General features: G+C 72.2%; 114 protein-coding genes, 2 tRNA genes and 1 riboswitch (2 of these 117 cut by a window edge). Of the genes, 82 read left to right on the plus strand and 34 right to left on the minus strand.

Annotated elements, in window-relative coordinates; translation table 11 throughout:
* From JI751_RS06230 to proB, 10 genes are all read left to right on the plus strand, one after another.
* A protein-coding gene (locus JI751_RS06230) for a hypothetical protein (protein WP_201934834.1) crosses the window boundary here: on the plus strand, positions 1–1,037 show its 3' portion. 250 nt of this gene lie to the left of the window's left edge; the window shows 1,037 of its 1,287 coding nt (coding positions 251–1,287); its start codon lies beyond the left edge, outside the window; it ends in the stop codon at positions 1,035–1,037.
* A 10-nt stretch (positions 1,038–1,047) separates the two neighbouring features.
* A complete protein-coding gene (locus JI751_RS06235; protein WP_201934836.1) occupies positions 1,048–1,794 on the plus strand; it encodes a glycosyltransferase family 2 protein in 747 nt (248 codons plus the stop codon).
* Positions 1,791–2,216, plus strand: a complete 426-nt coding sequence (locus tag JI751_RS06240; protein ID WP_201934838.1) for a DUF2304 domain-containing protein — start codon at positions 1,791–1,793, stop codon at positions 2,214–2,216. The genes JI751_RS06235 and JI751_RS06240 overlap by 4 nt, the downstream gene beginning before the upstream one ends.
* Positions 2,210–2,944, plus strand: coding sequence for a TIGR03936 family radical SAM-associated protein (locus tag JI751_RS06245; protein WP_372440553.1), 735 nt, complete (start codon positions 2,210–2,212; stop codon positions 2,942–2,944). The genes JI751_RS06240 and JI751_RS06245 overlap by 7 nt, the downstream gene beginning before the upstream one ends.
* 339 nt (positions 2,945–3,283) lie before the next feature.
* Positions 3,284–6,547: an Rne/Rng family ribonuclease gene (locus JI751_RS06250; protein ID WP_201934840.1), complete on the plus strand. Its 3,264-nt coding sequence runs from the start codon at positions 3,284–3,286 to the stop codon at positions 6,545–6,547.
* Positions 6,548–6,572: 25 nt separating this feature from the next.
* Positions 6,573–8,807, plus strand: a complete 2,235-nt coding sequence (locus JI751_RS06255) for a glycosyltransferase (protein ID WP_201934841.1) — start codon at positions 6,573–6,575, stop codon at positions 8,805–8,807.
* 193 nt (positions 8,808–9,000) lie between these two features.
* Positions 9,001–9,300 (plus strand): 50S ribosomal protein L21, encoded by a 300-nt coding sequence (gene rplU / locus JI751_RS06260; RefSeq protein ID WP_201934842.1) that lies wholly within the window; start codon positions 9,001–9,003, stop codon positions 9,298–9,300.
* Between the two features lie 44 nt (positions 9,301–9,344).
* The gene (rpmA, locus tag JI751_RS06265) at positions 9,345–9,599 is read left to right on the plus strand and encodes a 50S ribosomal protein L27 (RefSeq protein WP_121138737.1); all 255 of its coding nucleotides are present in this window, start codon (positions 9,345–9,347) and stop codon (positions 9,597–9,599) included.
* An 88-nt stretch (positions 9,600–9,687) separates the two neighbouring features.
* Entirely contained in the window at positions 9,688–11,256 is a 1,569-nt protein-coding gene (gene obgE, locus JI751_RS06270) for a GTPase ObgE (RefSeq protein ID WP_236665816.1), read from the plus strand.
* Positions 11,253–12,371 (plus strand): glutamate 5-kinase, encoded by a 1,119-nt coding sequence (gene proB / locus JI751_RS06275; RefSeq protein WP_201934843.1) that lies wholly within the window; start codon positions 11,253–11,255, stop codon positions 12,369–12,371. The genes obgE and proB overlap by 4 nt, the downstream gene beginning before the upstream one ends.
* 22 nt (positions 12,372–12,393) lie before the next feature.
* Here proB and JI751_RS06280 read toward each other — a convergent pair whose 3' ends face one another.
* The gene (locus tag JI751_RS06280; protein ID WP_201934844.1) at positions 12,394–12,711 is read right to left on the minus strand and encodes a MazG nucleotide pyrophosphohydrolase domain-containing protein; all 318 of its coding nucleotides are present in this window, start codon (positions 12,709–12,711) and stop codon (positions 12,394–12,396) included.
* A gap of 14 nt (positions 12,712–12,725) precedes the next feature.
* A complete protein-coding gene (locus JI751_RS06285; RefSeq protein ID WP_201934845.1) occupies positions 12,726–13,196 on the minus strand; it encodes an HIT family protein in 471 nt (156 codons plus the stop codon).
* Positions 13,197–13,246: 50 nt separating this feature from the next.
* Between JI751_RS06285 and JI751_RS06290 the strand changes: the two genes are divergently transcribed.
* Positions 13,247–13,903 carry a nucleotidyltransferase domain-containing protein gene (locus JI751_RS06290; RefSeq protein WP_201934846.1) on the plus strand — a complete coding sequence of 219 codons (657 nt, stop codon included), beginning with the start codon at positions 13,247–13,249 and terminating at the stop codon, positions 13,901–13,903.
* On the opposite strand, the gene JI751_RS06295 is transcribed toward JI751_RS06290, so the two are convergent.
* The gene (locus JI751_RS06295; protein ID WP_201934847.1) at positions 13,876–15,150 is read right to left on the minus strand and encodes a gluzincin family metallopeptidase; all 1,275 of its coding nucleotides are present in this window, start codon (positions 15,148–15,150) and stop codon (positions 13,876–13,878) included. The two genes, JI751_RS06290 and JI751_RS06295, sit on opposite strands and share 28 nt — an antisense overlap.
* 60 nt (positions 15,151–15,210) lie before the next feature.
* Entirely contained in the window at positions 15,211–16,449 is a 1,239-nt protein-coding gene (locus JI751_RS06300) for a gluzincin family metallopeptidase (protein WP_201934849.1), read from the minus strand.
* 72 nt (positions 16,450–16,521) lie between these two features.
* Between JI751_RS06300 and JI751_RS06305 the strand changes: the two genes are divergently transcribed.
* From JI751_RS06305 to JI751_RS06315, 3 genes are read left to right on the plus strand one after another with little or no spacing between them, the layout of a single operon-like run.
* A complete protein-coding gene (locus JI751_RS06305; protein ID WP_201934851.1) occupies positions 16,522–17,703 on the plus strand; it encodes a cysteine desulfurase family protein in 1,182 nt (393 codons plus the stop codon).
* A 10-nt stretch (positions 17,704–17,713) separates the two neighbouring features.
* Positions 17,714–18,814, plus strand: a complete 1,101-nt coding sequence (gene mnmA / locus JI751_RS06310) for a tRNA 2-thiouridine(34) synthase MnmA (protein ID WP_201934852.1) — start codon at positions 17,714–17,716, stop codon at positions 18,812–18,814.
* 10 nt (positions 18,815–18,824) lie between these two features.
* On the plus strand, positions 18,825–19,814 hold the full coding sequence (locus JI751_RS06315; protein ID WP_201934854.1) for a uroporphyrinogen decarboxylase/cobalamine-independent methonine synthase family protein: 990 nt from the start codon (positions 18,825–18,827) through the stop codon (positions 19,812–19,814).
* A 32-nt stretch (positions 19,815–19,846) separates the two neighbouring features.
* Here JI751_RS06315 and JI751_RS06320 read toward each other — a convergent pair whose 3' ends face one another.
* From JI751_RS06320 to JI751_RS06335, 4 genes are all read right to left on the minus strand, one after another.
* Entirely contained in the window at positions 19,847–20,884 is a 1,038-nt protein-coding gene (locus JI751_RS06320) for a M57 family metalloprotease (RefSeq protein ID WP_201934856.1), read from the minus strand.
* Between the two features lie 44 nt (positions 20,885–20,928).
* On the minus strand, positions 20,929–21,576 hold the full coding sequence (locus tag JI751_RS06325) for an alpha/beta hydrolase (RefSeq protein WP_307813902.1): 648 nt from the start codon (positions 21,574–21,576) through the stop codon (positions 20,929–20,931).
* Between the two features lie 109 nt (positions 21,577–21,685).
* A complete protein-coding gene (locus JI751_RS06330; protein WP_201934857.1) occupies positions 21,686–23,278 on the minus strand; it encodes an MFS transporter in 1,593 nt (530 codons plus the stop codon).
* A 74-nt stretch (positions 23,279–23,352) separates the two neighbouring features.
* Complete coding sequence (locus JI751_RS06335) at positions 23,353–23,961, minus strand: TetR/AcrR family transcriptional regulator (protein ID WP_201934858.1); 609 nt, start codon at positions 23,959–23,961, stop codon at positions 23,353–23,355.
* Positions 23,962–24,130: 169 nt separating this feature from the next.
* Here JI751_RS06335 and ligA point away from each other — a divergent pair, with 169 nt between their 5' ends.
* Positions 24,131–26,254 (plus strand): NAD-dependent DNA ligase LigA, encoded by a 2,124-nt coding sequence (gene ligA / locus JI751_RS06340; protein WP_201934859.1) that lies wholly within the window; start codon positions 24,131–24,133, stop codon positions 26,252–26,254.
* A 3-nt stretch (positions 26,255–26,257) separates the two neighbouring features.
* Here ligA and JI751_RS06345 read toward each other — a convergent pair whose 3' ends face one another.
* The gene (locus JI751_RS06345) at positions 26,258–27,481 is read right to left on the minus strand and encodes a hypothetical protein (protein ID WP_201934860.1); all 1,224 of its coding nucleotides are present in this window, start codon (positions 27,479–27,481) and stop codon (positions 26,258–26,260) included.
* Positions 27,478–27,993: a SigE family RNA polymerase sigma factor gene (locus JI751_RS06350; RefSeq protein ID WP_201934862.1), complete on the minus strand. Its 516-nt coding sequence runs from the start codon at positions 27,991–27,993 to the stop codon at positions 27,478–27,480. The genes JI751_RS06345 and JI751_RS06350 overlap by 4 nt, the downstream gene beginning before the upstream one ends.
* A 129-nt stretch (positions 27,994–28,122) precedes the next feature.
* On the opposite strand from JI751_RS06350, the gene JI751_RS06355 reads away from it, so the two are divergent.
* The 11 genes from JI751_RS06355 (at position 28,123) to JI751_RS06405 (ending at position 41,895) form a co-directional block, all read left to right on the plus strand.
* Positions 28,123–29,373, plus strand: a complete 1,251-nt coding sequence (locus JI751_RS06355) for a calcium-binding protein (protein WP_201934863.1) — start codon at positions 28,123–28,125, stop codon at positions 29,371–29,373.
* A 36-nt stretch (positions 29,374–29,409) separates the two neighbouring features.
* Positions 29,410–30,285, plus strand: a complete 876-nt coding sequence (locus tag JI751_RS06360) for a DMT family transporter (protein ID WP_201934865.1) — start codon at positions 29,410–29,412, stop codon at positions 30,283–30,285.
* Between the two features lie 10 nt (positions 30,286–30,295).
* Complete coding sequence (gene gatC, locus JI751_RS06365; protein WP_201934867.1) at positions 30,296–30,595, plus strand: Asp-tRNA(Asn)/Glu-tRNA(Gln) amidotransferase subunit GatC; 300 nt, start codon at positions 30,296–30,298, stop codon at positions 30,593–30,595.
* A complete protein-coding gene (gene gatA / locus JI751_RS06370; protein ID WP_236665888.1) occupies positions 30,592–32,106 on the plus strand; it encodes an Asp-tRNA(Asn)/Glu-tRNA(Gln) amidotransferase subunit GatA in 1,515 nt (504 codons plus the stop codon). Before gatC ends, gatA begins: the two co-directional genes overlap by 4 nt.
* A gap of 14 nt (positions 32,107–32,120) precedes the next feature.
* Positions 32,121–33,599: an Asp-tRNA(Asn)/Glu-tRNA(Gln) amidotransferase subunit GatB gene (gene gatB, locus JI751_RS06375; protein WP_201934871.1), complete on the plus strand. Its 1,479-nt coding sequence runs from the start codon at positions 32,121–32,123 to the stop codon at positions 33,597–33,599.
* A 145-nt stretch (positions 33,600–33,744) separates the two neighbouring features.
* Positions 33,745–35,154, plus strand: coding sequence for a prenyltransferase/squalene oxidase repeat-containing protein (locus tag JI751_RS06380; protein WP_201934874.1), 1,410 nt, complete (start codon positions 33,745–33,747; stop codon positions 35,152–35,154).
* A 101-nt stretch (positions 35,155–35,255) separates the two neighbouring features.
* Positions 35,256–35,394: riboswitch (cobalamin riboswitch) on the plus strand.
* Between the two features lie 78 nt (positions 35,395–35,472).
* Positions 35,473–37,188 (plus strand): hypothetical protein, encoded by a 1,716-nt coding sequence (locus JI751_RS06385; RefSeq protein ID WP_201934875.1) that lies wholly within the window; start codon positions 35,473–35,475, stop codon positions 37,186–37,188.
* Positions 37,189–37,193: 5 nt separating this feature from the next.
* Positions 37,194–38,309, plus strand: a complete 1,116-nt coding sequence (locus JI751_RS06390) for a hypothetical protein (protein WP_201934877.1) — start codon at positions 37,194–37,196, stop codon at positions 38,307–38,309.
* 6 nt (positions 38,310–38,315) lie between these two features.
* Positions 38,316–39,428 (plus strand): energy-coupling factor transporter transmembrane component T, encoded by a 1,113-nt coding sequence (locus JI751_RS06395; RefSeq protein ID WP_307813905.1) that lies wholly within the window; start codon positions 38,316–38,318, stop codon positions 39,426–39,428.
* Positions 39,425–41,026: an ABC transporter ATP-binding protein gene (locus tag JI751_RS06400; RefSeq protein ID WP_201934880.1), complete on the plus strand. Its 1,602-nt coding sequence runs from the start codon at positions 39,425–39,427 to the stop codon at positions 41,024–41,026. The genes JI751_RS06395 and JI751_RS06400 overlap by 4 nt, the downstream gene beginning before the upstream one ends.
* Positions 41,027–41,052: 26 nt before the next feature.
* Positions 41,053–41,895, plus strand: a complete 843-nt coding sequence (locus JI751_RS06405) for an ECF transporter S component (RefSeq protein WP_236665890.1) — start codon at positions 41,053–41,055, stop codon at positions 41,893–41,895.
* Here the strand turns inward: JI751_RS06405 and JI751_RS06410 are convergent.
* The 3 genes from JI751_RS06410 to JI751_RS06420 are packed head-to-tail and all read right to left on the minus strand — an operon-like array spanning position 41,882 to position 44,487.
* Positions 41,882–43,021, minus strand: coding sequence for a PQQ-dependent sugar dehydrogenase (locus JI751_RS06410; RefSeq protein WP_201934885.1), 1,140 nt, complete (start codon positions 43,019–43,021; stop codon positions 41,882–41,884). The genes JI751_RS06405 and JI751_RS06410 overlap by 14 nt on opposite strands.
* Positions 43,018–43,917, minus strand: coding sequence for an EamA family transporter (locus JI751_RS06415; protein WP_307813907.1), 900 nt, complete (start codon positions 43,915–43,917; stop codon positions 43,018–43,020). The genes JI751_RS06410 and JI751_RS06415 overlap by 4 nt, the downstream gene beginning before the upstream one ends.
* A 9-nt stretch (positions 43,918–43,926) precedes the next feature.
* Entirely contained in the window at positions 43,927–44,487 is a 561-nt protein-coding gene (locus tag JI751_RS06420; protein ID WP_201934886.1) for a PadR family transcriptional regulator, read from the minus strand.
* 57 nt (positions 44,488–44,544) lie between these two features.
* Here JI751_RS06420 and JI751_RS06425 point away from each other — a divergent pair, with 57 nt between their 5' ends.
* The 10 genes from JI751_RS06425 to JI751_RS06470 all read left to right on the plus strand — a co-directional run bounded on the left by JI751_RS06425 (position 44,545) and on the right by JI751_RS06470 (position 53,698).
* Positions 44,545–45,543, plus strand: coding sequence for an ATP-binding cassette domain-containing protein (locus JI751_RS06425; protein ID WP_201934889.1), 999 nt, complete (start codon positions 44,545–44,547; stop codon positions 45,541–45,543).
* Complete coding sequence (locus JI751_RS06430) at positions 45,540–46,379, plus strand: ABC transporter permease (RefSeq protein ID WP_201934890.1); 840 nt, start codon at positions 45,540–45,542, stop codon at positions 46,377–46,379. The genes JI751_RS06425 and JI751_RS06430 overlap by 4 nt, the downstream gene beginning before the upstream one ends.
* Before the next feature lie 22 nt (positions 46,380–46,401).
* Positions 46,402–47,505: a WD40/YVTN/BNR-like repeat-containing protein gene (locus tag JI751_RS06435; protein ID WP_201934895.1), complete on the plus strand. Its 1,104-nt coding sequence runs from the start codon at positions 46,402–46,404 to the stop codon at positions 47,503–47,505.
* Entirely contained in the window at positions 47,486–47,995 is a 510-nt protein-coding gene (locus JI751_RS06440) for an SRPBCC family protein (RefSeq protein ID WP_201934896.1), read from the plus strand. The genes JI751_RS06435 and JI751_RS06440 overlap by 20 nt, the downstream gene beginning before the upstream one ends.
* 421 nt (positions 47,996–48,416) lie before the next feature.
* Positions 48,417–49,073, plus strand: coding sequence for a helix-turn-helix domain-containing protein (locus tag JI751_RS06445; protein ID WP_201934898.1), 657 nt, complete (start codon positions 48,417–48,419; stop codon positions 49,071–49,073).
* Between the two features lie 58 nt (positions 49,074–49,131).
* Positions 49,132–50,823 (plus strand): dihydroxy-acid dehydratase, encoded by a 1,692-nt coding sequence (ilvD, locus tag JI751_RS06450; protein WP_201934900.1) that lies wholly within the window; start codon positions 49,132–49,134, stop codon positions 50,821–50,823.
* A 31-nt stretch (positions 50,824–50,854) separates the two neighbouring features.
* On the plus strand, positions 50,855–52,069 hold the full coding sequence (locus JI751_RS06455) for a kynureninase (RefSeq protein ID WP_201934902.1): 1,215 nt from the start codon (positions 50,855–50,857) through the stop codon (positions 52,067–52,069).
* A complete protein-coding gene (locus JI751_RS06460) occupies positions 52,066–52,839 on the plus strand; it encodes a GNAT family N-acetyltransferase (RefSeq protein ID WP_307813910.1) in 774 nt (257 codons plus the stop codon). Before JI751_RS06455 ends, JI751_RS06460 begins: the two co-directional genes overlap by 4 nt.
* A 2-nt stretch (positions 52,840–52,841) precedes the next feature.
* Entirely contained in the window at positions 52,842–53,258 is a 417-nt protein-coding gene (locus JI751_RS06465) for a VOC family protein (protein WP_201934908.1), read from the plus strand.
* Positions 53,255–53,698 carry a deoxycytidylate deaminase gene (locus JI751_RS06470; RefSeq protein WP_201934910.1) on the plus strand — a complete coding sequence of 148 codons (444 nt, stop codon included), beginning with the start codon at positions 53,255–53,257 and terminating at the stop codon, positions 53,696–53,698. Before JI751_RS06465 ends, JI751_RS06470 begins: the two co-directional genes overlap by 4 nt.
* Here JI751_RS06470 and JI751_RS06475 read toward each other — a convergent pair.
* On the minus strand, positions 53,695–54,147 hold the full coding sequence (locus JI751_RS06475) for a DUF6973 domain-containing protein (RefSeq protein WP_201934912.1): 453 nt from the start codon (positions 54,145–54,147) through the stop codon (positions 53,695–53,697). The two genes, JI751_RS06470 and JI751_RS06475, sit on opposite strands and share 4 nt — an antisense overlap.
* 25 nt (positions 54,148–54,172) lie before the next feature.
* Between JI751_RS06475 and JI751_RS21740 the strand changes: the two genes are divergently transcribed.
* The 10 genes from JI751_RS21740 to JI751_RS06525 all read left to right on the plus strand — a co-directional run bounded on the left by JI751_RS21740 (position 54,173) and on the right by JI751_RS06525 (position 64,515).
* On the plus strand, positions 54,173–55,189 hold the full coding sequence (locus tag JI751_RS21740) for a S66 family peptidase (RefSeq protein ID WP_201934914.1): 1,017 nt from the start codon (positions 54,173–54,175) through the stop codon (positions 55,187–55,189).
* 50 nt (positions 55,190–55,239) lie between these two features.
* Positions 55,240–55,935 carry a 4a-hydroxytetrahydrobiopterin dehydratase gene (locus JI751_RS06485; protein ID WP_201934916.1) on the plus strand — a complete coding sequence of 232 codons (696 nt, stop codon included), beginning with the start codon at positions 55,240–55,242 and terminating at the stop codon, positions 55,933–55,935.
* The gene (locus JI751_RS06490; RefSeq protein ID WP_307813912.1) at positions 55,932–56,597 is read left to right on the plus strand and encodes a 4a-hydroxytetrahydrobiopterin dehydratase; all 666 of its coding nucleotides are present in this window, start codon (positions 55,932–55,934) and stop codon (positions 56,595–56,597) included. The genes JI751_RS06485 and JI751_RS06490 overlap by 4 nt, the downstream gene beginning before the upstream one ends.
* Before the next feature lie 237 nt (positions 56,598–56,834).
* Positions 56,835–58,592: an acetolactate synthase large subunit gene (locus JI751_RS06495; protein WP_201934918.1), complete on the plus strand. Its 1,758-nt coding sequence runs from the start codon at positions 56,835–56,837 to the stop codon at positions 58,590–58,592.
* A 79-nt stretch (positions 58,593–58,671) separates the two neighbouring features.
* Entirely contained in the window at positions 58,672–59,220 is a 549-nt protein-coding gene (gene ilvN, locus JI751_RS06500) for an acetolactate synthase small subunit (RefSeq protein WP_201934921.1), read from the plus strand.
* 31 nt (positions 59,221–59,251) lie between these two features.
* Positions 59,252–60,280: a ketol-acid reductoisomerase gene (gene ilvC, locus JI751_RS06505; RefSeq protein WP_307813915.1), complete on the plus strand. Its 1,029-nt coding sequence runs from the start codon at positions 59,252–59,254 to the stop codon at positions 60,278–60,280.
* A 31-nt stretch (positions 60,281–60,311) separates the two neighbouring features.
* Positions 60,312–61,103: a methyltransferase domain-containing protein gene (locus JI751_RS06510; RefSeq protein ID WP_201934922.1), complete on the plus strand. Its 792-nt coding sequence runs from the start codon at positions 60,312–60,314 to the stop codon at positions 61,101–61,103.
* Between the two features lie 23 nt (positions 61,104–61,126).
* Positions 61,127–62,131: a hypothetical protein gene (locus JI751_RS06515; protein ID WP_201934923.1), complete on the plus strand. Its 1,005-nt coding sequence runs from the start codon at positions 61,127–61,129 to the stop codon at positions 62,129–62,131.
* Complete coding sequence (locus JI751_RS06520) at positions 62,128–63,597, plus strand: purine-cytosine permease family protein (RefSeq protein WP_201934929.1); 1,470 nt, start codon at positions 62,128–62,130, stop codon at positions 63,595–63,597. The genes JI751_RS06515 and JI751_RS06520 overlap by 4 nt, the downstream gene beginning before the upstream one ends.
* Before the next feature lie 210 nt (positions 63,598–63,807).
* Positions 63,808–64,515, plus strand: a complete 708-nt coding sequence (locus JI751_RS06525) for a DsbA family oxidoreductase (RefSeq protein ID WP_201934930.1) — start codon at positions 63,808–63,810, stop codon at positions 64,513–64,515.
* A 28-nt stretch (positions 64,516–64,543) separates the two neighbouring features.
* Here JI751_RS06525 and JI751_RS06530 read toward each other — a convergent pair whose 3' ends face one another.
* Positions 64,544–65,119, minus strand: a complete 576-nt coding sequence (locus JI751_RS06530; RefSeq protein WP_201934934.1) for a YdeI/OmpD-associated family protein — start codon at positions 65,117–65,119, stop codon at positions 64,544–64,546.
* Positions 65,120–65,255: 136 nt separating this feature from the next.
* On the opposite strand from JI751_RS06530, the gene serA reads away from it, so the two are divergent.
* Together serA and JI751_RS06540 are read left to right on the plus strand one after the other, a co-directional pair.
* Positions 65,256–66,860, plus strand: a complete 1,605-nt coding sequence (serA, locus tag JI751_RS06535) for a phosphoglycerate dehydrogenase (RefSeq protein WP_201934935.1) — start codon at positions 65,256–65,258, stop codon at positions 66,858–66,860.
* A 184-nt stretch (positions 66,861–67,044) separates the two neighbouring features.
* On the plus strand, positions 67,045–69,576 hold the full coding sequence (locus JI751_RS06540; protein ID WP_201934937.1) for an immune inhibitor A domain-containing protein: 2,532 nt from the start codon (positions 67,045–67,047) through the stop codon (positions 69,574–69,576).
* Between the two features lie 31 nt (positions 69,577–69,607).
* Here JI751_RS06540 and yczR read toward each other — a convergent pair whose 3' ends face one another.
* Positions 69,608–71,068: a MocR-like transcription factor YczR gene (yczR, locus tag JI751_RS06545; protein ID WP_201934939.1), complete on the minus strand. Its 1,461-nt coding sequence runs from the start codon at positions 71,066–71,068 to the stop codon at positions 69,608–69,610.
* A gap of 61 nt (positions 71,069–71,129) precedes the next feature.
* On the opposite strand from yczR, the gene yczE reads away from it, so the two are divergent.
* Positions 71,130–71,852: a membrane protein YczE gene (gene yczE / locus JI751_RS06550; RefSeq protein ID WP_201934940.1), complete on the plus strand. Its 723-nt coding sequence runs from the start codon at positions 71,130–71,132 to the stop codon at positions 71,850–71,852.
* Here the strand turns inward: yczE and JI751_RS06555 are convergent.
* The 4 genes from JI751_RS06555 to JI751_RS06570 are packed head-to-tail and all read right to left on the minus strand — an operon-like array spanning position 71,825 to position 76,023.
* Positions 71,825–73,300 carry a DUF6297 family protein gene (locus JI751_RS06555; protein WP_201934942.1) on the minus strand — a complete coding sequence of 492 codons (1,476 nt, stop codon included), beginning with the start codon at positions 73,298–73,300 and terminating at the stop codon, positions 71,825–71,827. The two genes, yczE and JI751_RS06555, sit on opposite strands and share 28 nt — an antisense overlap.
* A complete protein-coding gene (locus JI751_RS06560; RefSeq protein ID WP_372440554.1) occupies positions 73,293–73,946 on the minus strand; it encodes an ABC transporter ATP-binding protein in 654 nt (217 codons plus the stop codon). Before JI751_RS06560 ends, JI751_RS06555 begins: the two co-directional genes overlap by 8 nt.
* 4 nt (positions 73,947–73,950) lie before the next feature.
* Positions 73,951–75,429: a gamma-glutamyltransferase gene (locus JI751_RS06565; RefSeq protein WP_201934944.1), complete on the minus strand. Its 1,479-nt coding sequence runs from the start codon at positions 75,427–75,429 to the stop codon at positions 73,951–73,953.
* A gap of 27 nt (positions 75,430–75,456) precedes the next feature.
* Complete coding sequence (locus JI751_RS06570; RefSeq protein ID WP_201934946.1) at positions 75,457–76,023, minus strand: O-methyltransferase; 567 nt, start codon at positions 76,021–76,023, stop codon at positions 75,457–75,459.
* A 436-nt stretch (positions 76,024–76,459) separates the two neighbouring features.
* Here JI751_RS06570 and JI751_RS06575 point away from each other — a divergent pair, with 436 nt between their 5' ends.
* The 4 genes from JI751_RS06575 to JI751_RS06590 all read left to right on the plus strand — a co-directional run bounded on the left by JI751_RS06575 (position 76,460) and on the right by JI751_RS06590 (position 79,699).
* Positions 76,460–76,600, plus strand: coding sequence for a hypothetical protein (locus JI751_RS06575; protein ID WP_201934948.1), 141 nt, complete (start codon positions 76,460–76,462; stop codon positions 76,598–76,600).
* A gap of 10 nt (positions 76,601–76,610) precedes the next feature.
* Positions 76,611–77,705, plus strand: coding sequence for a 3-isopropylmalate dehydrogenase (locus JI751_RS06580; RefSeq protein WP_201934957.1), 1,095 nt, complete (start codon positions 76,611–76,613; stop codon positions 77,703–77,705).
* Positions 77,706–77,740: 35 nt separating this feature from the next.
* Positions 77,741–78,826, plus strand: a complete 1,086-nt coding sequence (locus tag JI751_RS06585) for a branched-chain amino acid aminotransferase (protein WP_201934959.1) — start codon at positions 77,741–77,743, stop codon at positions 78,824–78,826.
* Between the two features lie 198 nt (positions 78,827–79,024).
* Positions 79,025–79,699: a DUF2306 domain-containing protein gene (locus JI751_RS06590; RefSeq protein ID WP_201934961.1), complete on the plus strand. Its 675-nt coding sequence runs from the start codon at positions 79,025–79,027 to the stop codon at positions 79,697–79,699.
* A gap of 10 nt (positions 79,700–79,709) precedes the next feature.
* Here JI751_RS06590 and JI751_RS06595 read toward each other — a convergent pair whose 3' ends face one another.
* Positions 79,710–80,054, minus strand: coding sequence for a TraR/DksA family transcriptional regulator (locus JI751_RS06595; RefSeq protein WP_201934963.1), 345 nt, complete (start codon positions 80,052–80,054; stop codon positions 79,710–79,712).
* Positions 80,055–80,145: 91 nt separating this feature from the next.
* Here JI751_RS06595 and JI751_RS06600 point away from each other — a divergent pair, with 91 nt between their 5' ends.
* From JI751_RS06600 to JI751_RS06610, 3 genes are all read left to right on the plus strand, one after another.
* Positions 80,146–81,834 (plus strand): serine/threonine protein kinase, encoded by a 1,689-nt coding sequence (locus tag JI751_RS06600; RefSeq protein WP_201934965.1) that lies wholly within the window; start codon positions 80,146–80,148, stop codon positions 81,832–81,834.
* Between the two features lie 102 nt (positions 81,835–81,936).
* Complete coding sequence (locus JI751_RS06605) at positions 81,937–83,046, plus strand: neutral zinc metallopeptidase (RefSeq protein WP_201934967.1); 1,110 nt, start codon at positions 81,937–81,939, stop codon at positions 83,044–83,046.
* 77 nt (positions 83,047–83,123) lie between these two features.
* Positions 83,124–83,684 (plus strand): dihydrofolate reductase family protein, encoded by a 561-nt coding sequence (locus JI751_RS06610; RefSeq protein ID WP_201934968.1) that lies wholly within the window; start codon positions 83,124–83,126, stop codon positions 83,682–83,684.
* A gap of 1 nt (position 83,685) precedes the next feature.
* Here JI751_RS06610 and JI751_RS06615 read toward each other — a convergent pair whose 3' ends face one another.
* Together JI751_RS06615 and JI751_RS06620 are read right to left on the minus strand one after the other, a co-directional pair.
* Entirely contained in the window at positions 83,686–84,474 is a 789-nt protein-coding gene (locus JI751_RS06615; RefSeq protein ID WP_201934969.1) for an ABC transporter permease, read from the minus strand.
* Positions 84,471–85,397 (minus strand): ABC transporter ATP-binding protein, encoded by a 927-nt coding sequence (locus JI751_RS06620; protein WP_201934973.1) that lies wholly within the window; start codon positions 85,395–85,397, stop codon positions 84,471–84,473. The genes JI751_RS06615 and JI751_RS06620 overlap by 4 nt, the downstream gene beginning before the upstream one ends.
* A 233-nt stretch (positions 85,398–85,630) precedes the next feature.
* On the opposite strand from JI751_RS06620, the gene cimA reads away from it, so the two are divergent.
* The 3 genes from cimA to JI751_RS06635 are packed head-to-tail and all read left to right on the plus strand — an operon-like array spanning position 85,631 to position 88,321.
* The gene (gene cimA, locus JI751_RS06625) at positions 85,631–87,211 is read left to right on the plus strand and encodes a citramalate synthase (RefSeq protein WP_201934974.1); all 1,581 of its coding nucleotides are present in this window, start codon (positions 85,631–85,633) and stop codon (positions 87,209–87,211) included.
* A gap of 19 nt (positions 87,212–87,230) precedes the next feature.
* Entirely contained in the window at positions 87,231–87,971 is a 741-nt protein-coding gene (locus tag JI751_RS06630; protein WP_201934977.1) for a class I SAM-dependent methyltransferase, read from the plus strand.
* On the plus strand, positions 87,968–88,321 hold the full coding sequence (locus JI751_RS06635; RefSeq protein WP_201934979.1) for a hypothetical protein: 354 nt from the start codon (positions 87,968–87,970) through the stop codon (positions 88,319–88,321). Before JI751_RS06630 ends, JI751_RS06635 begins: the two co-directional genes overlap by 4 nt.
* Before the next feature lies 1 nt (position 88,322).
* Here the strand turns inward: JI751_RS06635 and JI751_RS06640 are convergent, their stop codons facing one another.
* A complete protein-coding gene (locus JI751_RS06640) occupies positions 88,323–88,913 on the minus strand; it encodes a TetR/AcrR family transcriptional regulator (RefSeq protein ID WP_307813920.1) in 591 nt (196 codons plus the stop codon).
* Positions 88,914–88,986: 73 nt separating this feature from the next.
* Here JI751_RS06640 and JI751_RS06645 point away from each other — a divergent pair, with 73 nt between their 5' ends.
* From JI751_RS06645 to JI751_RS06655, 3 genes are all read left to right on the plus strand, one after another.
* On the plus strand, positions 88,987–89,544 hold the full coding sequence (locus JI751_RS06645; RefSeq protein ID WP_201934983.1) for an NAD(P)H-dependent oxidoreductase: 558 nt from the start codon (positions 88,987–88,989) through the stop codon (positions 89,542–89,544).
* 99 nt (positions 89,545–89,643) lie between these two features.
* A complete protein-coding gene (locus JI751_RS06650; RefSeq protein ID WP_201934985.1) occupies positions 89,644–91,041 on the plus strand; it encodes an amidase in 1,398 nt (465 codons plus the stop codon).
* Positions 91,042–91,050: 9 nt separating this feature from the next.
* Complete coding sequence (locus JI751_RS06655) at positions 91,051–91,437, plus strand: VOC family protein (RefSeq protein ID WP_201934987.1); 387 nt, start codon at positions 91,051–91,053, stop codon at positions 91,435–91,437.
* Between the two features lie 98 nt (positions 91,438–91,535).
* Here the strand turns inward: JI751_RS06655 and JI751_RS06660 are convergent, their stop codons facing one another.
* From JI751_RS06660 to JI751_RS06670, 3 genes are read right to left on the minus strand one after another with little or no spacing between them, the layout of a single operon-like run.
* On the minus strand, positions 91,536–92,144 hold the full coding sequence (locus tag JI751_RS06660; RefSeq protein WP_201934989.1) for a CbiQ family ECF transporter T component: 609 nt from the start codon (positions 92,142–92,144) through the stop codon (positions 91,536–91,538).
* Positions 92,145–92,154: 10 nt separating this feature from the next.
* Positions 92,155–92,853, minus strand: coding sequence for an energy-coupling factor ABC transporter ATP-binding protein (locus JI751_RS06665; protein WP_201934990.1), 699 nt, complete (start codon positions 92,851–92,853; stop codon positions 92,155–92,157).
* A 1-nt stretch (position 92,854) separates the two neighbouring features.
* A complete protein-coding gene (locus JI751_RS06670; RefSeq protein ID WP_201934991.1) occupies positions 92,855–93,463 on the minus strand; it encodes a biotin transporter BioY in 609 nt (202 codons plus the stop codon).
* A gap of 108 nt (positions 93,464–93,571) precedes the next feature.
* Here JI751_RS06670 and JI751_RS06675 point away from each other — a divergent pair, with 108 nt between their 5' ends.
* A complete protein-coding gene (locus tag JI751_RS06675; protein ID WP_201934996.1) occupies positions 93,572–94,138 on the plus strand; it encodes a TetR family transcriptional regulator in 567 nt (188 codons plus the stop codon).
* Positions 94,139–94,248: 110 nt separating this feature from the next.
* On the opposite strand, the gene JI751_RS06680 is transcribed toward JI751_RS06675, so the two are convergent.
* A complete protein-coding gene (locus JI751_RS06680) occupies positions 94,249–94,851 on the minus strand; it encodes a pentapeptide repeat-containing protein (RefSeq protein ID WP_307813921.1) in 603 nt (200 codons plus the stop codon).
* A gap of 53 nt (positions 94,852–94,904) precedes the next feature.
* Here JI751_RS06680 and JI751_RS06685 point away from each other — a divergent pair, with 53 nt between their 5' ends.
* On the plus strand, positions 94,905–95,546 hold the full coding sequence (locus JI751_RS06685) for a sulfotransferase family 2 domain-containing protein (protein WP_201934998.1): 642 nt from the start codon (positions 94,905–94,907) through the stop codon (positions 95,544–95,546).
* Here the strand turns inward: JI751_RS06685 and JI751_RS06690 are convergent.
* Entirely contained in the window at positions 95,534–96,439 is a 906-nt protein-coding gene (locus tag JI751_RS06690) for a 3-methyladenine DNA glycosylase (RefSeq protein ID WP_201934999.1), read from the minus strand. The two genes, JI751_RS06685 and JI751_RS06690, sit on opposite strands and share 13 nt — an antisense overlap.
* 46 nt (positions 96,440–96,485) lie before the next feature.
* Between JI751_RS06690 and JI751_RS06695 the strand changes: the two genes are divergently transcribed.
* From JI751_RS06695 to JI751_RS06720, 6 genes are all read left to right on the plus strand, one after another.
* Complete coding sequence (locus JI751_RS06695) at positions 96,486–97,850, plus strand: pyridoxal phosphate-dependent decarboxylase family protein (protein WP_236665818.1); 1,365 nt, start codon at positions 96,486–96,488, stop codon at positions 97,848–97,850.
* A 9-nt stretch (positions 97,851–97,859) separates the two neighbouring features.
* Complete coding sequence (locus tag JI751_RS06700) at positions 97,860–98,687, plus strand: fumarylacetoacetate hydrolase family protein (protein WP_201935001.1); 828 nt, start codon at positions 97,860–97,862, stop codon at positions 98,685–98,687.
* Positions 98,688–98,695: 8 nt separating this feature from the next.
* Positions 98,696–100,162, plus strand: a complete 1,467-nt coding sequence (gene gltX, locus JI751_RS06705; RefSeq protein ID WP_201935004.1) for a glutamate--tRNA ligase — start codon at positions 98,696–98,698, stop codon at positions 100,160–100,162.
* 16 nt (positions 100,163–100,178) lie between these two features.
* Positions 100,179–101,186: a CPBP family intramembrane glutamic endopeptidase gene (locus JI751_RS06710; protein ID WP_201935005.1), complete on the plus strand. Its 1,008-nt coding sequence runs from the start codon at positions 100,179–100,181 to the stop codon at positions 101,184–101,186.
* 72 nt (positions 101,187–101,258) lie between these two features.
* Positions 101,259–101,330 (plus strand) — tRNA-Gln (locus JI751_RS06715).
* An 86-nt stretch (positions 101,331–101,416) separates the two neighbouring features.
* A tRNA-Glu gene (locus JI751_RS06720) sits at positions 101,417–101,492 on the plus strand.
* Between the two features lie 211 nt (positions 101,493–101,703).
* Here JI751_RS06720 and JI751_RS06725 read toward each other — a convergent pair.
* Both JI751_RS06725 and JI751_RS06730 read right to left on the minus strand, forming a co-directional pair.
* Positions 101,704–102,174: a hypothetical protein gene (locus tag JI751_RS06725; protein WP_201935006.1), complete on the minus strand. Its 471-nt coding sequence runs from the start codon at positions 102,172–102,174 to the stop codon at positions 101,704–101,706.
* Entirely contained in the window at positions 102,165–102,728 is a 564-nt protein-coding gene (locus JI751_RS06730) for an RNA polymerase sigma factor (protein WP_201935008.1), read from the minus strand. Before JI751_RS06730 ends, JI751_RS06725 begins: the two co-directional genes overlap by 10 nt.
* A gap of 158 nt (positions 102,729–102,886) precedes the next feature.
* On the opposite strand from JI751_RS06730, the gene JI751_RS06735 reads away from it, so the two are divergent.
* From JI751_RS06735 to JI751_RS06775, 9 genes are all read left to right on the plus strand, one after another.
* Positions 102,887–103,339, plus strand: a complete 453-nt coding sequence (locus tag JI751_RS06735) for an Asp23/Gls24 family envelope stress response protein (RefSeq protein WP_201935010.1) — start codon at positions 102,887–102,889, stop codon at positions 103,337–103,339.
* The gene (locus JI751_RS06740) at positions 103,329–103,679 is read left to right on the plus strand and encodes an Asp23/Gls24 family envelope stress response protein (RefSeq protein ID WP_307813924.1); all 351 of its coding nucleotides are present in this window, start codon (positions 103,329–103,331) and stop codon (positions 103,677–103,679) included. The genes JI751_RS06735 and JI751_RS06740 overlap by 11 nt, the downstream gene beginning before the upstream one ends.
* A gap of 5 nt (positions 103,680–103,684) precedes the next feature.
* Positions 103,685–104,008: a hypothetical protein gene (locus JI751_RS06745; protein WP_201935011.1), complete on the plus strand. Its 324-nt coding sequence runs from the start codon at positions 103,685–103,687 to the stop codon at positions 104,006–104,008.
* Positions 104,005–104,181, plus strand: coding sequence for a DUF2273 domain-containing protein (locus JI751_RS06750; protein ID WP_201935013.1), 177 nt, complete (start codon positions 104,005–104,007; stop codon positions 104,179–104,181). The genes JI751_RS06745 and JI751_RS06750 overlap by 4 nt, the downstream gene beginning before the upstream one ends.
* A complete protein-coding gene (locus JI751_RS06755) occupies positions 104,174–104,542 on the plus strand; it encodes an Asp23/Gls24 family envelope stress response protein (protein WP_201935022.1) in 369 nt (122 codons plus the stop codon). Before JI751_RS06750 ends, JI751_RS06755 begins: the two co-directional genes overlap by 8 nt.
* The gene (locus tag JI751_RS06760) at positions 104,539–105,084 is read left to right on the plus strand and encodes a hypothetical protein (protein ID WP_201935023.1); all 546 of its coding nucleotides are present in this window, start codon (positions 104,539–104,541) and stop codon (positions 105,082–105,084) included. The genes JI751_RS06755 and JI751_RS06760 overlap by 4 nt, the downstream gene beginning before the upstream one ends.
* Position 105,085: 1 nt before the next feature.
* On the plus strand, positions 105,086–105,691 hold the full coding sequence (locus JI751_RS06765) for a hypothetical protein (RefSeq protein ID WP_201935025.1): 606 nt from the start codon (positions 105,086–105,088) through the stop codon (positions 105,689–105,691).
* Between the two features lie 61 nt (positions 105,692–105,752).
* A complete protein-coding gene (locus JI751_RS06770; protein ID WP_201935026.1) occupies positions 105,753–107,261 on the plus strand; it encodes an AlkA N-terminal domain-containing protein in 1,509 nt (502 codons plus the stop codon).
* A gap of 1 nt (position 107,262) precedes the next feature.
* Positions 107,263–107,745, plus strand: a complete 483-nt coding sequence (locus tag JI751_RS06775) for a methylated-DNA--[protein]-cysteine S-methyltransferase (RefSeq protein WP_201935034.1) — start codon at positions 107,263–107,265, stop codon at positions 107,743–107,745.
* 105 nt (positions 107,746–107,850) lie between these two features.
* On the opposite strand, the gene JI751_RS06780 is transcribed toward JI751_RS06775, so the two are convergent.
* Both JI751_RS06780 and JI751_RS06785 read right to left on the minus strand, forming a co-directional pair.
* On the minus strand, positions 107,851–108,435 hold the full coding sequence (locus JI751_RS06780) for a TIGR03086 family metal-binding protein (protein WP_201935035.1): 585 nt from the start codon (positions 108,433–108,435) through the stop codon (positions 107,851–107,853).
* Between the two features lie 190 nt (positions 108,436–108,625).
* A complete protein-coding gene (locus JI751_RS06785) occupies positions 108,626–109,348 on the minus strand; it encodes an IclR family transcriptional regulator (RefSeq protein WP_129473183.1) in 723 nt (240 codons plus the stop codon).
* Between the two features lie 80 nt (positions 109,349–109,428).
* On the opposite strand from JI751_RS06785, the gene leuC reads away from it, so the two are divergent.
* From leuC to JI751_RS06800, 3 genes are all read left to right on the plus strand, one after another.
* Entirely contained in the window at positions 109,429–110,853 is a 1,425-nt protein-coding gene (leuC, locus tag JI751_RS06790; protein WP_201935037.1) for a 3-isopropylmalate dehydratase large subunit, read from the plus strand.
* A gap of 3 nt (positions 110,854–110,856) precedes the next feature.
* Positions 110,857–111,456: a 3-isopropylmalate dehydratase small subunit gene (leuD, locus tag JI751_RS06795; RefSeq protein WP_201935039.1), complete on the plus strand. Its 600-nt coding sequence runs from the start codon at positions 110,857–110,859 to the stop codon at positions 111,454–111,456.
* 115 nt (positions 111,457–111,571) lie between these two features.
* Positions 111,572–112,255 (plus strand): HU family DNA-binding protein, encoded by a 684-nt coding sequence (locus tag JI751_RS06800; protein WP_201935041.1) that lies wholly within the window; start codon positions 111,572–111,574, stop codon positions 112,253–112,255.
* Positions 112,256–112,284: 29 nt separating this feature from the next.
* Here JI751_RS06800 and cofC read toward each other — a convergent pair whose 3' ends face one another.
* On the minus strand, positions 112,285–112,839 hold the 3' portion of the coding sequence (cofC, locus tag JI751_RS06805) for a 2-phospho-L-lactate guanylyltransferase (RefSeq protein WP_201935043.1). 132 nt of this gene lie beyond the right edge of the window; the window shows 555 of its 687 coding nt (coding positions 133–687); its start codon lies beyond the right edge, outside the window; the stop codon is at positions 112,285–112,287.

Below are 112,839 nucleotides of genomic sequence, written 5' to 3' on the forward strand. Positions count from 1 at the left end.
ATCGCACCCCGGTGGGCGTCGTCCAGTCCGTGCTGCTGGCAACGCTGGCCTGCGTCGTGGTGCTGGGCGCCCTGCTGGCGACTCCCCAGGGGCGGGCGGTCGTGCAGGGCTCGATCGCGATCGTGCTCCTGACGCTGTTCGCCATGGTCAACTTCGTGGTGCTGATCCTCTCCCGCGGGATCCTCCTCGGACGCGGCGCCATCCGCCCGTACGCCGCGCTGCTCGCCGGCGAAGGTGCCCTGCGGCTGGTGGTCCTCGGTGTCCTCCTCGCCAGCGGGCTCGACGGCACCGTCGTCTGGGCGGTCGTCGCCACGGTGGGCGGATCGCTCGTGTGGGTCTTCGTGGTCGTCCGGGTCGCGCGCGAGATCGACTGGTCGAGCCGGCGCGACCGCTGGCGCGAGGTGGGCGGGACCGTCGCTGCCCTCGCCACGGCCAACGGCCTCTCCGCGCTCGTGCTCACCGGCTTCCCGACGGTGGCGGCCACGATCGTCGGCAACGCGGCCGACCTCGCCGTGCTCTTCGCCGTGATCACGCTGGCGCGGGCTCCTCTCGCGCTGCTCGCGCCCGTCCAGGCGCTCACGGTGCCCACGGTCGTGCGGTGGAGCCGTGACGGGGACACCCGACGGATCTCGCGTGCCCTCGCCCAGATCGCCGGTGGCAGCGCCGTGGTCGCGCTCGCGGGCGCCGCAGTCGGCTACGTCCTCGGCCCCTGGGCGGTCGCGCTCGTGCTGGGGGCGGACTACCGTCCGTCCGCGGTGATGGCCGCGCTGGTGGCCGGGGCGACGTGCGTGATGGCCGGCGCCCTGCTCCAGGCCGCCGCCCTGGTCGCGCTCCAGCGCTACTGGCAGCTCACCGCCTGCTGGGCCGTCGCGATCGCCGGAGCCGCCGTCGTGATGCTCGCGCCACCCTGGAGCCCGGAGGATCGCGGACTGGGTGGCTTCACTGTCGCCTCGCTCGCGGCGTTCGTCGCCACCGCCGTCGCCGTACGCCTGAGCGTGGTCGCCGCCGACCAAGGCTCCGAGGCCGGGGGCCATTAAGGTGCCCCCCATGCCACTGCGACCCGACGAGCGTGTGCTCGTGGTCATCCCGGCCTGGAACGAGGCCGGGATCATCGCCACGACGATCGCCGAGATCCGTGCCTCACGACCAGGACTGGACCTCCTCGTGGTCGACGACGGCTCCGGCGACGACACCGCGGACATCGCGGAGGCAGCGGGCGCCCTCGTCGCCCGCCTCCCGTTCAACCTCGGAGTCGGGGGTGCGATGCGCGCCGGCTACCGCTACGCGCTCCGCGAGGGCTACGACGTGGTGGTCCAGATCGACGCGGACGGCCAGCACGACCCCACCTACCTCGACACCCTCATCGAGGGACTGGGCGAGGCCGACGTCGTCATCGGTGCACGCTTCGCCGGTGAGGGGAGCTACCGCGCGACGGGGCCGCGCAGGTGGGCGATGTGGTTGCTGGCAGGAGTGCTCTCGCGCCTGGCGCGCACGAGGCTGACCGACGTCACCAGCGGTTTCCGTGCCGCTAACCGGCGAGCCGTCGCCGTGTTCGCCGACCACTACCCCGCGGAGTACCTGGGCGACACCGTCGAGTCCCTCGTGATCGCGATCCGGGTCGGGTGCACGGTGCGCCAGGTGCCGGTCGAGATGCGTCCACGCACGGTCGGCCAGGCCAGCCAGAGTCCTCTGCGCGCGACCGTCTACCTCGCCCGTGCCGTGGTGGCGCTGGGACTCGCGCTCGTTCGCCGGTGGCCGGCGGCCACCGAGACGCTGGGACAGGAGAAGGGATGAGCTCCACGTTCACGCTCGGCCTGATCGGCGGGCTCTTCACGCTGGGCGTCATCTTCGAGATGCTGCGGCGCCAGCGCCTGCGCGAGAAGTACGCCGTGATCTGGGTCGTCGTGGTCCTCGCCACCGTGTTGCTCGCGCTGTTCCCGCAGCTGCTGACGCGCTCCGCGAACGTGCTGGGCGTCGAGGTCCCGGCCAACCTGCTGTTCTTCGGCGCGATCATGTTGCTGCTGTTCATCTCGATCCAGCTGAGCTACGAGATCGGTCGGCTGGAGGAGCGGACCCGCACGCTCGCCGAAGAGGTCGCGCTGCTGAGGCTGCAGCACGAGCAGGCGCACGGGCCGTCCGCTCCCGAGCCCACGGACGTCGTCGAGCCTGATGACCGGGGCGTCGACGACGAGGCGAAGGAGGACGACCGGTGGTGAAGCAGCAGCCCGAGCAGCAGGCCCCGCCGGTGCAGCGCCTCCGGGTGCGCTACGCCAAGCGCGGCCGGCTGCGTTTCACCAGTCACCGCGACTTCAGCCGCGCCTTCGAGCGCGCCGTGTTCCGCGCACGGGTGCCGATGGCGTACTCCTCGGGCTTCAACCCGCACCCGCGCATCTCGTACGCCGGTGCGGCGCCGACCGGCTCGGCGAGCGAGGCGGAGTACCTCGAGCTCGCGCTCGCCGAGGTCGTCGTTCCCGCCGACGTGCACGCGATGCTCGACGAGGCGCTGCCGCCGGGGCTCGACGTCCTCGACGTCGTGGAGTCAGCGGGCGGCTCGCTGTCCGACCTGCTCGAGGGCAGCCGGTGGCGCATCGACCTGGCCGTGGCTTCCGCCGAGGTGACCGACGCGGTGGAGCGCTTCCTCGCCGCGGACGAAGCGCTGGTGGAGCGGATGACCAAGAAGGGCATGCGCGAGTTCGACGCCCGCGCCGCCGTCGTCTCGCTCTCGGTCCTCGCCGACGAGGGTGCGACCGGTGTGGACGGGCGTACGACGCTCGACGTCGTGCTGCGTCACGGCACGCCGGCCGTCCGCCCCGACGACGTGCTCCGCGGCCTCACCACGGTCGCCGGGCTCGAGACGGGCCAGGCGCCCCTGATGACCCGGCTCTCGCAGGGACCGCTGCTCGCCGACGGCGAGGTCGGCGACCCGCTGGCATCTCGGCCTTAGCGGCCGGCGCGGGTCGGTGTGCGATACTCGCAGCGTTCGACACCCCGGCACACACGTCGGGACCTGTCGAGCCGACGACGTTCTCGCCGGCCACGCCCCGCACCTTGGGGGAGGGGTCGGCACCCCGAGCGGGTGGACGTCACCGGACCGCGACGCGGCCACAGGAGTCGGTGAGAGCGACTCCCACGGTGGCCCGGCGACCGCGGCAGGTGACGAGCAGCCGCCGGAGACGCACACACGCGGAGGGTGTCGCCGCCACTGAAGCTTTGCGTCCCCGGGATCGTCACTCGAGATCGGCGGACGCCGTATCGGCACCGCCACGGTGCCCGAGGAGCGACCATGCTCGACCAGGACGACCAGAACGAGCCCACGGAAGCCGGCACCGGAGCGATCCCCTCCTCCGAGCCCGCACCCCCCGTCGTGACCCGACGGACGCGCAGGGCCCCCGCCAAGAAGGCGGCCGCGGCCCAGGCCCCGAGCGAGGCACCCGCTGCTGACAGCGCGGCTGAGCCGGTTGCGGAGCCGATCACCGCGCCGGTCGCCGAGGCGCCGGCCAAGAAGGCCAGCGCCCGCAAGGCACCTGCCAAGAAGGCCGCTGCCAAGCGCACGTCCACGCGCAAGATGGCCGAGTCCTCCACCGAGGCGCCGACCGACACGGGCACCGACACCGTGCCGGAGGCTCCCGCTGCGGAGGAGTCCGCCCCCGCGAAGAAGGCCACCACCCGCAAGAGCGCCGCCGCCAAGGCGCCGGCCCGGAAGTCGGCCGCCAAGCGCACCGCCAAGACGGCTGCGGCTGCCGAGCCCGACCCGTCCCCCGAGACCACCGCCGCCGCCGAGGCTGACGCACCCGCGGAGCCCGGCGGCCACGCCGTGCTGTTCCAGGCTCCCGTCGCGACCACCACCCGGCGTACGCGCAAGAAGGCCGCGCCGGAGCCGGTCGAGGTCGAGGTCGAGACCGCTGAGGACGACGAGGACGAGGCCGCGACCGGCGCCGATGTCGACGCCGCACCCGTCGAGCAACCCGCGCCGGCGAAGAAGTCGGCCCGCAAGTCCCGCGCCAAGAAGGCCACCCAGGCTCCGGAGCCGGAGGCCGACACGTCCACCGACGACGCCGACGCTCCCGAGGCGGCCGACGCGCAGTCCGACGCGCAGTCCGACTCCCAGTCCGACTCCCAGTCCGATTCCCAGTCCGACGACGAGTCCGGCGACGACGAGACCGGCGGCCCCCGTCGGCGTCGGCGCCGCGGTGGTCGCCGTCGCCGCAAGGGCGGCGACGGGGGCGACTCCGCCGAGGGCGCGGACGACTCGTCCGACGACTCCTCGGACGACGCGACCACGGACACCGCCGGTGACAAGACGGGCGACAAGCCCGGCGACGACTCCTCGGCTGACGCGGCGGAGGGCAGCGGCGAGGGTTCCTCGCGCCGCCGCCGTCGCCGCCGTCGCTCCGGCGACGAGGGTGGGGACGACGACGCTCCCAACACCGTCACCCGCGTCCGCAAGACCCGCTCCGCCGAGGACCAGATCACCTCGGTCCAGGGCTCGACGCGTCTCGAGGCCAAGAAGCAGCGCCGCCGCGAGGGTCGCGAGGCCGGTCGCCGCCGCGCGCCGATCGTGAGCGAGGCCGAGTTCCTCGCCCGTCGCGAGTCGGTCGAGCGCGTCATGGTGATCCGCCAGCGCCAGGACCTCACCCAGATCGCCGTCCTCGAGGACAAGGTGCTCGTCGAGCACTACGTCGCCCGCGAGTCGCAGACCTCGCTCATCGGCAACGTCTACCTCGGGCGCGTGCAGAACGTGCTGCCCTCGATGGAGGCCGCCTTCATCGACATCGGCAAGGGTCGCAACGCGGTCCTCTACGCCGGCGAGGTCAACTGGGCTGCCCTCGGCCACAAGGAGGGCCAGGCGCGCAAGATCGAGTCGGTCCTCTCGAGCGGCCAGATGGTGCTCGTCCAGGTCACCAAGGACCCGATCGGCCACAAGGGCGCCCGCCTCACCAGCCAGGTCAGCCTCGCCGGCCGCTTCCTCGTCTACGTCCCGGACGGCACCACGTCCGGCATCTCGCGCAAGCTGCCCGACACCGAGCGCAGCCGGCTCAAGACGCTCCTCAAGGAGATCGTCCCCGACACGGCCGGCGTCATCGTCCGTACGGCTGCCGAGGGCGCCAGCGAGGAGGAGCTGACCCGCGACGTCGAGCGGCTCAAGGCCCGCTGGGAGGACATCGAGAAGAAGTCGGGCAACAAGGGCTCCGGCCCGCAGCTCCTCTACGGGGAGCCCGACCTGACCCTCAAGGTCGTCCGCGACCTCTTCACCGAGGACTTCTCCAAGCTCGTCATCGAGGGTGACGACGCCTGGGACACCGTCCACGCGTACGTCGACTCGGTGGCGCCGGACCTGACCGAGCGCGTCGAGAAGTACCAGCGCAACGGCGCCGGCGACGTGTTCTCGACCTACCGGATCGACGAGCAGATCCACAAGGGCCTCGACCGCAAGGTCTGGCTGCCCTCCGGTGGCTCGCTGATCATCGACCGCACCGAGGCGATGACCGTCGTCGACGTCAACACCGGCAAGTTCACCGGCTCCGGGGGCAACCTCGAGGAGACGGTCACCAAGAACAACCTCGAGGCCGCCGAGGAGATCGTGCGCCAGCTCCGGCTGCGCGACATCGGCGGCATCATCGTCGTCGACTTCATCGACATGGTCCTGGAGTCCAACCGCGACCTCGTCGTCCGGCGTCTCGTCGAGTGCCTCGGCCGTGACCGCACCCGCCACCAGGTCGCCGAGGTCACCTCGCTCGGCCTGGTGCAGATGACCCGCAAGCGGATCGGCACGGGCCTGCTCGAGTCGTTCAGCGAAAACTGCGAGCACTGCCAGGGTCGCGGAGTGGTCATCAAGGACCAGCCTGTCGACCCCGACGCCCCGGCTGCCGAGGGCGAGGGCCGCCGCAGCGGTCGCCGCCGCGGCCGTCGCGGGGCCGGCGACGAGGCCGGTGCGAACGGCAACGGAAACGCGAACGGCAACGGGAGCCACGCGCCGTCGCCCAAGGACGTCGCCGCGATGGCGCGCCACGAGAAGCCCGCCGACGAGGAGTCCGAGCCCGAGACCGAGCCCGAGGCCGAGCCCGAGCCCGGGACCGAGGCTGCGCCGTCCGACGCCCCGTCGGGCGGTGGCCAGGCAACCGCATCGACGGACGAGACGGTTGCCGACGCACTGCCCGTCGAGGACACCCCGTCGGGCGGTGGCCAGGCAACCGACTCGGCCGAGGAAACGGTTGCTGAGGCACCGCCGGTCGCCGAGAAGCCGTCGAGCGGTGAGCAGGCCACCGGATCCGCCGGGGAAATGACTGCTGACGCACCGCCGACCGAGGCACCTGTCGAGGACGAGAAGCCGCGGGTCGTGACGCGGACGCGTCGGCGCTCGGCCAGCCGCCCCGCCGGCCCGCCCGCCCTTCCCGCGACGCCGACCTCCGGCGTGGCTGGCACGCTGCCGGACTCCGGCGCGGTCGAGCCCGGCACCGCGGGCGTCGAGCCCGGTGAGGTGGCGACGTCCGAGGTGCCGACCGTCGAGCACGTGCCGATCAAGAAGAAGGGCTCGCGCAAGCGATGACCGAGGTGTCACAGGAGACCGCAGCATGACGAGCGGGGCGGAGCCGTTGCGGCGTGTGCCGTGGAGCGCGCGCGAGTCGCGGCGACCCTGGCCCTCCGCCACTCACGCACTGCTCCTCGGCACCGGTGCGGTCCTGGCGCTGGGCATCCTGGTCACGGTGCTCAACATGCCCGACCTGCCCTACCACCCGGCTCGTGACCTCGAGCTCCGCGCCACCTACGACGCCTACCTCGAGACGGGCGTCCCGCTCGTCAAGCAGAACGGCACCGGCACGTGGTACGGAGGCGCGGTGCCCGGGGCCGGCCTGACCAAGGCAGCCGGTGACGACGACCCGGGCAGCTACCTCATCGCCTCGTGGATGAGTCACCTCACCGGCTCCGCCTCGCCGTACCCGGGGCTGCGCTGGGTGATGGCGCTGCTGTGCGCGCTCCCCATGCTGATCCTGCCGGTCACGGTCGCGCGCGTCTTCGGTCGGGCGCGGGCCGGCGTGGCGATGCTCGCGCTGCCCGCCCTGACCTGGCTCGTCAACGGAACGGTGCTGACCGGCACCGAGTACGGCCTCGCCGACCAAGTCTCGCCCACACGGGTCTACGCGCTCTACGGGCTGCCCGCGTCCCTGATGTTCCTCAGCCTGGTGCTCGTGGCCTACGCGGTCGTACGCCGCCCGGGTGTGCGTGCGGCGCTGGCCTGGACCGCCGTGCTGGTGGTGCTCGCCGTGTGCGGCAACCTCCTCCGGTCGCTGTCGGGTGTGGGCATCGCCCTGGCCGTCGGCGTCGTCTGGTGGGTCGCGTGGCGCGGACGGCTGCGCTGGGCCGTCGCGGTGGGCGCAGCCCTGCTCGGCGCAGGGTTGTCCTGGTGGCTACCCGGCGTCGTGATGGACCGCATCAACGAGTCCCGCGACCGGGTGGTGATCGCCGAGGCCTCGCGGCTCCCGGACGCCCACGGCACCTGGCACCCGCTCTACCTGGGCCTGTCCTACCCCCAGCCGATCACCGGCGCCCCGTCGCCGTTCGGTGTCCAGTGGTCCGACGAGTTCGGCTGGCAGAAGGCACGCGAGATCGACCCGGACGTCGTCATCGCGAGCGCCGAGTACGACGCGATCATGAAGGACCTGTTCCTCGACGAGGTGAAGGGGGACCCGCTCGCGGCCGTCCGCCTCTACCTCACCAAGGCGTTCTTCGTCGTGAAGCACTTCGCCGCCGTGCTGGTGGTCGTCCTGTTCGCGGTGGTCATGGTCTGGCGTCGCCGCGGGTCGCCACGCCGACGCATGCTCCAGGCCTCGGCCGCCGCCGTGCCGATCCTGCTCCTGGGCCTCATCCCGACCGTGCTGGTCATGCCGATGCTGTACTACTTCAGCGAGCTCGCGGCCGGGCTCGGCCTGCTGCTCGCGCTCGCGCTCGGTGGACTCGTCTGGACGATTTCCACGATGCCGTCGGTCGTCCGCGTCGACGAGCGGACCATGGCGCGCGACCGCCTCGTCCGGGCCGAGCCCGGTCCGCACGCGCGGCTCTCGGTCGTCGTCCCCACCCGCAACGGCGAGGACGTGCTGACCGACTGCCTGGAGACCCTGGCGACCAGGCTCACGGACGAGGACGAGCTGGTCGTCGTGGAGAACGGGTCGACGGACGGGACCACCGCGCTGCTGGAGTCGGTCGCGGCGGCGTGGAGCCACGCAGTCCCGCTCCGCGTCCTGCACAGCGAGCCGGGCCTCGGTCACGCTCTGCGCACCGGCGTGCTGGCCAGCCGCGGGCGCCGCGTCCTGCTGACCGCCGACGACCTCCCGTTCGGCTTCACCGACCTCGACGCCTTCGACGCCCTCCCGAGCGACGCCGTCGTCGCCGTCGGGTCGAAGGCGCACCCTGCCTCCCGGGTCGACCGCGTGTGGCGTCGCGAGCTCCAGTCTCGTGTCTTCCGGTGGCTCCGGAGCGCGCTCCTGCACTCGACCGTCGGGGACAGCCAGGGCACGATCTGGGTCGACGGTCCGTGGGCTCGCTCCTTCGCGGCGGTGTCCCGCGAGGGTGGGCTGATGTGGACCGTCGAGCTGGTGCTGGCCGCCGAGCAGCAGGGCATCGACGTCTGGGAGGTCCCCGTCACGCTCGAGCAGTCGCACGACGCGGTCGCGAGTCGCTTCCGGCTGCGCGACGCCCGGATCGCGGTGGTGGAGATCGTGAGCCTCGCCGTGCGCAAGGACGACTACTCCGGACAGCAGTGGATGAGCGCCGGCCAGGTGCTCGCCGACGTCGGTCAGGGAGCGTCGTGATCCTCGTTTTGCGGGGTCGCCACCTGTTCCCGTACTCTTGAGCGTCGGTGTGCAAGACGTACCGATCCCTGCGCGCCCGCCCCGCGGCCGTACTCGCCGAAGCTCGTGGCGCCACGTCATGGGTCAGGGCGTGCGCAGGTCCCAGAACCAGTAATTTTCACCCCGTAGTCCGTATCGAGGAGAGTGACTCGCCGTGTACGCAGTCGTGCGCAGTGGCAGCAAGCAGCAGAAGGTTGCCGTGGGCGACGTCATCGAGATCGACGCGATGGGTGCTGCCGGTGACACGCTCACCCTCCCCGTCGTGATGGTCGTCGACGGCGACACGGTCACCGCGACCGGCCTGGACAAGGCCAGCGTGACCGTCGAGGTGACCGGCCGCACCAAGGGCCCGAAGATCATCATCCAGAAGTACAAGAACAAGACCGGCTACAAGAAGCGCCAGGGTCACCGCCAGAAGTACACCCAGGTCAAGGTCACCGACATCTCCCTCTGAGCGTTCGCTCGAGGTCGTCCGTCTTCATCTCAAAGGACTGAACAATGGCTCACAAGAAGGGTGCTGCGAGCACCAAGAACGGCCGTGATTCCAACGCCCAGCGCCTCGGCGTGAAGCGCTTCGGCGGCCAGGTCGTCGGCGCCGGCGAGATCATCGTCCGCCAGCGCGGCACCCACTTCCACCCGGGCACCGGTGTGGGCCGTGGCGGCGACGACACCCTCTTCGCCCTGCAGGCCGGCGCCGTCGAGTTCGGCACCCGCCGCGGTCGTCGCGTGATCAACATCGTCCCCGGCGAGTGACGTCACCGCGACACTGAGCACTTCTGCGAAGGGCGTCCCTGTCTAGGGGGCGCCCTTCCTGCATTCCACCCCCACAGCAAGGAACCCCATGGCCATCCCCAGCTTCGTCGACCAGGTCACGCTGCACCTCGCAGCAGGACGCGGCGGCAACGGCGTGGCCTCGGTCAAGCGCGAGAAGTTCAAACCGCTCGGCGGTCCCGACGGCGGCAACGGCGGCCAGGGCGGGTCGATCATCCTGGAGGTCGACACGAGCGTGACGACCCTCGTGGACTACCACCACAGCCCCAAGCGCAAGGCCGACAACGGCGGCCAGGGCGCCGGTGACCACAAGAACGGCGGCAACGGCAAGGACCTCGTCCTGCCCGTCCCCGACGGCACGCTCGTCAGGGACGCCGAGGGCAACGTCCTGGCGGACCTCGTCGGTCAGGGCACGACGCTCGTGATCGCCGCCGGCGGGCGCGGTGGCCTCGGCAACGCCGCCCTCGCCTCCTCCAAGCGCAAGGCGCCCGGGTTCGCCCTGCTGGGTGAGCCCGGCGACGAGCTCGTCGTACGCCTCGAGCTGAAGGTCGTCGCCGACATCGGCCTCGTCGGCTTCCCGAGCGCCGGCAAGTCCTCCCTGATCGCGGCGATGTCGCGGGCGCGGCCCAAGATCGCCGACTACCCGTTCACCACGCTCATCCCCAACCTCGGCGTCGTCACCGCCGGCGAGACCACCTTCGTGGTCGCCGACGTCCCCGGCCTGATCGAGGGCGCCGCGGAGGGTCGGGGCCTCGGCCACGACTTCCTCCGCCACATCGAGCGCTGCGCCGCGCTGGTGCACGTGGTCGACACCGCGTCCATCGAGCCCGGCCGCAACCCGGTCGACGACCTCGACGTCATCGAGGGCGAGCTCGCCCGCTACGGCGGGCTCGAGGACCGGCCCCGGCTGGTCGCCCTCAACAAGGTCGACGTGCCCGACGGCCAGGACATCGCCGACATGGTCGTCGAGGAGCTCCGCGGCCGCGGCCTGCGGGTCTTCGAGGTCAGCGCCGCCTCCGGTGCGGGCCTGCGCGAGCTGACGTTCGCGATGGCCGAGATCGTGGTCGCGTCCCGCGAGGACGCCCCCGAGGCGGAGCCGCAGCGGATCGTGCTGCGGCCGAAGGCCGTCGACAGCGGCGAGGACTTCGAGGTCGTCGCGACCGACGAGGGCTGGCGGGTGCGCGGCGTGAAGCCCGAGCGGTGGGTGCGCCAGACCGACTTCAGCAACGAGGAGGCCGTGGGCTTCCTCGCCGACCGCCTCAACCGGATGGGCGTCGAGCTCCGGCTCGCGAAGATGGGCGCCCAGGAGGGCGACGCGGTGCTCATCGGGTCCGACACCAACTCCGTGGTCTTCGACTTCAAGCCCAGCATCGAGGCCGGCGCCGAGATGCTCGGTCGCCGTGGCGAGGACGAGCGGCTCCGCGAGGCCCGCCCGGCCCGCGACCGCCGCCGTGACATCGCCGAGGGCATGGAGACCAAGGCCGAGGAGGAGGCGCGCGCCGACGTGGCCCGCCGCCTCGACGAGGAGCGCCGCAAGAACAAGAAGGGCCCCGACAAGAGCTCGGGCAGCTCGGGTGTGGGACCGATGGCCTACGAGATCGGCACGAAGGACGACCCCGACTGGGACGGCGAGGAGTGAGCGACCGCGCGGGGCTCGTCAGCGCCGCCCGACGCATCGTCGTCAAGGTCGGCTCGTCGTCGCTGACCACTGCAGCGGGCGGCATCGACCCCGCGCGCGTACGTCGCCTCGTCGAGGTCCTCGCGGCAGCGAAGGGTGCCGGTGCCGAGGTCGTCCTCGTGTCGTCGGGGGCGATCGCCGCGGGGCTCGCTCCGCTCGGGCTGACGAAGCGGCCGCGGGCGCTCGCCGCCCAGCAGGCCGCGGCGTCGGTCGGGCAGGGCCTGCTGGCGCACCGCTACCAGGAGGAGTTCGCCCGGCACGGCATCGTCACGGGGCAGGTGCTCCTCACCGTGGACGACGTCACCCGGCGCGTGCACTACCGCAACGCCCACCAGACCTTCGCCAAGCTCCTCGAGCTCGGGGTCGTGCCGATCGTCAACGAGAACGACACGGTGGCGACCTCCGAGATCCGCTTCGGCGACAACGACCGGCTGGCCGCGCTGGTGGCCCACCTCGTGCACGCCGACCTCCTGGTCCTGCTCTCCGACGTCGACGGCCTCTACGACGGGCCGCCCGGCCGGGACGGCTCGACGCTGGTGCCCGTGGTGCGGTCGGAGGCCGACCTCGCGGGGATCACCATCGGGACCACGGGCGCCTCGGGTGTCGGCACCGGCGGGATGACGACCAAGGTCGACGCCGCGCGGATCGCCACCGGCGCCGGCATCGACGTGGTGCTGACCTCCGCCGACCAGGCGGCTGCCGCGCTCACCGGCTCCGAGGTCGGCACGCTGTTCGAGGCGACCGGCAAGCGTCGCCCCACCCGTCTGCTGTGGCTGGCGCACGCCACGTCGGGGCAGGGCACGCTGACCCTCGACGCGGGCGCCGTACGCGCCGTGGTGGAGCGCCGCGCCTCGCTCCTCGCGGCCGGCATCACCGGGGTCGACGGCAGCTTCGTGGCCGGTGACGCGGTCGACGTCCTCGACCCGGACGGCGCCGTGGTCGCCCGCGGGCTGGTCAACTTCGATGCCGAGGAGCTCCCGGCGCTGCTCGGTCGCTCGACCGGCGACCTCAAGGCCGCGCTCGGGGCGGCCTACGAGCGCGAGGTCATCCACCGCGACGACCTCGTCCTGCTCTAGCGTCCGACCCGCAAGTCGTGGGTCAGTCCTCGGACAGGATCCCCTCGAGCTCGTCCATGGTCGCGGTGAAGGAGCCCTCGAGGTCGACGTCGTAGGCGTCGGCCAGCGTCAGCACGCTCCAGAGGCAGTCGGCGAGCTCGTGGGCCAGCGCCTCGTCGAGGTCCTCGCGCGGGCGTACGCCGGCCTTGCCCTGCACCAGCTTGGCGAGGTCGCCCACGTCGCCGAGGAAGCCGAGCATGATCTCCTCGGTTGTCCACGACCGTCCGTAGGTCGACGCCTCGACGTCGGCGTACTGCGCGCGGATCGTCCGGGCCCGCTCCTGCATCTGCTGGAAGTCCATCCGCGCATCCTGCCTCAGCCGAAGGTGCGCGGCAGGACCAGTGCTGCGGCGAGCCGCTCGGCGTACGGCTCCCGCTCCTCGGGTGTCGCCCACCGTGTGTCGTGGTGACGCTGGTAGAGCCGGTCGTCCTCATGGCGGGGAAAGACGTGGACGTGCAGGTGCCAGACGTCCTGGTTCCCGTCGGGCTCGTTGTGCTGCCGCGTCGAGATGCCCGTGCAGTCGTACGACCCGCGCATCGCGATGGCGACCTGCCGCGTGAGGTCCCAGACAGCGTGGCCGGCCTCGGCAGGGATGTCGTAGAGGTTCTCGTGGTGACCGCGGGGGATCACCAGCGCCGCTCCCGGGTTGTCGGGCCACCACTTCGGGGAGACGCGTGCATAGGCGAGGTCCGTGACGGCGACGACGTCGCCGGGTTGGTTGTGCTCGTCGTGCACGCCCACCTGGATCCGGCAGAACGGGCAGTCGTAGTCGGGCGGCTCGTGCATGGCGCCAGCCTGTCATCCGTGGCCGAGGCATCGGCGCTAGCGTCGGTCCCGTGACCGACCGCGAGCCACTGCACCGCACGCCCGAGGAGGTGGCCGAGGACGAGGAGTTCTTCGGCTGGTACGGCCCATGGGCTCCCCTCGACCCGGACGGCCTGGCCGACGTCATGGCCGGCTTCGAGCGGCCGTGGTGGATCGTCGGCGGCTGGTCGATCGAGGCCTTCACCCATGTGCCCCGCGAGCACGAGGACGTCGACCTCACGCTGCTCGCCTGCGACCTGCCCGCCTTCCGCGCCCACGTCGGCGTCCAGTGGCACCTCTGGAGCAACCACGGCGGCACCCTGCGGCCCTTCAACGACCGCTTCCCCGAGGTGCTCGACACGAGCAGCCAGGTCTGGATCCGGCGCAGCGCCGCCGATCCGTGGGTGATCGACCTGCCGATCACCCCCGACCGCGACGGGCTCTGGACCAACAAGCGCGACCCCGACCACGTCGCGCCGCTCGAGGACGTGACGTGGGTGGCGGAGTCCGGCATCCGCTACCTGCGACCCGAGATCACCTTGCTCTACAAGGCTGTGCTCCACCGGCCCAAGGACGACCGCGACCTGGCCGTGACGTGGCCGTTGCTCGATCCGGCCGCGCAGGAGTGGTTACGCACCACAGTGGCGCGGCTCTACCCCGGTCACGACTGGCTGGACACGATGGACTGAGCGACGCCTTCCGCGACCCAGGTCATGGCCTGGTCGCGGAGCTGGGGCTTCGTCATCCCGAGCTCGGCCAGCAGGACGTCGTCGGTCGAGCCGGCGGGGGAGCTCAGGGCACGCACCAGCCTCCACAGCGCCTCCTCGCCACGCGTCACGGCGATGTAGTCGCAGACGAGGCCGGCGAGCGCGTAGTTCGCACTCGCGTTGCGCCCGTAGAACCGCCGGGTCTCCTCCAGCGCTGCGCGGCGCGCGCCCAGCATCTCGCGCGCCGCGATGAGGCGGCGCTGCTCGACGGGGTACGTCGAGCGGGCGACGTACTGCGCGACGCCCTCGGTCAGCCAGAGCGGCACCCGGCCGGTGGTGGGGCCGAGCGCGACGTGGGTGAGCTCGTGGCGGAAGACCTCCCCGCGCGACAGGACATCGCCCACGACGGTCGGGTTGACGATGAAGCGGTACGCCGCGACCGGTCCGCCCCGGCGCGTGAACACCGGGAAGGCGACGCCGGCCGTGTTGTCGACGCCCATCTCGGTCATCTCGGCCAGCGCGGTGATGTCGGAGGAGCCGTAGACGACGAAGCTGCCCGTCCACGCCGGGATGTGCCGGCGCACGGTGGCGGTGGTGGCGGCCAGGTCGCTCATCATGTAGTCGGCGTGCTCGACGGTGTCCTCGTCGAAGATGCCGAGGATCTTGCCCTTCTGCCGGACCTGGATGTGGGCGACGTCCCAGGGAGCGGGGATCCAGCCCGTCCTCTCGTCGAACTCGGGATCGTGGTCCTCCGCCAGCACGACCTCGCCGTCGCTGCGGACGAACGTCCAGAGCATCTCCTGCGTCACCGGCTTCGCGTCGAAGCCGTCCAGGCGCATGGTGAAGTCGACCGGCAGCTGCAGGCCGCCGTCGCGGTCGAGGTCGTCCAGCAGGCCCTCGTCGCCCAGCTCGAAGGACACGTCCTCGACCGGCAGCAGCGCGAGGTTGTCGAACCACCTCGCCTGGCGGGAGGAGAAGCCGAGCTCGTCCGGGTCGACCGTCGCCAGGAAGGCGCCGCGGTCATCGCTCCTCAACGCCGCCTCGCGGGCCTCGAGCAGCGCGAGTGCCTCCTCGCGCATCGACCCGTCGTGGCCAACGGCCGGGGCCGGTCGCTGGCGGAGCGTCACCGGCGCCGACTCCTCCGTGGTGGGCGCGTCGCCCTGGCAGCCTGCGAGGGGCGCCAGGAGGAGGAGGGCGAGGCCGGCGGGCCACGCGCGCGAGGCACGCATGCGGCGGAGCATAGGTCGGTCGACGGGCGGGTGGGACGGGTTCGAGCAGGAAGGTGCCCGTCAGACGGCGCCGGTCCACGCCAGGGCGTCGGCGGTCAGCTGCTCGGTGTCGACCCCCAGCTCGCGCTGGAGGATGCGGTCCGGGTCGGCGCGCCTCGTGGCCCGGAAGGCCGCCATGAGGTCCCAGAGGGTGTCGGGGCCACGCGTGGTGGCGAGGTAGTCGCAGACGATGCCGGCGAGGGTGTAGCTGGCCACGGGACGCACCTGGTAGAAGTCCCGGCCGTTCCTGAGCTGCGCGCCCGCGGGATCGCCCAGCTGCCGTGCCCGCCTCCGCTTGCGGTCGGCGAGCGGATCGCTCGACCCGGCGACGTACATGGCGGACCCCTCGACCAGCCACTCCGGGCTGTGGTCGTCGAGCTCGCCGAGGGCGACGTGGGTGAGCTCGTGGCGCAGGAGGGAGAGGCGGTCGACCGGGTCGAGGGTCGACTCGGGGTTGAGGATCATCCGGTAGGACGCCACCGCGCGTCGACCGGGCCGCGCCGCGACGGGGAAGGCGACGCCGGCGGTCCTGCTGGCGTCCATCAGGCTCATCCGGTCGAGGGCGTCGAGGTCGCTGATCGTGTAGACGACCGCGCGTCCCGACCACTCGGGCACCAGCGCGTCGACGGTCTCGAGCGCCTTCTCGGTGGACGCCACGACGCCGCCCGCACCGCCCGCCGTCTCCTCGTCGAAGACGCCGAGGACCGCGTCGGTCTGCTCGACCACGATGGTCGTGACGTCCCACGGCGCGGGTACCCACCCGGTGAAGGCGTCGCTCTGGATGTTGCGGTCGCTGGCGAGGTGGACCTCGTCCTCGTCGCCGACGAACGTGTAGACCAGGGGCTGGGTGACGGGCTCCGCGTCGAAGCCGTCGAGCCGCATCGTGAAGTCGACCGGCAGCTGCAGGTCGCCGTCGCCGGCGACACGGGACATCACGCCTTCGTCGCCGAGCTCGAGCGAGAAGTCGGTCGCGGGCAGCTGGGCGACGTTGTCCCACCAGCGGGCCTGCGTCGCGGCGAAGTCCTCGGCGTCCGGGGAGATCGTGGCCAGGAACGCCTCCCTGTCGCCGTCCAGCAGCGCCTGCTCCCGTCGGTCGATCAGCGCCAGCGCGGCGTCCCGCAGCGAGTCGTCCATGCCTGCCGGCGGCTGGCTGCGTGACGGCGGGGGCTCCGTGTCGTCCGCGCCGGACTGACAGCCCGCGAGGGGGAGCAGGAGCACGCAGGCGAGCACGGACGCGAGCATCCCCCGAGTGGTGCGCATGTCGCGGATCATAGAGGCGTTCGTGGGCACGGAGGTGGGTTCGCGCGGGGTGCCCCGTACCCTTGGCAGGTCATGAACCAGCCGCTCGTCTACCTCGACCACGCCGCGACCACGCCCATGCTGCCGGTCGCCGTCGAGGCGATGACGCGACAGCTGTCCGGGGTCGGCAACGCGAGCTCGCTCCACGCCTCCGGGCGGGGTGCCCGCCGCGTGGTCGAGGAGTCCCGCGAGACCATCGCCGGCGCGATCGGCGCACGTCCCGGCGACGTCGTGTTCACCTCCGGCGGCACCGAGTCCGACAACCTCGCCCTCAAGGGCATCTTCTGGGCCCGCCGCGCGGAGGACCCGCGTCGTACGCGCATCCTGTCGACCTCCATCGAGCACCACGCCGTGCTCGACCCGCTGCACTGGCTCGGGACCTATGACCACGCGGGCGTCGAGCTGCTTCCGGTGTCGTCCGAGGGCGTGCTGGACCTTGAGTCGCTCAGGGACTCAGTGGCCAGGGACCCCGAGTCGGTCGGCCTCATCTCGGTGATGTGGGCCAACAACGAGGTCGGGTCGCTCCAGCCGCTCGACGAGGTCGTCGCGATCGCCCACGAGCACCGGATCCCGGTGCACACCGACGCCGTCCAGGCACTCGGCCAGGTGCCGGTCGACTTCGCCGACTCCGGCGTGGACGCGCTGACCTTCACCGGTCACAAGGTCGGTGGACCCTACGGTGTCGGCGCGCTGGTCGTACGCCGTGACCTGCCGGTGAGCGCGCTCGTGCACGGCGGCGGGCAGGAGCGCGACATCCGCAGCGGAACCCTCGACGTGCCGGCGATCGCCGGCCTCGCGGCGGCGGTCGAGGCATCGGTCAAGGCTCAGCACGAGCACGCGGTGCGGGTCGCCGAGCTGCGCGACGACCTGGTCCGCCGGGTCGTCGAGGTCGTCCCCGACGCGCACCTGCACGGTGCACCTGCCGGCCCGGGTCGGCTGCCGGGCAACGCCCACATCGGGTTCCCCGGGTGCGAGGGCGACTCGCTCCTGATGCTCCTCGACGCCCGCGGCATCGAGTGCTCCACCGGCTCGGCCTGCTCCGCCGGGGTGCCGCAGCCCTCCCACGTCCTGCTCGCGATGGGCTGCGACGACGCCCAGGCGCGCCACTCGCTCCGGTTCTCGCTCGGCCACACCACCACGCCCACCGACATCGACGCCCTCGTCGCGGCGATCGGCCCCGTGGTCGAGCGCGCGCGGTCCGCCCGGGCGCGCTGAGGATGGCGTCGTGAAGGTCGTCGCCGCGATGTCCGGCGGGGTGGACTCCGCCGTCGCCGCGGCCCGCGCCGTCGAGGCCGGCCACGAGGTCACCGGCGTCCACCTCGCGCTGAGCCGCAACCCGGCGTCGTACCGCTCGGGTGCCCGTGGCTGCTGCACGATCGAGGACAGCAACGACGCGCGGCGTGCGGCAGACGTCATCGGCATCCCGTTCTACGTCTGGGACCTCTCCGACCGCTTCCACGAGGACGTGGTCGAGGACTTCATGGACGAGTACGCCGCCGGGCGCACGCCCAACCCGTGCCTGCGCTGCAACGAGAAGATCAAGTTCGCGGCCGTCCTCGACCGGGCCCTCGCGCTCGGCTTCGACGCGGTCGCGACCGGCCACTACGCGCAGCTGCGCACCGGTGCGGACGGCCTGATCGAGATGCACCGCGCGGAGGACCACGGCAAGGACCAGTCCTACGTGCTCGGGGTGCTCGACCAGTCCCAGCTGCGCCACTCGCTCTTCCCGCTCGGTGACACCGACAAGCCGGCCGTGCGCCGCGAGGCGGAGGCGCGCGGCCTGCTCGTCGCCGACAAGCCCGACTCCCACGACATCTGCTTCGTCGCCGACGGCGACAACGCCGGCTGGCTGCGCGAGAAGCTCGGCGACCGTGCGCCCAACCACGGTGGCGACATCGTCGACGCCGAGACGGGGGAGACCGTCGGCAGCCACGCCGGCACCTACGGCTTCACGATCGGCCAGCGGCGCGGGCTGCGCCTCGGCACTCCCGCGCCCGACGGCAAGCCGCGCTTCGTGCTCGACATCGAGCCCGTCACCGGCACCGTCACCGTCGGTCCGCGCGAGCGCCTCGCGGTCGACCACATCGACGGCATCCGGCCCCGCTGGTGCGGCACCGTCCCTGAGCGGGTCGACGGCACCGTGCAGCTGCGCGCCCACGGCGCGGAGCACCGGGCCTCGGTCGTCGTCGACGGCGACCGGGTCACGATCGACCTGCTCGACCCGGCCGAGGGGATCGCACCCGGCCAGGCCGCGGTGATCTACGACGGCACGCGCGTCGTCGGGTCGGCCACCATCGAGTCGACGCGCGCGGTCGTCCCCGCATGAGCACCCCCGCATGACGACCGCCACCGGCGTCGGCTCCCTGCCGGGGACCACCGACGCGGCCTACGCCGAGGCCGTACGCCTCGTGCTGGACGGGCTGCCCGACCTGCCCCACGTCCCCGAGCTGCCGGGACGCGGCGTCACCGCGGCGATGACCGGCCGCGCGCTGGCGGTCACCGCCGGCCTCGCCGCCGACCTGCAGCCGGCGGGGTGGCGACTGACCGACGCCAGCGGCGTCGACCACCGCCGGGCACGGTCGCTGCTCGCCCAGGACCTCGACGCCGTCGAGGAGCTGGCCCAGGGCTACGAGGGGACCTTCAAGACCCAGGTCGCCGGGCCGTGGACCCTTGCCGCGACGGTGGAGAAGCCGCGCGGCGACAAGGTGCTCAGCGACCACGGTGCCCGCCGCGACCTCGCGCAGGCGCTGGCCGAGGGGGTCACGGTCCACCTCGCCGACCTGCGACGGCGCATCGTCGGCGTCGACCGCTGGATCGTGCAGGTCGACGAACCCGCCCTCGCCGCCGTGGCGCACGCCCAGGTCCCCACCGCCAGCGGCTTCGGCCGCCACCGCCGCGTCGACCCGCCCGAGCTGTCGGCCCACCTCGAGTGGGTCGTCGAGGCCGTGGCCGCGGCAGGGGCCGAGGCGTGGGTCCATTCCTGCGCCCCGCAGACGCCGTGGTCGCTGGTCGCCGGCACCGGGGTGAGCGGCCTCTCGGCCGACCTCGACATGCTCGGGCCGGCGGACCTCGACACCTTCGCCGAGGCGCTCGACGCGGGCCGGACGGCCGCCCTCGGCGTCGTACCGTCCACCGACGTCGCCGCCGCACCGTCCGACGCCCGGATCGTCGAGCGCGTGCAGCGCTGGCTCGACATGCTCGGCCTCGACCCGGAGACCGCCGGGGAGCGCCTCGTGGTCACCCCGACGTGCGGGCTCGCCGGTGCGACGCCGGCGTGGGCCGCCCGCGCCGTACGGCTCTCCGCCACCGTCGCGCGCAACCTCTGACCACCCGCCCGGGGACGAGCGGAGGACTGTGCTCAGTCGAAGCGGGTCACCGCGAGCGGCGACGCAGCCCGCGGCGGCAGGTCCGCCGTACGCGCGGCCACGCGGGCACCCGTGCCGGTGACCATCACCGTCGTCGGGGCGAGCGCGAAGTTGTAGCCCTGGTCGAACTGCCAGACCGACAGGCACACCGGACCCGCGGGGAGGGGCCTGAGGTACTCGGTGGCCGCACCGCCCACAGGTGTGGCTCCCCACAGGCCGATCCCGACCTGGGTGGTGTCGTCGCCGGGCACGGCGGTGCAGGCGGCGGGCGTCGCGTGGACCTCGAAGCCCGGCTCGCCGTAGGCCCAGGTGCCGAGCCAGCCGGGGACCGCCGGCTCGGGAGCGCGGGTGACCGTGACGCTGAGACCGCCGCCCTCCTGGGTCGGCGTGACGGCGCCGGTCGCCGGGATCCGGTCGATCGCGTCGCACCACTCGGTCTCGGCGAGGCGCGGCTTGCCGCCGTAGATCCGCTTGGCCCGCTTGAGGTCGACCTTCTCGATGATGCGGCAGCGCCACCGGCCGGGCTTGGCGGCCTCGATGTCGTCGCCGATGCACAGTGAGGGGGCGACGCCGTTGGTGTGCGAGGTGTTCATCAGCGAGCAGCCCGACATGTTGTGCTCGAGCCCGATCACGTGGCCGAGCTCGTGGGCGACGACCAGGGTCTGACCCGGCCAGGCGCACTTCTGGCCGTCGGCGTCGGTGCCGTGCAGGATGCTGACGGTCGCCTTGCGGCCGGGTCCGGGGTAGCCGAGCGTCCCGTAGCCGGTGCCGCAGCCGGCGGGCACGCGCTTGGTGTTCCTGATGACCAGCCGCGCCTTGCGCACGCTGGACACCTTGACGAACTCCACGTTGATCCCGCTGCTGTTCCACGCCTTCACGGCCGCCTTCACCGCGCCGCGGTCGAGGGAGTTGTCGACGTAGGTGATGCGGCCCTTCGGCCACTTGCGGGGCGCGGCCTCCGCGCTGGCGGCCAGCCCGACCGTCAGGAGGAGAGCGATGAGCAGGGCGAGGACGGTGCGGACACGTGACACTGGGACCCCCGTGGGTGTGCGACTGCCGGGAGCCTAGGCCCGCGTCAGCGGTCCTCGGAAGGGGTGGCGAGCGCGTGGGCGTCGAGGACCTCGAGCACCGACCCGATCGCGACGTCGTGCCAACGGCGCGAACCGGTCAGCATGTAGTGGCCGAGCGCACCCATGTCGCGCAGGTCGGCGCTCTCGGCGACGCGGCGCGCACGCTCGACGTAGCGCGTGGTCTCGCGGAACGACGTGATCCGGTCACGGCGGCCGTGCGCGGCCCGCAGCGTGCGGCCGGCCAGGGTCGCGACCGGGTCGTCCGCCGACCACCACGGGGCGAGCCCGACGACCCCCACGACCGACGGGGCGTCGGCGACGTGGACGGCCACCCGGGCGCCCATCGAGTGCCCGAGCAGGACGACGGGGACGTCGCCGTGGACCTCGCGCAGGCGGTCGAGGGTCCAGCGTGCATCGGACACGGGGTCCGCGCCGCCGTTCCAGCCACGACGGCGGTAGCGCGCCAGCCAGACCCCGGCCCCGGCGTCGTGCGCCTGCTGGGCGATGTCGCGGGCCAGCCACCCGGCGCGGCGCCACGAGGCGCTGCGCCCGTCGACGGCCTGGTTCGAGCGCGGCTTGCCGCCGTGCAGCACCAGCACCATCGCCCGCGGTCGTCCGGGGGCGTCGTACGTCGTCAGGTAGGGCTCGCTCACGCGTCTCCTTCGGCGCTGGCTGGGTGATCGGATGGGACGAGGTGGAGGAGAACGGGGCGAGGGAGGACCTCCGTCTCCGGAGATCCTCCCTCGCGGGTCGTGCGGTGGATCAGTGGGCGACAACGCCCTCCGGGCCGTCGGTCGCGAGCTCCTCGTGCTTGACGTCGAGGAAGATCCAGATCACCACCGAAGCGGCGAGCATGAGGATCGAGCCGACCAGGAAGGCGTTGGTCGAGCCCTCCGTGAAGATCTGCTGCTGCGCGATCTCGGCGAACGCCTTCGCCTGCTCCGGCGACGGCTGGGGGAGGCCCGCCGCGGCCTCGGCGAACTCCTTGCCCCGGTCGGTGAAGGTCTGCGTCGCGACCGTCGCCAGGACGGCGAGGCCGAGCGCACCGCCGACCTGCTGTGCCGTGTTGAGCACGCCGGAGCCGATGCCGGACTCCTCGGAGCGCAGGTGGTGGACGGCCGTCAGGGTCACCGGGACGAACGTCAGGCCCATGCCGAAGGCCATCATGATGATGAAGGGCATGATGTCGGTGAGGTAGGACCCCGTCAGGTCGCTCGGCGGGAACGACGTGTCGTAGGGCAACGTGGAGAAGCCGAACAGCGCACCGGCCGCGAACAGCGTGCCGACGCCGGAGATGAAGCGCGGGTCGATCCGGTTGACCAGGTTGGAGGCCAGCCCGGCGCCCACGACGATGCCGACCGTGAACGGGAGGAAGGCGACGCCGGCCTTGAGCGGGGAGTAGCCCATCACGTTCTGGATGTACTGGCTGAGGAAGTAGAACATCGCGAACATCGCCGCCGGGGCGAGGAACATCGCCACGAAGCTCGAGGCGCGCGTGCGGTTGGTGAAGATGCGGAACGGCAGGAGCGGGTGCTCGACGCGGCTCTCGACGAACCCGAAGACGACGAGCATGATCACGCCGGCGATCAGGCTGGCGATCGTGATCGAGTCGCCCCAGCCCTCGGAGCCGGCGCGGGTCAGGCCGTAGACGACGCCCAGCAGGCCGAGCGTGCCGGTGACGGCGCCGGGCAGGTCGAGCTGGCCGGGGTGCGACTCGGACTCGTTGAGGAAGCGCGGTGCGAGGAACGCGGCAGCCAGGCCGATCGGGACGTTGATGAGGAAGGTGAAGCGCCAGCCGTCGACCACGACGCCGAAGATCTCCGGTGACGTCCCGGTGAGCCAGCCGCCGAGGATGAGGCCGACGGCCGCGCCGGCGCCGGACATGGCGGCGTAGACCGCGAACGCGCGGTTGCGGGCGGGACCCGCGGGGAACGTGGTGGTGATCAGCGCGAGCGCGGCCGGGGAGGCGAGCGCGGCGCCGAGGCCCTGCAGGCCACGGGCGGCGAGCAGCAGGGGCTCGTTGGTCGCGAGACCGCCGAGGAGCGAGGCGATCGCGAAGATCGCGAGGCCGGCCATGAAGACCTTGCGGCGGCCGTAGAGGTCACCGAGGCGGCCGCCGAGCAGCAGCAGGCTGCCGAAGGCGAGGGCGTACCCGGTGACGATCCAGGGGAGGTTGGCGTTGCTGATCTCCAGGTCGACCTGGATGTAGGGGAGCGCGATGTTGGCGATGGTCGCGTCGAGCACGACCATCAGCTGCGCGATCGAGATCAGGACGAGGGCCCAGGTGAGGTTGAGCTCCCGCTGGGGCGGGGCGCTCGCCCCGGAGGGCGGCGTGGTGCTGGCGGTGTCGGTCATGGAGAAGTCCTTCGGAGGTGCTGGTCGGGTTCGAGTGGATCAGAGGGGTACGACAGTGGGCCGGGGTCGACCGGTCAGGTGGGGCGCGGACAGGGGCCGTTGAGGGCGGCGGGGAGGATGACCTGGTCGAGGACGCGCCCCACCAGGTCGGGGGTGACCGTCTCGCCGAGCAGGAACGCGCGGTGGAGCACGATCCCGGCGAGCGCGGGGGCGAGGACCGACAGGTCGGCGTCGGGGTGGACCTCGCCGCGCTCCCGGGCGCGCTCGTAGATGCAGCGCGAGGACTCGACCTTCGGGCCGATGAAGTCGCGCCGGTAGACCTCGGCGAACTCCGGGTCGCGCCCCATGGCCGTCACGACGGCCGACAGCACCGACTGGGCGAGCGGGTCGTTGAGCCCGCCGCTGCCACCGCAGTAGGCCTCGATCAGGTCACCGCGCAGGCTGCCGGTGTCGGGCACGACGCTCTCGCCCTTGTGGGCCATGATCGCCGCGACGACGAGCTCGGGCTTGCCGTTCCAGCGTCGGTAGAGCGTCGCCTTCGACGCCTTCGCCCGGCTCGCGACGGCATCCATCGTGAGCAGGTCGTAGCCGACCTCGTCGAGCACCTCGAGGGTCGCCCGGAAGATCTCCAGCTCGCGGTCGCCCTCCACGCGTGGGCGGGTGCCGGTCTCGGTCGGGGTCACGGTGGCCTTCCTGTGTGACGGTCATCACGATGAAACGGAACGGTTTCGTTTCGATCAACCGCAGCCTAGGCAGATCTATTCCGATGGAACAAACACGTTTCATCCGGTCCAGACCACGGAGCCCGTACGTCGCGCGCGGGGTGTCGGTGGCGACCGGCAGACTGTGCCCATGAGCACGCCCGATGCCGCCCCGGACGCGACCGTCGCCACCGCTCCACCAGAGGCGCGCGAGCGCCACCGCGAGCTGAGCGAGCAGGTCGACGACGCTCGCTGGCGCTACTACGTGCTCGACGACCCGACGCTCTCCGACGCCGACTTCGACGTCCGGCTGCGCGAGCTCGAGGCGCTCGAGGACTCCTATCCCGAGCTCCGTACGCCCGACTCCCCGACGCAGAAGGTCGGCGGTGCGGTCTCGACCGAGTTCACCGCTGTCGACCACCTCCAGCGGATGGAGTCGCTCGACAACGCCTTTTCCTCCGAGGAGCTCGCCGGGTGGTATGCCCGGATCCTGCGCGAGGGCATCGAGGCGCCCGCGCTGCTGTGCGAGCTCAAGGTCGACGGGCTCGCGATCAACCTGCTCTACGAGGAGGGTCGCCTGGTCCGGGCGCTGACCCGCGGCGACGGCCGCACGGGGGAGGACGTCACGCCCAACGTCAAGACGATCGCGTCGGTGCCGCACCGGCTCACCGGCACCGACGAGCACCCGGTCCCCGCGCTGGTCGAGGTCCGCGGCGAGGTGTTCCTGCCGGCGGAGGCGTTCGAGCGCCTCAACGCCTCGATGGTCGACGCCGGCAAGCCGATGTTCGCCAACCCGCGCAACGCCGCGGCCGGGTCGCTGCGCCAGAAGGACCCCAAGGTCACCGCGACCCGCGACCTCGGGATGGTCTGCCACGGCATCGGCGCCCGCGAGGGCTTCGAGCCGGCGACGCAGAGCGGCGCCTACGACGCCCTCCAGGCGTGGGGGCTGCCGATCTCCGAGCAGGTCCGGGTGGTGCCGACGCTGGAGGCCGTGGAGGAGCGGATCGCGCACGTCGGCGAGCACCGCCACACGATCGTCGGCTACGAGATCGACGGCCTCGTGGTCAAGGTCGACGACGTCTCCCTCCAGCGCCGCCTCGGCTCGACGAGCCGTGCTCCGCGCTGGGCGATCGCCTTCAAGTACCCGCCCGAGGAGGTCAACACCCTGCTGAGGTCGATCGAGGTCAACGTCGGCCGCACCGGACGGGTGACCCCCTACGGCGTGATGGAGCCGACCAAGGTCGCCGGCTCGACCGTCGAGAACGCCACCCTCCACAACGCCCACGAGGTCGAGCGCAAGGACGTCCGGCCCGGCGACACGGTGATCCTGCGCAAGGCCGGCGACGTGATCCCCGAGATCCTCGGCCCGGTCCTCGCCCTGCGCCCTCAGGGCCTGAAGCCGTGGAAGATGCCGACGAAGTGCCCCGCCTGCGGGACCGCCCTGGCCCAGCAGAAGGAGGGCGACAAGGACCTGCGCTGCCCCAACCACGAGCACTGTCCCGCCCAGGTGCGTGAGCGTGTCTTCCACGTCGCGGGCCGCGGTGCCTTCGACATCGAGGGACTGGGCTACGAGGCGGCCGTCGCGCTGCTCGACGCCGGCGCGATCGCCAACGAGGGCGACCTCTTCGACCTCGACGAGGCCGCGCTGCTCACGGCGCCGCTCTTCACCCGCGCCCCCAAGAAGGGCGAGGACGGGCCGCAGCTCAGCGCCAACGGCGTACGCCTCCTGGCCAACCTCCAGGACCGCAAGGCCGCGGTGCCGCTGTGGCGGGTGCTCGTCGCGCTGTCCATCCGCCACGTCGGCCCCACCGCCGCACGCGCCCTCGCGACCGAGCTCGCCTCCATGGCCGCTGTGCGGGAGGCGTCCGAGGAGGCGCTGGCCGCCACCGAGGGGGTCGGTCCGACGATCGCCGCCTCGGTGCGCGAGTGGTTCGACGGACCGGAGTCCGCGTGGCACAACGCGATCGTCGACGCCTGGGCCGCCGCGGGCGTGGCGATGGCCGACGAGCGCGACGAGTCGATCGCGCGCACCCTCGAGGGCCTCACGGTCGTCGTCACGGGAGGGCTCCAGGGCTACACCCGCGACTCGGTCAAGGAGGCGATCATCAGCCGCGGCGGCAAGGCGTCGGGGTCGGTGTCGAAGAAGACGGACTTCGTCGTGGTGGGCGAGAACGCCGGCTCCAAGGCCGACAAGGCCGAGCAGCTCGGCGTCCGGGTCCTCGACGAGGCGGCGTTCACCATCCTCCTCGAGGAGGGCCCGGACGGGCTCCCCTGAGGGTCAGCTCTCGTAGGACCTGCCGGCGAGGACCACCGTGTTCTCCGGCAGCGGCTCGTCGTCGACCCATGTCATCGTGCCGCAGTTCTCACCGTTCTCGTCGCAGGTCGTCTCGGTCCGCTCGACGGGCTCCGGCTCCGGGACGCGCTCGATGTCGACGGTCTCCTCGGTGCAGGAACCCGTCGAGGTGGAGCATGTCGTCACGACGTCGCCGTCCACCCGGTAGACGCTGCCGTCGCGGGTCCAGCCCAGCTCCCACGGTGCGCCCTCGACCACGACGTCCTGGCCGGTGCCGACGTCGTACACGGTGGTCTCGGTGACCTCCCCGCCGTCGGCGAGCTCCTCGACGAACGCCATCGCGTGGTAGCCGTCGGGGGAGAGGTCGAGCCAGCCGTAGGACCCCTCGGGCAGGTAGACGGCCAGCGCGGCGTCGCCGTCGATGATCGAGCGGACGGCGCGGCGCTCGCCGAGGGTCGAGGCGTAGTAGCCGCCGCGGACCTCCCCGACGGGCTCGGTCACGAGCGGCGTCTCGGAGCCGGTCGTGCGGTCGGCGGTGTAGGTGCGGTCGGCGAAGCGCGCGATGACCATGTCGCCCACCAGCGACAGGGGCGGCACGTCCCACGGGCCGGCGTCGAGGTCGGGCAGCGGCACCCGCTGGACGACGTCGCCGGTGCCGGCGTCGCGGACGACGGCGTAGAGCCGGTCACCCTGTCGCTCGGCGAGCGCGTAGAGCGGCAGGTCGGGATCGGTCGCCGGCGCGTAGCCCTCGGGGACCTCGCCGAGGTCGACCGACCGCCCGTCGCCGCCCACCAGCGTGAGCTGCTCGGTGCCCGACCCGTTGGAGGCGCCGCCCTTCTCGTTGCTGCGGACCAGCACGCCGTCGGAGGTGTAGTGCAGCGAGTGGACGATGCCGGGCACCTCGACGGCGGTGCCGCCGACGTATACCCGCGAGCCGACCGCGAACACCGCGGTGCTGCCCGGGGTGGAGGCGGGGTCGGGAGCGCTGTCCTGCTGGCCGGTCGGCAGCGAGAAGATGACCGCGCCGCCCAGGACGACGGAGGCGGCGACCGCGCCGGCCCCGACCGCGACGCGACGGCGGCGGCGCAGGCGGCGGCCGAGTCCGAGCACGTCGGCCGTCGGTGCCACTGGGACGCCCAGGTGGTCGGCGTGCGTGTGGAGGTCGGCGCGCAGGGCCGTGAGCAGCTGGTGGTCGTCCTGGTGGCTCATGAGCGGGCTCCGTTCGGGAGGGACTGGTCGCCGATCAGCTCGCGCAGGCGGGCGAGGGCGACGGACGTCTGCGACTTCACGGTGCCGGGGGAGCAGCCGAGGGCGTCCGCGGTCTGGGCGACCGACAGGTCGTCGTAGAACCGGAGCACGACGACTGCGCGCTGGCGCGGCGGGAGCGCGGCCAGGGCGTCCATCACGGCCGGTCGGTCGCTGGGGTCGGGGTGGCGGCCGAGCACGTCGAGGCCGGCGTCCTCGCGGGGGAGCTCGTTGCGCCACGAGCGGCGGCGGAACCACGAGGTCGCCGTGTTGACGAGAGTGGTCCGCGCGTAGGCGTAGGCCGCGTCGCGCTCGCGGACGCGCGCCCAGGCGACGTACGTCTTGGCGAGCGCGGTCTGCGTGAGGTCCTCGGCCAGGCCGTGGTCGCCGAGCAGGAGGTGGGCCGTGCGGTAGAGGCCGGGCCAGGAGGCGTGAACGAAGTCCGCGAAGTCCGCGTCCTGTTCGTGGCGTGTCATCGGGTGCTCCTCGAGAAGGTGTCACCTTGCCAGACGCCGCGAGGGCCGGTTCGGTTGGTGCGCATCGGGGTTTGGGAGGCGCAGGATGGGGTCAGAAGAACGCGACACGACTAATCCTTGGGAGTCAGCATGCGTCTCACCCGTTCCCTCGTCCCCGTGCTCGTCGCCGCAGCCGGTCTCGCCGCGCCGCTCGCGATCGCACCCACTGCGCACGCCGCCGCCGTCACGTGCGCCGGCCTGAAGGCGACGATCGTCGGCAACGACAGGGCCAACTCGATCGCCGGCACGCCCAAGCGCGACGTCATCGCCGCGCGCGGCGGCAACGACACCATCCGCGGGCTGGCCGGCAACGACGTGATCTGCGGCGGGGAGGGGGCGGACCGGATCCTCGGTGGCGAGGGCGACGACAAGCTCTACGGGGAGGCCGACCTGCTGCGCCTCGACCAGTTCGGCCGCACCGTGAAGCGGGGCGACACGATCTCCGGCGGTCCCGGCAACGACTTCATCGACATCGGCTACGACTCCCGCCCGGCCTCGGACAGCACGGTCGTCGAGCTCGACGGAGTCTCCTACCTCAATGCCCCGGCCCCTGTCGTGGTCGACTTCCAGGCGGCGGGCACGGTGCCGATCACCGCGGAGGGCAACGACATCGTGACGGGATTCGCCGGGGGCATCCGCATCGTCGCGAGCCCGTTCAACGACACCATCAAGGGCACCAACAAGCGGGACGTGATCGCCGCGCGCGGCGGCGACGACACGATCTTCGGTCGCGGCGGCGACGACTACCTGCTCGCCGACGCGTCCGGCACCGTCGGCAACGACCGGCTCTACGGCGACGCCGGCGACGACCAGCTCGCCGGCACGGTCGGCATCGACACCTTCGTCGGAGGCAGCGGCAGCGACGACCTGCGGACGGCCTCGGAGAGCCACCAGGTCTGGCGTGGCGGCAGTGGGAGCGACACCATGACCTTCCCGATCCCGGTCGAGTCGGGCTTCGTCGCGAAGGGCTACGGCGGACAGGACAAGCTGCGCATCATGGCCAACTCCAACCCGGCCCTCAAGCCCACGCTGCGCATCGACCAGCTAAAGAAGACCACCATCCGCGACCTCCAGCCCTTCACGCTCGAGGGCAAGATCACCGGGTTCAGCGACGTCATCCTGCCTGCGCGGACCTCGTCGATCTTCAAGGGCAGCAACGACTCCGAGATCATCACCGCCAACCCCGACTACCGCGTGCAGATCTACGGACGCGGCGGCGCCGACGTGATGACCGGCTCCGACGAGCCCGACCGTCTCGACGGCGGCAAGGGCTTCGACATCGCCCGAGGCCGCGGCGGCAACGACACCTGCAAGGCCGCGGAGAAGCGCTCGAGCTGCTGACGCACGTCGCGGGTCCGCACCTGACATCCTGTGCCGGTGCGGACCCGGCTGCTCGTGACGGCGTTGCTGATCGTCGCGTGGGGCTCGACCTTCACCTCGCTCAAGGTCGCGCTCGAGGGCTGCCCGCCGCTGGTGCTGGCAGCGACGCGCTGCCTCGTCGGTGGCGCGCTGCTCGCCCTCGTCGCCGGAGCGTCGCGACGTCCGCTCCGGCTGCGGGGCAACCTCGGCCCCTACGCCGCCCTCACCCTGCTCAACGTCGTCGGCTTCTTCGGCCTCCAGGTGCTCGCGATCGACCACCTCGACTCGGGCTACGCCTCGCTCCTGCTCTACCTCCAGCCGGTCGTCACGGTCCTCCTCGCGCGCCCGCTCCTCGGGGACCCGCTCGGCCCGGCCCGCGTGCTCGGCGCGCTCACCGCCTTCGCCGGCGTCGCGGTGGTCTCCCTGCGCCACGAGGGGGAGGTGTCGTCGTACGGCGTCGCGCTGGGCGTGGCGACCGCCGTCTGCTGGTCGCTGGGGACCATCACGGTCAAGCGGACCGCAGCGCGCGTCGAGCCGCTGTGGGCGGTGGCGCTGCCGCTCGTGGCGGGCGGAGCGCTGCTCGCCGTCGCCGCGGCCCTCACCGGGACGGACGGTCTCGACCTCACGCCGACGGTGGGTATCGGCGTCGTCTGGACGACGCTCGTCGGCACGGCGCTGGCGTGGCTGCTCTGGATGCACCTCGTCACGACCGGCGAGGTCGGCCGGGTCGCGGTGAGCATCTTCCTCGTCCCGGTGGTGGCCGTCCTGCTGGGCTGGGCGCTGCTGGACGAGCAGCTGGGCTGGCCGCTCGCGGCGGGCACGCTGCTGGTGTGCGCCGGCGTCTACGCGGTCAACCGCTGGCCGGGCCGCAGGGCGACCGAGCCGCTCTCCTAGGATTGACCGCATGCCCGAGATCACCCGCGAGGAGGTGGCCCACCTGGCCACCCTCGCCCGCATCGACCTCTCCGACGACGAGCTCGACCACCTCGCCCCCCAGCTGAGCGTGATCCTCGAGTCCGTCGCCTCGATCACCGGCGTCGCGGGGGACGACGTGCCGCCCACGTCGCACGCGATCCCGCTGACCAACGTCTTCCGCGAGGACGTCGTCGTGCCCGGCCTCAGCGCCGAGGAGGCGCTCTCGGGCGCACCGGCCGTGGAGGACCAGCGCTTCTCCGTCCCGCGGATCCTGGGTGAGGAGGCCTGATGTCGCTCGTACGCCGCACCGCCGCGTCCCTCGCCGATGACCTGGCCTCGGGTGAGGTCACGTCCGTCCAGCTGACGGAGGCCCACCTCGACCGGATCGCCGAGGTCGATCCCGACGTCCACGCCTTCCTGCACGTCGACCGCGACGGCGCCCTGGCACAGGCCGCCGACTCCGACGCCCGCCGCTCGCGCGGCGAGGCGCGGGGGCCGCTCGACGGCGTACCGATCGCGGTCAAGGACGTCATGGCGACCCGCGGGCTGCCGACGACCTGCGGCTCGAAGATCCTCGAGGGCTGGGTGCCGCCCTACGACGCGACCGTCGTCGAGCGCCTGCGCGTCGCAGGCCTGCCGATCCTCGGCAAGACCAACATGGACGAGTTCGCGATGGGCTCGTCGACCGAGCACTCCGCCTACGGCCCGACCCACAACCCGTGGGACCTCGACCGGATCCCCGGCGGCTCCGGCGGCGGCTCGGCCGCTGCCGTCGCGGCCTACGAGGCGCCCCTCGCGATCGGCACCGACACCGGCGGCTCGATCCGCCAGCCCGGCGCCGTCACCGGCACCGTCGGCGTGAAGCCGACCTACGGCGGGGTGTCGCGCTACGGCCTCGTCGCGCTGGCCAACAGCCTCGACCAGGCCGGCCCGGTCACCCGCACCGTCCTCGACGCGGCGATGCTCCACGACGTCATCGGCGGCCACGACCTGCGCGACTCCACGTCCATCAAGCAGGAGTGGCCGTCGTTCACCGAGGCCGCGACGCAGGGTGCGTCCGGCGACCTCGCGGGCCTCAAGGTCGGCGTGATCACCGAGATGCAGGGCGAGGGCTGGCAGCCTGGCGTGATGGCGCGCTTCAACGAGTCCGTCGAGCTGATGGTCAAGGCCGGGGCCGAGGTCGTCGAGGTCTCCTGCCCGTCCTTCGTGCACGCCCTCGCCGCCTACTACCTGATCCTCCCGGCGGAGGCGTCGAGCAACCTCGCGAAGTTCGACGCGATGCGCTACGGCCTGCGGGTCACCCCCGAGGGCAACCCCAGCGCCGAGGACGTCATGCGCGCCACCCGCGACGCCGGGTTCGGCGACGAGGTCAAGCGCCGCATCATCCTCGGCACCTACGCCCTGTCCAGCGGCTACTACGACGCCTACTACGGGCAGGCGCAGAAGATCCGCACGCTCATCAGCCGCGACTTCGATGCCGCCTTCGAGCGCGTCGACGTGCTGGTCTCGCCGACGGCGCCGACGACGGCGTTCAGGCTGGGCGAGAAGCTCGACGACCCCATGGCGATGTACCTCAACGACCTCGCCACCATCCCGGCGAACCTGGCCGGCGTGCCCGGCATCTCGGTGCCCAACGGCCTGGCCGACGAGGACCAGCTGCCCAGCGGGTTCCAGGTCCTCGCCCCCGCGCTGGCCGACGACCGGGTCTACCGGGTGGGCGCCGCGCTGGAGGCGCTGCACGTGCAGGAGTGGGGCGGTCCGCTGCTCGACCGCGCAACCGGACTGGAGACAGACAAGTGAACGACGCTGCCCTGATGCCGTACGACGACGTGCTGGCCGCCTTCGACCCGGCGCTCGGGCTCGAGGTCCACGTCGAGCTCAACACCGCCTCGAAGATGTTCTGCGGCTGCCCGGCCACCTTCGGCGGCGAGCCCAACGCGGGCACCTGCCCGACGTGCCTCGGCCTGCCCGGCGCGATGCCCGTCGTCAACGGCAAGGCCGTCGAGTCGGCGATCCGGATCGGCCTCGCGCTCAACTGCGACATCGCCGAGTGGTGCCGCTTCGCGCGGAAGAACTACTTCTACCCGGACATGCCGAAGAACTTCCAGACATCGCAGTACGACGAGCCGATCGCGTTCGACGGCTGGATGGACGTCGACGTCGACGGCGAGACGTTCCGCGTCGAGATCGAGCGCGCGCACATGGAGGAGGACACCGGGAAGTCGCTGCACGTCGGCGGCGCGACCGGACGCATCCACGGCGCCGACTACTCGCTCGTCGACTACAACCGTGCCGGGATCCCGCTCATCGAGATCGTCACCCGCCCGATCCTCGGCGCGGGGGAGAAGGCACCCGAGGTCGCCAAGGCGTACGTCTCGCAGCTGCGCGAGCTGATCGTCGCCCTGGGCGTCTCCGAGGCCCGGATGGACCAGGGCAACCTGCGTGCCGACGTGAACCTCTCGCTGTCGCCCAAGGGCAGCGGCACCCTCGGGACCCGCACCGAGACCAAGAACGTCAACTCGTTCCGCTCGGTCGAGCGGGCCGTGCGCTACGAGATGCAGCGGCACGCAGTGATCCTGAGCGACGGTGGCTCCATCCTCCAGGAGACCCGCCACTGGCACGAGGACACCGGGATCACCACGAGCGGTCGCGAGAAGTCCGACGCCGAGGACTACCGCTACTTCCCCGAGCCCGACCTGGTGCCGGTCGCACCGAGCCGCGAGTGGGTCGACGAGCTCCGTGGCACCCTGCCCGAGAACCCGACCGCACGCAGGGCTCGCCTCCAGGAGGAGTGGGGCTTCAGCGACCTCGACATGCGCGACACCATCGGTGCCGGCGCGTTGGGCCTGGTCGAGGAGACGATCGCGGCCGGCGCCACGCCGCAGGCCGCGCGCAAGTGGTGGCTCGGCGAGCTCGCCCGGCGCAGCAACGAGGACGGCGTCGACCTCGTCGACCTCGCCATCACCCCGGCCGACGTGGCGCGGGTCCAGGCGCTCGTCGACGACAAGACGGTCAACGACAAGCTCGCCCGTCAGGTGATCGAGGGCGTGCTGGCCGGCGAGGGGACGCCCGACGAGGTCGTGGCGCGCCGTGGCCTCGCGGTGGTCTCCGACGACGGTGCGCTCGGTGCGGCGGTCGACAAGGCGATCTCCGAGAACCCCGACGTGGCCGACAAGATCCGCGACGGCAAGCACGCCGCGGCCGGCGCGCTCATCGGCGCGGTGATGAAGGAGATGCGCGGGCAGGCCGACGCCGCCCGGGTGCGCGAGCTGATCCTGGAGAAGCTCGCCTGAAAGGTCCTGCTTTCTTCCCGGTCTAGACAACTTGTTACCGTGGTCGCGCGTCACATTGGTCACATCACCAACGAAACGCTCGTGCCACGAGGGGGCTGGCGGCCATCGGCCGCCGTGGGGCTCCCGCGCGAGCGGGAAGGAAGTCATGCACCATCGCATTCGACCCATCCGGACGGCCGCAGTAGCGCTGTCCACCGTCGCCCTGGGCGCCGGAGTGCTCGCTGCTCCGCCTGCCACGGCTGACGCCTCGTCCGCTCTTCGGAGCGCCAAGGCGGGCATCAAGACCGACAGCACGCCGTCCAACGTCGCCGCCGACTGGATCACCGACGAGCTCACCAACGGGCTCATGGTCGGCCAGAACGGCCCCGACCTCGGCCTGACCCTCGACACCGGTCTCGCCCTGGTGAGCGTGCCGGACCGCGACGCCGGCGTCGCAGCCATCAACACCGCCTTCAAGCCGCGGCTGAACGAGTACGTCGGCGACGGCACGAAGGAGTCCTACGCCGGGGCGCTCGGCAAGGCGGCCGCCTTCGCCCGTGGAGCCGGGGAGAACCCGATCGACTACGGCGGCGTGAACCTCGTCGCCCGCCTCGAGGAGCGCACCGCCGACGTCCCGGCCGACCCGACGAAGGAGCCGCAGGCTGCTGCGTTCGCCGGCCGGATCTTCGACAAGTCGGAGTCGGGCAACTTCGCCAACGTCGTCGGTCAGTCCTACGCCGTCCGTGAGCTGTCGCTCGCGCGGTCCGCCGAGGCGGCCGCGGCTCGCGACTTCCTGCTCAAGCAGCAGTGTGCCTCGGGCTACTTCCGGCTGAACTTCGACAAGGCCAACGTGCCCAGCCAGTCCTGCGTCGAGGGTGCGCCCGGCAGCGAGGCGGACACGGACGCCACTGCGCTCGCGATGATCAACCTCATCGAGTCCAACGACACCTCGGCTCCGGTCAAGGCGGCGTTGGACAAGGCGAGCGCCTGGCTGGTCGACAAGCAGCGCAACAGTGGTGCCCTCCGCAGCTCCGGTGACGGTGCGCAGATCAACACCAACACCACCGCTCTCGGTGGCTACGCGCTCGGCCTGATGCGCCAGTCGGACGCCGCCCAGAAGGCGGCGCTCTGGGTCCGCAAGAACCAGCCGGTCGACAAGTACAAGTGCCGCACCGCGCTGACCAGCGACACCGGCGTCGTCGCGTTCCGCAAGGACCGCATCAAGGGCGCCTCGACCACCGGCATCCCGGCCGACGCCCGTGACGAGTGGCGTCGTGCCACCGCCCAGGCCATCCTCGGGCTCCAGTTCGCCCCGGCGAGCAAGGACCGCTTCCGGATCGAGGCCGTGCGCAAGCAGGCCCGCGCCGGCGAGCGCGTCCAGTTCCGGGTCTACGGACTGGCTCCCAGCGAGAGCGCCTGCATGCAGGTCAAGGGTGACTTCTTCCGCGTCAAGGGGAAGAAGACCGGCAACAAGATCGTGCGCAAGCTCCAGCTGCCCACGGGCAACCAGCGTCGCGTCGGCCTGGTGAAGACGTCGGACGACGAGGCTCGCACCACGATCCTGGTCCGCAACTGATCCACCAGCTCCACCTCGACACACCTGTCACACCACGATCGGCCCGGCGTCTCGCGACGCCGGGCCGACGTGCGTACGGACTCCCGACGGGGTTAGGCTGCGCTCGCCGCACCCGCCTGGGTCGGCACCACACACGCCCGAGGTGGGGAAAGTCGGTCCGAAACCGACGCTGACCCGCAACCGTGGGCACGGGAGCGATCCCGTGCGAGCCGGAACACCTGCCTCGACGCGTCTTGAACACCATCGCTGTCGAGGAATGCAGCGGGGCTGACCGGCGTATCGCCGACCTTGCCTCGCTGTCGCAGCGAGGAAGGAACCATGAATCCCACCTCGTCGTCCGTGCTCCGTCGAGCCGGCGCACTCGTGGTCGCCACCGCGATCACCTCCACCACCCTGCTCGCCGGCACCGCACCGGCGCAGGCACACCCTGCAGGCACGCGCGCGCTCACCGTCGGCGGGGCGTGGCTCGCGGCCCAGCTCGAGGACGGCCTGCTCATCGGGGAGTTCGGCCCGGAGTACGGCCCGTCGATCGACGCCGGCCTGGCGCTCTCCGAGGCCGGCAACGCGACGGGCGTGTCCGCCGTGGACACGGCCCTGCGCGGCGCCATCACCAGCTACATCACCGGTGAGGCCTACGGCGACGTCGGCAGCACCTACGCCGGCGCGACCGCCAAGGCCGCGACGTTCGCGACGGTCGCGGGCTCCGACCCGGAGTCCTACGGCGGCGTGGACCTGGTCTCCCGCCTCGAGGACGTCGTCAGTCAGACGGCACCGATCGAGGGTCGCATCGAGGACGTGTCGTCCTACGGTGACTACGCCAACGTGATCAGCCAGTCCTTTGCCGCTCGCGCCCTGACCACGGTCGGCTCGGACCGCGCCGACGAGGCGACCGCCTTCCTGCTCGACCAGCAGTGTGGCGCCGGGTACTTCCGCTTCGGCCTGACGTCGGACAAGACCAGCCCGCAGCAGGGCTGCGTCGCGGGCGCCGCCGGCAGCGCAGCCGACCTCGACGCCACGTCGATCACCGTCATCAACCTGCTGTCGACGCCCGGGGCTTCCCCGGACGCGATCGCGGCCGCCCGCTCCGGCGCGGCGTGGCTCGAGACCCAGCAGGCGGCCGACGGCTCGTTCGGCGCGGGCTCCGACGACGGCGTCAACGCGAACACCACCGGCCTGGCCGGGTGGGCGATGGGCGAGGCCGGCAAGACCCCCGCCGCGACGGCTGCGGCCGGGTGGCTGCGAGGCGTCCAGGTCGCCGACCTCGCTCCGTGCGCCACGACCCTGGCGGCTGACAACGGCGCGATCGCGCCGAACCCCACCGACCTGGCCGCGACCCGGACGGCTGGTGGCATTCCCAGCGCGAAGCGCTTCACCTACGCCTTCGCGACCGCGCAGGCACTGCCCGCCCTGGGCAACGTGCCCACCGGTGCGGCCGTCACGCTCTCCGCCCCGGCCACCGCGGTCGAGAAGAGCACCGTCACCGTCACCGTCACCGGCCTCGGTGCGGGCGAGCCCGGCTGCGTCAGCTTCGGCTCGGAGACCAAGAAGGTCACCGGCACGGGCTCGCCCGTCCCGGTCACGTTCACGCTGCCGGCGGGTGCGGCCACGCACACGTTCCGCGTCGCCACGCTGACCGGCTCCACCACCGCCACCACCGCGGCGACCCTCACCCCGGTGACGCCTCCGGTCGTGGCCGAGCCCACCGTCGGTGACCTGGCCGTCGCGAAGGTGGTCAAGGTGGGCAGGAAGGGTGTGCTCAGGCTCGAGGTCGACTGCGACTCGACCGTGGACTGCGCCGGCAAGGTCAAGGTCCGCACGGTCGGCAAGGTCAAGCGGCCCCATGGCAAGAAGAAGGTGCTGGTCCTCGCCAAGTCGGCGTACGACGTCGAGGCCGGTGACACCGCGAAGGTCAAGCTCACGCTGACCAAGCCGGCGCGCCGCGTGGTCGGCACCCAGCGGATCCGGGTGGTCGCCGTCCAGACCGCCGACGGGGCCGACCCGGCTCGCACGAAGTTCTGGCTGCGCCGGAAGTGATCTCGATGAGTGCCCGATCTCGGCGGGCCGTCACCTCCTTCGCCCTCCTGGCCGCCGGCCTGGTGGGCGGGGGAGTGACCGTGGGGCTCGCCCCGGCCGCCTCCGCGGCGACGTGCACCTCGGGCGGCGGGGTGAGCGTCGTGGTCGACTACCGCGAGCTCGGCGGCGGCATCCTCACCGCCTGCGCGCCCGACGGCGGGGGCAAGAGCGCCACGGCGATCGTCGCCTCGGTCGGCGTCTCGCTGACCTACGCGAGCCGACAGCCCGGCTTCGTCTGCCGGGTCAACGGCCAGCCGGCTGCTGATCCGTGCGTCAACGCCTCGCCGGCCGACGCCTACTGGGGCCTGTGGTGGGCTGACGGCTCGAAGGCCTCGTGGACGTACTCGTCGTACTCCTCCGGGTCGCTGACCGTCCCCGCCGGCGGCTCGGTCGGCTGGGCCTGGCAGCAGGACCGCGCCTCCAGCGGCGCCGTGGCACCCGGCGTCGCCCCGCCGGTGCAGGCCAGCAGCCCGACCGCGTCGCCCACGTCGACGTCGTCCCCCACCTCCTCCCCGGCGTCGCCGACCGCGACGCCGTCGGGTGGCGGTGGATCGCCGTCGTCCAGCCCGACGGCGAGTCCGTCCCCGGGTTCGGGCGGCTCGGGCAGCGGTTCGGGCGGCGGGTCAGGGGGCGGTTCCGGCTCGTCCGGCGGCTCGAGTGGCGGCGCTTCCGGCACGTCCGGTGGCTCGGGCTCCTCGCCCTCGTCGTCGCCCTCCGGCACGCCGTCCAGCCCGTCCGAGTCCCCCCTGGCCTCTGAGTCTCCTGGAGACTCAGGGTCGACGAAGGGCTCGGACAAGGGCTCCGACAAGGGCTCCGACAAGGGCTCCGACAAGGGCTCGGACGACGGCACCCTGGACGATGAGTCTCCCAGCGACTCAGAGGCCAGCGACGACGCCGAGGCCACCGATCAAGGCGTTGAGTCTCCTGGAGACTCAACGTCCAGTGCAGCCCCAGCGGCAGGTGAGCCGAGCGCCGATCAGCCGGCGCGCATCCCGGCCGCAGTCACCTGGGGCATCGTCGGCCTGCTCGCGGTAGCGATCGCGGGCAGCGCCGTCGTGGCGCGTCGTAGACGGGGGGTCTGACGCGCAGTGACCGGACCGGCCGCACCCGTGTGGGGACTGCCGCGTGACCTGCACCCGATCGCCTGGTGGTCCTGGGCGATCGGGCTGGCCACCGCGGCGTCCCTCACGACCAACCCGCTGCTGCTGCTGCTCATCATGGGCTCGGCGACGGTCGTGGTGATGGCGCGCCGGTCCGGTCACCCCTTCGGCCGCTCGTTCCGGCTCTACGTCCTGCTCGCGCTCGTCACCGTCGTGATGCGCGTGGTCTTCCGGCTGGTCTTCGGCGGCCAGGAGATCGGCCACGTGCTCCTCGACCTGCCCGAGATCCCGCTGCCGGACTGGGCGGCGGGCGTACGCCTGCTCGGCCCGGTCACGAGCGAGGCGCTGCTCGCCGGGCTGTACGACGGTCTCCGGCTCGCCACGATCATCCTGTGCGTGGGTGCCGCGAACTCGCTCGCCAACCCCAAGCGCCTGCTCGCCTCGGTGCCGCCGGCGCTCTACGAGATCGGCACCGCCCTCGTCGTGGCGGTGACGATCTTCCCCCAGCTCGCCGACAGCGCCCGCCGCGTCCGAGCCGCCCAGGCGCTCCGCGGCGGTGCGACGTCCGGCGTCGGCCGGCTGCGGCGCTTCCTCGTCCCGGTGCTCGAGGACGCGCTCGAGCGGTCCCTCGCGCTCGCCGCCGGGATGGACACGCGCGGCTACGGCCGCTCCGGCGGTGCGTCCCCCCGCGAGCGGTGGCTGACCGGATCCCTGCTGCTCGCCGCGCTCACCGGCATCTGCGTGGGGACGTACGCCCTCCTGGACCCCACCGCGCCCCGGATCCTCGCCGGGCCGATGCTCGGCGCGGGTGCGGTCGTCGCCGTGCTCGGCCTCGTCAGCGCCGGCCGCCGCGTGCAGCGCAGCCGCTACCGCCCCGACCCGTGGCGCACGCCGGAGCTGGTCACGGTCGGCGTCGGCGTCGTGGTCGCGGTGCTCGGCTGGTACCTCGGCCACACCCAGGTCCCCGTCGCCTACCCGGGCGTCGACGCGATGCCCTACCTCTCACCGTTGGCCCTGGTCGTCGGCCTGCTGGGCACCGCGCCGGCCGTGGCGACGCCGGTCCCGGCGACGGCCTTCGTCGGACGGGAGGTCACCGCATGACCGGAGTGATCGCCCTGCGCGACATCGGCTTCCGCTACGACGAGCACGAGGTGCTCCGCCACGTCGACCTCACCCTCGACGAGGGCGAGCTCGTGCTCGTGTCGGGGCGCACCGGAGTGGGCAAGTCCACGCTCCTCGGGGTGATCACGGGGCTGGTGCCGCGGTTCACCGGAGGCGTCCTCACCGGCGACGTCCTCCTCGACGGAGCGAGCATCGTCGAGCAGCCGCCGCGCGAGCGCGCGCACCTCGTCGGGTACGTCGGCCAGGACCCGCTCGCCGGGTTCGTCGCCGACACGGTCGAGGAGGAGCTCGCCTACGGCATGGAGCAGCTCGGGACCGCCCCGGAGACGATGCGTCGCCGGGTCGAGGAGACGCTCGACCTGCTCGGCATCGCCGACCTGCGCGCCCGCGACCTGCGCACGCTCTCCGGCGGGCAGCAGCAGCGCGTCGCGATCGGGTCCGTGCTGACCACCCACCCGCGCGTCCTCGTCCTCGACGAGCCGACCTCCGCCCTCGACCCGACGGCCGCCGAGGACGTCCTCGCGACCATCACCCGGCTGGTCCACGACCTCGGCCTGACGGTCCTCCTCGCCGAGCACCGGCTCGAGCGGGTCGTGCCGTTCGCCGACCGGATCGCACTGGTCGCCGGCGACGGCACCGTCCGGGTCGACGAGCCCCGAGCCGTCCTCGCCGACTCGCCCGTCGCGCCGCCGCTCGTCGACCTCGGCCGCCTCGCGCAGTGGGACCCGCTCCCGCTGACCGTCCGCGACGCGCGCCGGCAGGCCCGGACGCTGCCGGACCTGACCCCGCCAGCGGCGACCGTGTCCCGCGAGGCGATGCCGGTCCTCGCCGCCCGCGGCGTCACCGTCGTCCATGGCCACCACGTGGCCGTGCGCGAGGTGGACCTGACGCTCTCCGCGGGCCGGGTGACCGTGCTGATGGGCCGCAACGGATCGGGCAAGTCGAGCCTGATCTGGGCGCTCCAGGGCACGGGCAAGCGGCGTTCCGGCACGGTCGACGTCGACGGCGACGACCCGGCCACGCTCGCGCCCGCCCAGCGCCGTACGCACGTCGGGCTGGTGCCGCAGACCGCCGCCGACCTGCTCTACCTCGAGACGGTCGCCGAGGAGTGCGCGGCCGCCGACGCCGGCGCCGAGGCCGGACCGGGCACCTGCCGTGGCCTGCTCGACCGGCTCGCTCCCGGCATCGATGCCGACCTCCACCCGCGCGACCTGTCCGAGGGACAGCGACTCGCCCTCGCCCTCTCGATCGTGCTCACCGCCCGCCCGCCGGTGCTGCTGCTGGACGAGCCGACGCGCGGCCTCGACTACGCCGGCAAGGCCGAGCTCGCCCGCATCGTCGCCGACCTGGCCGCCGAGGGCCGGGCCGTCCTCCTCGCGACCCACGACGTCGAGTTCGCCGCCCACGTCGCCGACGAGGTCGTCGTCCTCGCCGAGGGCGAGGTCGTCTCGAGCGGTTCGCCGCGTCGCGTGCTCGCGGAGTCTCCGTCGTTCGCGCCGCAGGTCACCAAGGTGCTCGGCCCGCCGTGGCTGGTGGTCGAGGAAGTCGCCGCCGCGCTCCTGGAGGTCCGCCGATGAGCACCCCGACGAGCCGGACCGTGGCCATGCCCATCGGCCCCCGCACCGCGGGCGTGCTCGCCCTCGCCTCACTGGCCGGCCTGATGATGCTGTGCTGGCCGCTGCTGCTCGACGCCGAGCCAGGCCAGCGGGTCGAGCCGCCGTTCGTCTTCCTGGCGCTGCTGTCGCTGGTGATCGTGGTCGTCCTCGCCGAGATGGGGGAGGGCGGCATGGACGCGCGGGTGCTCGCCGTCCTGGGGGTGCTCTCGGCGATCAACGCCGTGCTGCGCGGCTTCGGGGCGGGCACCGCGGGCATCGAGCTGGTGTTCTTCCTGCTCGTGCTCGGTGGCCGGGTCTTCGGAGCGGGCTTCGGTTTCGCGTTCGGCTGCACGTCGATGTTCGCCTCCGCGCTGCTCACCGCCGGGGTCGGGCCGTGGCTGCCGTTCCAGATGATCTGCGCGGCGTGGGTCGGGATGTTCGCCGGCCTGCTCCCGCGCCGCGTCACCGGCCGCGGTGAGGTCGTGATGCTCGTCGTCTACGCCGTCATCGCGTCGTACCTCTACGGGATGCTGATGAACCTCAGCTACTGGCCCTTCACCCTCGGCATCGTCGTGCCCGACCACCAGGGCTCGCTGGCGTACGTCGCCGGCGCGCCGGTGCTCGAGAACGCCCACCGGTTCCTGGTCTACACGCTGCTGACGTCGACCGGCGGCTGGGACACCGGTCGCGCGATCACGACCGCGGTGGCGATCGTCGTGCTCGGCCCGGCGATCCTCACCACGCTGCGCCGGGCGGCCCGTCGCGCGGTCGTGGCACCCGGCGCCAGTGCCCAGTCCAGCCGCAGTGCCGGTGTCGGCGCCGCGGAGCCCGGCGAGGTCAGGGCTGGATGACGATGATGCGGTCGTCGGCCTTGGTCGGGTTGCCCCGGCCGTCCTGGTTGGAGGTCGTCAGCCAGAGCTGGTCGTCGGGTGAGGTGACGACGGTCCGCAGCCGGCCGTAGTCCTCGGTGAAGAAGGCCGTCGGCTGGGTGGCCCTGCCCTGGGCCGAGACCTTGATCCGCCAGAGTCGCTGCCCGCGGAGCCCGGCCATCCAGAGGTGCCCGTCGGCGTACGCCAACCCGCTCGGCGACGCCTCCTCGACCGGCCAGACCAGCTGCGGGTCGATGAAGTCCGACCCGCCGCCGGTGCCCTCGACCTCGGGCCAGCCGTAGTTGCCGCCCGCCTCGACGAGGTTGAGCTCGTCCCAGGTGGAGTCGCCGAACTCGGAGGCCCACAGGCGTCCCTCGTCGTCCCAGGCGAGCCCCTGGACGTTGCGGTGGCCGAGTGAGTAGACGGGCGATCCGGGGTCGGGGTTGTCCGGGGCGGGCTCGCCGTCGGCGGTGATGCGGAGGATCTTGCCGGCGAGGCTGTCGGGGTCCTGCGCCAGCTCGGGGTTCCCGGTCTCGCCGGTGGTGACGTAGAGGTAGCCGTCGGGCCCGAAGGCGATCCGGCCGCCGTCGTGGATGAAGCCCGCGGGGATGCCGTCGAGCACGACGGTCGGTGCGTCGAGCTCGGTGCCGTCGAGGCGGGCGCTCACGACGCGGTTGTCCGAGCCCGTCGTCAGGTAGAAGAACAGCGTCTGGTCGGTGTCGAAGTCCGGCGACACCGCGACGCCGAGGAGGCCGGCCTCGCCCTGGGGGACCGCTGCCGTGATCCCCCCGAGCCGGGTCAGGGCGCCGTCGGGCGTGACCTGCAGGACGCGTCCGGTCTCGCGCTCGGTCACGACGGCGTTGCCGTCCGGCAGGAAGTCCACGCCCCATGGGACGTCGAGGAGGTCGACGAGCGTGCCGACGGCCTGCGGGTCGCCGCCCTTCGGCCCTGAGTCGCGCGGAGACTCAGCGGGAGATTCGCTGGGCGTCGGCTCGCTGGTCGGGTCGGTCGGCTGCGTGACGCTCGGAACGGGAGCCGGTGCGGGGTCGGAGCAGGCCGTGGTCGCCGCGAGGACGAGGACGAGGGAGGTCAGGGCCGGACGCGTCATGTGGCCAGTGTGCCGGGCGGGTGTGCGTGCTCACCGGGCTCTTCTCCGGGCGTCGCGCCCGAGCGGGTCGCACCGATGGAGGCCGCCACGACGCAGGCGATCGCCAGCCACTGCAGGACAGACAGGTGCTCGCTGAGCACCACGATCGCCGCGAGCGCCGCCGCGGCGGGCTCGAGGCTCATCAGGATCCCGAACACCGCCGGGCGCAGGCTGCGCAGCGCGACGAGCTCGCAGCTGTAGGGGATGACCGAGCTCAACAGACCGACGAGTGCACCGATGAGCAGGATCCGGCCGTCCCAGAGCTCGCTCCCGGCGCTCAGGAGTGCCGGCAGCGTCATGCCGGCCGCGGCGACGATGCTCGCCACCGCGAGGCCGTCGAACCCGGCCCACCGCCGCCCGGTGCTCGCGCTGAGCAGGATGTACGCCGCCCACGCGGCCCCGGCGAGCAGGGCCGACAGCACGCCGAGCAGGTCGAGGTCGCCCGGCTGGAGGCCGAGCAGGAGCACGCCGACACCCGCCAGCAGCACCCACACCAGGTCGCGCGCGTGCCGCGAGCCGAGCACGGCCAGGGTGAGCGGGCCGATGAACTCGATCGTCACGGCGATGCCCAGCGGGATGCGGGAGAACGACTGGTAGATCGCCCAGTTCATCGTGGCGAGGCTCGCGCCGAAGGCGAGCACCACGAGCCAGTCCTGCCGGCTGCGGCCGGTGAACCGCGGCCGCGCCACGGCGGCGAGGACGAGGGCGCTCGTGGCCAGCCGGAGCCACACCATCGCGGTGGGCGAGATCTCGCCGAACAGTCCCTTGGCGATCGCCGCGCCGACCTGCACGGACAGGATGCCGATGAGCACGAGCCCCACCGGGCCGAGGATGGATCGGCTCGGTCGCGGGGTCACCCGCCAAGCCTAGGGACCGTGATCGCCGAGGCTGGCCAGGGCCCGCTGGGTGTGGACCGCCTCCGCTGCGAAGTAGTCCAGCCCCCAGTCCGCGACGAGCGCGGGGAAGCGGAACGGCTCCCCCTCGCTGTCCGCGCCCCGCAGGGACTCGCGCACGCCGTGGAGGTCGGTGAGCGCCTGGTCGAGCTCGGCGAGGTAGTCGTGGAGCATCTGTCGCGTCCGCTCCGGCTCGCTGGCGTGGCCCACCAGCAGCCGCAGCAGGACGGGGTGCTTGAGGACCGGGAAGCCGGCGGGGGTCTCGGCCATCCAGGTGCGCAGCGCCTCCTGCCCGGCGTCCGTGATGGCGTACGACGTCACCTCGCGGCCGCCGTCGGGGTGGGCGTCGGCGCGGACCAGGCCGTGGTCGGCCAGGCGGCGCAGCTCGGTGTAGATCTGGCTGGTCGCGGGGGAGACCCAGTAGAAGCGGAGCGTCATGTCGGCGCGCTGCTTGATCTCGTAGCCCGTCAGCTCGTCGCCGAACGTGAGGAGGCCGAGGATCGCGTACGCCGTCACCGGAAGGTCTTGACTCATCTCTCCTGCAGAGTAGTGTTCCTAATCGGAATAGTCACGGAGGGGACGGTCAACGGGGTGGGACGCGAGCACGCGATCGAGGCAGAGGGACTGGTCAAGGAGTTCGGGGAGACGCTGGCGGTCGACGACGTCAGCTTCGCGGTGCCGCGGGGGACGGTCCTCGGCCTGCTCGGTCCCAACGGCGCCGGCAAGACGACCACGGTGCGGATGATGACGACGCTCACGAAGCCGACCCGCGGCACCGCCCGCGTGGCGGGGCACGACGTGCTGGCCGACCCCGCCGCCGTACGCCGTTCGATGGGGCTCACCGGCCAGTCGGCCACGGTCGACGAGCTGCTGACCGGCCGCGAGAACATCTGGCTCATCGGCAGCCTCTACGGCCTCGACAAGGCCACCGTGGACCGGGTCGGGGGTGAGCTGCTCGAGCGGTTCTCGCTCACCGGTGCCGCGGACCGGGTGGTCAAGACCTACTCCGGCGGCATGCGGCGACGTCTCGACCTGGCCGTCAGCCTGGTGGCGACGCCACCCGTGCTCTTCCTCGACGAGCCGACGACCGGACTCGACCCGCGGAGCCGGGTCGAGCTGTGGGACGTCCTGCGCGACCTCGTCGAGGACGGTACGACGCTGTTGCTGACGACGCAGTACCTCGAGGAGGCCGACCAGCTCGCCGATGACATCGTGGTGATCGATCGCGGCAAGGTCATCGCCCAGGGCACTCCGCTCGAGCTCAAGGACGCCTCCGGCAAGGCGGCGCTCGTCGTCACGGTCTCGCGTGCCGAGGACCTCGGTGCCGCCGTGGAGCGCGTCCGGAGCGCGGGCCTGGAGGCCCACGTGGAGGAGGCCGCCCGGCGGATCACCGCGCCGGCCGACGGCCTGTCCGACGTCACCCGGATCGCCTCGATCTTCGACGGCAGCGGGATCGAGATCGACGACCTCGGCCTCCAGCGGCCGAGCCTCGACGACGTGTTCCTCAACCTGACCGGCCACCGGGCCGAGGAGGTCGACGGCGACGCGATGGACGGCGACGCGCACGACGGGCAGGAGGTGCCGGCATGAGCCACACGGAGCACGGCGCCATCGAGCGCCCCGAGATCCGTCACACCACCCTGTGGCACCAGTCGGTGACGATCTTCCGGCGCAACCTGATCCACATCAAGCGGATGCCGGAGATGCTGCTCGACGTCACCATCCAGCCGGTGATGTTCGTGCTGCTCTTCGCCTTCGTGTTCGGCGGTGCCATCTCGGTCGGCGCTCCCGCCGGCTACCGCGAGTGGCTGCTCGGCGGGATCATGGGCCAGACGATCGCGTTCGCGTCGTTCATCGTCGCGGTCGGGCTGACCGCCGACATCGACAAGGGTATCGTCGACCGGTTCCGGTCGCTGCCGATCAATCCCGCGGCGATCCTCGTCGGGCGCAGCATGTCGAGCATCACCCACTCCTTCATCGGCATCATCGTCATGTCGCTGACCGGGCTGGTCGTCGGCTGGCGGATCCGTGGCTCCGTGCTCGAGGCGCTGGCGGCCTACGGCCTGCTGCTGCTCTGGGGCTTCGCGATGATCTGGGTCGGCATCCTCGTCGGCTCGGCGATGCGCTCGGTCGAGGCCGTCAACGGCGTCATGTTCACCACGATGTTCCCGCTGACGTTCCTCTCCAACGCGTTCGCGCCGTCGGAGAAGATGGGCACGGTGCTCCGCGCGATCGCGGAGTGGAACCCGATCTCCGCCCTCGTCCAGGCGGTGCGGGAGCTCTGGGGCAACACCGGCCCGGCGCCGGCCGACTCGCACCTGCCGATGCAGCACCCGGTCCTCTTCACGATCCTCTGGACCGTCGGGATCACCGCGGTGGTCGCGCCGCTGGCGCTCAGGACCTTCCGCAACCGCACCCTGCAGTGAACCGAACCGAAGGAGCCCCCGCATGTCCCGCACGTTGTTGATGGTCGGCACCCGCAAGGGCCTGTGGCTCGGCACCTCGGACGAGGCGCGTACGTCGTGGGAGTGGACGGGGCCGCACTTCCCGATGGAGGAGGTCTACTCCGTCATGATCGACACCCGGGGCTCCGCGCCGCGGCTGCTGGCCGGCGCCTCGTCGAGCTGGCTCGGCCCGCAGGTGTGGCGCTCGGACGACCTGGGTGCGTCGTGGGACGAGACGCCCAACGGCGCCGCGCGCTTCCCCGAGGACACCGGCGCGACCCTGGCCCGGGTGTGGCAGCTCCAGCCCGGCCTCTCCGCCGACGGTGGTGACGAGGTCGTCTGGGCCGGCACCGAGCCGGGTGCCGTGTTCCGCTCCGACGACCGGGGCGAGACGTTCTCCCTCGTCCGCGGGCTGTGGGACCACCCGCACCGCGAGGAGTGGAACGAGGGCTTCGGCGGGCAGGCCTTCCACACGATCCTGCCCCACCCCGACGACCCGTCGCGGGTGCTCGTCGCGCTCTCGACCGGCGGGGTCTACGTCACCTCCGACGGCGGCTCGTCCTGGGCTCCGTCCAACACCGGCGTGAAGGCCGAGTTCTTCCCCGGCGAGCGCAACTACCCCGAGTTCGGCCAGTGCGTGCACAAGGTCGCGCGCGACGCCGTCGACCACGAGCGGCTCTACCTCCAGAACCACGGCGGCGTCTACCGCTCCGACGACGGCGGCGCGTCCTGGAACGACATCGCGCCGACCCTGCCGACCGAGTTCGGCTTCGCGATGGTGGCCCACCCGCACCGTGCCGACACGGCGTACAACTTCCCCATCACCGGCGCCGAGGCCCGCTGGCCCGTCGACGGCAAGGCGCGGGTCTACCGCACCACCGACGCCGGCGCGTCGTGGGAACCCCTCGGCGACGGCGCGCTGCCGGACGGCTACTTCACCGCGGTGATGCGTGATGCGATGTGCGCCGACGACCACGAGCAGGTGGGTCTCTACTTCGGCGGACGCAACGGCGGCGTGTGGGCCTCGCCCGACGAGGGCGCGACGTGGCAGGAGATCCACAAGGACCTGCCCGACGTCCTCGTCGTACGTGCCGCTCACCTCGACTGAGACCCGTCCCCGAGGTCTACGCTCGGCACATGGCCGACTTCTCCCTGTCGCGCAGCACGCGCATCCAGCGCCGCCCGCCAGCATCCACCCGCTGATCGACGACTTCCACCAGTGGCAGCGATGGTCGCCGTGGGAAGGTCTCGACCCCGACCTGCACCGCGAGTACTCCGGCGCTCCCGCCGGCATGGGATCGATCTACCACTGGTCCGGCAACAGGAAGGCCGGCGAGGGCGAGATGCGGATGACCGAGTCCACGACCTCCCGCGTGGCCGTCGACCTCGACTTCCTCAAGCCGTTCAAGGCCTCCAACGTCACCGTCTTCCAGCTCGCACCCTCCGGCGACGGCACCGACGTCACCTGGACGATGACCGGCACGCGGAGCGCGGTCATGGGCCTGATGGGCAAGCTGTTCTTCGACAAGGCGATCGCGGCCGACTTCGACAAGGGCCTCGCCGGCCTCAAGCGCGAGGCCGAGGGCACCACCACCTGACGCGGGCCTGCTCCGCTCGGTCGACCGTGCTCGAGCTTGCTCCAGCCGGTGGCCGGCCGTGATCGACGGTGGTCGCGGCCCCGCTGGCCCATGAGTCTCTGAGCGACTCACGGTGTGTCCGCACTCCGCCGGCGCCTCCTGGCCCGTGAGTCTCTGGGCGACTCAAGGTCGCCGGCCGGCCGCTGCCAGGGCCGCTGGCCCGTGAGTCTCTGGGCGACTCATGGGCGAGTGCGGGCGGTGAGGGTGCACGAGGGTGGCTGCATCGGATCGCGGGCCACCGGGTGTCCACAGGCAGCCGCGTGTCGGCGTACGGGCGCGTGGCTGTGGATGACGACCTCAGCGCTGTCGGCGGTGACGTCTGTGCTGGGCGTACGACGCGCCCCGACCGGGGGCGCAGGTGGCCGGCGAGAGGTGGCACGGGGTGGACGAGCAGACGGACAACCAGGGGGAGGGCCGGACGGACGAGGACGCGGACCTCCTGGCGGCCGCACGAGCGGCCTGGGACTGCATGGCGAACTGGACGCAGGCCGAGCGGGACGTGTGGGAGATGGGTCCGTTCGACGGCGGGATCCCGGGCATGGTTCGCCGGGTCAGGCGGATCCTCGACGTGTCGCAGCGGGGGTTGGCCGCGCTGCTGGACGTGTCGCAGTCGGCGGTGGCGCGGTGGGAGACCGGTCGGACGAGCCCGCGGATGAGCGTGATGGAGCGGCTGCTGCGAATGGCGCGGCTGCGGATGCGGTTCGAGGACGAGGAGACCGCGGAGCCGGTCGGTCCGATGCGTGCCGACGGTGCGAGGAAGCACGGAGGGAGCCGCTACCCCGCACACACCGACCTCACCGCGACCGGCTGGTGGGTCCCGCGGCGGCTCCGGACGATGACGTCGATCGAGGCATTCCGTGCCCGGGACCGGTCGAGACGGGTGGGCGACCCGGCGATCCGGCACCGGGTCTCGGCCTACTGGCGACGGATCGAGCGACTGATGTACGGCACGCCCGACGACCACCCGGCGGTGCACCAGCTCGTCGCGGAGGTCCGTTACCTCGACGAGTGCCGCGAGGACCGGCGGCGGGCGAGGTAAGGCCCCGCAGCCTGAGACACGTGGGCTCCGGGCGAGGCGAGCGCACTAGCCTGACGCCATGAGCCACGCAGCCGACGGACCCGACATCAAGCCCCGGAGCCGCGCCGTGACCGACGGCCTCGAGGCGACCGCCGCGCGCGGGATGCTGCGCGCGGTCGGGATGGGCGACGACGACTGGGAGAAGCCGCAGATCGGGGTGGCGTCCAGCTGGAACGAGATCACGCCCTGCAACCTGAGCCTCGACCGGCTGGCGAAGGCCGTGAAGAGCGGCGTGCACGCGGCCGGCGGCTACCCGCTCGAGTTCGGCACGATCTCGGTGTCCGACGGGATCTCGATGGGGCACGAGGGGATGCACTTCTCCCTGGTCAGCCGGGAGGTGATCGCGGACTCGGTCGAGACCGTGATGATGGCCGAGCGGCTCGACGGCTCGGTCCTGCTCGCGGGGTGCGACAAGTCGCTGCCCGGCATGCTCATGGCTGCCGCCCGCCTCGACCTCGCGAGCGTCTTCCTCTACGCCGGCACGATCATGCCCGGGCAGGTCGACGGCAAGGACGTCACGATCATCGACGCCTTCGAGGCGGTCGGTGCGTGCCTGGCCGGCAAGATCACCCGCGAGAAGGTCGACGAGATCGAGCGCGCGATCTGTCCGGGCGAGGGCGCCTGCGGAGGGGCGTACACCGCCAACACGATGGCCAGCGTCGCCGAGGCCCTGGGGATGTCGCTGCCGGGCAGCTCGTCCCCGCCGGCGGTCGACCGGCGTCGCGACGGGTTCGCCCACAAGTCCGGCGAGGCCGTGGTCAACATGCTGCGCGAGGGCATCACCGCCCGCCAGATCATGACCAAGCCCGCCTTCGAGAACGCCATTACGATGGCGATGGCGCTCGGCGGCTCGACCAATGCCGTCCTCCACCTGCTCGCGATCGCCCGCGAGGCCGAGGTCGACCTGACCCTCGACGACTTCACCCGCATCGGCCGCAACGTCCCGCACCTCGCGGACATGAAGCCGTTTGGCCGGTTCGTGTGGACCGACTTCGACCGGGTCGGCGGCATCCCCGTCCTGCTGCGGGCGCTGCTCGATGCCGGGCACCTGCACGGCGACGTCCTCACCTGCACGGGCAAGACGATGGCGGAGAACCTCGCCGACCTCGACCCCAAGCCGCTCGACGGCGAGATCCTGCGCCAGCTCGACCGGCCGATCCACGCCACCGGCGGCCTGACGATCCTCAAGGGCTCGCTGGCCCCCGAGGGTGCGGTCGTGAAGAGCGCCGGCTTCGACGACTCCACCTTCACCGGCACGGCCCGCGTCTTCGACGGCGAGCGCAACGCGCTCGACGCCCTCGCCGAGGGCGCGATCCAGGCGGGCGACGTCGTCGTGATCCGCTACGAGGGCCCCAAGGGTGGCCCGGGCATGCGCGAGATGCTGGCCATCACCGGGGCGATCAAGGGCGCCGGGCTCGGCAAGGACGTCCTGCTGATCACCGACGGCCGGTTCTCCGGCGGTACGACCGGTCTCTGCGTCGGCCACATCGCGCCCGAGGCCAGCGACGGCGGTCCGATCGCGTTTCTCCGGGACGGCGACCGGATCACCCTCGACGTCGCGAACATGACCCTCGACGTCCACGTCGACGAGGCCGAGCTGGCCTCGCGCGCCGAGGGCTGGGAGCCGCTCCCGCCGAAGTACACCCGCGGCGTCCTCGGCAAGTACCGCAAGGTCGTCCAGTCCGCGGCGCACGGAGCGGTCTGCTACTGATCGAGGCCGACCGGGTCGATAGGTTGCGGGGGTGAGCACCCCCCGCACCTCGGCCGAGCTCGACGCCGCCGACCCCCTCGCGCTGCTGCGCGGCCGCTTCGTCGGCGCCGAGTCCGACCTCGTCTACTTCGACGGCAACTCGCTCGGGCGTCCTGTCGCCGACGTGGCCGACCGCCTCACCGCCTTCGTCCAGGAGGAGTGGGGCGGCCGGCTCATCCGCGGCTGGGACGAGCGCTGGATGGACCTGCCGACCACCCTCGGCGACGACCTCGGGCGCATCGCCCTCGGTGCGGCCGCCGGCCAGACCGCGATCGGGGACTCCACGACCGTCTGGCTCTACAAGCTGATGCGCGCCGCGGTGGACCACGCCGTCCGGACGGATCCCTCGCGCACCGAGATCGTCATCGACACCGACAACTTCCCGACCGACCGCTACGTCGCTGAGGGCATCGCCGCCGAGCGCGGACTGACGCTCCGCTGGATCGAGGTCGACACCTCGGCCGGCGTCACGGCCGACCAGGTCCGGGAGGCGGTCAGCGAGCGCACCGCCCTCGTCGTGCTCAACCACGTCGCCTACCGCTCGGCCTGGCTCGCCGACGCCCCCGAGCTCACCCGGATCGTCCACGACGCAGGGGCGCTGGTGCTCTGGGACCTCTGCCACTCCGCCGGTGCGGTCCCGACCGCCCTCGACGAGTGGGACGTCGACCTCGCCGTCGGCTGCACCTACAAGTACCTCAACGGCGGCCCCGGCTCACCCGCCTTCGGCTATGTCAACGCCCGCCTCCAGGGCGAGCTCACCCAGCCGATCCAGGGCTGGATGGGCCACGCCGCCCCGTTCCTCATGGGGCCCGGCTACACGCCCGCGGCCGGCATCCGCCGCTTCATCTCCGGCACCCCGCCGATCCTGGGCATGGTCGCGATGCAGAGCATGCTCGAGCTGGTCGAGGAGGCCGGCATCGAGGCGATCCGGGCGAAGTCCGTCGCGCTGACGTCGTACGCCGTCGAGGTGGCCGACGCGACGCTGCCCGAGGTCACCCTCGCGTCCCCGCGCGACCCGGCGCAGCGCGGCGGTCACATCACCCTCCACCACGACCGGATGCGCGAGGTCACGGCCCGGCTCTGGCAGCGCGACGTGATCCCCGACTACCGCGACCCGGGCGGGCTGCGGATCGGCCTCTCGCCGCTGTCGACGTCGTTCGACGAGGTGGAGCGCGGCATGGCCGCGGTCGCGGAGGCGCTGCGGTGAGCGGGCCCGTGGCAGTGCAGCTGTCGGCCACGCGGACCCGGGCCACCAACGACCACGGCCAGCGCATCGGCCGTCCCGTCGACTGGTCGGGTGCGGCCCGGCCGGACCGGGAGCGGGTCCTCGAGGGGATCGGCGTACGCCTCGAGCCGATCGGCACGCAGCACGTCGACGGCCTGGTCTCGGCGGTCGGCGGCGCGGACGACGACGCGCTGTGGACCTACCTCTTCTGGGACCGCCCGCGCGACCGTGACGAGATGGCGGCACTCGTCGCCGAGCTCGCGGCGGACGAGGAGCGGGTGTTCTACGCGATCGTCCCGACGGAGACCGGTCGGGCGGCCGGCTTCTGCGGGCTGATGCGCATCGACGCCGCGATGGGCTCGATCGAGGTGGGCGCGATCAACTACGGCCGCCAGCTCCAGCGCAGCCGCGCGGCCACCGAGGTGCAGGCGCTGCTGATGCGCCACGTGTTCGCCGACCTGGGCTACCGCCGCTATGAGTGGAAGTGCGACAGCCTCAACGCACCCTCGCGCCGCGCCGCGATCCGGCTCGGCTTCATCTGGGAGGGCCGGTTCCGCAACGCGCTCGTCTACAAGGGCCGCAACCGCGACACCGACTGGTTCTCCATCACCGACCTCGAGTGGCCGCGTGTCAGCGCCGCCCTCGACACGTGGCTCGACGACGGCAACTTCGACGACATGGGCCGCCAGCGCGCCCGCCTCGCCGCCCGACCGCCCGAGAAGGCACCGCCCGAAAACGGTGGGAAGGACTGAGCATGGACCAGCGCGTCAGCTTCATCACCCTCGTCGTCACCGACCTCGGGGCCTCCCGGCAGTTCTACGTCGGCGGCCTCGGCTGGGAGCCGGTCTTCGACGACCCCGACGAGGTGCTGATGTTCCGGGTCGCCGAGAAGGTCGTGCTGAGCCTGTGGACGGAGTCGGGCTTCGTCGCGGAGGTCGGGCACGCGCCCGCGCGTGGTGGCGTGCCCCCGATCACGCTCTCCCACAACGTCGCGACCAAGCAGGGCGTCGACACCGTCCTCGAGCAGGCGGCCGCGGCCGGCGCCACCGAGGTCGGCGAGCCCGTCGAGCGCGACTGGGGCGGCTACACGGGCTACTTCGCCGATCCCGACGGCTTCCGCTGGGAAGTGGCCTACAACCCGGGCGAGATCGGGCAGTCTGTGCTCCCGTGAGCGACCAACAGGCCGTACCCGGCTGGGACGACTACTTCCTCGGCATCGCGACCGCCGTCGCCGCCCGCGCGAAGTGCACGCGGCGCCGGGTCGGCGCCGTGCTGACGATCGACCACCGGATCATCGCGACCGGCTACAACGGCGCGGCCCCCGGCGAGGACGACTGCCTCATGGGGGCCTGCCCCCGCGGCCGACTGACGTACGACGACGTGCCGGGGCTCGGCGACTACGACCGGCCGGGCACGCCGGGCTTCTGCATCGCGATCCACGCCGAGGTCAACGCGCTGCTGTTCGCGACGCGCGACACCAAGGGCGCGACGGCCTACATCACCGACCCGCCCTGCCCGGGCTGTCGCAAGGCGCTCGCCGCGGCGGGCGTGGTCCGTGCGGTCTGGCCCGACGGCGAGCACGACCGCGAGGGCCTCACCGCCTGGAGCTAGTGGGGCTTGACCCACACCAGCTCGTCGGACTCCCACTTCTCGAGCGCCACCGGCACCAGCACCGACATCGCGGCCGACGCCGACCCGGCGGTCAGGTCGTCGGCGTGCTCCGCGCCGTAGGCCCGGCCGGCCGCGTTGTTGTGCTGGTCGACGCTCGAGTCGCGTCGGCTCGGCGTGCCGGCCTCCTGCGCGTCGGCGATGTCCCGCGCGGCGTCGGCACCGAAGCGCGCGGTCAGCACTGCCTGCCACATGAAGTGCCGCATGGCGTTGGTGCGCCCGGGTACGCCGCGACCGTGCGCAGCCGCGGCCTGGAGCGCGGCCTGCGAGATCCGCAGCACCTCGAGGCCGCCCGCAGGACCGAGCCCCGTGTCGATCGCGGCACCGAACAGCCGGGGCACGCCGGTCGCCGCGTGGATCGCCTTCGAGACGGAAACGCCGAGGAGTCCCATGGACACACCCTGACAGAATCGGCGCGTGTCCTCGACGCCCCGCTTCCCCCGTCCCCTCCGTCCGGGTGACCGGATCGGCGTGACCTCGCCGTCCGCAGGTGTCGCCGGTGCCGCCACGCAGCGGATCGAGTTCTGCGTCGACTGGCTGCGCCAGCGCGGGTACGACGTCGTGGTGGGGGAGTGCATGGACGGCACCGGGCTCACCTCGGCGCCCGCCGAGCAGCGGGCCGCCGAGCTCACCCGGATGCTCGCCGACCCCGACATCCACTGCGTGGTGCCGCCGTGGGGCGGCGAGACCGCCATCGACCTCGTCGACCTGATCGACTACGACGCCCTCGCCGGGGCGGAGCCGACCTGGCTGGTCGGCTACTCCGACCTCTCCACCGTGCTCCTCCCGATCACGACCCGCCTCGGCTGGGCGACCCTGCACGGCGACAACCTCGCCGACACGCCGTACGCCGTCCCCGACGGGCTGCTGCACTGGCTCGACCTCGCGAGCGGCGACGGCCCCTTCGTGCAGCGGGACTCCGGCGTGGTCACGGACTGGTGGCGGTTCGAGGAGGACCCCCGGGCCACCGAGTGGAAGCAGGTCGGGACGAGCCGCTGGGAGGTCGAGGGCGGCGGCAGCCTCGACGTCTCCGGTCGGCTCATCGGCGGCTGCACCGAGACGATCGGCCACCTCGCCGGGACGCCGTACGGCGACGTGCGCGCGTGGGCCGAGACGCTGGACGGACCGACCGTCGTCTACCTCGAGTCGTGCGAGGAGGACGCGGTCAACACCTGCCGCTTCCTCCACGCGATGCGGCTGGCGGGGTGGTTCGACCGGGCGGAGGCGCTCCTGGTCGGCAGCACCCGCGCTCCCGACCACCCCGACCTGAAGCAGCGCGAGGCGGTGCTCGACGCTGTCGGACGGCTCGACCTGCCGATCGTGTGGGACCTCGAGATCGGGCACGTGCCGCCGCACCTGCCGCTGGTCAACGGCGCGCTCGCGCGGGTGGTCGTCGACGGCGACGTCCGCGAGATCACCCAGACCCTCGCCTGACCGCGCGGACGGGGGTGGCCGCTGTCGGACCCTCGTGGCAGGGTCGAAGGATGAGCGACACGACCTCGGACCCGAAGGCACGTCTCACCCACGACCAGATCCTCGACGCGGGGATCGACGACTGGCGCAAGGTGCTCAACCGGCTGCGGGCCCGCTTCCGCACGGGCGACTTCGCGACCGGTGTCGCGCTCGTCGACCGCATCGGTGCGGCTGCCGACGAGGCCGACCACCACCCCGACGTATCGCTGACCTACCCCGAGGTGATCGTGACGCTCAGCAGCCACGACGTCGGCGGCATCACCAGCCGCGACATCGACCTCGCCCGCCGGATCAGCGGGTTCGCGGCCGAGCTCGGCGCCGAGGCGGACACCTCGGGGCTCACCGAGCTCGAGCCGGGCGTCGACACGACCGACGGGTCCCGGCTGTCTCCGTTCTACGCCGCACTGCTGGGCGGCGAGGAGTCCCGCGGTGGCATCGCAGACCCCAGCGCACAGGTGCCCGGGCTGTGGTTCCAGGAGCCGCCCGGGCCCGACGACGAGCGGGGCGCGGACCTGCCGGCACAGGAGTTCGACCAGCGGTGGCACTTCGACGTGTGGGTGCCCCACGACGAGGGGGAGCGGCGGCTCCAGGCGGTGCTCGACGCCGGCGGCACGCTCGTCAGCGACGCCGAGGCGCCGTCGTTCTGGGTGGTCGCGGACGCCGACGGCAACCGGTCGTGCATCTGCACGCCGCTGGAGCGCGGGTGAGCCAGCCGCTGACCTTCACCGCGGTCCAGGCCGAGCTCGAGCAGCCGGGCCTCGGTGACTGGCGGATGATGTTCCAGACGCTCGAGACCTGCTTCCTGACCGGGACCTTCGCGCGTGGCCTCGAGCTGGTCGGGCGCATCGGCGAGGCCGCCGACGGGCTCGGCCACGCTCCCGAGCTGGACGTGCGTGCGGCGGCGGTGCATGTCCGGCTGATCAGCCGCGACGTCTTCGGCGTGACGTCGGCCGACCTCGACCTCGCCCGACGGATCAGCGCCGTCGCCGCCGACCTCGGGGTCGCCGCCGACCCGAGCGTCGTGGAGATCGTCGAGCTGGCCCTCGACACCCCCGACCACGCCGAGATCAAGCCGTTCTGGCGTGCCGTCCTGGGCTACGAGGACCACCCGCTCCATGACCGCGAGGTGCGCGACCTCCAAGGGATCGGCCCGGCCCTGTGGTTCCAGGCCACCGAGCCGCACGAGGAGCCTCGCCAGCGCTTCCACCTCGACGTCCGCGTGCCGCCCGAGGTGGCGGGCCCGCGGATCGCGGCAGCGCTCGCTGCCGGCGGCACGCTCGTCAGCGACGAGCGCGCCCCGACGTTCGTCGTGCTGGCGGACGCTCAGGGCAACAAGGTGTGCGTCACGACCGGTCTCGGCCGCGACTGACCAGCCGGCTTGGCCGCCACATTCCGAGACTCGCGTTCCACATCGTGGGACGACTGGCACACTGGCTTGACGCCGGACCGGCCCGGCGACGACGGTTGTCGCATGCGCACCGACATTCTTGTACGCACGCGACGCGTGAGCTGAGGTCCCCGGACCCGCTGCACACGCGTCATCCCCTCGTCGCCCACCGGGCCGAGGGGTTTTTTGTTGGGCAGGACCGAGCCAGGAAGTGGATCCATGAGTGAGCAGGGCGGGCAGGGCGGCACTTCGGTGACTGGAGCGCAGAGTCTCGTGACGTCCCTCGAGGCAGCGGGCGTCACCGACATCTTCGGCATCCCGGGCGGCGCGATCCTCCCGGCCTACGACCCCCTCATGGACTCCACGCGGATCCGCCACATCCTCGTGCGCCACGAGCAGGGTGCCGGGCACGCCGCTCAGGGCTACGCCGCCGCCACCGGCAAGGTCGGCGTCTGCATGGCCACGTCCGGTCCGGGCGCGACCAACCTCGTCACGCCGCTCGCCGACGCCCACATGGACTCGGTGCCGATGGTGGCCGTGACCGGGCAGGTCGGTGCGGCGATGATCGGGACCGACGCCTTCCAGGAGGCCGACATCCGCGGCATCACGATGCCGATCACCAAGCACAACTTCCTCGTCACCGATCCCGCCGACATCCCGCGCACCGTGGCGGAGGCGTTCCACATCGCCTCGACCGGACGCCCCGGACCGGTCCTCGTCGACGTGGCCAAGTCGGCGCTCCAGGCGATGACGACCTTCAGCTGGCCGAGCGAGCTCCACCTGCCGGGCTACCGCCCCGTGACCACGCCCCACGCGAAGCAGATCAAGGAGGCGGTCCGGCTGATCAAGGAGGCCCGCCGCCCGGTCCTCTACGTCGGCGGCGGCGTGATCCGCGCCCGCGCCTCGCGCGAGCTGGCCCAGCTGGCCGCGCTCACCGGCATCCCGGTCGTCACGACGCTGATGGCGCGCGGCGCCTTCCCCGACAGCAACCCGCAGCACCTCGGCATGCCGGGCATGCACGGCACCGTCGCGGCGGTGGCCGGTCTCCAGAAGAGCGACCTGATCATCAGCCTGGGCGCCCGCTTCGACGACCGCGTCACGGGCAACCTCGACTCCTTCGCCCCCAACGCCCTCGTCATCCACGCCGACATCGACCCGGCCGAGATCGGCAAGAACCGGCACGCCGACGTGCCGATCGTGGGGGACTGCAAGGAGGTCATCTCACAGCTGGTCGCGCTGCTCACGGCCGAGGGCGCCGACGGTGACTACGAGGCCTGGGTCGCCTTCCTCGCCGGGCTCAAGAAGAGCTACCCGCTGGGCTACGACACCCCGGCCGACGGCTCGCTCGCCCCGCAGTACGTCATCGAGCGGCTCGGCGCGATCGCCGGCCCCGAGGCGGTCTACGCCTCCGGTGTCGGGCAGCACCAGATGTGGGCGGCCCACTACGTCGGCTACGAGAACCCCAACACCTGGATCAACTCCGGCGGCCTCGGCACCATGGGCTACGCCGTCCCGGCCGCGATGGGCGCCAAGGTCGGCATGCCCGACAGCACGGTGTGGGCGATCGACGGCGACGGCTGCTTCCAGATGACCAACCAGGAGCTGGCCACCTGCGCGATCAACGACATCCCGATCAAGGTCGCGATCATCAACAACGAGTCGCTCGGCATGGTCCGGCAGTGGCAGACGCTCTTCTACAACGAGCGCTACTCCAACACCGACCTGCACTCCAAGCGGATCCCGGACTTCGTCAAGCTCGCCGACGCCTACGGCTGCGTGGGCCTGGCGTGCGAGTCGCCCGACGAGGTCGACGCGACGATCGAGAAGGCGATGGCCATCGACGACCAACCGGTCGTCGTGGACTTCCGGGTCCACCGCGACGCGATGGTGTGGCCGATGGTCGCTGCCGGCACGAGCAACGACGAGATCAAGTACGCGCGCGACCTGGCGCCCCAGTTCGACGAGGACGACATCTAGTGGACGAGCGGAGCGAGACCGTCAACGAACACAGTGCACAGGGAGCCTCGTCGGCGCCCGGAGCGAAGCGAGGACGTCGATGAGCAACAAGCACACCCTGTCCGTCCTGGTCGAGAACAAGCCCGGCGTCCTGGCCCGGGTCGCCGGCCTCTTCTCCCGCCGCGGCTTCAACATCGACAGCCTTGCCGTGGGCCCGACCGAGCACCCCGAGGTCTCGCGGATGACGATCGTGGTCAACGTCGAGGAGTCGCCGCTCGAGCAGGTGACCAAGCAGCTCAACAAGCTCGTCGAGGTCATCAAGATCGTCGAGCTCGACGGTCCGGGGTCGGTCAACCGCGAGCTCCTGCTCGTCAAGGTCCGCGCCGACGCCGCCACCCGCGGTGCCGTCCTCGACGCCGTCCAGCTCTTCCGGGCCAAGGTCGTCGACGTGTCGCCGGAGGCCGTCACCGTCCAGGCCGTCGGCAACTCCGACAAGCTCGCCGACCTGCTCAAGGTCCTCGAGCCCTTCGGCATCCGCGAGCTCGTGCAGTCGGGCATGGTCGCGATCGGTCGCGGTTCGCGCTCGATCAGCGAGCGCCCGCAGCGTCCGGTCGCCGTACCCGCCCCCCTTTCTGCCATCGCCAACTGACCCCAGAGAAACAACCGAAGGAGAGCCCCCAGTGGCTGAGATGTTCTACGACGACGACGCCGACCTGAGCCTGATCCAGGGCAAGAACGTCGCGGTGATCGGCTACGGCAGCCAGGGCCACGCCCACGCGCTGTCCCTGCGCGACAGCGGCGTCGACGTCCGGATCGGCCTGCAGCCCGGCTCGAAGAGCCGCGACAAGGCCGAGGCCGAGGGCCTCCGGGTCCTCACCCCGCGCGAGGCGGCGGAGGAGTCCGACCTGATCGTGATCCTCGCTCCCGACCAGCACCAGCGCAAGCTCTACGCCGAGGAGATCGAGCCCGCGCTCACCCCCGGCGACACCCTGGTCTTCGGCCACGGCTTCAACATCCGCTTCGGCTACATCACCCCGCCCGACGGCGTCGACGTCTTCATGGTCGCCCCCAAGGGCCCCGGCCACCTCGTGCGTCGTGAGTACGTCGACGGGCGCGGCGTGCCCGTGCTCGTCGCGGTCGAGAAGGACGAGTCGGGCACGGCCTGGGACCTCGCGCTGTCCTACGCCAAGGCGATCGGCGGCCTGCGCGCCGGCGGCATCAAGACCACGTTCACCGAGGAGACCGAGACCGACCTGTTCGGCGAGCAGGCCGTGCTCTGCGGCGGGGCGTCGCAGCTCGTCCAGTACGGCTTCGAGGTGCTCACCGAGGCCGGCTACCAGCCCGAGGTGGCCTACTTCGAGTGCCTCCACGAGCTCAAGCTGATCGTCGACCTGATGTACGAGGGCGGCATCGCCAAGCAGCGCTGGTCGGTCTCCGACACCGCCGAGTTCGGTGACTACGTCTCCGGCCCTCGCGTGATCACCCCCGACGTGAAGAAGAACATGGAGGACGTGCTCGCCGACATCAAGAGCGGCGTCTTCGCCGAGCGCTTCATCTCCGACATGGACAACGGCTCCCCGGAGTTCACCGAGTTCCGCAAGAAGGGTGAGGCCCACCCGATCGAGCAGACCGGTCGCGAGCTCCGCAAGCTGATGGCCTGGGTGAAGTCGCACGACTCCGACTACACCGAGGGCACCTCCGCCCGCTGACGCGGACGGCAGATCCAAGATCGGCGTGCCCGTGAACACCTACACCCACGGGCACGCCGAGGCCGTGCTGCGCTCGCACCGCTGGCGTACGGCCGAGAACTCGGCGGCCCACCTCCTGCCCCACCTCGACGGCGACCAGCGCCTGCTCGACATCGGGTCCGGCCCGGGCACGATCACGGCCGACCTGGCCCGCCTGGTGGGGGAGGTGGTGGCGCTCGAGATCGACGACGCGGCAGCCGACCTCACCCGCGCCGAGCTCGAGCGGCAGGGTGTCACCAACGCGACAGTGGTCGTCGGGGACGTGCACGCGCTCGACCTCGTGGACGACGACTTCGACGTCGTGCACGCCCACCAGGTCCTCCAGCACGTTGCCGACCCCGTCGCCGCGCTGCGCGAGATGCGTCGCGTGACACGTCCCGGCGGCCTCGTCGCCGTACGCGACAGCGACTACGGCCACTTCTCGTGGCACCCCGCGTCGCCGGGCCTCGACCGCTGGCTCGAGCTGTACGACGCCGCGGCGCGGGCCAACGGGGGAGAGCCCCACGCCGGCCGGATGCTGCTGGCCTGGGCCCACGCCGCCGGCGCCACCGACGTCGAGGCGAGCTCCTCGACATGGTGCTTCGCCGACCCTGACGACCGCGCCTGGTGGGGGAGCCTCTGGGCCGACCGGCTCACGTCCACCGGACTCGCGCGGCAGCTCCTCGACGAGGGCCGGGCCACGCCCGACGAGCTCGCGACCGTCGCTGCTGCCTGGCGCGACTGGGCTGCGCACCCGGACGGCTGGTTCTCCGTCCTGCACGGCGAGGTGCTGATCCGCGCCTGAGCTGCCGGTGCAGGATGGCAGTCGTGACTCACCGCCGGAGCGACGTCGACCTCGTGCGCTTCCTCGCGCTCGTGTCGATGTACGTCGCCCACGTGACGCCGGTCCAGGGGCCTGCCCACGTCTTCGAGCTGAGCGAGTACCTCACGATGCCGCTCTTCGCCCTGCTGGTCGGCGTCGGCGCTCAGCTCGGCGCCCGCAGCAGCGGCACCCGCCACTGGGTCGCGGTCGTCGTACGCGCCCTCGCCCTCATCGGCCTGGGCCTGGCGCTCGAGCGTGCCGAGGCGCAGGTCGTGATCGTGCTCGCCCACCTCGGTGTGCTGCTGCTCGTCGCGGCGGTCCTCGCGCGGCTCCCGGACCTCGTCGTCGGGGGAGTGGCGCTGGTCGCCTTCCTCGTCGGACCGTGGCTCGTGCGCCACACCTCGATCGACCTCTTGTTCGACGACGGCTGGCTCGCCGACGCGGCGCGCTTCGCGGTGGGAGGCCCCTACCGACTCCTGCCGATGGTCCTCTACGCCGCAATCGGCATCCTCGTCGCCCGCGTCCTGCTGCGCGGCGCCGGCCGCGACGCCGTGCTCGTGCCGGCGGCCGTCGGCGGCGGGTTCCTGGTCGCCGCGGCGGCGATGCTCGCCGCGGAGCAGCGCGGCCTCGTCGACCTCGTCCCCTACTCCGGCACGTTGCAGGAGACCGTCGTCTGCGCGCTCGTCGCGACCGGTGCTGCCCTCGTCGGGATCGCCGCGGCCCGGGCCCTCGACCGCGGGGCGGCCGGTCGCCTCGTCGCCGGGCTGGCCGCCGTCGGAGCGATGACGCTGACCCTCTACACGCTCCAGGTCCTCTGGTTGGCGTACGACGTCCGGGTGCTGCACCCGGGCGCGACGGACGACTCGTGGCGCAACCTCGCCGTCCTGGTCGTCGGGTCGCTCGTCGTGACCGCGGCCTGGCACGCGGTCGTACGCCGTGGGCCGTGGCGGCGTGGCCCGCTCGAGGGTGTGGTCGACCTGGCCTCTCGCGGGCCTACGATGCGGGCATGAGCACAACGTCAGAGAGGTCGGGTCTCGAGCAGACCCGCCGCCTCGGTGTCGAGACCACCGGCATCGAGATCATCGAGGAGTCCGAGCGCACCGCCCGGCCGCAGGACTTGTTCTGGCCGTGGTTCGCGGCCAACGTGTCGGTCTTCGGCCTGAGCTATGCCTCGTTCGTCCTCTACTTCGGCATCTCGTTCTGGCAGGGCGTGCTGGTCTCCGTGATCGGGATCGTCGTGTCGTTCCTGCTCTGCGGCATCATCGCGATCGCCGGCAAGCGCGGCTCGGCGCCGACGATGATCCTCAGCCGCGCGGCGTTCGGGGTGAGTGGGCAGAAGGTGCCAGGGGTGATCTCGTGGCTGGTCTCGATCGGCTGGGAGACCTTCCTCGCGATCCTCGCGGTGCTCGCGACCTCGACGATCTTCACCCGCCTCGGCTGGGGCGGTGGCGACGGCACCAAGGTCGTCGCGGCGGTCGTCGTGGCTGCGCTCATCGTCTCGGCCAGTGTGGCCGGCTACCACATCATCATGCGGATGCAGTCGGTGCTGACCTGGATCACCGGCATCGTCACGGTGCTCTACATGGTGCTGACCGTCGACGACATCAACTGGTCGGCCGTGCAGGACATCCCGGCCGGCTCGACGCAGGCCGTGATCGGCGCGCTCGTGATGGTGATGACCGGCTTCGGCCTCGGCTGGATCAACATCGCCGCCGACTGGTCGCGCTACCAGAAGCGCACCGCCTCCGGCCCCTCGATCGTGGCGTGGAACACCTTCGGCGGGGCGCTCGCCCCGGTCGTGCTCGTGCTCTTCGGCCTCGCCCTCGCCGGCTCGTCGACCGAGATCCTCGACGGCGTCGCCGGCGACCCGATCGGCACCCTCGCCACCCTGCTGCCGACCTGGTTCCTCGTGCCGTTCCTGCTGGCCGCGATCCTCTCGCTCGTCAGCGGTGCCGTCCTCGGCATCTACTCCTCGGGCCTCACGCTGCTCTCGCTGGGCGTGAAGCTGAAGCGACCGCAGGCGGCCGCCGTCGACGGCGTCCTGCTGACGCTCGGCACGTTCTACGTCGTGTTCGTCGCGGAGGACTTCGCCGGGCCGTTCCAGAGCTTCCTGATCACCCTCGGCGTCCCGCTCGCCGCGTGGGCCGGGATCATGATGTCCGACCTCGCCCTCCGCAAGCGCGACTACGACGAGGAAGCGCTCTTCGACCCCGCGGGCCGCTACGGCTCGTTCGACTGGGCGGCCATCGGCACCATGGTCGTCGCCTCGCTCGTCGGCTGGGGACTCGTGATCAACACGTTCTCCGACGCCGCCTCGTGGAACAACTGGCAGGGCTACCTCCTCGGCCCGCTCGGCCTCGGCGGCCGTGACGGCGCGTGGGCGTTCGCCAACCTCGGCGTCCTCTTCGCCCTCCTCATCGGCCTCGTCGGCGGCTACCTGCTCCGCCGCTCGACGGTGCAGCGCCAGGAGGCCTGACCGCCCCCACCGGCCCGCACTGCACCGTGAGTCTCTGGAAGACTCACGGTGCACCTGGCCCAAGGACGTGGCCGCGCTGGACGTTGAGTCTCTGGGAGACTCACGGTCCAGTGCGACAGCAACCCGCCCGCGCTGCACGTTGAGTCTCTAGGAGACTCACCGCCCAGCGGACGCGGGAACACGCAGGTCAGGATCGGTGTTGGGCAGGTCGTGAAGATCGAGATCTGGTCCGACGTCGTCTGCCCCTGGTGCTACATCGGCAAGCGCCGCATCGAGAACGCGCTGGCCGAGTTCGGCCACGCCGACGAGGTGGAGGTGCACTGGCGCTCCTACGAGCTCGACCCGGGTGCGCCCACCGAGCCGACGCAGAGCACGTCGGTGATGCTGGCCCGCAAGTACGGCCAGTCGCCCGAGGGCGCGAAGCAGATGCAGGACCGCGTGGAGGCCGTCGCCGCGGAGGAGGGACTGATCTACCGCCTCTCCGAGACGCTCCACCTCAACACCGTGGACGCGCACCGGCTGATCCACCTCGCCCACGCTGAGGGCGGCAACGACCTCCAGGGGCGGGTCAAGGAGGCGCTGCTCGAGGCCTACTTCACCCAGGCCCGCAACGTCGCCGACCCTGCCGTGCTGCGCGAGGTCGCAGTTGCTGCCGACCTCGACGGCGCACGCGTCGACGAGGTCCTCGCGTCCCGCGAGTTCGAGGCCGAGGTGCGCGCCGACGTCGAGCAGGCGCAGGCCTACGGCGCCACCGGTGTCCCGTTCTTCGTGATCGACCAGAAGTACGGCGTCTCGGGCGCGCAGCCCACCGAGGTCTTCACGCAGGTCCTCGAACAGGCGTGGTCGGAGTCGCACCCCACCCTGCAGACGGTCGGTGCCGACGGCGAGGCGTGCGGACCCGACGGCTGCGCGATCTAGCCTCCAGCCCGTCGTCAGTCGGCCCTGGCTAGCCCTGCGCCTTCACTCCCTGCGCCGCCTTCGCGGCTGATGTCTCGACCCGCGTCGCGCGGGTCTCGGGACGCTTCGCCAGCACGATCCAGGTCAGGATCATCTTCTGCGCCGACGGCGACCACGACTCCCAGTGCTCGCGCGCGCCCGGGTGGCGGTCGAAGGCGGCGGCGAGGTCGGCGGGCACGACGAGGTCCTCGACCTCGTCCATCAGCGTCCACATGCCCGTCCTCTTCGCCTCGGCGATCGCTGCCGCACCGGCGGGTTCCATCAGCCCGGCCTCCTCGAGCCGGGCGACCCGTCCCTTGTTGATCCGGGTCCACATGCTGCCGGCGCGACGGGGCGCGAACCACTGCATCGACCGCAGGTCGTCGACCGGCTTCACCGTCGAGTCGACCCAGCCGAAGCGCAGCCCCTCGATCACCGCCTCCTCGTAGGAGAACGGTCGCTCGGCCGCCTTCCGCGGCGAGACGAGCCAGACACCGGTCGGCTGCCCGTGGTGCTCGCGCAGCCAGTCGCTCCACTCCGCGACCGAGCCCGGCTCGAGCCGCTCCGCCTCGTCCATCGCACCCATCCGCTCATCGTAGGAGCGGACACCGACAGCGAGGGATGGGACGGGTTCGGGGTGCCACGACCACGCGGGTAGGGTGGGCGGAGCACAGCGTCGTGCAGTCCCGGACCACCCTCCGAACATCCAGAGGACCCTCGCTGTGAACGCAACCGCAACGCCCAGCAAGCCCGTCGTGCTCATCGCCGAGGAGCTGAGCCCCGCCACCATCGAGGCGCTCGGCCCCGACTTCGAGATCCGCCACTGCGACGGAGCCGACCGCGCCGTGCTGCTCCCCGCGATCGCCGACGTGGACGCGATCCTGGTCCGCTCCGCGACCAAGGTGGACGCCGAGGCGCTGGCCGCCGCGCAGCGGCTCAAGGTCGTCGCCCGCGCCGGTGTCGGCCTCGACAACGTCGACGTGAAGGCCGCGACCCAGGCCGGCGTGATGGTCGTCAACGCGCCGACCTCCAACATCGTCAGCGCCGCCGAGCTCGCCGTCGCCCTCATGCTGGCCGCCGCCCGCCACATCAGCCCGGCCCACGCGGCGCTGCGCAACGGTGAGTGGAAGCGCTCGAAGTACACCGGCATCGAGCTCTACGAGAAGACCGTCGGCATCGTCGGCCTCGGCCGCATCGGCGTCCTCGTCGCACAGCGCCTGAGCGCGTTCGGCATGAAGGTCATCGCGTACGACCCCTACGTCCAGGCCGGCCGTGCCGCGCAGATGGGCGTACGCCTGGTCGACCTCGACACGCTCCTCGCCGAGTCCGACTTCATGAGCGTCCACCTGCCCAAGACCCCCGAGACCGTGGGCCTGATCGGTGCCGACCAGCTCGCCGCCGCCAAGCAGAGCTTGGTCCTCGTCAACGCCGCCCGCGGCGGGATCGTCGACGAGGCCGCCCTCTTCGACGCCCTGAAGACCGGGCAGATCGCGGCAGCCGGACTCGACGTCTTCGCCAGCGAGCCCTGCACCGACAGCCCGCTCTTCGAGCTCGACAACGTCGTCGCGACGCCCCACCTCGGCGCGTCCACCGACGAGGCGCAGGAGAAGGCCGGCATCGCCGTCGCCCGCTCGGTGCGGCTCGCGCTCAGCGGCGAGCTCGTGCCCGACGCGGTCAACGTCCAGGGCGGCGTCATCGCCGAGGACGTACGACCCGGCATTCCGCTCACCGAGAAGCTCGGTCGCGTCTTCACCGCGCTCGCCGGCGAGGTCGCCCAGCAGCTCGACGTGGAGGTGCGGGGCGAGATCACGGAGTACGACGTCAAGGTCCTCGAGCTGGCCGCGCTCAAGGGCGTCTTCGCCGACGTGGTCGAGGAGCAGGTGTCCTACGTCAACGCGCCGCTGCTCGCGGCCGAGCGCGGCACCGAGGTGCGCCTGGTCACCGAGCCCGAGAGCCCCGACCACCGCAACCTGATCACCTTGCGCGGCACCCTCGCCGACGGCACCCAGGTCTCGGTCAGCGGCACGCTCGTCGGTCTCGCGCAGAAGGAGCGGCTCGTCGAGGTCAACGGCTTCGACGTGGACCTCGAGCCCACCACGCACCTCGCGTTCCTCACCTACGAGGACCGCCCGGGCATGGTCGGGACGGTCGGCGGGATCCTCGGCGACGCGCAGGTCAACATCGCCGGCATGCAGGTCTCCCGCCACGACAAGGGCGGTGCCGCACTCGTCGCGCTGAGCGTCGACTCGGCCATCCCGGCCGACACGCTGACGCAGATCGAGGCCGCCATCCAGGCCGTGTCGGTGCGGGCGGTCGACCTCTCCTGATCCCTCACCCGCGGGGCGGTGTCAAGGTCACGGTTCGGTAACGACCGGGCAAAAACCCGACGCTGGTCTTCCTTGTGACCCGGTTCACGACGCACGGTACGGGTCGGATCTCCGCATCGGGCGGGGATCGTCAGATCAGGGATGTCTCGGGCGACGATCTCGACCTTGGGGCCTCCCTGCCTGCATGGAGGGACACACCCCGTTGAGACACCTCTCACGTCACAGCAAGAGGGCCGCGGCAGCCGTCGCGTCGGCCGGCCTCGTCGCCGCCGGGCTGCTGGTCAGCTCGCCCACCAGCGCCAACCCGGGGGTCAGTGCCCCTGAGGAGGCACCGTCGGCCGACCGCCCGCAGGGCGGCCACGAGCCGAAGCACCCGCTCGCCATCAAGGCGAAGCGCGACGCGCAGAAGCAGGCAGCCCTCGAGCGCAAGGCCGAGGGCAAGGTGCCCTTCAAGGCCGCGGGCAAGGGCGCCAACCAGGAGGTGCCCCTCGAGCTCGAGGGCACCGACAAGATCTTCGTGGTGCTCGCCGAGTTCGGCAACCAGCGCTACGAGACGGCGACCGACAAGCGCTTCGTCGACCCGCCCAACAACGGGTTCAACCTGCCGGCGCCGCAGCCGCAGAAGTTCGACGGCCCCCTGCACAACGAGATCCCGGCGCCCGACCGCGCCGTCGACAACTCGACGATCTGGCAGGACGACTTCGACCGCGAGCACTACGAGGACATGTACTTCAACCGCATGAAGGAGTACTACGAGACCCAGTCCTCGGGTCGCTACTCCATCGACGGTGACGTCACCGAGTGGGTCAAGGTGCCCTACAACCAGGCGCTCTACGGCCGCGGCTTCTGCGGCACCCCTCCCGGTGCCGCCGTGACCACCTGCGCCTCGACCAAGGCCCTCGTGCGTGACGCGATGGCCGTGTGGGTCGACAACCAGCTCAAGGCGGGCCAGACGATGGCCCAGATCACGGACTACCTCAAGACGTTCGACATCCAGGACCGCTACGACGTCGACGGTGACGGCAACTTCGAGGAGCCCGACGGCTTCATCGACCACTTCCAGATCGTCCACGCGGGCGGCGACGAGGCGGCCGGCGACCCGATCTACGGCTCCGACGCCATCTGGAGCCACCGCTGGTACTCCAACCTGCAGTCGGGCGGCCCCGGCGGCCTGACCGGCGTCAACATCGGCTCCAACGGTGGCGCGTACGGCCTGGGAGCCGACGCGGCCAACCCGGTCCCGAACAACCCGACCGGCGTCTGGGTGGGTGACTACACGATCCAGCCCGAGAACGGCGGCCTCGGCGTGTTCGCGCACGAGTTCGGCCACGACCTCGGTCTGCCCGACCTCTACGACACCTCCGGCAACACCGGTGGCGCGGAGAACAACACCGCGTTCTGGACCCTGATGTCGTCCGGCGCCAACATCGGCGACGGTGGCGACACCATCGGCGACGCCCCGACCGACATGGGTGCCTGGGAGCTCTTCCAGCTCGGCTGGCTCGACGCCCAGGGCGACCAGGGCCCCTTCTACCAGGTCGTCCGGCCCGGCGAGAAGGCCACGGTCCGCCTCGGCAAGAACGTCCCAGCGACCAACCGCGCGAAGCAGGCGATCATCGCCACGCTCCCCGACAAGGAGGTCCCGCTCGAGCTGGGGGCCCCGGCCGCGGATGGCGGGACGAGGTACTACTGGTCGACCCAGGGTGACGACCTCAACACCACGATGACCAAGACGGGCGTCAGCGGCTCCAACCTGACGGCCACGGTCAACTACGACATCGAGGAGGACTGGGACTACGCGTTCCTCGAGGCCTCCACCGATGGCGGTACGACGTGGGCGCCGGTCGCGACGAACCTCTCCGACACCTCCGGTGACCAGAGCGGGTTCAACTCCAGCAAGACCGGCATCACGGGTACCAAGACCGCGTGGACCGGCCTCACGGCCACGCTCCCGGCCGGCACCAACGCGATCCGGTTCCGCTACCAGACCGACGGTGCCTTCGCCCTGAGCGGCTTCAAGGTCGACAACATCGCGATCGACGGCACCGTGGTCGGCGACGCGGAGACCGACGCGGGCTGGACCTACGACGGGTTCCGCACCACGACGGGTTCCGAGATCGAGACGTACTTCAACGCCTACATCGCGGAGAACCGTCAGTACGACGGCTACGACACCTCGCTGGCGTCGGCGTACAACTTCTCGTACCCGTTCACCAAGCCGGACTGGGTGGAGCACTACCCCTACCAGGACGGCATGCTGATCAACTACTGGGACTCCTCGGAGGCCGACAACAACGTCGGTGACCACCCCGGCTCGGGCCTGGTCCTCCCGGTGGACGCCAACCCGCAGTTCAGCCACTGGCCGGACAACACCCTGATGCGCCCGCGGATCCTGTCCTACGACTCGACGTTCTCGCTCGAGCGGACCGACAAGATCACGCTGCACCGCGAGGTGGACACCAACGGCGACGGCAAGATCACCGGCGCGGAGCTGCAGACGGCCAGCATCGCGAGCAGGCCGGCCAACCCGCTGTTCGACGACACCAGGACCTACTGGTACGGCTCGGACGAGCACGGGGCGACCGGCAAGCACCCGGGCCGCTACCAGCCCGGCTGGTACAGCGTGGACGTGCCGAAGACGGGCACCACGCTGCAGGTGACCGCCGACACCGGTGACGCGCTGGTCGTCAAGGTGGGGCCGAAGAAGAAGAGGTAGTACGACGTACGACCGGTCGCCCGGTGGACGACTAGGCGACCATCACCCGGCCGGCCGCGCTCTGCGTGGCCGGCCGCGGTGCGTCGTGGGAACGACCGCTGACGTGGTCCCACGCGGCGGCGAGTCGGCGTACGGCCTCGGTGAGGTCGTCGGGCGACGCGGTCCACGGGATCCGGACGAAGCGGTCGAGACCCCCTTCGACGGCGAACACCGGGCCGGGGGCGACCACGACGCCGCGGCGCTCGGCCTCCACGGTCGTCGCGGTGCCGAGCGCCTCGGGCAGCTCGCACCAGAGCGCGAGCCCGCCGTCGGGCACCCGGAACCGCCACTCCGGCAGGTGCTCGCCGACGGCGGCGACGAGGGCGTCGCGGCCGGCGACGAGCCGCTCGCGGTGCACCGGCAGCACCTCGTCGGCGCGGTCCATCAGGTCGGCCAGCACGAGCTGCTCGAAGACCGGCGCGCCGAGGTCGAGGCCGATGCGGGCATGGATCAGCCTGTCCATCTGCTCCAGGGGAGCGCGCACCCAGCCCAGGCGCAGCCCGCCCCAGTAGGACTTGCTCGCGCTGCCGATCGTGATCGCGTCGCGGGCGTACGCCGCCAGCGGGCGGGGCATCGCCGCGGCGAGGCCGGGCCGCAGGGCCAGCGCCTGGTGCGCCTCGTCGGCCACGACGACCGTGCGGGTGCGGGCCAGCGCCGCCGCCAGCTCCTCGCGCTGCTCGTCGGACATCAGGTGCCCGGTCGGGTTCTGGAAGTCGGGGATCAGGTAGGCGAGCCGCGGCGAGGTCTGGCGCAGGGTCGCGGCCAGTGCGTCGAGGTCCCATCCGTCGGGGTCGACCGCTGCCGGGACCAGCCGCGCGCCTGCGTGGCGCACGGCCTGGGTGGCGTTGGGGTAGGTCGGCGACTCGACCACGACCCGGTCGCCCGGGGCGGTGAAGGCCTGCGCGACGACCGACGCCGCGGCGAGCGCGCCGGCGGTCACCATGACCTGCTCGGGGACGGTCGGCAGCCCTCGTGCCTCGTAGGCCGCCGCGATCCGCGCCTGGAGCGCGGGGACGCCGAGCGGGAAGTAGCCGGGACCGCTCAGGTAGGCCGGCAACTCCTCGGTGGCGCGCTGGTAGGCCTCCACCAGTCCCGGCGGTGCGGAGTGCGCGGCGCAGGTGAGGTCGATGACGTCCTCGCCGCCGGTGCCCGGCATGAGCGCGCGGTCGTGGGCACGCCGCTCGCCACCGGGCACCCTCGTGAACGTGCCCGACCCGCGGCGCGCCTCGGCGTACCCGCTCTCGCGGAGCACCTCGTAGGCGCGCGTCACGGTGGTGCGGGAGACGTCGAGGGTCGTGGTGAGCTCGCGCTCGCTGGGCAGGCGTACGCCGATCCCGATCCGGCCGTCGCCGATGAGCACCCGCAGGCTCTCGGCGAGGCCGAGGTAGGCGGGGGAGCGAGGGAAGTCTCCGACCAGAGTGGCTACGCGGTGGGCGCTGACGAGGCGGCTCATGCAGGCCACTGTTCCACGATTGGCTATGTCGGACAAGGCCAATCGGCGCCACGATGGACCCATGTCCGGCACCACTCCCGCCATCGCCACCGCTCCCCGCGCCGTCCTCACCGACCTCGGCCCGATCGCCCAGCTCCGCGCCGGCCGGCTCGCCCGCCGCCTGCCGCAGCTCTACGTGGGGCTGTTCCTCTACGGCGTCTCGCTCGCGCTGATGGTGCGCGGGGCGCTCGGCCTCGCGCCGTGGGACGTGCTGCACTCCGGCTTCATCCGCCACGTGCCGATGACCCTCGGCCAGGCCGTCGTGCTCTTCAGCTTCGTGGTGCTGGTGCTCTGGATCCCGCTGCGCGAGATGCCCGGGCTCGGCACGATCAGCAACGCCCTGGTCGTCGGGTTCTCGGCCGACCTCACGCTCGGGGTGCTCGACCGGCCCGACGCGATCGCTGCTCGCATCGCCCTGATGCTCGGCGGTGTCGTGCTCTGCGGGCTGGCCAGTGCCCTCTACATCGGCGCCCAGCTCGGTCGCGGACCGCGCGACGGGTTGATGACCGGGCTGGCCCGCCGCACCGGCCTGTCGCTGCGCCTGGTCCGTACGGGTCTCGAGGTCGCCGTCGTCGTGATCGGCCTGCTGATGGGAGGCACCCTCGGGCTCGGCACCGTCGTCTACGCGCTGGCGATCGGCCCGCTCACCCAGCTGATGCTGCCGTGGCTGACGGTCGACGTGGGGCCGGTGGGCGTGAGGGCGTCCGCCCCGGGCCCTCAGGCGGCGGAGTCGGAGACCAGGTAGCTGATCACCCCGATGCTGATCACGCTCGACAGCATCATCCCGCCGGTCCCGAACATCATCGGCAGCGCGGTGAACGCCCACACGTCGAAGCCGCGCGCGAGGCTGCCGAAGACCCCGGTCGGCACGCCGCCCGCCGGCGTGCTGACCATCGGCGCTGCGTAGTTGGGCGGCTTGCCCGTGACCCAGCGCGTCGTCGCCGCGACCGACGAGAGTGCACAGGCGATGGCGAGGTTGGCCGCCTCCGTCGAGGGATGCGTCGGCAGCAGCGTGGGGATCGTCGCCAGCGAGAAGAGCAGGAGCGCGCTCCCGGGCACCGCGAGGTGGGCGAGGAGCAGCGTCTGCCGCCTCAGCGGCAGCATCCGCGCGAGGCTCTGGGTGCGTACGACGACGCGCAGGCCCGAGCACATCGCAGGCCCGCCGAGCAGGCCGAGGAGCGTCGTGACGAGCACGACCGCGCGGCCGGCGCCGGCCTCGGCGGCGGCGTAGGGCACGAGCACGAGTGCGGCGAGGAGGACGAACGGCTGCGGCGACCGCGCCGCCCGGATGAGGTCGCGGTGGACCAGCGCGGGCCAGCCGAGGGGGCCGCCGGTGCGTGGTCGGACGCGCGCCCCACGTCCCCAGCGGCGCGCCAGCAGGACGTCGTACATCAGGCCGAGGTCGACCGACGACAGCGCGCCCGAGAGGCTGGGGGACAGGTGCGCGGTGTAGCCCAGGACGCGGCGCGAGACGCCCGCCATCGCCGCGCGGGCGCGCCAGAAGAGCGCGGCGGCGACCGCGACGAGGAGCACGGCGACCGCGACGCCGGTCGCGAGCGACACCTCGGGGACCGCTCCTGCGCCCTGAGTCGCTGAGAGACTCAGGAGCAACCAGAGCGCCGCGGCGACCAGCCAGGTGAGCCACCGGGCGACCCGGCTCTCGTGCACCTGCGACAGCGCGGCGATGCCGACGCAGGCGAGCGCGGTGGCGCCGCCGGCCACCAGGAACACCCCTCCCTCGGTGAGCGAGAACCCGCCGAGCGCGGCCGGGGCCAGCAGCACCAGCACGGCGAGAGCGACGGCCAGCGCGGACGTACGCGCCCACCCCGGACGCAGCAGCGCACCCCGGTCGACCGGGGAACTGAGCAGCCAGGCGTTGGCGGCGGGCGGGCTGAAGACCGGCCCCAGGAGACGGGCCAGGCCGAGCGCGAGCAGGGCGACCGCCAGCGCGACGAGCCACGGCGTCGCCGCGCGCACCTCGGTGCACGACCCGGTGCAGGAGTCGTCGGCGAGGCGGCGCAGGGTGAGCACGACGTTGCCGCCCATCGCCCCGATCATCACGATGCAGAAGAGCGCGATGTAGCCGTCGGAGAGCACCTCGCCCCACCTCAGCTCGGCGCGCCCGCGGCGCCAGTCGCGGATCTCGGCCCGCACCTCGCGGGCGGTCGGGACCTCGTGGACCGACTCAGCCATCGCCGGCGTCCGGTCCGAGGCGTACGACGCGGTCGCAGACCCGCTCCACCAGGGCCGGGTCGTGGCTGACGAGCAGCACCGCTCGACCGGCGGCCTTCTCGGCGAGCAGCTTGCTGCCGAGCCAGGCCACGCCGTCGACGTCGAGCCGGGCCTCTGGCTCGTCGAGCACGAGCAGCCGGCGCGGCCGGACGAACGCGCTGGCGAGGGCCAGCCGGCGCCGCTGGCCGGAGGAGAGTGTCGAGGGCAGCTGGCCGGAGACCTCCATCAGGCCGACCTCGCCGATCACGACGTTGACGACCTCCTCGGCGTCGGGCTGGGCGTGGGCGCGCGCCACCAGGTCGAGGTGCTCGACGACCGACAGGTCGGGGAAGAAGTCGAGGTCGTCCATCACGACCGCGAGGTCGCGCCGGATCTCGGGGAGCTTCTCGTCGAGGACCCGCCCGGCCAGCGTCGCCTCGCCGTCGTCGGCCTCGTCCGCGCCGACGATGCACCGCAGCAGGGTCGACTTGCCGCTGCCGTTGGGCCCGACGACCCCGACGGCCTCACCGGCCGCCACGTCGAGGTCGACGCCGGACAGGATCGTCCGGTCGCCGAAGCGGCGGGTGATCCCGCGGACCGTGAGCAGGGCGTCGGCCATGCGGGTCATCCAATCAGCGTGTGCCAACGACCTCGGCGACGCCCTCGCGACGCGGGTCGGCGACCGCCTCGAGCGCGCCGCCGGCCGTGGTGAGCGCGGCGCCGACACCGCCGAAGTACATCGACTGGTCGTGCTCGACCCGGACGTCCTCGTCGGAGAGGCCGGCCCGGTGGACGTGCACGCGCGGCTGGGCGACGGCGTCGGCCAGGTCGAGCCCCCCGCTCACGAAGCCGGCGAGCGTGCAGACGAGCGCGGTGGTGATCCGGTCGGCGCCGGGGGAGCCGATCGCGAGGGTGGAGCCGTCGTCGTGGCGGCCGACCGTCGGCGCCATGTTGGAGAGCAGCCGACCGCCCGCGGGCACCCGGCGGCCGGGCGGGTTGAGCTCCTGCTCGCCGAGGCAGTTGTTGAGCCAGATGCCGGTGCCGGCCGCGATCATCCCCGCCCCGTAGCCCGACGACACGGTGATCGAGCACGCCCCTCCGTCCGCGTCGGTGACCGACACGTGGGCCGTCGACCCGGACTCGAGCACCGCCCGGTGGTCCGCGTCGACGCGATCCAGCCATGCACGGGAGGCCGCGTCGAGGTCGCCCGCGACCTCGAGCACCTCGCGACGGTGGCCGAGCACGGCGCGCTGGACACGCACCAGGTGCTCGACGTCGTCCGCGGTCCAGGCCCCGCGCGGCCGGTCGTCGAGCAACCGCAGCATCGAGGCGACGACCACGCCGCCGACCGAGGGAGGGGGAGTGGTGCCCAGGCTCCACGCGCCGACCCGGGTGGTCAGCGGCGGGCGGACCACGGGCTCGTACGCCGCCAGGTCGGCGGCACCCAGCAGACCGCCACGCTCCCGCACGTCGCGCGCGACCAGGTCGGCGAGGTCGCCCTCGTGCAGCGCGCGCGGACCGACGGTGGCGATGTGCTCGAGGGTGGCGGCCAGGTCCGGCACGACCACCCGCTCCTCGGTCAGCCGTCCCGCCGCGTCGTGCAGCGCCGCGTGGCTCGCGTCGTCCCAGCCGAAGACGCTCTCGTGGACGTAGCGCAGGTAGTAGCGCGAGGCCGAGCCCAGCGCGAACCCGTCGCGGGCGACCTCGACCGCCGGCGCCACCAGCTCGCGCCACGGCAGTCGCCCGTCGCGGGCGTGCGCCTCGCCGAAGGCCGCGAGCGAGCCGTGCGTGGCCACCGAGCCGGGACCGATCGTGATCGTCACCCCGCCGCCGTACTCGGTGTCGATGTCCCACGTGTGCGGCGCGGGGGAGCCGTCACCGCGCCCGAGTCCGGGCCGGTCCATCCAGCCGTCCACGGTGTACGCCGCACCTGACGCCGGTTGCACGGCGACGAACCCACCGGAGCTGAGCGAGACCAGGCCGACCTCGTTGACCATCGCCACGAGGGCCGCCGCGATGGCGGCGTCGACGGCGGACCCGCCGGCGCGCGCGACCCGGGTGGCCGCGTCCGCTGCCGCCCGGCTGGGGGCGGCGACGGCGAGCCCGGTCACGTGCTCGTCCTGCTCACCGGACCCGGCTCAGCGGCGCGTGGCGATGACGGCGGACGCGTCGGCGGCGACCATCACCTCGACCGCGGTGAACCGCTCGTCGGTGAGCCACTGCTCGCGCAGGGTGTCGACCCGTCCGTAGGTGATCGGCGGCCACGACTCGCACGGGGCGAAGTCGTCGAGCACGACGATCCCGCCCGGCTCGACGAGGTCGACGACCTGGTCGACGCCGACCTCGGACGGCGTGCCGGAGTCGAGGAAGAGGAGGGAGAAGGGCCCGCGGTCGTGCAGCACGCTCCAGTCGGCAGCGAGCACCTCGACCTTGGCGTCGTCGTCGAAGATCTTGGCGGCCGCGCCGGCCAGGGACTCGTCGAGCTCGGCGGTCAGGATCCGCGCCCCGTTGCGTACGCCGCTGCGCAGCCACGCCGTGCCCACGCCGCACCCGGTGCCGAACTCGGCCATGGTGCCGCCGCGGGTCGCCGCGAGGGTCGCCAGGAGGCGGCCGGTCTCGTTGCGGCAGAAGGACACGTAGCCGGCGGAGCGGCACACGTCGAAGGCGCGCTGGACGACGTCGGGGAGATCGGGAGGAGCAGACATGAGACCGCCGAGTGTGCCACCTGCCGCGCCCCGTCTCAGGTCGCGGCTCCCGATCTCACGATCTGACACGTTTCGGAAAACGGATGCGGACGTCCGGTGGGCGGTCGTACAGTCGGATCACCATGCGGAACGTGCTCGTACTTATCGTTCGCCGCGGCGAGGCCTGAAGAAGGCCACCTCGTCGCGGTGTTCGGCGTTGACGAGGTTCCGCCACCGGCCTTCTGAACTTTCGACAGTCAGTCGAGTTCGCCAGTCCTTCTGAGCTTCGAAGGCGCCGCCTCTGCGGTGGGTCCGCGATCACCGCGTGATCCGCCTCGTCGCCGGCCGGCAGCCGGGCCCCGGGCGATCCCCGCACTCCCGCTCCGTCACCCACCGCGGTGTCGGTGGCTTCGAGCTCTCACCCATCAGCACGACCGATCCTCAGGAGTGAGATCCGATGTACGACTTCTACCCCGACTCGTGGGGCCCCTCGGCCCATGACCCGGAGAACCCCCGCAGCGCGGAGAACACCGCGACGGCGCTCCAGACCGCGCTTGACCTGCGAGACAACGGCGGCCTGCGGCCGGACGACAACTAACGTTCGCCGCATGCCCGACACCCACCAGGAAGCTCTCACCGCCGGCACCACCACGGAGCCGCTGGCCCTCGCCGTCATCCCCGGCGACGGCATCGGTCCGGAGGTGACCGCGGAGGCCCTCAAGGTCCTCGAGGTCGCCTCGCCCGTGAAGTTCGAGTCGACGCGCTACGACCTCGGCGCCGAGCGCTACCTCGCGACCGGCGAGGTGCTGCCCGACTCGGTGCTCGCGGAGATCCGCGGGCACGACGCGATCCTGCTGGGTGCGGTGGGCGGCAAGCCCAACGACCCGAACCTGCCTCCCGGCATCCTCGAGCGCGGGCTGCTCCTCCGGCTGCGCTTCGAGCTCGACCACTACGTCAACCTGCGTCCCTCCCGGCTGTTCCCCGGCTCCGTCTCACCCCTGGCGGAGCACGTGCTGGAGCGCGGCGAGATCGACTTCGTGGTGGTGCGCGAGGGCACCGAAGGCCCCTACACGGGCAACGGCGGTGCCCTCCGGGTCGGCACCCCGGCCGAGATCGCCACCGAGGTCTCGGTCAACACGGCGTACGGCGTCGAGCGGGTGATCCGCGACGCCTACGCCCGGGCCGAGAAGCGACCGCGCAAGAAGCTGACGCTGGTCCACAAGACCAACGTGCTGACCAACGCCGGCTCGCTCTGGTGGCGCCTCTTCGAACAGGTCGGCGCCGAGCACCCCGACGTCACGACCGACTACATCCACATCGACGCCGCCATGATCTTCATGGCGACCGACCCCGCCCGCTTCGACGTGATCGTCACCGACAACCTCTTCGGCGACATCGTCACCGACCTGGCCGCTGCCATCACCGGCGGCATCGGGCTGGCCGCGTCCGGCAACGTGAACCCCGACCGGACCGCGCCCTCCATGTTCGAGCCCGTCCACGGCTCCGCCCCCGACATCGCCGGCCAGCAGAAGGCCGACCCGACCGCGGCGATCCTCTCCGGCGCGCTGCTCCTCGATCACCTCGGCCACCCCGACGCCGCCGCCGCGATCGAGGCCGCCGTCCTGGCGGACCTCGCCGAGCGCGCGCCGGGCACGAGCCGTCGTACGTCCGAGGTCGGGGACGCGATCGCCGCCCGCCTCTGAGCGCCCTTCCCGGGGCTCTGGAATAGGTTGACCCCATGCAGATCAGCACCACCGCCAACCCCACGCCCGTCGACGACGCCCGGCTCGCCGAGATCCACGCCAACCCGGGATTCGGTCAGCACTTCACCGACCACATGCTCACGATCGAGTGGACGCCGGACAGCGGCTGGCACGACGCGCGTGTCACGCCCTACGGTCCGCTGACGCTCGACCCGGCGACCGCGGTGCTGCACTACGCGCAGGAGACCTTTGAGGGGATGAAGGCCTACCGCCACGACGACGGCTCGGTCTGGACCTTCCGTCCCGAGCAGAACGCCGCCCGCATGGTGCGCTCGTCGCAGCGGCTCGCCTTCCCCGAGCTGCCCGTCGACGACTTCGTCGAGGCCGTCGACGCGCTCGTGACCGCCGACCAGCGGTGGGTCCCCGACAACTCGGCTGCCGGTGGCGGTGAGAAGTCGCTCTACCTGCGCCCGTTCATGTTCGCCTCCGAGACCTTCCTCGGCGTGCGCCCGGCCCAGCACGTCACCTTCATGGTCATCGCGTCTCCTGCCGGTGCGTACTTCAAGGGCGGCATCAAGCCGGTCAACCTCTGGCTCTCCGAGACCTTCACCCGCGCCGGCCGCGGCGGCATGGGCGCGGCCAAGACCGGCGGCAACTACGCCGCCTCGCTCGCCGCCCAGCGCGAGGCCATCGAGCAGGGCTGCGACCAGGTGGTCTTCCTCGACGACCAGGAGTTCCGCTACATCGAGGAGCTCGGCGGGATGAACCTCTTCTTCGTCCACCGCGACGGACGGATCGTGACGCCCGAGACCGGCACCATCCTCGAGGGCATCACCCGCGCCTCGATCATCGAGCTCGCCGGCAAGCTCGGCCACGCCGTCGAGGAGCGGAAGTTCTCCATCGACGAGTGGCGCGACGGCGTCGCCTCGGGCGAGATCACAGAGATCTTCGCCTGCGGCACCGCGGCCGTCGTGACGCCGGTCGGTGAGCTGCGCTCGCCCGCGTCGGTGACCCCGGCGCCGGCCAGCACCGAGCTGACGATGAAGATCCGCGAGGAGCTCGTCGGCATGCAGTTCGGCCGCACCGAGGACACCTTCGGCTGGATGCACCGCGTCTGCTGATCGGCCGCTGCATGAGTCACCGCTGAAGCGGTGACTCCCGCGCGACTCGGCTGTTGCAACGCAACGGACTCCGCCCACACGTGGTGCCCGAGGGACCTCTGAGGCGACGCGCGGGGCAGGAGCAGTCGGCCGAACGGCTGATCCAGCTCCGGCCTGCAGGCCGATCCGGAGTACGCCGTCCGCGGCGAGGCTCGTCCCATGACGATCCTCGCTCCGCCAGCGCCCGCCGCGACCCGTACCCGCCGGGACTGGTCGATCCCCGCCTCGCTGATCGCGCTGACGGCCGTGCCGGCGCTGGCCGGCGCCGCCCGGCTGGTCGACCTCTCCGGAGGCCGGACCGAGGAGAACGCCCGCTTCTTCGACCTCCCTCTCCCGATCGTCGTGCACATCATCGGAGCGACGACCTTCTGCGTCCTCGGCGCCTTCCAGCTCCAGCCGTCGCTGCGGCGTCGCCGCCCGACCTGGCACCGGTGGAGCGGACGGATCCTCGTGCCGGCCGGCATCGCCGCCGCGCTCAGCGGCATGTGGATGGCGGTCTTCTCCGACCTCCCTGCCTACGACAACACCGCACTCATGTGGCTCCGCCTCGTCTTCGGCTCGCTCATGGTCGCGGGCCTCGTCCTCGGGCTCCGCGCCATCCTCCGCCGTGACGTCGCCACCCACCGGCGCTGGATGGCGAGGTCGTACGCCGTCGCCCAGGGCGCCGGGACGCAGGCGCTCGTCCTCGGACCGTTGACCGTCGTCGCCGGTCAGCCCGACGGCACCGTCAAGGCGGTCGGCATGGGGCTCGCGTGGGTGATCAACCTCGCGGTCGCGGAGTGGCTGGTGCGGCGCGGCCAGCGCCACGTGATCAGTGGAGCGAACGGCCCCTAGGTCGGGCGCCTCACGCCACTGTCGACGCGCACCGGATGCACAGCCGCGCCGCGGGCAGTGCCTCCAGCCGCGCAGCGCTGATCACCGACCCGCAGCGCTCGCACACGCCGTACGCCCCGGCATCGAGGCGAGCGACAGCAGCGTCCACCTCGACGAGATGTCCCTGCACCTGACGGATCAAGGCGCCGATCTGCGAGCGCTCGAAGGCGATCGTGGCGCCCTCGGGGTCGTGCTCGTCGTCGGCGTTGGTGTCGAGCGAGGCGGCGACGATGGACTCGTGGTCGCCGGTCAGGCTCGCCAGCCGCGACTGCGTCTGCGCGCGCTCGGCGGCGAGCCGTCGTCGTACGTCGTCCACACCGCGACGCTAGCCGCCGCCGACGACAGGCCGCCCGTCGAAAGGCCGCCGGATGACGGTCAACGCCGCTCACCGCCCGTATCCTCATGACGTGACGACGTCCCCTCAGGCGCCGCCGCCCGGGCTGACCGTCGGCGGCTACTCGCTGCGCGCCCGCCTCGGCGAGGGTGGGATGGGCGTCGTGCACCTCGGCCAGAAGCCGGGGGAGCGGCCGGTCGCGATCAAGGTCCTGCGCCCGCACGTCGTCGGTGACGACGAGGCCCGCCGCCGGCTCGCGCGCGAGGTCAGCTCGCTCAGCCGCGTGCGCAGCCGCCGGATCGCCGAGATCGTCGACGCCGACCCGTGGGGCGAGATCCCCTACGTCGCCACGCGCTACGTCCCCGGCCTCTCGTTGCACGACCACGTGCAGGAGGAGGGACCGCTCGAGGGCGACGACCTGCTGTGGTTCGCCGACTGCCTCGCCGAGGCGCTCGAGGCGGTCCACGACGTCGGCGTCCTGCACCGCGACATCAAGCCGTCCAACGTGATCATGGAGGGCCGCACGCCGATCCTCATCGACTTCGGCCTCGCCCGCGTCGCCGAGGACTCGCGCATCACGATGACCGGCTGGCTGCTCGGCACGCCCGGCTACCTCGCGCCCGAGATCCTCTACGGCGACGACGCGACGGCGGCATCCGACGTGCACGCCTGGGCGGCGACCCTGGCCTACGCCGGCACCGGCCGTGCGCCGTTCGGACGCGGGCCGTCGGTCGCGATCATGGACCGCGTCCGTCGTGGCGAGCACGACCTCTCCGGCCTCGACCCGGTGATCCTCGAGCTGGTCGAGGACGCGCTCGCGCCCGAGGCGGAGGACCGTCCCTCGCTCGACGAGGTGCGCGACTGGCTGGAGGAGCTCGCTTCACCGCTGGTCGAGGAGGGCCCTCCGGGCCCGTCACGAGACCGCCGGGAGCCGCACCCCGTGACGCTGCCCTACGTCGCCGGCGTACGCCAGGACCTCGAGGCCCCGACGGCCGTGGGCACCGGGGTCGTCCCGCGCGAGCCGGTGCACTGGTCGTCGGACTGGGAGCGTGACGAGACCCGCGCCGACCCGCGCAACGACCTCTACGGAGACCGACACACGCTCCCCAACCGCCAGACGCGCGTGCTGCCTGACGGCTCGGTGGAGTACGTCGGTGACTACGGAGCGGCCCGAGAGCCGGTCCCGACGGGCGAGCGGCTGCGTCGCGGTCTCTCGCTGCTCGCGCTCGGCGGCGTGGTGACCGGCGGCATCGCCTACGCGCCCTACCTCGCGCTCGCCGTCCTCTTCCTCACCGTCTGGCTGCTGCGCAGCGGTTCGCTCGCCGCGGCGTCCGCGGGCAGCAGGCGCGACCGGCGCGGGGCGAAGTGGTACGACGGCATCCAGCTCCTGCTCGCGGCTCCGTGGCACGTGGTCGCCGGGCTCGGCGGCACCCTGCTGCTGATCCTGTGGAGCGTCGGCATCGCGGCCGCCGTCGCCCTGCTCTGCTTCGCCGCCTCGCTCTCGGTGCTGACGTCGCTCGCGGTGATCGGCGGATCCTTCGCGATCGGCACCTGGTGGGGTCCGGGCTCCGAGCGCGTCCGCTCGCCGATCCACCGTGTCGTCGACCCGCTCGCCCGCCGCGGCGTGCCGTGGCTGCTGGTCACCCTCCTGGTCGCCGCGCTCGGCTCCGGGCTGGGCGCCGCGGCCTCGGCCCAGGGCACCAGCTGGACGCCGTACGACGACGCGCCGTTCGCGGACGTACGCGTTCCCGGCTGGTTCTGAGGCCTTTCTGCCTTTTCCTCCCGTGGATCCCGACCTAGGTTGGGACGGTTCCACTCGGGGGCGGACAGTCCTCCGGGTCATCACTCTCGGAGGTCAGATCTCGTGAACAGACTCATCCGGTGGACCGCGGCGTTCGGTGCTGCGGTCCTCCTCCCGCTCGGTCCCGCCGCAGTCGCGACCGCCGCACCTGCTGCCGGCACGGCGTCCGCTCGCACCGCCGACCGACTCGTCGAGGTGCCCGCATCGGCGGCGCTCGACCCGGCCGTGGACCCGAGCGAGTGTGGCGCCACGCTGTTCGACGCCTACTTCGACGAGCAGATCGGCGCGCTCGCCGCGGACCCCGCGGTCTTCCAGTTCGTCATCGACCACCAGGACACGCTCTTCAGCGTCCCGACCTACGACGCCCTCTTCTTCGGCACGGCCGGCGACCCGACCTACGCGCTCGAGACGCACGGCACGCAGGTGGCCCACACCTTCCGCGACCTGCGCCGCTTCTGGGACATCGACTCGAGCGACATCCAGCTCATGGAGATGAACGGCGAGTCGCTGCTCGACGCTGACCGCATCGCCCGCACGCTCACGGCGATGGTCGCCACGGGTGAGGCCGCTCCCATGACCGAGGCAGAGATCCAGCAGGAGGCGACCACCGTCGCCACCTACCTCCAGAGCCACGGCGACCTCTACGACAACCCGCTCTGGACGGCCAACGCCTTCGCCTTCAGCGCCGAGGGCGAGACCGACCCGCTGATCAAGGACCTCCCCGACAAGCTGATCATGGGCAAGGGCATCATCGAGGCCTACGACTCGTTCGGCCTCGGCGACGTCGGGCCGCGCGTGATCATGGCCCACGAGTTCGCCCACCACGTGCAGTACGAGCTGAACGCCTTCGACAACGGCCCGTCCGACCCGGCCGCGGCCACCCGTCGTACGGAGCTGATGGCCGACGCCATGGCGACCTACTTCGCGACGCACAAGAAGGGGCTCTCGCTCAACGCCAAGCGCGTGACGGACGCCCTGCTCAGCTTCTACACCGTCGGTGACTGCGTGTTCGACAGCCCGGGCCACCACGGCACGCCGCTGCAGCGCCAGCGCGCGGCTGACTGGGGTGCCGACCTCGCCGCCGCTGCGCGCCCGCGCAGCTACGTGCTGCCGGCCGCCGACGTGATCGCGCTCTTCGAGAAGGCCCTGCCGGGCATCATCTCGGGCAGCTGACCCACGCTGACAGGCCCTGCCACCCGAGGGTGGCGGGGCCTGTTGCATTTCCTGCCGGGCGGGCGCAAGGTCGGGACGTGGCCACCCTGACGCTCGACATCATCACGTCGCTCGACGGCTTCACCGCAGCCGACGGCTGGCCGGGTCTGTGGGGGATGGGCGGGCCTGACTACTTCGCGTGGCTCGGTGAGGACGACACCAGCCACACGCTGCTGATGGGCGCGACCACCTACCGGCTCTTCAGTGGCTTCGTCGAGACCGGCGAGGAGGACATGTCCGAGCTGACCGGGCGCGACAAGGTCGTCTTCTCCTCGACCCTCGACGAGGCGCTCGCCTGGGCCAACACCCGGCTCGTGCGCGACGACCCGGTCGAGGTGGTGCGCCGCATGAAGAGCGACGGGGACCGGTCCCTGCGGACCATCGGCAGCCTCACCCTCTGCCGCTCGCTGCTCACTGCCGGGTTGGTCGACCGGTTCCGCGTCGTCGTCTTCCCGGTGGTCAACGGCGCGACCGGGCAGGACCCGTTCTACGCGGGCTGGCCCGACGTCACGCTCGAGACCGTCGAGCACCGGACGTTCGACGGCCGTCTCCAGATGTATGAGTACGTCCCGACCGTCGTCGCCGGCCCGCCGGGCTGACCTACTTGGGCTCGGCGCGCAGCAGGCGCAGCAGGCCGAGGGCGAACGGGACGACGAGCCAGATGGTCCCGGAGACCAGCAGCTGGGCGAGGACCTCGCCGCTCGGCATGCCGTCGGCCTGGAACATCAGTCCCTGGGCGGTGTTGAACTCGATCCAGGGCGCGAGGTCGGCGAACCAGTCCTGGAACGAGCCCAGGACGCCGACCGCGATCGGCAGCACCAGGGAGTAGATGAAGTAGGTGACGATCGCGGCCGGGCTGTTCATCAGGAGCATCCCGATCGCGAAGCCGGTGAGGATCGCGATGAGGTTGGCGACGAGGAATCCCTTGACCAGCACGTCGGCGGTGATCGACCAGCCCCCGCCGCCGATGAGTGTCCCGACTGCGGCGACTGCCATCGCGACGAGGATCAGCGCGGCGCCGAGGAGAAGGCCCCCGACGAGCTTGGCCCCGACCACGCGCCCGCGGTGGGGCTCGAGGGTGAAGGTCGTGAGGCCGGTGCGCTGGCTCCACTCGCTGGTGACCATGAGGATCAGCAGGATCGGCAGGAAGTAGCCCAGGACGGCGCCCGCGACGCCGATGACGTCGCTGAAGTCGCGGCTGTCCTCGGGCGCGGCGAAGGCGTAGATCACCACGACCGCCAGGCTCAGCAGCACGATCGAGGCGGAGAACCAGCGTCCGGCGCGGGTGTCGAGGGCCTTGCGGACCTCGACGGCCACGAGCCGGGTGAAGGGGACGGCCGGGGTGCCGGAGACGTCGAGGAGCTCGGACGAGGCGTCGGTGGTGGTCATGCGGTGCCTCCCTGGGCGGTCGCGGCGGCGGGATGTCCCTCGCGCTGGGTGTCCTCGGTGAGGGAGAGGAAGAGGTCCTCCAGGCCGGCGGCGCCGGACCGGAGCTCGGTCAGCACGACCTGCGCCTCCAGCGCTGCCCGTCCGACCGTGGGGGAGTCGCAGTCGACCCGGAGCCCACCGGCCTCGACCGACACCGTGTGTCCTGCTGCCGCCAGCTGGCGTCCGAGCGCGTCGTTGTCCTCGGAGTGGACCAGCGTGCTGGTCGCCTCGCCGGACAGCAGGGACTCCTTGGTGCCCGAGGCGACGATCGTGCCGCGTCCGATGAGGATCATCTCGTCGGCGATCAGCTCGACCTCGTTGAGCAGGTGGCTGGACAGCAGCACGGTCCCGCCCTGGTCGGCGTACGACTTGAGCAGGCGCCGCATCCAGCGGATGCCGGCCGGGTCGAGCCCGTTGGCCGGCTCGTCGAGGATCAGCACCGACGGATCGCCGAGGAGCGCGTGGGCGATCCCGAGGCGCTGGCGCATGCCGAGGGAGTAGTTGCGCACCCGTCGCTTCGACTCGTCCGGGGTGAGCGACACCAGCTCCAGCATCTTGTCGACGCGTGAGTCCGGCAGCCCCATCGTCCTCGCGCCGATCATGAGGACCTCGCGGCCGGTGCGGCCGGCGTGCTGGGCGGACGCGTCCAGCAGGACACCGACGTGCAGGCCGGGGTTGGGGATGTCGCGGTAGTCCCGGCCGCCGATGCGGACGCTGCCCGAGGTCGCGGGAGTGAGCCCGACCATGATCCGCATGGTCGTCGTCTTCCCGGCTCCGTTGGGGCCGAGGAACCCCGTGACCCGGCCGCGTCTCGCGGTGAAGCTGACGTCGTCGACGGCGGTGAACCCGCCATAGGTCTTGGTGAGGTGATCGACCATGATCATGGGTCCACTCTGGCACGACGACCTCTCCGGCGCGGGTGCGCGACCGGGCGTGCCACCGGCCCTGCCGCCCGGATGACGAGATGTCCGTCTCACGGTCAGCGGATCGATGGCACCATGAAGACGTGACCAGCACGATCATCATTGCCTAGCGCGACGGGACTCCCCGCCGCGCCGACCTCCTGCACCCCAGGAGGTTTTTTGTTGTCCGAGCACAGACACACCGAGGGAACACGATGGACCTGCACGGCTCGTTCCACGTCTACGACACCACCCTGCGCGACGGCGCCCAGCAGGAGGGGCTCAACCTCTCGGTCGCCGACAAGCTGAGCATCGCGCGACAGCTCGACGGGCTCGGGGTCGGCTACATCGAGGGCGGCTGGCCGGGCTCGAACCCCAAGGACACCGAGTTCTTCCGCCGCGCGAGCCAGGAGCTCGAGCTCACCCACGCGAAGCTCGCGGCGTTCGGTGCCACCCGCCGGGCCGGCGTACGCGCGGCTGACGACCCGCTCGTCGCCGCCCTCCGCGACTCCGGGGCGGGCGTGGTCACCCTCGTCGCCAAGTCGCACGACCGCCACGTCGAGCTCGCCCTGCGCACGACGCTCGAGGAGAACCTCGCGATGGTGCGCGACACCGTCACCCACCTGCGCGAGGAGGGGCAGGCGGTGTTCCTCGACGCGGAGCACTTCTTCGACGGCTACCGGGCCAACCGGGCGTACGCCCTCGAGGTGCTGCGCACCGCCGCCGAGGCCGGCGCCGAGGTGGTCGCCCTCTGCGACACCAACGGCGGGATGCTGCCCGACTGGGTCTCCGACGTGGTGCTCGACGTGATCGAGACGACCGGGGCGCGGGTCGGGATCCACGCCCACAACGACAGCGGCTGCGCCGTGGCGAACTCGCTCGCCGCGGTCGCCGCCGGCGCGAGCCACGTGCAGGGCTGCATCAACGGCTACGGCGAGCGCACCGGCAACGCCGACCTGGTCACCGTCGTCGCCAACCTCGAGCTCAAGCTGGACCGCAGCGTCCTGCCGCAGGGCCTGCTCAAGGAGGCGACCCGCATCGCGCACGCCGTCGCCGAGGTCACCAACGTCCCGCCCGCCTCACGCCAGCCCTACGTCGGCACGTCGGCATTCGCCCACAAGGCCGGGCTGCATGCCAGCGCGATCAAGGTCGACCCCGACCTCTACCAGCACCTCGACCCGCTGGTCGTCGGCAACGACATGCGTCTGCTCGTCTCCGACATGGCCGGCCGTGCGTCGATCGAGCTCAAGGGCAGGGAGCTCGGCTACGACCTCTCCGAGGACCGCGACCTGGTCACGCGCGTCACCGACCGCGTGAAGCTCCTCGAGCAGCGCGGCTACACGTTCGAGGCCGCCGACGCGTCCTTCGAGCTGCTGCTGGCCGAGGAGGTCGAGGGCGCGCGGCCGTCGTACTTCGACGTCGAGTCGTGGCGCGTCATCACCGAGACCCGCACCGACGGCGAGGCCGTCTCCGAGGCGACGGTGAAGCTGCGCGCCGAGGGTGTGAGGTACGTCGTCACGGGCGAGGGCAACGGGCCGGTCAACGCCCTCGACGCGGCGCTGCGCGAGGCGATCGGGCAGGCGTTCCCGGAGGTCGCGAAGTTCGAGCTCATCGACTACAAGGTGCGCATCCTCGACCAGGGCCACGGCACCGACGCGATCACCCGCGTGCTGATCGAGACCAGCGACGGTGAGTCGAGCTGGGTCACCGTCGGCGTCGGCGCCAACGTGATCGAGGCGTCGTGGGGCGCGCTGGTCGACGGGCTGACCTTCGGCCTGCGGAGGCAGCACCGCTAGGTCGTCTAGGTTGCTGCCGGTGACCTCGACACGCGCGACCAGCTTCGGCGCCTGGGCCGACGAGTACGACGACCACCGCCCGACCTACCCCGACGATGCCGTCGACTGGCTGCTCCCGCCGCACGCGGCGCGGGTCGCGGAGGTCGGGGCCGGCACCGGCAAGCTCACCGACCGGCTGGTCGAGCGGGACGTGGACCTCGACGTCGTCGAGCCGGACGGCCGGATGCTGGCGCTCGTCGCCCGCCGCCACCCGGGACTGCGGGTGCACGAGGAGGGCGCCGATGCGCTGCCGCTCGACGACGGGTCGGTCGACGCCGTCCTCGTGGCGGATGCCTGGCACTGGTTCCCGAAGTCGGAGGCCTCGGCGGAGGTCGCCCGCGTGCTCCGCCCCGGCGGCTGGCTCGGGTGCGTCTGGAACGTGCCGGTCCTCGAGCACGACTGGCAGTGGCGGGCGATGCGTCTCGACCCGGCGTTGGCCCACTCGGAGGACACCGACCCGATGGAGCGTCTGGACCTGACGTCCGGATCCGCGGAGCAGCGGACCGTCCGCTGGACCTGGACCCTCACGCCCGCCCAGTGGCGCGGGTTCGTCTCCACGGTCTCCCACGTCGCGCTGCTCCCCAACGCCGAGCGCGAGGCCGCGCTCGCGGAGACCGAGCGGCTGGTGACCGAGGCGTGCGAGGCGGCGGGGACGACCGCCGTACCCCTCGTGCACGACGCACTCTGCATCCGCTGGTCGCCCGACGGGGGAGCGGCGTGACCGGGCAGGAGCCCCTGCCGCCCCAGACCTCGGTCGTCGAGCGGTCCGTCACCGTCCTGCTGATGATCGTGCTCGCCGCGCTGGTGCCGCTCGCGTCGTTCTTCGGGCTCTTCTTCGGGATGGCGTCGGACGGGTGCGTCGGCGACACCCCCTGCAACGGCGGTCAGATGACGGCCGGGATCGTGCTCTCGAGCGGCGCGCCGTGGGTGGTCTGGATCGCCGCGCTCGTGGTGATCATCGTGCGGTGGGTGCGCCGACGCCGTACGTGGTGGGTACCGATCGCCGCGCTGGTCGTCGGCGCCGCGCTCTGGGCGCTCGGTGGCGTCCTCGCGGTCTCGGCGGTCGGCTGAGTCAGGCCCCGACGACCCGGCGCACCAGGTCGTCCCAGCCCGCCTCGATCCGGTCGAGAGGGATGTCGTCGCGCTGCTGCTGCTCGATGACCATGATGTCGAGCGGTGCGAGGATCGCGATCGACAGCAGGACGAGGTCGCCGGTGACCCGCAGCTCTCGCAGCAGGTGGCGTACGTGCATGACGGCGAACGACGCCGCGGCGCGCGACCGCGCGGAGCTGTCGCCGGTCGCGGCCTTGATCAGCGCGCCGTGGGTGACGTTGGTGCGCATTCGCGAGTGGCCGAAGGCGAGCAGCCGCTCCATCGGCGGGGCACCGGGACCGAGCGGCGGGGGACCGGAGATGACGCTGGCCTGCCACTCCGCCTCGGACTCGTCGAGCACCGCGGCCATCAGGCCCTCGCGGCTCTCGAACCGCCGGAAGAGCGTGCCCTTGCCGACCCCGGCCACCGACGCGACCGTGTCCATGGTCACGCAGTCGACCCCCCGCGTCCGGACCAGCTCGAGCGCGGCTGCGAGGATCGCCTGTCGGTTGCGCGCGGCGTCGGCCCGCTCCGGGGCGGGTTCGTCCGCCATCGGCAGCAGGTTCGTCACGCGGTCAGAGTAGGGCGGGAAAAAAGATCCGGCACCCGGGAATGAAAGCGGACCGCAGTCCGTTTTGATCGTCATGACCACTGACACCCAGCAGCAGACCCGCGTCGCCGTCCTCCTCGGCTCCACCCGCACCGGCAGCCTGAACCGCCGCATCGCCGAGCACCTCCGTGACCACGCGCCCGCCGGCGTGACCGTCGACGTGGTCGAGGGCCTCGACACGATCCCGTTCTACACCGAGGAGCTCGACGGCGAGACCGTCCCCGCCGGCGCCTCGACGCTGCGCCAGGCCGTGGCGTCCGCCGACCGCGTGCTCGCCGTCACCCCCGAGTACAACGGCACCATGCCCGCCGTGCTCAACAACGCCATCGACTGGCTGTCGCGGCCCTACGGCGCCGGTGCCATCGTCGGCAAGCCCTTCGCGGCCATCGGTGCCACCCCGACGCCGTACGGCGGCAAGTGGTCGCACGAGCACGCCCGCCACTCCGCCACGATCGCCGGCGCCCTCGTCGTCGAGGGCATCGTCGTCGACGAGTCCGCGGTCGAGGGTGACCCGCTCGCCGACGAGGCCGCCGTCCAGCGCCTCCTCGGTGCCCTCGACGCCCTCGTTGCGCACGAGCCGATCGCGGCCTGACTCTGCACCCCAGCTGCCCGCTTGCAGGTAGAGATCTCTACCTGTGAGGGGGCAGGTCCCCGGATATCCGGGGACTCCAGAGGTACTAGGTTCGGCGCCATGGCCCAGCTGCACGACCTGACCGCGCTCGAGCAGGGCGACGCCGTACGTCGCGGTGACGTGTCGCCGCTCGAGCTGGTCGAGCACTACGCCGGTCGTGCCGACGGTGTCGGCGCGTTCGTCACCACCACGCACGACCTCGCTCGCGAGCATGCGCGCACTCTCAGCCAGTCGGGACGCCCCGCGGACGCAGGTCCGCTCTGGGGCGTCCCGACCGGCATCAAGGACCTCCACCCGACGGCCGGTGTGCGCACCACCTTCGGCTCGGCGGCGTACGACGACTTCGTGCCCGAGGAGTCCGACGACCTCGTCCGCACGGTCGAGGCCGCCGGAATGCCGAGCCTGGGCAAGACGAGCACGCCGGAGTTCGGGTCGCCCTGCTACACCGAGCCCGACGTCGCGCCGCCGGCCGTGACGCCGTGGGACACCACCCGCACCGCGGGCGGCTCGTCGGGCGGCGCGGCCGCGGCCGTCGCGGCCGGGCTGCTGCCCGTGGCGCCGGGGTCCGACGGCGGCGGGTCGATCCGGATCCCCGCCTCCTGCTGCGGCCTGGTCGGCCTCAAGCCGTCGCGCGGCCGGATCAGCGGCGCGCCGCGCTACGGGGACCCGGTCGGGCTCGCGACGCCCGGCACCCTCGCCCGTACGGTCCGCGACGCCGCGGCCCTCCTCGACGTGCTGGAGGGGCGCCGCGTCGGCGACCCCTTCTGGGCGCCGCCGCCGACCACGTCGTTCCTCGACGCCTGCGACCGCGAGCCGGGCCGGCTCCGGGTGGCGCGGTTCATCGCGCCCGTGATCGCGGAGGTCGAGGTCGCCCCGTCCAGCGTGACGGCCTGGGAGGACGCCTCCCGGTTGCTCGAGCAGCTCGGCCACGACGTCGAGGACGTCGGCGTGCCGATCCCGCCCGACGCCGTCGCCGACTTCGAGACCTGCTGGGCGGTGCTCACGGCGCTGTCGCCGGCGCCGCCCGGTCTCGAGGACCGGCTGCGCCCGCTGACCCGGTGGCTCAGCGAGCGTGGGCACGCCGTCAGCGGACCCGAGTTCGGCCTCGCCATCGGCCGGTTGCGGCAGCACGCCGCCGCCGCGCTCGCCGTGCTGGCGGCGTACGACGTCGTCCTCACCCCGACCCTCGCGATGCCGCCGGTCGAGGTCGGCGCGCTGCGCGACGACGCCGACCCGGCCGCTGACTTCGCCGCCCAGAAGGCCTTCACACCGTGGACCAGCGCGTGGAACGTCACCGGCATGCCGGCGATCTCGCTGCCGCTGCACTGGACCGACGACGGCCTGCCGGTCGGCGTGATGCTCGCCGCGCGCCCCGCCGAGGAGGAGCTGCTCGTCTCGCTCGCCGCCCAGGTCGAGGCGGCCGCGGCGTGGGTGGACAGGCATCCGCCCGGCTGGTGAAGTGGCGGCATGGGTGAGCTGACGCCGTACATCTGTGTCTCCGACGCGAGGCGCGCGATCGACTGGTACGTCGCCGTGCTCGGCGCCGAGGTCGTGATGGAGCCGATCGTGATGGACGACGGCAAGGTCGGGCACGTCGAGCTCGCCGTCGGCGGCGGGCGCTGGATGATGTCGGACGAGTTCGACTCGGCCGGGGTGGCGGCTCCCGACACCTCGCGCTTCGCAGCGGTGACACTGCACCTCGAGGTCGACGACGTCGACGCGACCTGCGAGCGGGTGACCGGCGCGGGTGTCGAGCTCGACCGGGGTCCCGAGGACAACCCGCCCGTCGGCCGGGTCGCGGTCTTCCGCGACCCGTTCGGCCACCGCTGGTTCCTCAACCAACCGATGGCCTGACCTCTGCACCCGAGTTCCACGGTTGTCGGCCGAGATCTGGGCTGACAACCGTTGCGGTCACCGGATGTCCGGTGACTCCAGGGCGAACGCCCGATGGATCAGTCGCCGATCCCGCGCGCGTGAAGCGCGTCGCCGGACTCCTGTGCGCGCGCGACGACGCGGATCACGAAGGGGGAGAGGTACGCCCGGGGGTTGCGGTCGAGCCCGCGGGCCCGGGCGGCGTCGCGGGTCTCCCGCGCGATCGCGATCGTGCCGGGCAGCGCGCCGATCGTGAGCGCGACGGTCAGCGCCACCCGATCGGGGTCGACGCCGACGAAGCGCAGCGGCCGCGCCCACCGCGCGAGGGCGTCCACCATCTCGTTGATCGACGTGGTGGCCGTCAGCGAGAGCGCCGCCAGCCCCAGGCTGAGCAGGTCGAGGAAGGTCTCGAGGGCCTTCTCGGCGCCGTACCACCACCACTGCAGCGCACCGGCCACCACGGCGATCGCGAGCACCCCGCGTGCCGCGCGCCAGACCGAGCGCAGCGGCACCCGGGCGAGTGCGGCCAGCAGCAGGGTGACCAGCAGGAAGACGGGCGCCGCCCGGACGTCGCGGACGACGACGATCGACAGGCTCAGCGCCGCGAGTCCGAGCACCTTCGCGCCGACCGGCAGTCGGTGGAGCAGGGTGTCGCCCGGCTGGTGGAGGCCGGCCATCAGGTCGCTCATCGTGGGGTGCTCATGTGTCGACCAGGGACGTGTAGTGGGCGATCGACTCGGTCGGGGTCCCGTCGGCGACCACGCGGGCGTCGTCGATGACGACGACCCGGTCGCAGCGGGCGGCGAGGTCGAGGTCGTGGGTGACGAGCAGGAGCTGCTGGGACAGGCCGAGCAGTGCGTGGCCGATCCGCCGGGTGTTGGCGCGGTCGAGCAGCGTGGTCGGCTCGTCGGCGACGACGACGGTCGGCTCGGTCGCCAGCACCCCGGCCAGCGCGAGCAGCTGCCTCTGGCCCCCGGAGAGCGAGTGGACCGAGTCGTGGGCGTGCTCCTCAAGGCCGTGGGCGGCGAGCACCTCGAGCGCGCGCTCGCGTCGCGCTTCGGAGCCGGGGACCGTACGCCGCAGGGACAGCTCGACGTCCTCGACGCAGGTCGGCATCACGAGCTGCGCGGCCGGGTCGGTGAAGCAGAAGCCGACCGTCCGGCGTACGGCCGCACCGTCGCGCACCACGTCCCTGCCGTCGACGGTGACGTGGCCGGACGAAGGTCGGACCAGGCCGTTGACCAGCCGCGCGAGGGTCGACTTGCCCGATCCGTTGGCGCCGATGACCGCGACGCGCGGCTCGGTGAGCGTCAGGGTCGTCCGTGCGAGGATCTCGCGCTCGCCGCGGCCGGGGAGGGGGACCCGGACGGCGACCGAGTCGAAGCGGATCTCCGGCAAGTCAGCGGCGCTGCAGGAGCTGCGGGAACGCGCGGTGCACCTCGGCGGCGATCATCGCGACCAGCGAGGTCTTCACGACGTCGCCGATCCAGAAGGGCGCGTCGTAGGAGATCGCCTCGCGCAGGGAGACGTCGAAGTAGAGCTTCATCCCGAGCACGCCGAGCACGTGGATGACCAGGATGCTGGCGGTGATCGAGCAGGCGAAGACGACGAGTGCGCGCGTACGCCGGTCGCGGGCGACATACTTCACGAGGAAGCCGGCGAGAGCCGCGGCGATCGGGAACGAGATGAGGTAGCCGCCGCTGGGACCGCTGAAGACGCCGATCCCGGAGGAGTGCTCGGCGAAGACGGGAAGTCCGACCGCGCCGAGCGCGAGGTAGAGAGTGACGGCCGAGAAGCCGCGCAGCGGGCCGAGGACGCAGCCCGCCAGCATGACCGTCAGCGTCTGCAGGGTGATCGGGACGCCGGCGCTGCCGACCGGGATCGCCCCGACGTAGGCACTGGCGCTGATCAGGGCCGCGAACGCCGCGACCAGGGCGATGTCGCGCGTCGGCGACGACGAGCCCGCGGTGTCCTGATCGACGGTGGTGGGCTCAGTGGTGGCGGTCATCGGGGGATCCTTGCTCGTGCAGCGGGCAACCTGAACGGTGTTCAGGTTAGGGTGGTCGCGACGACGTCGTCAACGCAGTCCAGTCGCCGGATCGGCCTAGGAGGGTGGGTGGCGCATCACCGCAGTGACGTGCTCGCGCACGCCGTCGCCCTCCTCGACACCCACGGCCTCGCCGCGCTGACGATGCGCCGGCTCGGGGCCGAGCTCGACGTGCAGCCGAGCGCGATCTACCACCACTTCGCCAGCAAGCAGGCCCTCCTCGCGGCCGTCGCCGACGAGATCCTCGCGCGCGGCGCGCGACCGCGCGAGGCCGCCGAGTGGCCCGACCGGCTGCGCGAGGTCTGCTCGGAGCTGCGGCTCGCGATGCTCGCCGTGACCGACGGTGCAGACGTGGTGGCGACGGTCTGGGCGTTCGGGCTCGGCGCGGCCGCACCGGTGGCCGAGCTCGAGAAGGTCCTCGCCGACGCCGACGTCCCCGCCGAGCTGGTGCCGGTCGCGTCCCGGGCGCTCGTCCACTACGTCTTCGGCCACGCCTTCGAGGAGCAGACAGCCCGCCAGGCTGTCAGCCTCGGCGCCGTCGAGCGGTCCCTGGAGTCGCTGCCCGACTTCGACCTCGGGCTCGACCTGGTGATCGACGGCCTGCGCGCCCGCGTCAGCCCGCGCCCCGGTGTCTAGGGACGATCTGGTCGGAGGAGCAAGGGCCGGACCAACGAGATCGTCCCGAGATACCTGAGGACGTGGTCGACGGTCCTGAGGTCACGAGCCGTCCACCACGTCCTCAGGTGTCAGGGGTCGACGACGGCCCCGTGGAGCTCGGCGAGCAGGACGGCGCCGGCGAGGTCGAGCTGCGTCTTCTTCAACGTCGCTGCCGACAGGTCGACGCCGTCGAGGCTCGCCCCGCGCAGGTCGGCGCGGTCGAGCACGGTGTCGCGGAGCACGGCCCGGTCGAGGCGCGCGCCGGTGAGGGCGGTGAGGGTCAGGTCCGACATCGACAGGTCCGCCTCGCGCAGGTCGACGCCGGTCAGGTCGAGCCGCGAGAGATTGGCGCCGCGGATGGTCACGCCGAGCCACGAGCCACCGGTGACGGTGAGCGGCCGCAGCGTGCACTCGCTGAAGACCGTGCCGACGAGCTTGCAGCCGTCGAGCGTCGCGTCGAAGAACGACGTACGCCGGAAGTCGCAGCCGACGAACGCCGTCGCCCGGTGCACCGACGCGTTGAACCTGCCGCCGTGGAACGTGCACCGCTCGAAGGTCGCGCCCGACGTGGTGGCCTCCGACAGGTCGACGTCGGTGAAGGTGCAGTCGGTGAACCGTGCGGCGCCGAGGTCGTCGCCGTACCAGTCGTCGCCCCGGTAGTGCTGGCCGCCGGCTGTCAGGGGGTCGGTCACGGCAGCCACCGTACGTCGCGACCGTGGCGGCCGGGACGGATAGGGTCGTGCCCGTGATCGCGTCCCACCAGCACCGCTTCATCTTCCTCAAGACCCGCAAGACCGCGGGCACGAGCGTCGAGATCGCGCTGTCCAAGGTGTGCGGACCGGACGACATCATCACCGAGATCAGCCCCGAGGACGAGAAGCTCCGGAGGGCCGCCGGCGGCCGTCCGCCGCAGAACTTCGAGTCGCCGCCGCTGGAGCGCAAGGCCTACAACCACATGGGCGCCAAGGCCGTGCGCGACCTGGTCGGCGAGCAGGCCTTCACCGACTACTTCACCTTCGCGATCGAGCGGAACCCGTGGGACGCGGTCGTCTCGCTCTACTTCTGGAAGTACAAGGACCGCGACGAGCTGCCCGACTTCGAGGCCTACGTCCAGGAGATCTGGATCGAGCAGCTGGCCAACAACCGCCGGCTCTACCGGATCCGCGGCCGGATGGTGCTCGACCGGGTGCTGCGCTACGAGTCCCTCGACGCCGAGCTCGGCGAGGTGTGGGACCAGCTCGGCCTGCCCGGAGCCCCTGACCTGCCGCGCGCCAAGGGCAACGCCCGGCCCGCCGGGCACTACCGCGAGCTCTACTCGCCGACCTCGAAGCAGCGGGTCGCCGACGTCTTCGCCGACACCATCGAGGCCTTCGGCTACGAGTTCTGAGGCTCGCGCGCGACGGCGAGCAGCCGCTCGCACTCGGCGATCAGCCGCGCCCGCAGCGGCGCGCCGCGCTCGGCGAACCCGCGCTGCGCCTCGACGTAGGCCGCCTTGCCGTCCGCGGTCTCGATCCGGACGGGCTCGAAGCCGAGGTCCGCGAGGTCGTACGGCGCCGCGCGCATGTCGAGGACGCGGATGTCGCGGGCCAGCTCGAAGCAGTCGGCGACCAGGTCGCTGGGGATCATCGGCGTGAGCCGGAAGGCGTGCTTGTAGAGGTCCATCCCGGCGTGCAGGCAGCCCGGCTGCTCGAAGGCGGGTCGGTCGTCGCGGCCGGGCTGGAGGGTGTTGAGCGGGCGTGCGGTCGGGGTGAAGAAGCGGAAGGCGTCGAAGTGGGAGCAGCCGATCCGGTGCGACTCCACGACCTCGTCGGTGCCGGCCTGCCCGAGCCGCAGCGGCCAGTCGTGGCGGGTGCCGTGCTCGGCGGACCGGTGCACCATCGCCCACTCGTGCAGGCCGAAGCAGCCGAACTGGGGCGTACGTCCGGCGGTGGCCGTCAGCAGCGTGCGGAGCTGGGTGAGCAGCGGGCGCTGCGACTCGACGTACGACTCGATGACGGTCGAGTGCGCAGCTCCGGAGCGACTACTACCGTGAGCGCACTCGACCTGCGCATAGCCCTTGAGGCCTGCGTAGTCCGGCGCATCCTCCAGTGCGGTCCCGTAGCCGGGGTGCCAGCGGCGCAGCTGCGCCGGGCGGTGCGAGTAGTAGGTGAAGAGGAAGTCGTGGACCGGGTGCTTCACCTGCTCGGCCCGGCGGGCGAGGTGCGGCTCGAGGAACGCGTCGACCCGGGCCGCGTGGGCGTCGGCCCGCGCGCGCCAGTCGGGACCGGACAGCACCTGCACCGGGCAGAGGCTAGTGCGCGAGCGGCGACACGATCACACTGACGAGATGATCGACCGCAGCGCCGGCCTCGACCGCGCCCACGCCCTCGCCCTCGAGTGGCTCGACTCGCTCGCCGACCGCCCCGTGCCGCCGCGCCTGACGAGCGAGCAGATGGCCGACCGGCTCGAGCGGGTGCTGCCGGAGGGTCCGACGGACCCCGCGACCGTCGTCGACGAGCTCGCCGCCGCCTGCGACCCCGGCCTGACCGCCATGCCGGGCGGCCGGTTCTTCGGGTTCGTCATCGGCGGCACCCACCCCGCTGCGCTCGCCGCGGACTGGCTGGTCAGCGCGTGGGACCAGAACACCGGCCTGCGCGTCCTCACGCCCGCCCACTCGGCGATCGAGGAGCTGACCGAGCAGTGGCTGCTCGAGCTGCTCGGGCTGCCGGAGGAGAGCGCGGTCGGCTTCGTCACCGGCGGGACCATGGCCAACTTCACCTGCCTCGCCGCGGCCCGCGACGAGGTGCTGCGCCGCGCCGGGTGGGACGTCGCCACGCAGGGGCTCGTCGGCTCACCCGGCGTACGCGTCCTCGTCGGCGCCGAGCGGCACGACACCATCGACCTCGCGCTCCGCTACCTCGGGCTCGGCTCGCCCGAGCCGGTCGCGGCCGACGACCAGGGCCGGATCGAGGCCGCCGCGCTCACCGCCGCGCTCGAGGCGGGCGACGGCCGACCGACGATCGTGTGCCTCCAGGCCGGCAACGTGCACTCCGGTGCCTTCGACCCGTTCGTCGAGACCATCGCCGCGGCCCACGACGCCGGCGCGTGGGTGCACGTCGACGGCGCCTTCGGGCTCTTCGCCGCCGCCTCGCCCGACCGTCGCCACCTCACCGCGGGCTACGAGGCCGCCGACTCCTGGGCCACCGACGCCCACAAGACCCTCAACGTGCCCTACGACTGCGGTCTCGCGATCGTCCGCGACCGGGCTGCCCTGCGGGCGGCCATGGGCATGCACGGCGACTACCTGATCTTCGACGTCGCGGGCGAGCCGATGGACAAGGTCCCGGAGATCAGCCGACGCGGGCGGGCGTTCCCGGTGTGGGCGGTGCTGCGCTCGCTCGGCCGCGACGGGGTCGCCGCACTGGTCGACGGCTACTGCGCACACGCACGCACGTTCGCCGACGGGATCGCAGCCCTCGAGGGCGCCGAGGTGCTCAACGACGTCGAGTTCACCCAGGTGTGCGCCGCCTTCGGCGACGACGCCGCGACCCGTGGGGTCGTCGACGCGATGCTCGCCGACGGCACGGCGTGGACGACCGGCTCGCGCTGGCGCGGGCGTGCCGTGCTCCGGGTCAGCGTGAGCAACTGGTCGACGACCACAGCCGACGTCGAGGCCGCTCTCGATGCGCTGGGGCGTGCGGCCGCTCGATAGGGTCGGTGCATGCGCATCTGCAGGTTCAGCACGGGCGAGGAGCCCCGCTTCGGCGTCGTCACCGGCGAGGTCGACGAGTTCGGCCAACCCGCCGAGGACTCGGTCGTCGTGCCCCTCGCCGGCGATCCGCTCTACGTCGGCATCAAGCTCGTCGACGAGGAGCACAGGCTCGGCGACGTACGGCTCCTCGCGCCGGTCATCCCGCGCAGCAAGGTGGTCGGGATCGGCCGCAACTACGCCAAGCACGCCGCCGAGATGGGCAACGACGTGCCCGACGAGCCGCTGATGTTCCTCAAGCCCAACACGACCGTCGTCGGTCCGGGCGACCCGATCTTCTACCCGCCGCAGACGAGCAACCTCCACTACGAGGGCGAGCTCGCCGTGGTGATCGGTCGCATCTGCCGTGACGTGCCGGTCGACCAGGCCACCGACGTGATCTTCGGCTACACGATCGCCAACGACGTGACCGCGCGCGACCTCCAGAGGTCCGACGTGCAGTTCACCCGCGCCAAGGGCTTCGACTCCTTCTGCCCGGTCGGCCCGTGGATCGAGACCGACCTCGACCCGCAGGCGTTCATCGACGGTCGCCAGGTGCAGACCTACCTCAACGGCGATCTCGTGCAGGACGGCTCGACCGCCGACATGATCTTCGACGTGCCGACCCTCGTCGCGCACATCTCCTCCGTGATGACGTTGCTGCCCGGCGACCTCATCCTCACCGGCACCCCCGAGGGTGTCGGTCCCATGCAGGTCGGCGACGAGGTCGAGATCTCGGTCGCCGGCATCGGCGCCCTGACCAACCCCGTCGCACTGCGATCCACCAACCCCGGAAGCTGAGCACCTCGATGTCGTCGCCCGTCCGCGTCCGTTTCTGCCCCTCGCCCACCGGCTCGCCGCACGTCGGCCTGGTCCGCACGGCCCTGTTCAACTGGGCCTTCGCGCGCCACCACGGTGGGCAGATCGTCTTCCGGATGGAGGACACCGACCGCGAGCGCAGCACCCAGGAGTCCTACGACGCCATCGTCGAGCTGTGGCGCTGGCTCGGCCTCGACTGGGACGAGGGCATCGAGGTCGGCGGCCCGCACGGCCCCTACAAGCAGAGCGAGCGCGGCGACATCTACCGCGACGTGCTCGCCCGGCTGCGCGAGTCGTCGTACTCCTACGACTGCTTCTGCACCAACGACGAGGTGACCGCGCGCCGACAGGCGTCGGGCTCCAAGATGCAGGGGTACGACGGCTTCTGCCGCGACCTGTCCGACGAGCAGCGCGCCGCGTTCGAGGCCGAGGGCCGCTCGCCGATCGTGCGGTTCCGGATGCCCGACGGCTCGATCACGTGGAACGACGCGGTCCGCGGCGACATCACGTTCGAGACCGAGAACGTCCCCGACTTCGCGCTCTCGCGCGCCAACGGCGACCCGCTCTACACGCTGGTCAACCCCGTCGACGATGCCCTGATGGAGATCACCCACGTCCTGCGCGGCGAGGACCTGCTCTCCAGCACCCCGCGCCAGCTCGCGCTCCTCGAGGCGCTCGTCGCGCTCGGCGTCGCCAAGGAGGTGCCCGTCTACGGCCACCTGCCCTACGTGATGGGCCAGGGCAACAAGAAGCTCTCCAAGCGCGACCCCGAGGCACACGCGCTGGCCTACCGCGAGCAGGGCTTCCTGCCCGAGGGCCTGCTCAACTACCTCGCGCTCCTCGGCTGGGCGATCGCCGCCGACCGCGACATCTTCTCGATGCAGGAGATGCTCGAGGCGTTCGACATCGCCGACGTCAACCCCAACCCGGCACGCTTCGACCTCAAGAAGGCCGAGGCGATCAACGCCTCGCAGATGCGCCTGCTCACCGTCGAGGACATCACCCACCGCGCGCTGCCGTTCCTCAAGGAGGCGGGCGTCGTCAGCGACCCGGTCAGCGACGCCGACGCCCAGCTGCTCGAGCTCGCGATGCCGCTCGTCGCCGAGCGGATCAACAAGCTCACCGAGGCAGCGCCCATGCTCGGCTTCCTCTTCGTCGACGAGGCCGACTTCGTGCGCGACCCGGACGACGTCGCCAAGCTGCTCGACGACACCGGTCGCGGCGTCGTCCAGGCGTCGTACGACGCCCTGTCGGGGCTGCACACGTGGTCGACCGCGGCCATCGAGGAGGCGCTGCGCGTCGCGCTGATCGAGGGGATGGAGCTCAAGCCCCGCATGGCCTTTGGACCCGTCCGGGTGGCGGTGACGGGCAAGCGGATCAGCCCACCGCTGTTCGAGTCGATGGAGCTGCTGGGACGCGAGCGCAGCCTGGCCCGGCTGCAATCCGCCCTCGGCTGAGCGACGTATCACTCCCATGCCTGCTCCGCTCGCACCCGACTTCCGGCCGCGGTACCACGAGCTGCACCGCGTCGGGCGGCCCGGTGAGTGGCGCTCCATCGTGGGCGCTCTGCTCCTCCTGGTGCTCGTCTTCGGGATCGTTCCGATCGTCGCCGGCGGTGTTTTCTTCGCCGGGCTCATGCTCGCGGGCTACACGGTCGACGAGGCGACGGCCGTCCTCGACGTCACGGCCGAGGCGACGCCAGCCGGGCTGGCCCTGCTCAACATCGTCATCGCCGCCGCGATCCCGCTGACCTTCGCCGTCACGTGGTGGTTCCACCGGCTCAAGCCGCGGTGGGTGTCGTCCGTGCGCCCGAGGCTGCGCTGGGGCTACCTCCTGCTGTGCCTGCCGCTGGCAGTGGTCGCGCTCGTCGCGTCCGTCGGAGTCGGGCTGCTGCTGCCGCTCGCACCTGGTGAGGCGCCGGTCGGCGAGGTCAACGAGTTCAGCTCGCAGACCCGTGACTTCCTCCTCGTGATCCTGCTGCTCACCCCTCTCCAGGCGGCCGGGGAGGAATACCTGTTCCGCGGCTATCTCACCCAGGCGTTCGGGTCGATCCGCGGGATCTCCCGGCGCACGTCCGACATCATCGCGGTGCTCGGTCCGGCGCTGATCTTCGCGTTGTTCCACGGGCTCTCCCAGGACCTACCGGTCTTCTTCGACCGCTTCGCCTTCGGCGTGGTGGCCGGGATCCTGGTGATCCGCACCGGTGGGCTCGAGGCCGCGATCGCGATGCACGTGCTCAACAACTTCCTCGCCTTCGGCCTCGCGCTAGCCTTCGGCGACCTCACCACGGCGCTCAACGCCTCGGGTGGCAGCAGCTGGTGGATGATCCTCAGCACCCTGACCCAGTCCCTGGTCTACCTCGGCCTCGCGATGTGGGTCGCGAAGGCGTTGGGCGTCTCGACACAGGGCCCGCCGGTCGGGGGAGCGCCGCTCTCTCCCGCAGGGGACCCCATTTTGGATGCCCCAGCACCGCGCGTGTAACGTTCGTGGTCGGTTCCGCAAGGAACCACGTGGTGGTCAGGCGATCGCAGCGCGGTCGGACTGATACCCCCATGGGGTATGGTGTAATTGGCAACACGGCTGGTTCTGGTCCAGTTGTTCTAGGTTCGAGTCCTAGTACCCCAGCGAGATCCGGTCCTCCGGGACAGGATTTGGTCGGCCCTCCATCGTTCGATAGAGTTCCGTCCGCTGCTTCCGAGCAGCACATGCAAGCCCCCGTCGTCTAGCGGCCTAGGACGTCGCCCTCTCACGGCGGTAACGCCGGTTCAAATCCGGTCGGGGGTACCAACGCATGACGAAGGGCCCGGTCCACCAGGACCGGGCCCTTCGGCATTTCCTCGCTGCCTAGCCGGCCGGCTTCACGGCGAGCACCGCGCACTCGGCGCCGAGCAGGATCCGCTGGGCGACGCTGCCCATGAGCAGCTTGCCGACAGGCGTACGGCTGCAGTACGGCGGCGCCGGGCGGCCCGAACGGCGCTACCGAACGATCTGAGCCTCGTCAGGTCAGGCGTACGTCGCCCGCCACCACGTCGGTGACGGTGATGTCGACCGGCGGACGGGTGCCGGCGCCGAGCGTGTCCACCACGACCGCCTCGACGATCGTCCGGGTGAGGTCGGCCGCGGCGCGGACGTCCGTGCCGTAGGCGCACACCAGCTCGATCGCGACGCGGGTCAGGAGGTCGTCGTCGTCGATCGTGAGGTCGAGCCGCTCCGCGCCCAGGTCGGGACCGGTGCGCAGCGCCTCGCGGATGCGGGCACGCACGACCCGGGAGGAGACGTAGGTCCGCGAGCCCGACGCGTCCTGCGCCGTGGACCCGTCGGCGCCGACGACCGCGATCTGTCGCGCCGGCAGCACGGTGGCGCGGACGCGCCGCTTCACCGCCGCCGAGACCGTCTGCCAGTCCTCCGGCTGCTCCGCGCGTGCGGCGTCGGTCGCCCGTTCGAGGGGGCCTGTCGGGCTCATCGCCATCGTGCCATCCTCTCTGCCAGCTGTCGGCGGCCGCGATGCAGGTGGCCCCGCACACTGCCGACCGTCGTGCCCATCGCGTGGGCGATCTCGTCGTACCCCAGTCCTTCGACCTCACGCAACAACCAGGCGGATCGCTGGTTCCACGGGAGCTCGTCCAGCGCCTCCTGCAGCGCCTCGAGCAGCTCCGAGTCCAGCACGTCCTGCAGGGGGTTGTCATCTGCGACCGTCACGACGCGGGACAGGAGGTCGTCGTCGATGGGGGTGGGACGGCGGTGTCGCAGGAGGTCGACGGCGCGTCGGTGGACCAGGCGGATGAGCCACGTCTTGAGCGACGACTCCCCACGGAACGAGTCCAGGCTCTTCCACGCCGAGATGAAGGCCTCCTGCACGACCTCGCCGGCGTCGTCGTCGCTGCCGTTGACCAGGCGGCGCGCGTAGCGCAGCATCCCCGGGCCGTAGCGGTCCACGATCTCGCCGAAGGCGTCGTCGTCGCCCAGCCTGGCGGCGCGGACCAGCGCTCCGTCAGAGGCGGCGTCGAAGGCGGCGGCGGGCACGCGGGAAGTGTGCCCCAGCAGCACAAGTTTCAGGTTCAACCACCGTGACGCGGCTCACACGAACTTCTGGCATCCCGGGCGTGACGATCGTCGAACTCCGTGCGACCAACCTGTGTCCCGCCCACCAAGGGTCGGGAGAACACCCGAACGGAGAGACCATGACCGAGAAGCAGACCGCCACCACGCCGGCCACGACCAGCCCCTCGACGGGCGCGCTCGTGACGGAGCAGGGTCGGACCTCGATCGCCGACACCGTCGTCTCCAAGATCGCCGGCATCGCGGCGCGTGAGATCAGCGGAGTCCACGACCTCGGCGGTGGCACCGCCCGCGCGGTGGGTGCGCTCCGCGAGCGCATCCCCGGCTCGCGCACCAACCTCAGCCAGGGCGTCGCGGTCGAGGTGGGCGAGCACCAGGCCGCCGTGGACCTCGACATCGTGGCCGAGTACGGCGTCGCGATCGCCGACCTCGCCGCCGCGATCCGACGCAACGTCGTCGACGCCGTCGAGCGGATGACGGGTCTCGAGGTGACCGAGGTCAACATCACCGTGCACGACGTCTTCCTGGAGTCGGATGAGCCGGACGAGGAGCCGGCCACCACCCGTGTCCAGTGACCCGGGTGCCGGTGGCGCGGAGCTGACCCCCGCCGTCGCGCCCGAGGACGAGCCCCAGGGCCTCGCCGACAGGGTGGCTGCTGCCGCCCTGTCCGTGCCCGGGGTGCACGACCTCCACGGCGGCGTGCTGGGTGAGGTCGCGACCTACCTGCCCGGGCGACGTGTCGCCGGGGTGAGGCTGCTCGACGGCGTCACCCAGGTGCACCTCGTCCTGGAGTGGGACGCACCGATGTCCGCCACCATCGACGAGGTCCGGTCCCGCGTGGCCGCGATCGTCCCCGGCGTGGTCCACCTCGCCGTCGAGGACGTCGCCGGCCCGGCCGCGGTCGCCGGGGACTGACGCGGATGGACAGCCGATCCGAGCGCCGCGCCGCGCTGAAGGCCACCCACCCCGACCTCGGCGGTGACGTGGACGACTTCATCGCGGTCATGCAGGCCTTCGACCGTGCGTCGTCCACCCCGATGACCACCGCGGCGCCTGCCAGGGGGTCGGGCGCCGCGGTCCGGGGACCTGTGGGTCCTCGCCCGACCATCACCACCACCCCACGCTCGCGAGCCGCGAGGTCCGTGCGACGCGCACGCCGCCGGCTCCGCACCTACACCGAGACCTACGCGCCGGGCCGCTTCGGCGGCCCCCGCTACGCCCACCTGCTCGAGGAGAGACCATGACCACGTCCACCATCGGCCTGATCGCCGGCCTGCTGCTGACCATCGCCATCACCACCGGCGGCCTGCTCGGCCTCCTGCTGGCCATCGTGCTCGGGACGGTCGGCTACCTCGTCGGGGGCCACGTCGACGGTGAGGTCGACGTACGCGCCATGCTGCGAGGTCGCCGTGGCTGAGCCCACCGAGGTGACCGGCGAGGTCGCGGTGCCTGAGGCACGCGGACAGCTGAGCGTCCGCGCCCACGCGCTCCAGCACATCGTGGAGTCCGTGGCGCTCGAGGTCCCGCGCGTGCGGCGGACGATCGGAGCGCTCGCCGGCGTGCGCAGCGGAACGCCCCACGCCAGCGTGCACGTGCGCGGCACGACCGCGCGGGTCTCGCTCGACGTCGCCGTCGCCTGGCCCGCCCGGGCGTCCGAGATCGCCGCCCAGGTGCGCGACACGGTCCTCGACCGCGCCTCCGAGCTCAGCGGCGTACGCATCACCGCGGTGGACGTCACCGTCACCGTGTCCGGCATCGACGAGAGGAGAGCATCGTGAGCACCACCCGTACGAAGCGCGCCCTGTCGCGGCCGCCCGTGGGCCTGCACCGCACGGTGCCGATCGGCATCGTCCTGGCGCTAATCCTGGTCCTGCTAGCGGTCGTCGCCGTCCGTGACCTCGTGATCGACCAGCGCTGGGCCACCGGACAGACGTGGCTCCCCGACCTGCTGGCCGGGCTCGACGGCACCACGCCGACGACCGGCGTGCTCGTTGCTGCCAGTGTCGCCGGCGTCGTCGGGCTCCTGCTCGTCCTCGTGGGCCTGACGCCGGTGCCGCGACGCCACACCCGTGCGCCGGACGCCGACCAGCTCTGGTCGAGCCCGGCCGCCGTCGCTGCCGTCGCGCGAGCCGCGGCCGACCGCGCCCCCGGCGTCCTCAGCGCGCGCACCGCCCGCGCCGGTCGCCGCCGGATCGTGCTCGAGATCGCCACCCGCGGCGACGAGGGTGCCGCTCTCGCGGCATCCCGCGAGGCCGCCACCACTGCCGGCAACGCCCTCGGCGCCCGCCGCATCGACGTCCGCACCGCGGAGGAGGAGTGACATGACCACCCGACGCACGCGCGGCACCGACCGCGCCGCCACCATCCTGCTGGGACTGGTGCTGCTCGCCCTGGCCGCGCTCGCCTGGGAGTGGCGCCTCGACCTGACCGGCCTGCTCGACCCCGAGGGCGAGATCACCGGTGTCGGCCCCGTCGTCGACAGCAGCTGGTGGCCGTGGGTCGCCGCGGCCGTCGGCCTGGTCCTCGGCGTGCTCGGCGTGCTGTGGCTGCTCACCCACCTGCCCCGCCCGACGCGCGGCAGCACCCGGCTCTCGGGCAGCGACGCGACCGGCCGGCTCGAGGCCGACCACGCCTCGCTCGCCAAGGCCCTCGCCGAGCGCTGGGCCTCGCTCGCGCCGGTCACCGGCACCCGCGGCCGGACGACCCCGGACGCGCCTGACGTGATCCTCCTCAGCGGGCACGTCGAGCTGGAGGCGGACGCCGCCGACATCCTCGACGCCGCCGGCCAGGTCGAGCGCGAGCTCACCGAGGCCTTCCCGGACCTCGACGTCCGGGTGCGCTTCCTGCTCGAGGGAGCCTCCCGCCAGCCGCGCACCCGTCGCACGACGGAGATCGCCGTGGAGGAGCCCGCACCGGCCGCGAGGTGACCCTCGTCGCGGTGTCCGTTTTCCGCTGGTGGGTCCGCACCCGAGGAGGCAGACTCGGGGCATGACGCCGACCGGACACCTCGACGCGGAGGCCTGTTACCGGGCCGTGAAGAGCCGTGACCGCCGGTTCGACGGCGTGTTCTACACCGCGGTCCGCACCACCGGCATCTACTGCCGCCCGTCGTGCCCGGCGCGGACACCCGCGTCGGGCAACGTCAGCTTCCACCCCACCGCGGCGAGTGCCCAGTCGGCCGGCTACCGCGCGTGCAAGCGCTGCCTGCCCGACGCCACGCCCGGCAGTCCGGAGTGGGACGTCGCCGCCGACGTGGCCGGGCGCGCGATGCGGCTGATCGCCGACGGGCTCGTCGACCGGGAGGGAGTCGGCGGGCTCGCCGAGCGGGTCGGCTACACGCCGCGCCACCTCGGCCGGCTGCTCAGCCAGGAGCTCGGGGCGGCGCCCCTCGCCCTCGCCCGCGCCCGCCGCGCGCAGACCGCGCGGGTGCTCATCGAGACCACCGACCTGCCGCTCACCGACGTGGCGTTCGCGGCCGGCTTCGCCAGCGTCCGGCAGTTCAACGAGACCGTCCGCGAGGTCTACGACGCCTCGCCCTCGCAGCTGCGGGGACGAGGCCGGTCGCGGTCCACCGCGACCGCCCGCACGTCGGGTGCGGTGACGATGCGCCTCGCCGTGCGTACGCCGTTCGCCGGTCGCCGACTCCTCGACTTCCTCGCCTTCCACGTCGTGCCCGGCGTCGAGGTCGCCGAGCCCGGGTCGTACGCCCGGACGCTCGACCTCCCGCACGGCCCGGGCACGGTCCGGCTCCACCTCGCCGACCTGCCCGCAGGCGGTGGCACCGGGTTCGTCGCCGCCGAGTTCTGGTTGCACGACCTGCGCGACACGGCGGCCGCGAGCGAGCGCGTACGCCGCCTCCTCGACGCGGACTGCGACCCCACGGCCGTCGACGCGCAGCTCGGCGGGGACCCGTTGCTCGGCCCGCTCGTGCAGGCCACCCCGGGACTCCGCGTCCCCGGCCAGGTCGACGGCGCGGAGACCGCCGTCCGCACCGTGATCGGTCAGCAGGTCAGCGTCGCCGGGGCACGCACCGTCGCCGGGCGGATGGTCGCCGAGCACGGTCGGACGGTCGAGTCACCGGTGCCGGGCCTGACCCACCTCTTTCCCGACGCCGCCACGCTGGCCGTCGTCGATCCCGTGTCCCTGCCGATGCCGCGCGCCCGCGGTCGCGCGCTCGTCGCGCTCGCCGGCGCCCTCGCCGACGGGAGCGTGGTCCTCGACCGCGGCCCCGACCGCGACGACGTACGCCGCGCTCTGCTGGCCCTGCCCGGGATCGGCCCGTGGACGGCCGACTACGTCGCGATGCGTGCGCTCGGGCACCCCGACGTGTTCCTGCCCACCGACCTCGCCGTCCGTCGCGTGCTGACCGAGCTGGGCGGTTCGGTCGAGTCCGACCCCGAGCGCTGGCGACCCTGGCGCTCCTACGCCCTGATGCACCTCTGGAACACCCTGATGCCCGACACCCCCGAGCCCACCCGCTCGGTGAAGGAGAACTGACATGTGGACCGTGCTGCCCTCGCCCATCGGCGACCTGCGCATCGTGGAGCGGGACGGCTCGATCGTGGCGATCGAGTTCTCACCGTTCAAGCAGCCCGCCGACGGCCGACCGCTCGGCGCCCGCGTGGACGACGAGCCGGTGCTGGCCGAGGCGGCGCGCCAGCTGACGGCGTACTTCGGGCGCGAGCTCACGACCTTCGACCTGCCCCTGGCGCCGGTCGGCACCGACTTCCAGAAGCGCGTGTGGGATCAGCTGGAGAAGATCGGCTACGGCGAGACCGCGTCCTACGGCGAGGTGGCCGGCCGGCTCGGGATGACCAACGCCGCCTCCCGCGCCGTCGGCCTGGCCAACGGCCGCAACCCCATCCCGATCGTCGTGCCCTGCCACCGGGTGATCGGCGCCAACGGCACCCTCACCGGCTACGCCGGTGGGCTCGAGCGCAAGCAGCAGCTGCTCGAGCTCGAGCAGGACGCCCTCTTCTGATGTTCCGCGATGGGATGTCGGTGAACCCGCACGTCCCATGGTTGATCAACATGGGGAAGTGCACATTCGTCGACATCCCATGGTGAAGCGACAGCGACGCTGGCGTCAGGCGGGCGACCACCGCGGGTCGCGGCCCGAGCGGGCGAGCAGCTGCTCGAAGGTGGACGCGTCGGCACCCACGCCCACGGACGGACCGAAGAGGCCGGGGGTGCCGCCCTCGTCGAAGCCGCCCACGAACGCCATGCAGGCCGCTGCGGTCGCGTCGTCGCAGTCGTAGGACTGGCCGGTCGCGCGGGCGAGGTCCCACCCGTGCAGGACGATCTCGTCGAGCGCGACGAGGCCACCGACCTGTCCCGGCAGGTCCACCCCTCCGGCGCGCGTCATGCCCTCCCAGGCCGCAGGTTCGCGCCACGCGGTCACCAGCGCGGGCACGTGCGCGCCGAGCGCCTCGCGCCAGCCCGGCTCGACGTCGGGCCAGCCGTCGCCGTCGGGGTTGGTGTCGGTGAGCGGGCCGAAGTCCTTGTCGGCGGCGGCGCGGAAGGCCTGCGTCAGGCCGACGAGGTGCTGCGCGAGCTGGCCGACCGTACGCCCCTCGCACGGCGTCGGGTGGTCGAGCTGGTCGTCACCGACGTGGGCAGCGACCGCCAGGAGTCGCTCACCGGCAGGCCCGAGGTCCACGAGATCGCTCATGTGCGCCACCTTGCCCGATGTCACCGACACCGTGAAGGGCCACGTCCCGGCTACTGGGGTGGGTGGCGGCACGACATGGTGTCTGCGGTGGGTGGCGGCACACGACATGCGCCGGGTACGGATCGATGTCGTGTGCCGCCACCCAGCGGCCGCCGGATGTCGGATGCCGCCACCCAGCGGCAGGGGAGACCTACTCGGCGGCGGCCCGTCGCAGCGACTCGGACAGCCGGTCGGCCGCGGCGAGCACCGCCGGGGCGTGCATCCGGCCGGGCTGGCGGGAGAGCCGCTCGAGCGGGCCGGAGACCGACACGGCGGCGATGACCTTGCCGCCGGGGGAGCGGACGGGGGCGGAGACCGACGCCACGCCCTGCTCGCGCTCGCCGACGGACTGCGACCAGCCGCGGCGGCGGATGCCGGAGAGCGCGGTGGCGGAGAAGGCGGCGTTCTGGAGGCCGCGGTGCATCCGCTCCGGGTCCTCCCAGGCGAGCAGGATCTGGGCGGCGGAGCCGGCGTTCATCGTCAGCTGGGAGCCGACCGGGATGGTGTCGCGCAGGCCGGACGGGCGCTCGGCGGCTGCGACGCAGACACGGTGCTCGCCCTGGCGCCGCCACAGCTGGGCAGACTCGCCGGTGATGTCGCGCAGTCGCGCGAGCACCGGTCCGGCCGAGGCCAGCAGCCGGTCCTCACCGGCAGCCGCGGAGAGCTCGGAGAGCCGGGGGCCGAGCACGAATCGACCCTGCATGTCGCGGGCCACGAGCCGGTGGTGCTCGAGCGCCACCGCGAGGCGGTGGGCGGTGGGCCGGGCCAGCCCGGTGCCGGCGACGAGGCCGGCCAGGGTGGCCGGTCCGGCCTCGAGAGCGGCAAGCACGAGGGCGGCCTTGTCGAGCACGCCGACGCCAGATCCGTTGTCCATATGCCGATATTGTCATCTCAGAGAGTGGGATGCAAGATGTAGCGTCGCCTCACCGCACGACAGATGAAGGAGTTCGCACCATGGGCAAGACCCTGTCCGAGAAGGTCTGGGACGAGCACGTCGTCCGCAGCGCGTCCGGGGAGCCCGACCTCCTCTTCATCGACCTCCACCTCCTCCACGAGGTGACCTCGCCGCAGGCCTTCGACGGCCTCCGCCTCGAGAACCGTACGGTCCGTCGTCCCGACCTGACCCTGGCCACCGAGGACCACAACGTCCCGACGATCGACTGGGACAAGCCGATCGCGGACCCCGTCTCGCGCACGCAGGTCGAGACGCTGCGCAAGAACTGTGCGGACTTCGGCGTGCGCCTGCACCCGCTCGGCGACGTGGAGCAGGGGATCGTCCACGTCGTCGGCCCCCAGCTCGGCCTGACCCAGCCCGGCATGACGATCGTCTGCGGCGACTCGCACACCTCCACCCACGGTGCCTTCGGGGCGATCGCCTTCGGCATCGGCACCTCCGAGGTCGAGCACGTCCTCGCCACCCAGACCCTCACCCAGGCCCGTCCGAAGACGATGGCCGTCACGATCAACGGCAGCCTGCCCGAGGGCGTCACCGCCAAGGACCTCGTCCTCACCCTGATCACCCACATCGGCACCGGCGGGGGCCAGGGCTACATCGTGGAGTACCGCGGCCAGGCCATCGAGGAGCTCTCGATGGAGGCCCGGATGACCGTCTGCAACATGTCCATCGAGTGGGGTGCCAAGGCTGGTCTCATCGCGCCCGACCAGACGACCTTCGACTACCTCGCCGACAAGCCCGAGGCCCCCAAGGGCGCCGACTGGGACGCCGCCGTCGAGCACTGGAAGACGCTCCGCACCGACGACGACGCGACCTTCGACCAGGAGATCGTGCTCGACGCCTCGACGATGACGCCGTTCGTCACCTGGGGCACCAACCCCGGGCAGGGTGCACCGCTCGGTGCCACCATCCCGAGCCCCGATGACTTCGACGAGCCCAACGACAAGGTCGCGACCGAGAAGGCCCTGCACTACATGGGTCTGACGGCCGGCACTCCGCTGCGCGAGGTCAAGGTCGACACCGTCTTCGTCGGCTCGTGCACCAACGGCCGCATCGAGGACCTGCGCCTCGCGGCCTCGATCCTCGAGGGCCGCACGGTCGCCGACGACACCCGCCTGCTCGTCGTGCCCGGTTCGGTGCGCGTACGGCTCCAGGCGGAGGCCGAGGGCCTCGACCAGGTCTTCATCGCGGCGGGCGCCGAGTGGCGCGGTGCCGGGTGCTCGATGTGCCTCGGCATGAACCCCGACCAGCTCGCGCCCGGCGAGCGCAGCGCGTCGACCTCCAACCGCAACTTCGAGGGCCGGCAGGGCAAGGGCGGACGTACGCACCTGGTGTCGGTCCCCGTCGCCGCCGCGACCGCGGTGCGCGGCACGCTCTCCTCGCCCGCCGACCTGGCGCCGATCGCAGCACTGCAGGAGGTCTGAGACATGGACGCGTTCACCACCCACACCGGCGTCGGCGTGCCGCTCAAGCGCAGCAACGTCGACACCGACCAGATCATCCCGGCGGTCTACCTCAAGCGCGTCACGCGCGACGGCTTCGAGGACGGGCTGTTCTCCGCCTGGCGCAACGATCCCGACTTCGTCCTCAACGACCCGACGTACGCCGAGGGGTCGGTGCTCGTCGCCGGCCCCGACTTCGGCACCGGCAGCTCGCGCGAGCACGCCGTGTGGGCACTGCAGAACTACGGCTTCAAGGTCGTCATCTCCTCGCGCTTCGCCGACATCTTCCGCGGCAACTCCGGCAAGGCCGGACTGCTCGCCGCGCAGGTCGACGAGAAGGTCGTGCAGCGGCTGTGGGACTGGCTGGAGGACCACCCCGGTGGCGTGATCACCGTCGACCTCGAGAGCCGCACCCTCCGCGCAGGTGCGGGTGAGGACGCGATCGAGGACTCCTTCGACATCGACGACTACACCCGCTGGCGGCTGCTCGAGGGGCTCGACGACATCGGGATCACCCTCGGCCACGACGACGCGATCACGGCCTTCGAGGCAGCGCGACCGGCCTGGAAGCCTGTCACCGCTTGAAAAAAGCCCTCAAATAGGGTCGATGGTGATTGTCCTCACCCCTCCATGTGCCTAGCGTGCGACGCAGAGGGTCGAGCACGAGCTCGGCTTCCATGGTTCATTGGAAGGGAAGCTAGTGAACAAGACAGAGCTCATCGACGCGCTGGCCGCGCGTTACGAGGGGAACCGCAAGCAGGCCCAGCACGCACTCGAGTCGGTGCTCGACACGATCACGCGTGAGGTGGCCAAGGGCGAGAAGGTCGCGATCACCGGGTTCGGCTCGTTCGAGAAGGCCGTGCGCAACGCACGCTGGGTGCGCAACCCGCAGACGGGCGAGCGGATCAAGTCCAAGAAGAAGTCCGTGCCGAAGTTCTCCGCCGGCAAGGAGCTCAAGGACGTCATCTCGGGCGCGAAGAAGCTGCCGAAGCTGACCGCCGCCACGATGCCGAAGCCGCCCGCCAGCGTGCGCGCTGCTGCTGCTGCGGTGACCGGTGCGGCCGCGAAGAAGTCGGCGCCGGCCACGAAGTCGACTCCCGCCAAGACGACCACCGCCAAGAAGGCTCCGGCCAAGAAGGCTCCGGCGAAGAAGGCGGCTCCGGCCAAGAAGGCAGCTCCGGCCAAGAAGGCCGCTGCGAAGACCACGACCGCCAAGAAGGCCCCGGCCAAGAAGGCTCCCGCCAAGACCGCGGCCAAGAAGTCGGCTCCGGCCAAGAAGACCTCTACCGCGACCACGGCGAAGAAGGCTCCGGCCAAGAAGGCACCTGCCAAGAAGGCCCCGGCCAAGAAGGCGACGGCGAAGAAGACCGCCAAGAAGTCCTGACGACTGCTCGTCAGTCCTGCGAAGGCGGGTCACCCCTCTGGGGTGGCCCGCCTTCCGCTTGCCGCGGTGGTGTGCGGACCGACGCCGGCCACGAGCGCAGCACCGAGGTCGGCGAGGTCGTCGACGTCCGTGCGCACGCTCGTCGCCGTCGACCCGATCTCGACCGCGCCCGCCCGCTCGTGCGCGGCCGCGGAGTCGAAGCCGAAGGACGGGGCGAACCCATCGGGAGCGGCGGCGTACACCGTCGTCCCGATCCCGGCCCGGTCGCGCACGAAGGCCGTACGGCCTGCTGACACCTGGGTGGTCGCCTCGACCAGGACGGCCGCGAGCTCGTCGGGGCGCAGGCCCGGAAGGTCCGCGCAGAGCGCGACGGGGACGGTGCCCGGCCACCGGCGGGCGACCTCGGCGGCGGCCTGCACGAGCGTCTCGTTGAGGTCCTCGCTGACGCCGTCGGGCATCACCTCGACGCCGTCGCCGCGAAGTGCGCTGGCGAGGCGGGAGTCGTCGGTGACGACCAGCACCGCCTCCACGCCCGCGGTCGCGGCCGCCGCCGCGACCGTGTCGAGCGCGAACGCCTCGGCCAG

Source organism: Nocardioides baculatus (assembly GCF_016735675.1).
Lineage (GTDB): Bacteria > Actinomycetota > Actinomycetes > Propionibacteriales > Nocardioidaceae > Nocardioides > Nocardioides baculatus.

What these genes read in the sequence shown, in the direction of transcription:
- JI751_RS06235 (WP_201934836.1), top strand. Translation starts at nt 1,048, where the DNA reads ATGCCACTGCGACCCGACGAGCGTGTGCTCGTGGTCATCCCGGCCTGG.
- JI751_RS06240 (WP_201934838.1), top strand. Translation starts at nt 1,791, where the DNA reads ATGAGCTCCACGTTCACGCTCGGCCTGATCGGCGGGCTCTTCACGCTG.
- JI751_RS06250 (WP_201934840.1), top strand. Translation starts at nt 3,284, where the DNA reads ATGCTCGACCAGGACGACCAGAACGAGCCCACGGAAGCCGGCACCGGA.
- JI751_RS06255 (WP_201934841.1), top strand. Translation starts at nt 6,573, where the DNA reads ATGACGAGCGGGGCGGAGCCGTTGCGGCGTGTGCCGTGGAGCGCGCGC.
- rpmA (WP_121138737.1), top strand. Translation starts at nt 9,345, where the DNA reads ATGGCTCACAAGAAGGGTGCTGCGAGCACCAAGAACGGCCGTGATTCC.
- obgE (WP_236665816.1), top strand. Translation starts at nt 9,688, where the DNA reads ATGGCCATCCCCAGCTTCGTCGACCAGGTCACGCTGCACCTCGCAGCA.
- JI751_RS06280 (WP_201934844.1), bottom strand. Translation starts at nt 12,711, where the DNA reads ATGGACTTCCAGCAGATGCAGGAGCGGGCCCGGACGATCCGCGCGCAG.
- JI751_RS06285 (WP_201934845.1), bottom strand. Translation starts at nt 13,196, where the DNA reads ATGCACGAGCCGCCCGACTACGACTGCCCGTTCTGCCGGATCCAGGTG.
- JI751_RS06295 (WP_201934847.1), bottom strand. Translation starts at nt 15,150, where the DNA reads ATGCGTGCCTCGCGCGCGTGGCCCGCCGGCCTCGCCCTCCTCCTCCTG.
- JI751_RS06300 (WP_201934849.1), bottom strand. Translation starts at nt 16,449, where the DNA reads ATGCGCACCACTCGGGGGATGCTCGCGTCCGTGCTCGCCTGCGTGCTC.
- JI751_RS06305 (WP_201934851.1), top strand. Translation starts at nt 16,522, where the DNA reads ATGAACCAGCCGCTCGTCTACCTCGACCACGCCGCGACCACGCCCATG.
- JI751_RS06315 (WP_201934854.1), top strand. Translation starts at nt 18,825, where the DNA reads ATGACGACCGCCACCGGCGTCGGCTCCCTGCCGGGGACCACCGACGCG.
- JI751_RS06330 (WP_201934857.1), bottom strand. Translation starts at nt 23,278, where the DNA reads ATGACCGACACCGCCAGCACCACGCCGCCCTCCGGGGCGAGCGCCCCG.
- ligA (WP_201934859.1), top strand. Translation starts at nt 24,131, where the DNA reads ATGAGCACGCCCGATGCCGCCCCGGACGCGACCGTCGCCACCGCTCCA.
- JI751_RS06345 (WP_201934860.1), bottom strand. Translation starts at nt 27,481, where the DNA reads ATGAGCCACCAGGACGACCACCAGCTGCTCACGGCCCTGCGCGCCGAC.
- JI751_RS06350 (WP_201934862.1), bottom strand. Translation starts at nt 27,993, where the DNA reads ATGACACGCCACGAACAGGACGCGGACTTCGCGGACTTCGTTCACGCC.
- JI751_RS06355 (WP_201934863.1), top strand. Translation starts at nt 28,123, where the DNA reads ATGCGTCTCACCCGTTCCCTCGTCCCCGTGCTCGTCGCCGCAGCCGGT.
- gatC (WP_201934867.1), top strand. Translation starts at nt 30,296, where the DNA reads ATGCCCGAGATCACCCGCGAGGAGGTGGCCCACCTGGCCACCCTCGCC.
- gatB (WP_201934871.1), top strand. Translation starts at nt 32,121, where the DNA reads ATGCCGTACGACGACGTGCTGGCCGCCTTCGACCCGGCGCTCGGGCTC.
- JI751_RS06380 (WP_201934874.1), top strand. Translation starts at nt 33,745, where the DNA reads ATGCACCATCGCATTCGACCCATCCGGACGGCCGCAGTAGCGCTGTCC.
- JI751_RS06385 (WP_201934875.1), top strand. Translation starts at nt 35,473, where the DNA reads ATGAATCCCACCTCGTCGTCCGTGCTCCGTCGAGCCGGCGCACTCGTG.
- JI751_RS06390 (WP_201934877.1), top strand. Translation starts at nt 37,194, where the DNA reads ATGAGTGCCCGATCTCGGCGGGCCGTCACCTCCTTCGCCCTCCTGGCC.
- JI751_RS06400 (WP_201934880.1), top strand. Translation starts at nt 39,425, where the DNA reads ATGACCGGAGTGATCGCCCTGCGCGACATCGGCTTCCGCTACGACGAG.
- JI751_RS06405 (WP_236665890.1), top strand. Translation starts at nt 41,053, where the DNA reads ATGCCCATCGGCCCCCGCACCGCGGGCGTGCTCGCCCTCGCCTCACTG.
- JI751_RS06410 (WP_201934885.1), bottom strand. Translation starts at nt 43,021, where the DNA reads ATGACGCGTCCGGCCCTGACCTCCCTCGTCCTCGTCCTCGCGGCGACC.
- JI751_RS06420 (WP_201934886.1), bottom strand. Translation starts at nt 44,487, where the DNA reads ATGAGTCAAGACCTTCCGGTGACGGCGTACGCGATCCTCGGCCTCCTC.
- JI751_RS06430 (WP_201934890.1), top strand. Translation starts at nt 45,540, where the DNA reads ATGAGCCACACGGAGCACGGCGCCATCGAGCGCCCCGAGATCCGTCAC.
- JI751_RS06435 (WP_201934895.1), top strand. Translation starts at nt 46,402, where the DNA reads ATGTCCCGCACGTTGTTGATGGTCGGCACCCGCAAGGGCCTGTGGCTC.
- ilvD (WP_201934900.1), top strand. Translation starts at nt 49,132, where the DNA reads ATGAGCCACGCAGCCGACGGACCCGACATCAAGCCCCGGAGCCGCGCC.
- JI751_RS06465 (WP_201934908.1), top strand. Translation starts at nt 52,842, where the DNA reads ATGGACCAGCGCGTCAGCTTCATCACCCTCGTCGTCACCGACCTCGGG.
- JI751_RS06475 (WP_201934912.1), bottom strand. Translation starts at nt 54,147, where the DNA reads ATGGGACTCCTCGGCGTTTCCGTCTCGAAGGCGATCCACGCGGCGACC.
- JI751_RS06485 (WP_201934916.1), top strand. Translation starts at nt 55,240, where the DNA reads ATGAGCGACACGACCTCGGACCCGAAGGCACGTCTCACCCACGACCAG.
- JI751_RS06495 (WP_201934918.1), top strand. Translation starts at nt 56,835, where the DNA reads ATGAGTGAGCAGGGCGGGCAGGGCGGCACTTCGGTGACTGGAGCGCAG.
- ilvN (WP_201934921.1), top strand. Translation starts at nt 58,672, where the DNA reads ATGAGCAACAAGCACACCCTGTCCGTCCTGGTCGAGAACAAGCCCGGC.
- JI751_RS06520 (WP_201934929.1), top strand. Translation starts at nt 62,128, where the DNA reads ATGAGCACAACGTCAGAGAGGTCGGGTCTCGAGCAGACCCGCCGCCTC.
- JI751_RS06530 (WP_201934934.1), bottom strand. Translation starts at nt 65,119, where the DNA reads ATGGGTGCGATGGACGAGGCGGAGCGGCTCGAGCCGGGCTCGGTCGCG.
- JI751_RS06540 (WP_201934937.1), top strand. Translation starts at nt 67,045, where the DNA reads ATGGAGGGACACACCCCGTTGAGACACCTCTCACGTCACAGCAAGAGG.
- yczR (WP_201934939.1), bottom strand. Translation starts at nt 71,068, where the DNA reads ATGAGCCGCCTCGTCAGCGCCCACCGCGTAGCCACTCTGGTCGGAGAC.
- yczE (WP_201934940.1), top strand. Translation starts at nt 71,130, where the DNA reads ATGTCCGGCACCACTCCCGCCATCGCCACCGCTCCCCGCGCCGTCCTC.
- JI751_RS06555 (WP_201934942.1), bottom strand. Translation starts at nt 73,300, where the DNA reads ATGGCTGAGTCGGTCCACGAGGTCCCGACCGCCCGCGAGGTGCGGGCC.
- JI751_RS06560 (WP_372440554.1), bottom strand. Translation starts at nt 73,946, where the DNA reads ATGACCCGCATGGCCGACGCCCTGCTCACGGTCCGCGGGATCACCCGC.
- JI751_RS06570 (WP_201934946.1), bottom strand. Translation starts at nt 76,023, where the DNA reads ATGTCTGCTCCTCCCGATCTCCCCGACGTCGTCCAGCGCGCCTTCGAC.
- JI751_RS06575 (WP_201934948.1), top strand. Translation starts at nt 76,460, where the DNA reads ATGTACGACTTCTACCCCGACTCGTGGGGCCCCTCGGCCCATGACCCG.
- JI751_RS06580 (WP_201934957.1), top strand. Translation starts at nt 76,611, where the DNA reads ATGCCCGACACCCACCAGGAAGCTCTCACCGCCGGCACCACCACGGAG.
- JI751_RS06585 (WP_201934959.1), top strand. Translation starts at nt 77,741, where the DNA reads ATGCAGATCAGCACCACCGCCAACCCCACGCCCGTCGACGACGCCCGG.
- JI751_RS06590 (WP_201934961.1), top strand. Translation starts at nt 79,025, where the DNA reads ATGACGATCCTCGCTCCGCCAGCGCCCGCCGCGACCCGTACCCGCCGG.
- JI751_RS06615 (WP_201934969.1), bottom strand. Translation starts at nt 84,474, where the DNA reads ATGACCACCACCGACGCCTCGTCCGAGCTCCTCGACGTCTCCGGCACC.
- JI751_RS06620 (WP_201934973.1), bottom strand. Translation starts at nt 85,397, where the DNA reads ATGATCATGGTCGATCACCTCACCAAGACCTATGGCGGGTTCACCGCC.
- cimA (WP_201934974.1), top strand. Translation starts at nt 85,631, where the DNA reads ATGGACCTGCACGGCTCGTTCCACGTCTACGACACCACCCTGCGCGAC.
- JI751_RS06645 (WP_201934983.1), top strand. Translation starts at nt 88,987, where the DNA reads ATGACCACTGACACCCAGCAGCAGACCCGCGTCGCCGTCCTCCTCGGC.
- JI751_RS06650 (WP_201934985.1), top strand. Translation starts at nt 89,644, where the DNA reads ATGGCCCAGCTGCACGACCTGACCGCGCTCGAGCAGGGCGACGCCGTA.
- JI751_RS06655 (WP_201934987.1), top strand. Translation starts at nt 91,051, where the DNA reads ATGGGTGAGCTGACGCCGTACATCTGTGTCTCCGACGCGAGGCGCGCG.
- JI751_RS06660 (WP_201934989.1), bottom strand. Translation starts at nt 92,144, where the DNA reads ATGAGCGACCTGATGGCCGGCCTCCACCAGCCGGGCGACACCCTGCTC.
- JI751_RS06670 (WP_201934991.1), bottom strand. Translation starts at nt 93,463, where the DNA reads ATGACCGCCACCACTGAGCCCACCACCGTCGATCAGGACACCGCGGGC.
- JI751_RS06695 (WP_236665818.1), top strand. Translation starts at nt 96,486, where the DNA reads ATGATCGACCGCAGCGCCGGCCTCGACCGCGCCCACGCCCTCGCCCTC.
- JI751_RS06700 (WP_201935001.1), top strand. Translation starts at nt 97,860, where the DNA reads ATGCGCATCTGCAGGTTCAGCACGGGCGAGGAGCCCCGCTTCGGCGTC.
- gltX (WP_201935004.1), top strand. Translation starts at nt 98,696, where the DNA reads ATGTCGTCGCCCGTCCGCGTCCGTTTCTGCCCCTCGCCCACCGGCTCG.
- JI751_RS06710 (WP_201935005.1), top strand. Translation starts at nt 100,179, where the DNA reads ATGCCTGCTCCGCTCGCACCCGACTTCCGGCCGCGGTACCACGAGCTG.
- JI751_RS06725 (WP_201935006.1), bottom strand. Translation starts at nt 102,174, where the DNA reads ATGGCGATGAGCCCGACAGGCCCCCTCGAACGGGCGACCGACGCCGCA.
- JI751_RS06735 (WP_201935010.1), top strand. Translation starts at nt 102,887, where the DNA reads ATGACCGAGAAGCAGACCGCCACCACGCCGGCCACGACCAGCCCCTCG.
- JI751_RS06745 (WP_201935011.1), top strand. Translation starts at nt 103,685, where the DNA reads ATGGACAGCCGATCCGAGCGCCGCGCCGCGCTGAAGGCCACCCACCCC.
- JI751_RS06750 (WP_201935013.1), top strand. Translation starts at nt 104,005, where the DNA reads ATGACCACGTCCACCATCGGCCTGATCGCCGGCCTGCTGCTGACCATC.
- JI751_RS06765 (WP_201935025.1), top strand. Translation starts at nt 105,086, where the DNA reads ATGACCACCCGACGCACGCGCGGCACCGACCGCGCCGCCACCATCCTG.
- JI751_RS06770 (WP_201935026.1), top strand. Translation starts at nt 105,753, where the DNA reads ATGACGCCGACCGGACACCTCGACGCGGAGGCCTGTTACCGGGCCGTG.
- JI751_RS06775 (WP_201935034.1), top strand. Translation starts at nt 107,263, where the DNA reads ATGTGGACCGTGCTGCCCTCGCCCATCGGCGACCTGCGCATCGTGGAG.
- JI751_RS06780 (WP_201935035.1), bottom strand. Translation starts at nt 108,435, where the DNA reads ATGAGCGATCTCGTGGACCTCGGGCCTGCCGGTGAGCGACTCCTGGCG.
- JI751_RS06785 (WP_129473183.1), bottom strand. Translation starts at nt 109,348, where the DNA reads ATGGACAACGGATCTGGCGTCGGCGTGCTCGACAAGGCCGCCCTCGTG.
- leuC (WP_201935037.1), top strand. Translation starts at nt 109,429, where the DNA reads ATGGGCAAGACCCTGTCCGAGAAGGTCTGGGACGAGCACGTCGTCCGC.
- leuD (WP_201935039.1), top strand. Translation starts at nt 110,857, where the DNA reads ATGGACGCGTTCACCACCCACACCGGCGTCGGCGTGCCGCTCAAGCGC.